The sequence below is a fragment of the Mucilaginibacter sabulilitoris genome, assembly GCF_034262375.1.
Classification (GTDB): Bacteria; Bacteroidota; Bacteroidia; order Sphingobacteriales; family Sphingobacteriaceae; genus Mucilaginibacter; species Mucilaginibacter sabulilitoris.
On record NZ_CP139558.1, the window covers coordinates 1441787 to 1557129 of the forward strand.

Here is a 115343-nt window from a genome sequence, read left to right on the forward strand (position 1 = left end):
ACCTGGGTAAATGGGACAATAAAAATACAATGGTTGAAAGTAATCATCATAATATTGACGCCCTGAACATATATCCCGATCCAAAACGGATTCTGTTGCACATAAAGGTTGCAAAAGATACCGGCGGCTATCTTGTTTTTTGGGCGGCAACCGGTGTGCCGGTTAAATAGAGGGTTTATTCAAAGAAGGGCTGGTAAATTGTGAAGCGTATATAAAACAACCAATTATTACAATAAATTTGCAGCAAATTTAACGGGGTTTAATTTTGCTAAAAATGCGTTCGCTTGTCTGGTGCTTTCTGTTGGTTTTATTCGGTTGTTCTGCAGCGTTTGCGCAGCAGGACACTACAGCAGCAGATAGCACTAAAGCGGTAACAACCAGAACAATAAAAAGCGGCGGCGGTTCCCTGCTCGATTCGGTGGCACATGCTATGCAGGCACGTAAACTGTTTGTTGCCGACTCGCTGGCCATGCGTTACATCCACGCCCCCGACTCAACAACCAATACCGAATTTGCCGATAGTTTGCTGGCACATAGCCTCTATAAAGGATATGGGTTTTTGGATATGCACCTCAAATCAAAAAGTTTGGTTAAAGATGGCCATACCCGCCCCCTGCGTGATCCCTGGATAATTGTGATCATTATATGTTTATTGCTATACACCGCTATACTAAACATAGCGCTAAATAAGGATGTGGGCTATGTATTGCAATCATTTTACAGTAAGCGCATATTGTCGCAGGCTGGCAAAGAGGAAGGCTTTGTGAGCTCATGGGCATTTTTGGGTTTGTTTTTATTGTTTTGTTTAACTTTCGGCCTTTTTTTATATCAGCTTGCTGCCTATAAAGGTGTTTACTATATAATTGGCGGCAGCCGTCTTTTTTTATCACTTACAGTAGCGATTATAGTCCTATTTGCATTAAAGTTTCTGGTGCTCAAGTTTTTAGGATTTGTATTTAATATAAACCGTTTGGTAAGCGAATACCTGAACATATTGCATCTTACTTATTTTAATATAGCGTTTATATTTCTGCCGGTGGTAATTTGTTTCAGTTTGCTGGGCAGTCTATATATACCCGCTTTACTTACAGTAACGCTCATAATAGTCATTATTATATTTGTATGGCAATACCTGAGGAGCAGCGTAAATATAATTTCTACCTTTCGATTTCATAAGTTTTATTTATTTACGTATCTTTGTGCCCTCGAAATTTGCCCTATTTTGATTTTAATAAAGGCATTGAATATTAGAATTTAGGTAGTTAAACGAATTGATTTGGAAGATAGAAAGAAAAAGGTTAAAAGTATATTAGTTACTTTATCTAAGCCCGAAAACGATAAGAATCCGTATGCAGAACTGGCTAAAAAGCTAAACCTGAAAATTGATTTCAGATCATTCATTCATGTTGAAGGAGTTCCGGCAAAAGATTTCAGGAAAGAAAAAATAAACCTGAGCGATTTTACAGCTGTTATCTTTACCAGCCGTAATTCAGCCGATCATTTTTTCCGCATTTGTGAAGAAATGCGTTTTGAAGTACCTGTGGAAATGAAATATTTCTGCCTTTCAGAAACTATTGCGCTTTATCTGCAAAAGTATATTCAATATCGTAAACGTAAAATATTTTTTGGCAAACAAACCGCGGCCGATCTGGCTGAGGTGCTGAAAAAGCATTCGGCCGAAAAATTCCTTTATCCATGTTCTGACGTTGCAGCTGAGGAAACACAGCGCTTCCTGCTTGAGAATGGTTATAACTTTACACCCGCCGTATTGTTCCGCACTGTGTGCAGCGATCTTTCTGATCTGGCCGATGTGTTTTATGACGTAATTGCCTTTTTTAGCCCGTCAAGTATACAATCATTATATAAAAACTTTCCCGATTTTAAGCAGAATAATACCCGTATAGCCGCTTTTGGTGCCACAACCCATAAGGCCGTGCTCGAAGCAGGGTTAATTCTGGATGTCCCGGCACCAACCCCCGCCGCGCCGTCCATGACAATGGCCATTGAGCAGTATGTTAAGCTGGTTAACAAATAATTATTTAGAAATTTATTGATCCCTGCTGCAACTTTTTTTTAAATAATAGCGTACTAATGGCATCTAATTTACTTAGTTGAAATTAGTTTGATTGCTGATTATTATACAATATTTTGTCGTTAATTTAACGAAGAGGACGCTTATTGACTATACTTTAGGTTAAATAATTTGTTTTTTAGCTTTATTAGATCAAAATTTTGATATATTCGGGTCATATAATGTTATAGTCATATAACGGAATCTTGATTTTAAAAATGAAGCAGATATACTTATTAATAGTTGTTTTAGCTGGGGGGATATTGAGCGGTTGCGGAAAAGGTGGCGACAGGGGAGAATTAACCGGGGTGCCGCAACGGTCGTTCAGGTCAGAAGTGCCTTATGGTATGGTGTATATTCCGGGCGGTACTTTTCTGATGGGGCAAACCGATCAGGATGTAACTTTCGCGCAGATAGCGCAAACCAAGCAGGTTACCGTGCCACCATTTTTTATGGATCAGACCGAGATCTCCAATAGCCAGTACAAGCAGTTTGTTTATTGGGTGCGCGACTCCATAGCTATTACCAATTACATTAACGACAACAAGTATTATATACAGCCAAAGGGCGCCGGGGCAAATGATAATGCCTCGGGCAAAAAATTCATCAACTGGGCTTATGTAAAAAAGAATCCTATCTGGAGCACAAAAAAAGGGCAAGCCGGAAATGCCTCAAAATTGCAGGGGATGTATTACCAGGGTGAAGACCGGGTTTTCGACACCAATGAAATTGATATTCGTTTATTAAAATACAATTACTCTTTAATGGTACTGCGCGATGCGGCCAATTATAAGAATGATAAAACCAAAAGGCGTTCTGACTTTATTTTGCACGATACGGTAACCGTTTATCCCGATACGCTGGTTTGGCTGAGCGATTTTTCGTACGCTGCCAATGAACCAATGGTTGAAGGGTATTTTTCACATCCGGCTTTCCGCAACTATCCGGTGGTAGGCGTAACATGGAGACAGGCAAGGGCCTTTACCGTATGGCGCACCCGTTATAACGAAGCCTATAAAGCTTCGCGCCGTTTACCGCGCCGCCTGCCATATGAACTGCCTACCGAGGCACAGTTTGAATATGCAGCCCGAGGTGGCAGGGTAGGTACCGATTACCCATGGGGCGGCCCCTATATTAAAAACGCTAAAGGCTGCTTGCTGGCCAACTTTAAACCGGGACGTGGTAATTATACCGACGATGGCGGGGCATACACAGTAAATGTACGCTCTTATTTTCCCAACGATTATGGATTGTACAACATGGCCGGTAACGTGGCCGAATGGACATCGTCAACATTTGACGAATCGGCGTCATCATTTGTGCATGACCTGTCGCCAACATTTAATTATGAAGCTAAATCCACTGATCCTGAAGTGCTTAAACGCAAAGTAGTACGTGGCGGGTCATGGAAGGATATAGGGTATTTCCTTCAGAATGCAACCCGCACTTATGAATACCAGGATACCGCTAAGTCATACATTGGTTTCCGCTGTGTAACTCAATACCTGGGCCGGGATATTAAAGACAAACGATAAATTAAATTAATAAAACATACATCTACACTAAAATTTATTTCTGAATTATTATGGCAGGGAAGAAAAAACCATTTGGAGTTGGAAACTTTATATCATTTGGGGCAACTATAGTGATTGTTGGTTTGCTGTTTAAAATACAACACTGGCCAATGGCATCATTGTTTATAACACTTGGGCTGGGGATGGAAGTAATACTATTTGCTGTATTAGGTTTCCAAAGAGAAGATAAAGATATTGACTGGGTACGTGTTTACCCGGAACTAAGCGAAGATTTTAATGGCGAATTACCTAAGGCATCAGCAAGGCCAATCAGCAGTGGTGCGTCAAGCACCCAAGCCTTAGATAAAATGCTTGAAGATGCTAAAATAGGTCCTGAACTGGTACGCAGTCTTGGTGATGGCTTAAGAACATTTGGCGACAAAGTTGCAGCCATATCAAGAGTTACTGATGCGGGCGAAGCTACCATTACTTTTACCGAAAAGGTGAAAAATGCCGGGGCAAGTTATGACAAATTGAGCAATGCATTTGAAAAGGCATCGGTAAATTTAGCCGAAATGGCCAATTCCAATATCGATTCAAAAACTTATCATGAACAGGTAAACAAACTGGGCCGTAACCTTTCTGAATTAAACGCGGTTTATGAACTGGAACTGCAGGATTCAAGTGCTCATTTAAAATCAATGAACAACTTTTACAAGAATCTTGCTTTAACTATGAACAACTTTAACGAGTCGTTAGATGATTCAAAACAGTTTAAGGAAGAAGTTGGGCGCTTAGCAAAAAACCTGGCATCATTAAATGCTATTTATGGTAATATGCTTACTGCAATGAACCAGCCACGTGTTAATTAATATAACTAATAGATTTTTTACACGCTAATATTTATATAGATGGCCGGAGGTAAGGAAACCCCAAGACAGCGAATGATAGGTATATTATACCTGGTGCTTTTAGGCCTGATAGCCTTAAATGTACCTGATAGCCTCTTGGATGCTTTTAAGAATATCACAAACAGTTTAGATCAGTCGAGAAATAACGTTACAACCAGTTTACAGAGCACATACTCAGCGTTTGAGGCCACTAAATTGAAGGAACAGCCAGAAAAAGCCCAGCAGCTATTAACACAAGCTAAAAGTGCAAGTAAAACAGCTGATGAATTAAACGGATATATTGAAGAATTAAAGGCGGAGTTAATTAAAAGAGGTGGAGGGATTAATTCTGAAACCGGCGATGTAGATTCCAGGGAAAGCCTTGACATATCTCCGGAAGTAATGATCAATGCAAAAAAGGCAGATGTACTGAAAGGGAAAATTGAAAGTACAAGAGCGCATTTGCTGCAATTATTAGGTAAGGATAGTACGGGGGTTAATTTTTCCCTAAACGCCATAGGCCCTAAAAAGAAAAGCTGGCAACAGGCATATTTTGGCGATGGTATTCCATTGGGGGCTGCCTTAACAACGTTAGCAAAAATTCAGGCCGATACAAAAAATGCGGAAAACGAAGTGGTGAAAAAGATATTAGGCAAGGTTGATGTTGCGCAGGTTACTTTAAACCAGTTTAAAGCGGTTGCGGTTGCGCCAAGCAGTTATGTTTTGGCCGGTCAGCAATATAAAGCGGAGATTTATTTAACCGCATACGATCAAAATTCCAACCCTGCTATTACCGTAGGTGGCTCGTCCGTACCAACATCAAACGGCGTGGGTATTTATACAACTACTGCGAGCGGTGAAGGCATGCATACCTGGACAGGTAATTTGTCTGTAAAGCAATTGGAAGGCGGTTCAAAAAATTACCCGATCAGCGGTAGCTACATGGTAGCTAAGCCATCAGCAGTGGTATCGCCTGATAAAATGAACGTATTGTATATTGGTGTACCTAACCCGCTTTCAGTTTCAGCACCGGGTGTGCCTAAAGAGAGCATGAAAGTAAGTATGTCTGGTGGTTCTATCAGTGGCAGTGGTGGTCATTACACCGCTACGGTAAGCAGCATAGGTACTGCCAAGGTCACTGTTTTGGGCGATAAGGGAATGGTATTAGGTACTTCAGATTTTCGTGTAAAACGTATCCCTGATCCAAAACCACAATTTGCCGGCAAAAGCGGTGGGAATACCAGTGCGGCCAACATCCGCGCGCAGGATAGACTTTTTGCCAAGTTGGAAAATTTTGATTTTGATGCTAAATTTAACGTAACGCGTTTTACGCTGCTTGTTGTAAAACCACGTCAGGATGCTATTATTATGTCGGGCTCAGGCGGGGAATTAACAGGTGCTATGCGTGCCGCGATGAATACTATTACACCGGGTTCTACTGTTATATTTAAAGATATTGTTGCAGTTGGTCCCGATGGAACACCAAGAGGACTTGATCCCATTGTATTATCCGCAAATTAAAAGCGTATGAAAAAGAAAATTTTGGTAGTTGTACTTTGTTTAGCTTGTGTTTCGGGAGCATTTGCCCAGAAACGCCCCGCTAAAAAGCGTACCAACAGAAGACCTACTACCACCCAGCAGCAACAACCAGCACAGGTAGCGCCGCAGCAATCCAGCCAGCAGGATAATGTGGCAAGTCAGCCTGCTCCAGATACTACCCAACGCAAGGCTTTTGATCCTAACAAACCCTTTGAAAGGCCGCTTGATGGGTATTATAAAAAGAACAATATTCTAAATGCGAAGGTTACGCCGCTGCCTAACCTGCGCGAAAATGATGTGGTTTTTGCTAAGCGTGTATGGCGCGAAATTGATATCCGCGAAAAAATGAACCAGTACATGGCTTCGCCAAAAAGCAGGTTGATTGATATTTTGCTGAACGCGATTTCTGCAGGCGAGTTAACTGCTTATGACCCAACCCCAACTAAAGACGATCCGGGAGGCGATGCCTTTACAGTTCCGCTTAGTGCCGGTGGTGCCAAGTCAAAAATGGCTGACAGCTCTGTGGTTGACAGATTTGATAAGGATGGAAATAAAATTGGTTCCGAGTTACGTGCAGGTGAGTTTAACCCCGACAGTGTTGTGAAGTTCCGCATTAAAGAGGATTGGGTTTTTGATAAGCAACGCTCCGTATTTGAACCGCGAATTGTAGGTATAGCGCCATTAGTTAAACCTAAAGCAGGTAACCTTGATCTGGATTATCAACCCGCTTTCTGGGTTTATTTCCCCGAAGCAAGACCGATACTGGCCACTAAAGAAGTGGTTAGCCGCAACAGTGATGCAACCGGCTTGAGCTTTGACGATATTTTCATGAAAAGGATATTTACCAGTTATATTGTTAAAGAAAGTAACGATAAGGACGAACGTATAAAAGATTACGCCCAGGGTATTGATAAGCTTTACGAATCGGAGAGGATCAAAAAATCTCTTATGGATTGGGAGCTTAACCTCTGGTCATACTAACCAATTATAAACCTAAATTTTAGAGTCAAAACTCAAAGCCTCCGGGTATGAGTTTTGGCTTTTTTGTTTTAAGGGGTTTTAGAAATTGTCATCCTGAGGAACGAAGGATCTATTATTAGACTTTGCATACAGCAAAATAGATGCTTCACTCCGTTCAGCATGACAAGTAAGAGATTAATTACTTTGACTTTCCGCAGCTTCGTTGCCAAAGTACCCTAAAATAGCTTTTGCCTGTTTCAGGTTTACTACTTCAAGCAATGCCTCTTCATTGGCTTCGCGTATCTTTTTTACTGATTTAAAGTATTTCAGGAGTTTTTCGGCGGTGGTTTTACCTATGCCATCAATCAGTTCCAGTTCGGTGGCCAGGGTGCCTTTATCGCGTATTTTACGGTGAAAGGTAATGCCAAAACGGTGCGCCTCATCGCGCAGGTGCTGGATCACTTTCAGGGTTTCGGATTTTTTGTCAAGATACATCGGGTACTGGTCGTTCGGGTAATACAGCTCTTCCAAGCGTTTGGCAATACCGATAACGGTTACCTGTTTATCAATGCCCAACAACTTGAGGCTGTGCATGGCAGATGACAGTTGGCCTTTACCACCGTCGATAATGATGAGCTGCGGCAATTCGGTTCCCTCATCAAGCATACGACGGTAGCGGCGGTGTACAGCCTCTTCCATGGTGGCAAAGTCATTCGGCCCTTCAACGGTTTTTACGTGGAAATGCCGGTAGTCTTTTTTTGATGGCTTGGCATCCTTAAATACCACAATTGCCGAAACCGGATATTTGCCCTGAAAGTTGGAGTTATCAAAACACTCGATATGACGGGGCAACTGGTTCATGCGCAGATCCTTCATCATCTGCGTGAGCAAACGCTCTGTCCGGATCTCGGGGTTCAGTCTTTCGTACTGGTCAATTTTTTCCTTTTTAAAGAACATCACATTCTTTTGCGACAGATCAAGCAGTTTCCTTTTTTCGCCCAGTTTTGGGACAGTGAATTTGATACCGGGATGATCTTCCAAATCGATATCAAAAGGAACGATGATCTCTTTCGAATCGCTGTTATAGCGGCTCCTGAACTCGGATATGGCCAGCGTAAGCAATTCCTCATCACTTTCGTCCAGTCGTTTTTTTAGTTCAATGGTTTGCGTTTGGATAATAGTGCCGTTCATCACCTTTAAAAAGTTAACAAAGGCTATTTTATCCTCAGACGCGATACTGAAAACGTCTACATCGGTTATTGAAGAATTTACAACGGTAGATTTGCTCTGGTAGTTTTCCAGCAGGTCAAACTTCCTTTTTAAGCGATGGGCCAGTTCATAGTTATATTCAGCAACGGCTAAATCCATTTCTCCTTTAAGACGACGCAACACAGCGCCGATCTTACCGTTCAGGATATCTTTGATCTCTTCAATGCCATTATCATAATCATTTTCGGTCTGGTAGTTCTGGCATGGCCCTTTACAATTGCCCAACTGGTATTCCAGGCAAACCTTAAACTTCCCTTTGTCAATATTTTCGCGGGTAAGCGGCAGGTTGCAGGTACGCAGGGGATAGGTTTCTTTAATAAGCCCGAGGATATTATGCATCATACTAATAGAGGCATAAGGCCCCAGGTATTTTGAGCCGTCCTTTACAATACGACGGGTCCAGAAAATACGCGGAAAATTCTCGTTCTTGATAATGATCCAGGGATAGGTTTTATCATCCTTGAGCAATACGTTGTATCGTGGCTGGTGCTTTTTGATCATGCTGTTTTCCAGCAGCCAGGCATCCACCTCGGTATCAACAATGGTAAAAGTGATATTACGTATTTTGGATACCAAAACCCTTGTTTTGGCATTTACGTGTATATCCTGGTTAAAATAAGAACCAACACGGTTGCGCAGATCTTTAGCCTTACCAATATATATCAGTTCTTTCTCACTATCCCAGTACTGATATACACCGGGTTTGTGAGGTATATTTTTTAATGCCGCTCTGTAGTCGAATTGGTTCATTAGTTCACTTGTTACTCACAATTCCTGTTTTGTCACCCTGAGGAACGAAGGATCTATTGTGCTGGATGCAGTCGTTTACAGATTCTTCACTGTCGTTCAGAATGACAATTGTATTTAGAATCCCAGTTTCTTATCAACTTCTTCGGCGCCTTGCTGCTGCTGGTTGTATTGGTTACAATCCATCACTATACTCACACCATTTTTAGGAGCATCAAAATCAACATTCTTTTTAATACCCAGTGCGGCGTTGGCATATACCTTTTTCATGTACAAGGCAAATATAGGCAAAGCGCTGTTGGCCCCTTCGCCAAGACGGGTTGATTGAAATGCGATATCGCGGTCTTCGCAGCCTGTCCAAAGTCCGGTAACCAGCTGGGGGGTAATGCCAATGAACCAGCCATCGGAGTTGGCGTTGGTTGTACCTGTTTTACCACCGATAGGGTTGTTAAGCTTATATTTCCATTGCAGCCTTGAGCCGGTGCCATCCTGTATTACGCCTTTAAGCATATAGGTCATTACATAAGCCGTTTGGGGGTTCATGGCCTGTACTACTTTTGGTGTATGGGTATACAGCACATTCCCGTTTTTATCTTCAATGCGCAATATATAAGTTGGCTCCGTCCACAAACCGTGATTTGCAAATACCGAGTAAGCGGCGGTCATTTCAAAAACCGAAGCATCAAATGTTCCCAGGCAAATAGATGGATAGGGAGGCACCGCGCTGGTAACGCCCATTTTCTTGATCAGCTCAACCACCGGTTCCGGCTTAACCTGCCCCATAACGTTGGCGGTTACCCAGTTTTGCGAATGTGCTAAAGCCTGGCGTAACGTAATAAAGCCCGGCAGCGTCTCCGACGGCGACGAACGCGGGCACCATGGCGCTCCGTACCCCCTGATGGTATCGGGTACGTTATTGATCTTCATGCAAGGCGAAAAGCCATTGTCAATAGCTACCGCATAAGTAAATGGCTTTGCTGTTGAACCCACCTGCCTGGTTCCGTTTTTAACCTGGTCATACTTGAAATGTTCAAAATTGGTGCCGCCAACCCATGCTTTTACATATCCTGTTGTTGGGTCCATGCTCATCATTGCATTACGGAGCATCATTTTACAGTAAACAATAGAATCTATAGGTTTCATCAGCGTGTCGATGTCGCCATGCCAGGTAAACAGGTTCAGTTTATCTTTGGTATTAAAGTTTGTTTTAATGTCCTCGTCACTCATGCCCTGGGCTTTCAGCATTTTATAACGGTCTGACCGCAGCATACCCAGATTAATAAGGTATTTATAATTATGAATATTTTTAACCAGGTTTTTGCCGCGCCAGTGATCATTGAACTGCACCTGCAGGTTGCGCATATATTCCTGCTGCGATTCCTCGGCGTATTGCTGCATGGTGGCATCAATAGTGGTATATATTTTAAGGCCGTCGCGATCAAGATCATATGGGCTGCCATCAGGGCGATTGATACTTTGCTCCTTAAATAGTTTTTGCAGTTCCTTTTTCAATACCGATCTGAAATAAGGTGCAGGGCCGTCAAAGTGATTGTTGGGGCGAAAATCGAGCCCGAGTGGTTTTTGTTTAAACTCTTCGAGCTGTCCGCTGCTTAAGTAGCCTTGCTCAACCATACGGTTCAGCACCAGGTTACGGCGTCGCAGCGCGTTTTCGGGATGCCTTGTGGGCGAGTAAATACCCGGGCCGTTAACCATCCCTATCAGTAATGCAGCCTGATCTGGGGTAAGCTTATCTGGTGTGGTATTAAAATAAGTACGTGCCGCCGATTTAATTCCATACGTATTATAAGCACCAAAGTCAACGGTGTTGAGGTACATGGTCAGAATTTCCTGTTTGGTATAATGACGCTCCAGTTTAACGGCGGTTACCCATTCCTGCATCTTTTGAATGACGCGTTTAAACGGATTGGCTGCCCTTTCCGAAAACAGGTTAAGCGCCAATTGTTGTGTAATAGTACTACCTCCTTCTTTTTGGCCTACAAGCAGATGCAGAAATATAGTAAAGCTGCGCCCAAAATCGATACCTGAATGATCGTAAAAACGTTTGTCTTCGGTGGCAACCAGCGCGTTGATCACGTTAGGTGATAATTCTTTGTAAGTTACGTTTGAGCGGTTTTGTATATAATAAGTGCCCAAAACCTTTTTATCAGACGATATTACTTCCGATGCCTGGTTACTTTTAGGGTTTTCCAGATCGCGGAATGATGGCAGCTGGCCAAATACGTCAAAAATAGTAAGGGCTATCATGGCCGCAACAAACACAAAGCCGGCTATTACTAATCGCCATATATACCAATTATAATGTCTTATATCCTGTTGGGTAAGCTTAGGCTTAGTCGTTCTCATTTCAATAATTTTTCTGGTAATAGTCAATATAACTATCTACTGTTTTCTGATCGGCTAATTTATCCAGATTTTCTTTTGTTATGATAAAAAAACTGTATTTATCACGGGGCACCTTCATAATATCAGGTAACAACGGGATAATGCTCTTGGCATATTTTTTAGCATCGGCCAGGGTAAAAAAGCGACCAATGTAAATAATCTGGTCGTCGGGGCCTGCATTAACCAGTTCATGTTTAAAGCCATAGCCCCAATAACGAGTACGGTTAAACTGTCCTATACCAAAACGTGAAGAGGCCAGGTTAGTTGTGCCTGTAGTAACATTTATAGCAAAATAATAATGGGTGCTATCGCGCTTTGAAAATATAGAGTTTATGTTAAGGTCCTTAACGGTAGTTTTACCAGGTGTGGTGGCGCTGTCCTGCTGATTGGTTGGTGTTGCCTGCGGCAGTTCATACGCAGGCATTTGCACATGCGTATCAACCAGTTTGCCCTGCTGAATACCCAATTGCGTTTTAATTTGTGCCGATGATGGCGCCAGTCCGTTTAAAGGCGCGCTCACCGGGTGGCGGTATTCTTCAACCTGTTGCGATGGTACAAAGCCTTTACGGTATTCGGTTTGTTTTTGATAGGCAACCGGAGGGGTAAACGGTATTTCGTTAGGGTCTTCTTCTGTTAATACTACCGGCCTCGCGGCAACTTCTGTTTTATTAGCCTCGATGTATGCAAGATGCTGCTTTGCCAATGGGGTTACCAGTTGGTCATCCGGGTATTTAGTTACTATCTGCTGCATGTCGGTCATAAAAGGGGGTAGCTTTTCCTGGTGCCCAGCAGCAATGGCCTTTAAATAAAGTAACTGTACCGAAAACTGGTTATCCGGATATCTTTTTAAAAGATCATCGGCGCTACCTATTACCTTATCATACTGCTTTTGGGCGTACAGATCATATATCTGGTTATAAAATACGTTAAACCCGGCGTTGGCATCGCTTAACTTTTTGCTGTATTCAGGGTCAAGGATAACCTTTGCAAATGCGGTTTGAGGGTATTCCTTTAATATCCTGTTTTTATAGTCGTCAGATTTAGCGGCGTCTATATCAGCATAAAGACGGTACAGATTATAATATATAGCGGGTTTGTCCGGATTATCAGGGAAGCGGGTAAGTAGTTTTTCAAAAGTTGCAATGGCTTCTTTTTTATCTTCCAGGACATCGCGGTACAGGTTACCCAGGTCAAGATAGGCATTATAAACGCGGATGTTTGATTGCTTAAGCAGATCAGGGGTTAATGGCAGATCATGGATCAATTGCTGCTTATACCCCTCGTTACTCACCGAATCGCCAGCTTTACCAGGCTGGTCGGCTGGCTTATCCGTAGCGGTATTTTGAGCCAGTGCCCCGGTATTGGTTGGCATACCACTGTTTGACCGTTTACTGCGCCGCCAGTTATCCTCGAGCTTGCGGTTGCCCCATTGCCGTTTAAAGGAAGTGAAGCCCTGGCTTACCGCGGCGTTATTATAAAAATAAAATGAGCTTGCCCCACTTTGGTTGCCCTGGCCGCTTTGCGGTACCTGTGCATCGGGATTGGTAAGTATAAAGCTATTAGTGAACGGATCGCCGTTGTTTACTTTAGCTTCGGCTACAGCAGCTTTCTCCTTTGCCGCTTTGCGGGCCACTATGGTATCTATACGGACTGTGCGTGTTTTTTCATCAAGTGCGGCCAGCATTTGCAAGGTGTCTTCGCGGGCTATGGTTTCGAGCAGGCCGGTGAGCAATTGCAGGTTATTGCTCTTTTTAAGGATGAGTTGATAGCCTGGATAGCTGGGCGACAAGTTTAATAATGTACTATCATAATACATTTTAGCCCCGGCGTAATCAGCTTTGTTCTTAAAATCAATATCGGCAATACGCAGGTAGGAGATACCCTTCTGGTTTTGGTTCTTGGTGCTTGTGCGCACCGATAGCTTGTAGTTTTTTATGGCATTGTCAATATCGCCCGCGGCAAAATACTGGCCGGCTATCTGGTAGTATATCTGATCGTTAAAGTCAATATTATCCTCGTTCTTCAGCAACTTACGCAGCAAATCGATCTTACTTTGCTTAACACCGTTACGGTTATCCTGTATACGAATGCGGTTCAGGTTGGCGTTAAAGGCCATCTCAAATGAGGCGTTGCTTTTAACGAGGCTGGTATAGCTGTCATAAGCATCTGCAGGTTTTAAGTTGAGCTCCTGTAATTGCGCCAAAATATATGTCCAGCGTAGTTTTAACCTTTTTATGTTGCTGAATGCTATGGCCTGTTTGGCATCAGCTTCGGCCTCCACATAGTTTTGCGTATTAATATTATACTGAAGCCTGGTGGCGTACACATCGGCGGCAAAGGTTCTCCGGATTTTTTTTGGATCGATGTTTTGAACGGCCGAATCTATAGTTGTTTTGGCTTGTGGCAAATCGTTCAGGTATAATAACGCTCGCGTTTTCCAAACCAGGGCTTCCTGTGTTAAATCAACCTTATTGCCAAAAGAGCGTACTACATAATTAAAATACTCCACCGCATCGAAATAGTTACCCTGCAGGTAGCGCGCCTTGCCTAAAACGAGGTAAGCATCGCCAATGTAATGGCTTTGCTCCTTTATATTGATAATGGTATTGGCCTTGCTGATAACCGCTTCCAGGTCCTTATCGGGTGCGGCGTTCTGGCTGGTAGTATCGGGATAAACATTGAGCAGTTCGGTGTAAGCATCAGGAAATGAGGCGGCATAGTTTTCCTGTTTTAGCCGCAATAACTCATTGGCATTAAACAGTATATTGTAATGTGCGGTAAGGTTTTGTAGTGAGCGGTTTAAGCCGCTTTTCTTTTCGAGCGAGCAGCCAGCTATGGTGATAATAAGGGCCAACAGTAAAAATTTGTTGGTTTTATGAACAGAAGATATAGGTATATGCCTCAAAATAAGCTATTGGTTTTAAAAGCATTGCTAAAATACTAAAGATTATACAATAGGTTTAATAAATTTGCGGATGGCTAAAAATGAACAGGAAGATAATAACGAGCAAGGCAGGCGCATGGGCACCATTGCCAAGTTCAGCGGTATTGGTTTCCAGATGATTGCTATTATTGGCTTGTTTGCCTTTGCCGGTTATAAAATTGATGAGGCTGCGGGGCATACAGTAAAGTGGGTAACCGCAGTGCTGTCGCTTATCGGAGTCTTTATCGCGTTGTACATTGTTATCAGATCTGTAAAAAGTTGAAAATACTACCTACCTTATTATCCTACTTATTGTTTACTGTTATTATAGCTATACCTCCATTGTTGTTGCCCTATGCTGGTTATGCCAATCTGATAACGCCGAAGTTCTGGTTACTGTTTTTTTTTCTTTCAGGCATTACTTTTTTAACCATAACTTCCATCCTGCTGGTTGGGCAAATAAAAAAGGAATTGTACGCCCAGATGTTTTTGGCCGCCACTACGGTTAAGCTATTGGCCTGTATGTTCTTCGCCCTTGTTTTCCTGTTAAAAAACGCGGTAAACAAGTATGTTTTCGTGGCCGATTTTTTTTATATATATTTCTTAAATATGGCCTTTGAAATTTATGGTTTGTTACGTAACTTGCGCAACCAAAAAATTAGGTAGAAAACATCATCTGAATGAATAATTGCTCGATTTTGAACTCAAAAATATTTAAACCATTACTGATTTCCGCGCTTTTTTTGCTGTTTTGTGTTAAGCCTGTGTTATCTTTTTCGCAAGAAAAGGCTGAAGGTGCTGAAAAACCATTTGATCCAAAAGAGGTCGTATTTGAACACATCGGCGATTCGCATTCATGGCCTGTAGCAGTGCCGTTGATGGGTGAGCGTTTTATTTCGTTGCCTGTTATACTGTATACCGACAAGGGAATGGAGTTCTTTTCTTCAGAGAAATTGGGCCTGCACCACGAAGAAGGCCATGAAGCCCCGGTTTACAAAGGCGAACATTACAGCTACAAGCTTGAGGGTAAAAAGATAGTTGCTGTGAACGAAGCGGGTGAAATTAATAAGGATGCCAAAATATATGATTTTTCTATAACCCGTAATGTAGTTAGTATGTGGATGGGTATGATCGTATTATTACTGGTATTTTTCTCTGTTACCGCTGCGTATAAAAAGCGTGCCGGTAAAGCGCCAAAAGGTTTACAGTCATTACTGGAGCCGGTTGTGCTTTTTGTAAGAGATGACGTAGCTATACCTAATATTGGTGTTAAACATGCAAAATACATGCCTTTGCTGCTGACCATCTTCTTTTTTATATTAATAAACAACCTGCTGGGTTTGGTGCCATTTTTTCCCGGAGGTTTTAACCTTACCGGTAATATAGCCGTAACCTTAACCCTTTCGGTAATTGTACTTATCGTAATTAATTTTAGTGGTAACAAATATTACTGGAAGCATATTTTTACGCCGGATATTCCGCTATGGTTATATCCAATCATGCTTCCCGTTGAGATCATAGGTATCATATCAAAGCCCTTCGCGTTAATGATACGTTTGTTTGCGAACATTTCAGCTGGTCACATTATTGTACTGAGCTTAATATCATTAATATTTATCTTTAAAACCGCGTGGATGTCAACAGTATCTGTTCCGTTTGTGGTATTTATGGATTGTATTGAATTGCTTGTGGCGTTTTTGCAGGCCTTTATTTTCACGATGCTAACCTCCCTGTTTATCGGGATGGCGGTTGAAGAGCATCACCATTAATCTTGAATTAATTATAATTATATATACACGTTAAATTATCAAACAATGATTGGAATGATTGGAACAATTGCACAAGCTGTAGCTGCAGCAGGCGTTACAGGTAAAATTGGTGCAGTTGGTGCTGGTTTAGCTGTTATTGGCGCAGGTATCGGTATCGGTTCTATCGGTGGTAAAGCCGTTGAAGGTATCGCACGTCAGCCAGAAGCTGCCTCAAAAATTCAAACTAACATGATCATCGCTGCAGCCCTTGTAGAAGGTGTTGCTTTGTTTGCAGTGGTAGTTGCTTTGCTCTAATATTTATTAAAGCAAACAAAAAAAAGAACAACCCGGGGCGATTGGCTCCGGGCTTGTTTTAATCAAGCTAAAAGAGAATAAACATAAAGTAAATATCTATACATAATTATGGAATTAGTTACACCGGAAATAGGTTTGGTTTTTTGGACTACGGTATCCTTTTTGATCCTGTTATTTTTATTGGGCAAATTTGCCTGGAAACCCATCTTAGGTGCCCTTAATGACCGTGAACGTTTTATTGAAGATTCACTTTCAAAAGCTGAAGCAGCCAAAGAAGAAATGGCCCGTTTAACTAACGAAAATGAATCGTTGTTGAAACAAGCCCGTATTGAGCGCGACCAGATCCTGTCAGACGCCCGTAAGGTTAAAGAACAAATGATTGCCGATGCTAAAGAACTGGCACACAAAGAAGGTGCACGTATGATTGAACTGGCCCGTGTTGAAATTAACAACCAGAAATCAATTGCTATGGCCGATGTTAAAAACCAGGTATCTTCATTGTCATTACAAATTGCCGAAACAATATTACGCAAGCAATTTGAGGATCAACAAAAACAAGACGAACTGGTTAGTCAGCTATTAAAAGAAGTGAAGCTATAAGAATTTCGGATTTCGGAGTTTTGATTTCGGAATTGTTATTAAAAGAGAGAATTTGAGTTATCAATCGGATAAATCCGAAATCGAAAATCCCAATTCCCAAATAAAAAGATATGTCAGAATTAACAGTAGGATCCAGGTACGCCAAATCACTTATCGACCTTGCACAGGAGCAGGATATTGTTGATGTAATTAAAGCCGATATGGATCTTTTTTTGAATACCCTGAAGGCAAGCCCTGAACTTAAAGCTGTTTTAAGCAATCCCATTATTGCCCATACCAAAAAAGTAAAGATACTTGATGAGGTATTTTCAGGTAAAGTGAATAAAGCTACTATTGCTTTTTTTAAACTGATGGTTAACAAAGGCCGCGGCGAGGTTCTGTTCACTACCGCTTACGAGTACATTAACCTGTATAATATCAAAAGGCATATCACTAAGGCTAAAGTTACTTCGGCTACCAAATTATCGGCAGCTAATGAGAAAACTATCATTGCTGAAGTGCAAAAAGCTGTTGGTGGCACGGTAGTACTGGAAACAAAAACAGATCCATCATTAATTGGTGGTTTTGTGCTAACAGTTGGCGACAGGCAGGTTGATACCAGCATAGCAGCAAGCTTAAAGAAATTAAAGAAAGAATTTGCCGGACAGGCGGTTTAATATTAACACTAAAACTCTAAATAAATTTTAAACAATGGTAGAGGTAAGACCAGACGAAGTATCGGCAATTTTGCGTCAGCAATTGGCAGGCTTCAAGTCAGAATCTGAATTAGAAGAAGTGGGTACTGTACTCCAGGTGGGTGATGGTATTGCACGCGTTTATGGATTAACAAAAGTACAATCAGGTGAGCTTGTAGAATTTGGCACAGGATTGCAAGGTATCGTTCTTAACCTTGAAGAAGATAACGTGGGTGTGGTATTGTTAGGTAAATCTGACGATATTAAGGAAGGTGATACCGTAAAACGTACCAACCGTATTGCATCTATCAATGTAGGTGAAGGTATGCTTGGCCGTGTTGTGGATACCCTGGGTAACCCAATTGACGGTAAAGGCCCAATCGCCGGTCAAACTTATGAAATGCCTTTGGAGCGTAAAGCACCAGGTGTTATCTACCGTCAGCCGGTAACTGAGCCATTGCAAACCGGTATCAAAGCTATTGATGCGATGATCCCTATCGGCCGCGGTCAACGTGAGCTGGTAATCGGTGACCGTCAAACAGGTAAAACCGCTGTTTGTATCGATACCATCATCAATCAAAAAGAATTTTATGATGCCGGTAAACCGGTTATCTGTATATATGTTGCTTGCGGTCAAAAAGCAAGTACGGTAGCAAACATTGTACGTACACTGGAAGAAAACGGCGCCATGCCTTATTCTATCGTTGTAGCTGCAAACGCTTCAGATTCTGCAACCATGCAGTTCTTTGCTCCGTTTGCGGGTGCTGCTATCGGCGAGTATTTCCGTGATACCGGAAGGCCTGCTTTGATCATCTATGATGATTTGTCAAAACAAGCTGTTGCTTACCGTGAGGTATCATTGTTATTACGTCGTCCACCGGGCCGTGAGGCTTATCCTGGTGACGTGTTTTATCTGCACAGCCGTTTATTAGAGCGTGCCGCTAAAATCAACTCAAATGATTCTATCGCACAAGCAATGAATGATTTACCTGAGTCTATCAAAGGTATCGTAAAAGGTGGTGGTTCATTAACCGCTTTGCCAATTATCGAAACACAGGCGGGTGACGTATCTGCATATATTCCAACCAACGTAATTTCAATTACCGATGGTCAGATATTCCTGGAATCAAACCTGTTTAACGCGGGTGTTCGTCCGGCCATTAACGTAGGTATCTCGGTATCACGTGTGGGTGGTAATGCGCAGATCAAATCAATGAAGAAAGTTGCAGGTACTTTGAAACTTGACCAGGCTCAATACCGCGAGCTTGAAGCTTTCTCAAAATTTGGATCAGATCTTGACGCTTCAACCAAAACCGTACTGGATAAAGGTGTGCGTAACGTGGAAATCCTGAAACAAGGTCAGTATTCTCCTGTAACTGTTGAAAAACAAGTTGCCATTATTTACCTGGGTACTAAAAACCTGATGCGTAATGTACCTGTAAAAGATATCAGGAAGTTTGAAACAGAATTTACAGATCAGTTAGAAGCTCGTCACCCGGAAGTATTAGCTGCCCTTAAAGCAGGTAAATTTGACGATCAGCTAACCGGCGTACTGGAATCAGTAGCCAAAGATCTGGCAGCAAGATATTAATTTAGTTACGGGTAGCGAGTTACGAGTTGCGTGAGAAATATTAGTTCCCGCGACTTGTAACAGGCAACCCGAACCCCATAACAAAGAATGGCTAATTTAAAAGAAGTAAGAAACAGGATATCGTCTGTAACCTCAACCCAGCAGATTACCAAGGCCATGAAAATGGTTTCGGCGGCTAAGTTGAAACGTGCTACAAATGCTATTGTACAATTGCGTCCTTATGCCAATAAGCTAAAGGAATTGCTGGCTAACCTGTCGGCAAGTTTAGAGGATGGCTCATCACCTTATCTGCAGGAGCGCGAGCCTGTGCGTGTACTGGTGGTTGTAGTATCATCAAATCGTGGCCTGGCAGGTGCTTTTAACGCGAACGTTATTAAAACGGCCAACAATCTTATTGCCGAAAAATACAGCAAGCAGTTAGCAGCAGGCAATGTTTCAATAATATCTATCGGTAAAAAGACCCAGGAATATTACCAAAGACGCAAATACAACGTGATTGGTAACAATAACGATCTGTACCTTGACCTTAACTTTGGAAATACTTCTAAAATTACCGAAAGTATTATGGAAGGCTTTGTTAACGGTGATTTTGACCGCGTTGAGCTGGTGTATAACCACTTCAGGAACGCGGCGGTGCAATACTTAATTGCAGAGCAATTGCTGCCTGTGCCAAAGCCAGAAAAACAAGAGCAGGTAAAAACCGCTAATGTTGACTACATACTGGAGCCGTCACAAGAGGAAATCGTAGAACAGCTGATTCCTAAAAATATTAAGATACAGTTATACCGGGCCGTTTTAGACTCAAACGCGTCTGAACATGGTGCCCGTATGACAGCTATGGATAAGGCTACCGAAAACGCGGGCGACCTGTTGAAAGCCCTTAAGCTTTCGTACAACCAGGCCCGTCAGGCAGCCATTACCACCGAGCTTACCGAAATTGTGAGCGGTGCCGCGGCATTGTCATCAAACTAAGTAGTTTATTACTTTTTATATGAAACGGCTTTCTCTCAAGAGAAGGCCGTTTTTGTTTAATAAACATTTCCTGTCATCCTGAGCGCAGCGAAGGATCTGTTCATGAACTTTTAATCTGCATTGCGTCAATCCTGCCAATTATTTAATCAATTTACTTAATGATGATTACGAACGCTTTATGCCTTATATCTTTTATCATACCTTTGCCAATTCAATTTTTAACATTATAAATGCAGCACAACACGTTAAATAATGCAAAGGACCCGGTAAAATACAGCCGTCCCGTTATTTATTTTTTATTGTTGTGGACGGCGTTAAATATACTCCAGGCGGCTACCCTTGAATTGCATGCCGATGAAGCCTATTACTGGGTTTTTTCGCGCATGATGGATTGGGGCTTTTATTACCACCCGCCAATGGTGGCTGTATTTATCCGTATTGGCGATACCCTTATGCATAATGAACTCGGAGCTCGCTTAATCACCCTGCTGTCGAGCACGCTGGCTATTTACCTGATATGGCTTATGTTGCGCCGGTATGCTGTAAGCGCCAAATGGTTTGTCCTGTTTATGGCTGGCATATTGATATTTCATGTGTACGGCTTTACCGCCACCCCCGATGCGCCGCTGTTGTTCTTTGCCGTTTTATTTTACTTTTTTTATCAGCAATATCTTGATCATGACAGTTGGTTGCTGGCGCTGATACTGGGTGTAGTTGTGGCTTGCTTAATGTACAGTAAATATCACGGCATTTTGCTCGTCGGTTTCACCTTGCTGTCAAATCTGAAACTGCTCAAACGGGGTTCGTTTTATTTGATAGCTGTTTTGGCCCTGGCCTTATTTGTGCCGCATATACTGTGGCAGTATCATCATAATTTCCCTGCTGTAAATTTTAATTTATTTGAACGTAATGGCGGCGGGTTTGATATTACTTATGGCTTTACCTTCCTGGCTGCACAGTTGCTTATAGGCGGACCGCTCATTAGCTGGTTTATATTTTACAAGGCTTTTACCGCTAAAATACAGGACGCCTTTATGCGTGCCCTCATGATTAATGCCGCCGGTGTTTTTATTTTCTTTTATCTGAACACACTAAAAGTAAATGTACAGCCACATTATACGCTGATAGCCTTTGTGCCTTTGATTATGCTGGCGCTTATTAATTTAAAGCAAAAACAGTTTAGTCAAACCTGGCTTTACCGGCTGGCGGTAGTTAACATAGTGCTCATAGTTGCTTTTAGGTTGTGTTTGGTGGCCGGGTTTTCATTCCTGAAGCAAAACGGCCAGCTGGCCAGCTATTATGGGTTCAGGGATTGGGCAAAGGCGGTTCAGGCGAAAGCCGGGAATCATTATGTGCTGATGAAGGATGAATACCAAAATCCTTCAAAATATTGTTTTTATACCAACTCACTAAAAGGTTTTGGGTACGATTCGCGGTTTTACCGCACCACGCAGTTTGATATGTGGCCATTTGAGGATAGCCTGCAACACACCGATGTATATTATCTTACGCAGGATAAAATACCTAATGTATCTGTAGATAGCATCAACACGTCGGCCACCGCCGGAAAATGGTACGGAGGCTGGGTTAAAAATGCGCGTACCTATCAAAAACTGATATGTGAGACTACGCCTGTAAATATTACATCGGCGCCGGGACAACAGCAAACAGTTGGTTTAACCATTACCAATCCATATCCTTTTGCCGTTGATTTCAGTAATAAACAGGATGAACCCCATCTTACGGTTGAGGTTTGTTTTTATCTGGGTGCTGATATTGTTGAGATACAGTCGGCACCGAACGATATTTATAACCTGCCGCCTATAGCACCTGGCGGACAGACACATTATAATTTTACATTTAAAGCCCCTCAAAAAAAGGGCAGCTACGTGTTGTTTTTCTCCTGGCGAACGGATCCGTTCGCAGGGAGCAGGAACAGTGGCTTTACTAATTTGACAGTTAAATAAAAAAACCATGTTAAAAAAACTATACCTATTAGCAATTATTACTTTTATAAGCAGTACGGCTGCTTTGGCTCAGAACAGCCTTGATATCCATTTTAACGGAATGGGGTTTCTGGATAACCGTGAGTATAAGGATTTTGTACTGCGGTCGCGTACCTATTCGGGTGTTCGCACAGCGCTTGATCTGGGGTTGAACATTGATAGCGTGCACCACTTTATTGTGGGTGTTAACGGCATACATGAATTTGGTGCCCAACCGTATTTTTTAAAAGTTGATCCGGTAGCCTATTACAGTTATACCGGTAAAAACTGGCTGTTTAATGCCGGTGCTTTCCCGCGCGAAGGTTTGCTGAGCGATTATCCCCGTGCTTTGCTGAACGATACGCTGCGTTATTACCGTCCAAATGTTCAGGGTTTGCTTGCTCGTTATACCAACGAGCATTTTACAGAAACCGGCTGGATTGACTGGGTAAGCCGTCAAACCGATACCGACCGTGAGCAGTTTTTATTTGGGTTTTCGGGTAAGTACCGTCCATCGTTATTCGGCCCTTTTTATGTATCGCATTACTTTTTGCTGATGCATGATGCAGGTCCCGCGATAGCCATACCTAATGATCATATACAGGACAACGGCGGTGGTCAGATACGCTTAGGCCTTGATTTTAGCCATAAGACAATTTTAGATTCCTTAAGTATTGAGGCAGGAGGGATGATGTCATTTGAGCGCACGCGTGGTGTTGATGGTTTTCAGAAACCGGCTGGTTTTGTGGCCAGTGTTTATTTAGGCTGGCACCGGTTTGCTTTGTTTGATGAATTTTATAAAGGTCAGGGCAGCCATATTATTTACGGCGATTCGTTTTTTGAAAAGAAAACCTATAATCGCATGGATTTAATATACACTCCGTTCTTATACAAGCGTATAAAAGGACAATTTATTTTAAGTTTGCACCAAACCCCCGGTTATTTTAGCAACCAGGAAGCGTTCAGGGTAACGTTTGATTTGGGGCGCCAAACATTAGTACGATTTAAAGATTAATAATAATTAACCTTAACAAATACATACATCCATGCAGTTGAAACAAAAATTAGCACTTCTTATTGTTTTAGTATTTATAGTGCCTGCAAAGCTGTTTGCACAGGACAACCAATTTTCGGGATGGGCAGCCCTGTTCCACACCCAGAAACTTTCTGAACACTGGGGTTATTCTTTTGACGGGCAATTTCGTTCACATGATGAATTAAGTTATTTAAAACATACCCTGCTTCGCCCGGGAGCTAATTATTACTTTGCTAAAAACAAGGTTGCTGCGTTAGGATACGCATATATCCATACCAATGGCCGCACCGCCGATGGCGATAAAACCTTCAGGCCTGAGCACCGTATATGGCAGCAATATACTTACTCTCACAAAATGGGAAAAAGCATAGCAGTATCGCACCGTTTTCGTTTAGAGCAGCGCTTTTTGGGTAAAACTGCATCTGACAAAAACGATCAGTATTTTGCGCAGCGTTTCAGGTATTTTGCAAGGGGCGTGATCCCTTTTAAAAATGATTCGGCAGTATTTAGCAAAGGCCCTTTCCTGGCTTTACAGAACGAAGTATTTGTAAATGTTCAGCATAAAAATAAGGTGAACAAACACTTTTTCGACCAAAACCGCGCTTACGTAGCAGTGGGCTACCGCATCAGCAAAATGATCGATGTAGAAACCGGTTACCTTAACCAATATATTAAACAGGCTGAAAGCTATACGCTAAATCATGTGGCGCAGCTGGCGTTTTATACAAGGTTTTAAGGCCTCAGCCTCACCTAAATCCTCTCCAAAGGAGAGGACTTTAAAAAACAAAAGAGCGATAAGTTTGACTTATCGCTCTTTTGTTTTTGATTATTTGCTAATCCAGAACCCTCTCCTTTGGAGAGGGCAGGGTGAGGTCTACAGTCTTGAAATATCTCCGCTGCCTGCTTTGGAGCTGCTGATGTTTTTGGCACCGCCGGTGTAATGGATATCTCCCGAACCACTAACCGAGGCTTCAACTTTATCGCTGGCATTTACTACGGCGTCGCCGGAACCGGCAACGCGTACGGCGGTATTAACGGTAACCAGCTCACGGGCGGTAAAATCGCCTGAACCCACCACGCTTACCATTGATTCATCGGCACGGCCTGAAAGCTTCATGTCACCTGAGCCTGATATTTTGCTTTCCAGCGTTTTTACACTCACTTTGCCCAACATATCGCCCGAACCGGTGATCTGTAATTTTAATGAGTTGGTAGTAATGCCGTCTTTAAAATAAATATCGCCAGAGCCGGTTACACCCACGCTGTTCAGGTCTTTAGCGGTAACATAAATTATTACTTTTTTGTTGCCCCAGTTCCAACCGCCCCAATTGGTGTCTTTTTTACTGCGTATTTTTAAAACGCCACCCTGTACCTCGGTAATAATGCGGTCTATCACATCAGATGGAGCCTCCACCTTTACCGATTCGGTGGATCCCTGGGTAATATAAACATCAAAAGAACCCGCCAGATCAACAGCATGAAAGCCGGATAAATGACGGTCCTGCGTAGTTTGATCTATGGTTTTAACAACCGGGTTTGTTTTGGCTAAAGTATAATCGGCAGCGCCTGTTGCAAGTGCGGCGGCCAGTAGTAATGAGGTTAATAGTTTCATGTTAAAGATAATTGATTGTATATAAGACGCACGTTATGGTTATAGGTTGCAGTTTTTTTGAAATAAAATTTATAAATAGTTTAGCTGTCATCCTGAACTTGTTTCAGTATCTCACAGGATGATTTAGTCCGTATGTTATACAACTTAGCATGTGGGATGCCGAAACAAGTTCGGCATGACCACTTAATATAAATGATTTTTAACTTAATACAACTCAATTCACCATTACCCCTATGTAATAATTAAAAGTATCTGCCTCAATATTATCTTTGGTGGCACCGGCCAGGGTAACTGGCGTAAGGCGGGTGGTTGGGGTGATGAATGTATAGTCGCCGCCTTTTACTTTTACCCGCACCGGCATGGCAAAATCTTTAACAGCGTTGGTCCAGCGGCAAAGCGTTCTGCCGTTAAAACTGGTGAACTCCAGTATCGGGATGTTTTTATAATGAAGATACTGATCAAAAACAGGAAACAGCTTTTTACCGCTTTGCTCGGTAATGTAGTTCACAATCTGGTCATAAGTAACGGTTTGGTGATAGAATGTTTTATTAAGGCCACGCAGTATACCCCGCCATTTTTCGTCATCATTAATAATAGTACGCACCATGTTTAGCAGGTTGCCGCCTTTATAATACATATCGCCCGAGCCTTCGCGGTTAACACCATACGGGCCTACAATAGGCCGGTCGTTCTGGATAGCCATACGGGTGCCATGCACATATTCCTGCCCGGCCTGTTTGCCATAATAGGTTTCTACAAATAACGATTCAGAATAATTGGTAAAGCTTTCATGTATCCACATATCGGCAACATCTTTGGACGTAATGTTGTTGCCAAACCATTCATGCCCGCTCTCGTGTACCACGATAAAATCCCATTTTAAGCCCCAGCCTGTTCCTGAAAGGTCGCGGCCCAGGTAACCGTTTTTATAGTGATTGCCATAAGCGGTACCACTTTGGTGTTCCATGCCTAAGTGGGGTGCTTCTACCAGTTTGTAGCCGTCCTCATAAAACGGATAAGGACCAAACCAATACTCAAACGATTTTAGCATTTTGGTAGCGTTTTCGTTCCACTGTTTTTTAGCCTTGTTCAGGTTATAGCTTAAAGGCCAGTAGTCCATGGTCAATTTACCTTTTTCGCCCTCGTAAGTGCCATCATAATGCACATAATCGCCAATATTGGCTTCAATATCATAGTTGTTGATGGGGTTGGCCACAAACCAGTCGAACCGGGTATAGCCATCCTTTAATTTAGTCACTTTGCGTAGCCTACCGTTTGATACATCCTTTAAACCTTTGGGTGCGCTGATGCTGATGAGCGCGCTATCAACCTCATCATACTGATGGTCTTTGGTTGGCCACCAGATACTGGCCCCTACGCCCTGGCAGGCGGTAGCTACCCAGGGCTTACCTAAAGAATCGGTTGTAAATACCACGCCGCCATCCCATGGGGCGCGTTTGGCAATGGTTGGATTACCGGAGTAAAATACGGTAAATTCATCCTTGCTGCCATTGGTTATGGTTTGGGGAAAAGTAACGAACACGGCATTAAACTCGCGGGTATAAGGAAGTTCCTGACCTTTGTAGACTATTTTTTCAATTTTAAGATTGGCGAAAAGGTCGAACTGCAGTTTGGTAAAGTCTTGCGTGGCGGTAAATTTAAACAGGTTACTGCCGCTGATGAATTTTTGGTCGATATCAAATTTAACATCAAGGTGGTAATAATTAATATCGTAACAGGTTCGTAAGGGTGATAAACTGCCCCGCAGGGTATCGGCACGGGTGAATGTCTCACGGGCAGCGCCAAGTTGAGCCTTTGCCGGTAATGAACAAACACCGATCAGCAAAAAGGAGAGTGTATAAATGTATAAGTTTTTGTTCCGCATGTAATTTCTGTATTGTTATTCCTAATCAATCAGTAGGCCTATGTAATAATTAAAAGTATCCACCTCAATATTATCTTTGGTTGCGCCTTCAACCTCAACTGGGGTAAAGCGGGTTGTTGGTGTAATGAATTTATACTCTCCACCTTTAACCCGTACCAGTACCGGCATCGTGAAATCTTTAGCATCAGCTATCCAGCGACTTACCAGCTTACCTTCTCTTACGCCAAACTCCAGTATAGGCAGGTTTTTATAATGCAGGTACTGATCAAAAACAGGCAGCAGGTTTTTGCCCGACTGGTCATTGATATAATTTACCACCTGATCGTAAGTAACCGTTTGGTGATAAAAGGTACTGCCAAGTCCGCGTAATATAGTGCGCCATTTTTCATCATCGTTAATAATGGTGCGTACCATATTAAGCAATACCGCACCCTTAGGGTACATATCACCGGAACCTTCTTTGTTTACATTATAAACACCAACAATAGGACTGTCGTTTGATATGCCTGTTCTAAGCCCTTTGTTATATTCCTGACCTGCCTTTTTGCCCCAGTTATCCTCAATAAATAATGATTCGGAATAGCAGGTAAAGCTTTCGTGGATCCACATATCGGCAAGGTCTTTACCGGTAATATTGTTGCCAAACCATTCATGGCCGCTTTCGTGCACAATAATATAATCCCACTTTGTTCCCCAGCCGGTGCCCGACATGTCATAGCCCAAATAACCGTTCAGGAAATGATTACCATACGCGGTAGCGCTCTGGTGCTCCATACCCAAATGCGGGGTTTCTACCAGTTTGTAACCATCCTCATAAAAAGGATACGGGCCAAACCAGTGTTCAAAGGCTTTTAACATTGGTTTTACATTGGCAGTGAATTGTTTTTTTGCCTTTTCAAGGCTGGCGGGCAATACCCAGTAGTCCATGGTTAACTTTCCTTTTTCGCCCATGTAGGTATCGCCAAAATGTACATAATCGCCAATGTTGGCCGCTACGTCATAATTATTAATTGGGTTGGCCACAAACCAATCGAACCGGGTGTAGCCGTCTTTCAGCGGGGTAACCTTACGCAGGCGACCGTTGGATACATCTTTTAATCCCTTAGGTACGCTGATGCTGATCATCATACTGTCAACCTCATCGCTCAGGTGGTCTTTATTTGGCCACCAGATGCTGGCGCCTACACCCTCGCAGGCAGTGGCCACCCAGGGTTTGCCCAATGAATCTTTCTTAAATACCAGTCCGCCATCCCAGGGAGCGTTTTTAGCAATAGTTGGGTGCCCGGAATAATATACCATAAATTCATCTTTACTGCCCTTGGTTATGGTTTTCGGAAAGGTAACAAATACCGCATTGGCATCACGGGTATAAGGCAGGGTTTTGCCTTTGTACACTACCTTGTCAACATTCAGATTGGCGAACAGGTCAAACTGCAATTTGGTAAAATCCTGCGTGGCGGTAAACTTAAACTGGTTACTGCCGCTCAATGCCTTTTCATCAATATTTACCTTAACATCAAGGTGGTAATAGTTAATATCGTAACAAGTGCGTAATGGTGTAAGGCTGCCGCGCAGCGTATCGGCATGGGTAAAGGTTTCTTTAGGTTCAATGAGTTGTGCTTTGGTAATGGCAGGCAGAAATATAACTGCCAGCAGGAGCATTATTTGATAATGCAATTTGGGGAGTGGTAAATGATTCATTGGTAAGGATCAGTCAAATAAAAATATACTTAAATGTAGTAAATCTGCTGCAGTTATATTACTTTTCAATATTAACGCTGCAAATATCCCCCTTTAGGGGTGAGCCCGTACCTAAATCTGGGTAGATAAGTATTGTGAATTTTGACCATATATCTATAAAATAATAGCCTAATAACCATTAACTTTGCCAACCACAAAATACACTACTATGCAATATGATGTTATCGTTATCGGTTCGGGCCCGGGTGGGTATGTAGCCGCTATACGTTGTGCCCAGCTGGGTTTAAAAACCGCTATCGTTGAAAAATATGCCACGCTTGGCGGTACTTGTCTTAATGTAGGCTGTATCCCGTCAAAAGCCCTGCTTGATTCGTCTGAACATTACCATAATGCTGCCCATGCCTTTAAAACGCATGGTATAAATCTGGACAACCTGAAAATTGATTTCGGCCAGATGGTTAAACGCAAACAGGAAGTTGTTGATGCCAACACCAGCGGTATCAGCTACCTGATGAAGAAAAACAAAATTGACACTCACTTTGGTGTGGGTTCATTTAAAGATAAAAATACCATCATTGTAAAAAAGAATGATGGTACCGAAACCGAGATCACTACCAAAAATGTGATCATTGCTACCGGTTCAAAACCATCGGCACTGCCATTTTTAAAGATTGATAAAAAACGTATCATCACCTCAACCGAAGCTTTGTCGCTTACCGAAATACCTAAGCACCTGGTGCTTATTGGTGGTGGTGTTATTGGTTTGGAGCTGGGGTCGGTTTATGCCCGTTTAGGTTCTAAGGTGTCTGTGATTGAGTTTATGGATGGTATTATCCCAACTATGGACAAAGGACTGGGTAAGGAATTGCAAAAGGTACTTACCAAGCTTGGTATGGAGTTTTACCTGGGCCATAAAGTTACAGGCGGCAGCGTTAAGGGCAAAGAAGTTACCATAACTTTTGATACCCCTAAAGGCGAGAAAAAAGAACTGAAAGGCGATTATTGTCTGGTGGCTGTTGGTCGTGTAGCTTATACCGATGGTTTAGGCTTAGATAAGATAGGTCTTACCGTTGAAGAACGCGGCCGTAAAATTACCGTTAACGATCACCTGGAAACCAGTGTTAAAGGTGTTTACGCCATTGGCGACGTAATTAAAGGCGCCATGCTTGCCCACAAAGCGGAAGATGAAGGAACGCTTGTTGCCGAAATTATAGCGGGTCAGAAACCACACATTGATTATAACCTGATACCGGGTGTTGTTTATACCTGGCCAGAAGTTGCGGCTGTAGGCCAAACCGAAGAGCAACTGAAAGCAGCCGGGGTAAAATATAAAACAGGATCGTTCCCGTTCAAAGCAAGCGGCCGTGCGCGTGCAAGCGGTGATCTGGATGGTTTTGTTAAAGTACTGGCTGATGCTGCTACTGATGAAATACTTGGTGTACACATGATTGGACCGCGTGCTGCGGATATGATTGCCGAAGCTGTAGTTGCCATGGAATACCGTGCGAGCGCCGAGGATATCTCGCGTATGAGCCATGCTCACCCGACTTACACTGAAGCTATGCGCGAAGCATGTTTAGCGGCTACTGAAAACAGACCGATACATATTTAAGATTTCGGATTTTTTAAATTAGAATATCGAAGTAAATAATGTTGAAGCAGAAACAATTAAGATTGTTTCTGCTTTTTTTTGCTTTTTGCTTTAGTACAGCTTACTTTTAACTAAATTATTAGTTATGAAAAGAATGAATTATTGTAGCATACTGATATGCATATTGTTTTGGGCATCTGTGGGAAGGGCGCAAAATAGTATTACTAAAAAGCAACAACTTAAATATTTACCTGATATTGATGTTTACGATATTCATGGTAAGCATACTACCTTAAAGCAGTTGGGTAAAAACAAAGTATTGTTTATTGACTCCTGGTTTATACCATGTCCGCCATGTTTTATAGAAATGGGCATGCTGCACAAGCTGTACGCCAAATACCTTAATAATAAAGATTTTTGTTTTATAACTCTATGTCGTACAGACAGTGGTGTCGTTAAAAAGTTTATAGCCCAGGATACATCAATGGCTAATTATGTAAAGTCATATCAGTTTTTTAGCGAGCGGCAGGATTTTAAGTTGCCTGTATATTTTATAGAAGGTTGCGACTCGAAAGTTAATCATGTAGGAAAACAATTGGAAAGTTTTGCTCCAACAGATAAAACCAAATGCCCGGATGCGCAGTTGGATTTTGTAGGTTATCCTACGGTGACCATCTTTAATAAAAAAGGAGAATTGATTTTACAGAAAACGGGATATGATGGAAATGAGAATGTTAACATGGGAGACATAGAAAGTGCTATAAAACCATCATTGGCCGCAAAATAATATGAAGGTAAAAAGACTGGCCGTTAATAAATGAATATATTATTAAATATAGCTATTGTACTACTTACCATTGCTGTAATGGAAGCGTTGTCTTGGGCTATGCATAAATACTTGTTTCACGGGCCGCTGTGGTTTATCCATAAAACGCACCATCAGGAAAGGCACGGCTGGTTTGAACTGAACGATATTTTTAGCATCGGCTTTGCTGCGTTTGCCTTATGGCTTATGTGGATTGGGCATATCAACCTTGATTATCCATTTTGGATAGGTACCGGCATCAGCATGTATGGTATTATTTACTTTATTTTTCACGACTGGTTTATTCACAACCGCTTTAAAGCTTTTAAAAGCAATAACCGCTACCTGATGGGCATCCGCAGGGCGCATAAGATCCATCATAAATCCATGCAGAAAAATCCTTCGGAAGAGTTTGGGTTGCTCGTGGCGAGCAGGAAATGGTTTAAGAAGTGATTAACCTATTATTTTAAGTTGTGTCATTGCGAGGTACGAAGCAATCTCTATGCTGTACAGGGCGAATAATGTCTATCGCAGAGCGCTCAATTGCCGCTCAGGCTGTTACTTTGTCTTGATACAAAGTAACTAAAAATCAAGCCAGCAGAAATGCTTCTTTGCCGCACAAGACCTTTACCCTGCAAGCCGACAGAACCACGGGCTGCAATTATTTTGCCCTACTTCGTTCGCACAGACATCGCTTCAGCAAAAACTTGCTATGCCCCTGCAACCGCACAGCCCACCATGTTCTGTCTGCTTTCAGCCGAAGCTTGCCTGCTGACGAGGAGAAGAATTCTAATAAAAAATGATTGTAAGATTGGCTGTATATTTCTACACCGCTACCACATGCTTACCCTTTTTATAACCTATTGTGGCAAAATAAAGGATAAACAAATAAATAGGAAGCAATATCCAGTATGATGATTGCGCGGCCATTTCCGGACCGGCGCTCCCTTTGGTCTTATCAACCAGGAAACCGTAAATAGGCGGGAAAACAGCTGCGCCGGCTATACCCATTACCAATAAAGAAGAACCTATTTTGGTAAACCTGCCCAGGCCCGATAATGCCAGCGGCCATATAGCCGGCCACATTAAAGAGTTGGCTAAGCCTAAAAGCGCTATGCAAGCTACCGAAGCATATTTAGGCACAAGTAATGCTGCTACCGTTAAAATTACACCCAACGCAGCCGAATATACCAGTGCTTTTTGCTGCGAAATATAACGGGGAATAAATAAAATACCGGCAATATAACCTATAACCATACAGGCAAGCGTACCAGAGGCAAAATATTTGGCAGTAGACAACGGGATATGGTGCGCCATTCCATAGTTAATGATCGAGTCGCCGGCTATAACCTCGGCACCAACATACAGGAACAGAGCTATTACGCCCAGTATTAAATGTGGAAACTGGAATATACTGGTTTTGCCAGAGTTGGCGGCGGCTACGGTTTCGTCCTCATGATCGGTATTAATTTCGGGCAGACCCGAGAAATAGATCAGTACCGCCAGTATCGCCAGTACAATTACAATAAGTACATAGGGTAATATAACGCGTGAGGCCAACTCATTAAGTTCGCTTATCTTTTCTGTATCGCTCAGTGTGGCAAGGTTAGCTGTAAAAGCATCAATGTTTTTTAATACAACAGCGCCCAATGCAAGCGGGGCCAGTACACCGGCAAACTTATTACAAATACCCATAATACTGATGCGCTTTGCAGCACTTTCGGGTGGGCCAACTATAGTGATGTATGGGTTTGAGGCCGATTGCAGAACTGCTAAGCCCGAACCCTGTACAAACAAACCGAGCAGGAAAATAACATACGTGCGGGTTAATGCCGCGGGAATAAATATCAGTGCGCCTATTGCCATGATAACTAAACCAACGGCCATTCCGTTTTTAAAGCCAAATATTTTAAGCAGCCACGCCGATGGTTTGGCCATCAGCAGGTAGGCTATGTAAAAGGCGCTTGCCACTAAAAACGACTCGATGTTGTTAAGCTGACAGGCAATTTTCAGATAAGGTATCAACACAGAATTTAGCCAGGTTACAAAACCGAAAATGAAAAATAAAGCACCTATAATGATAATAGGGTTTACAGCTGTTTTTTTGAGGGGTAGTTTTTCGGAAGTGCTAATGGCTGTCATTTCTTTTAGTTAAAATGTTAAGAACTTAATTAAGTTTCTAAAATAATTAAAAAAGTTGATAGGTTATATTGCTGAAATGAAAAATTTAAGGAAATAATTTCAATAACCCTTATTTTTTTGACTGTTTAGTTAGATTCCCACCATTTTATAAGGGTGAGGGATCGAAAAAAAACATCTGAGGGTTGATTTGGGTAAATGTTTTCAATTCAAATTAAATTCCGAAATTCGGACGCTTACATTTATCAGCCTCCATGAAAATACTTATAGTTAATAATACGCAGATTCCGGCAGCGAAATACGGTGGTACCGAACGGGTGATCTGGTGGCTGGGCAAAGAACTTGACCGTTTGGGTCATGAAGTTACTTACCTGGTGGCGGTAGGTTCTTCATGCCCGTTTGCCAAGGTACTTATTTATGATCCGGCTGTTGACATAAACCTGCAGGTGCCTGACGATATCGATGTAGTGCATTTTCATTTCCAGGTGAATAATTTTACCAAAAAGCCTTACCTCATTAATGTACATAATAATCCTGCTTACGGGCACGCTTTAGATAAAAATTCGGTATTTGTATCTGCCAATCATGCCTCACGGCATGGCTCTTCTGTTTTTGTACATCATGGTCTCGACCCTGATGATTACCCCAAACCCGATCTTTCAGTAAAACGCGTTCATACACACTTTTTGGCAAAAGCTGCCTGGAAGGTTAAAAATGTAAGAGGAGCTATTGATGTGGCTACCCAAAGCGGCAATAAACTGATTGTTTTAGGCGGTAGTCGGTTAAATTTAAAAATGGGACTGCGCTTTACACCAAATTTAAATGTAAGGTTTAAAGGGATGGTTGATAATGAGCAAAAGGCGGCTGTACTTAACAGCTCAAAGGCGCTGCTGTTCCCCGTTTTATGGAACGAACCTTTTGGTTTGGCTATAATAGAAAGCCTGTATTTTGGATGCCCGGTATTTGGCACGCCATATGGCTCCCTGCCCGAGCTGGTACCGCAGGAGGTTGGTTGGCTGAGCAACTTCCCTCATATACTTGCTGGCAAACTTGCCCATACTACTTTTGATAACAGGCTATGTCATGACTACGCTATGGAATATTTCACCGTTCAAAAGATGGCGCAGCGGTATCTGGTGCTGTATCAGGAAGTATTAGATGGTAAAAGCTTGAATGAGGGTAATCCAACTTTGCTATACGCTTCGCCTAAATATTTGGCCTGGAATAAATAGTAATTTTATAATGCGTTATTTTGTATCATTTATTGCCATAAACATCTGAGGTGAATAGTTCAGCATCCGCATTATCCCCGGCACAAAAAAGGCCATATATAGTAGTATTGGTTTTGGCTATACTGGTAAATATAGCCGGCATAGGCATTAAATATTTTACCGACGATCCCAGTTTGTACAGCATGCTTGCCCGTACCATGGCTCAAACCAACAACTTTACCGATATAATTTATCATGGTAAAGACTGGCTGGATAAACCGCATTTTCCGTTCTGGATGGCGGCTCTGAGTTTTAAAGTGTTTGGTATTGGCACCATAGCCTATAAATTACCGGCGCTATTGTTTTTTCTGATGTCGGTACTATATACTTATAAACTGGCCCGTAAGTTTTACGACCTCGAAACTTCACTTATAGCCATCCTGATATTGCTTACCGCCCAGCACGTGTTGATGTCAAATACCGATGTGCGGGCCGAGCCCTATATTATGGGCCTGCTGATGGGCGCGGTATATCATTTTTATAAGGTAAAAGAGCGTTTTAGTTTTATAGATATACTGCTGGCTTCGTTATTTACGGGCTGTGCGGTAATGACCAAAGGCATTTACCTGCTGATCCCCATAGGCGCTGCCATCATAGGCGATTACCTGTTTAAAAAAGACCTGAAAAGTCTTTTTCACTGGAAATGGCTGCTGGCTTTTATACTGGTATGTGTGTTTACTTTACCCGAGATATATACCTTATATATACAGTTTGATCTGCACCCCGAAAAGGTTGTGTTTGGCAAAACTGGAATTTCAGGCATTCATTGGTTTTTGTGGGACAGCCAGTTTGGTCGTTTCAATAATAACAGCTTTATCCGTAATACGCATGGCAGTATCTTCTTTTTTCTGCATACGCTGCTGTGGGCCTTTGCACCATGGATGCTGTTGTTTTACTATGCCCTGATCAGGCATATTGGTAAAATGATTAAAGGCGTAAAACTACCCGAGTATATCACGATCAGCGGCTCGGTTATTATGCTGCTTATTTTTTCGGTGTCCAAATTTCAGCTGCCGTTTTATACCAACATTTTGTTCCCATTCTTCGCCATTATTACGGCCGGTTTTGTGCGGGAAGTTTTTAGCAGCAATAAGAACCTGTTTTTTACCATTGCTCAATACAGTGTAGTAGGTTTACTCATTATTGCTGTAGTAGCTCTTCATTTTGTTTTTGCGCCCGAACGACTGAATGTATTTTTACCACTCTGTATTTTATTGACCGGGGTTGGTTTATATCTCTATAAAAATACAGCTTCCCGGCAGAGGACCTTGTTTTTACTTACCTGCTGTACCGGGTTGTGGGTTAACGCTTACCTCATGAGTGTGGTTTACCCAACTCTGCTCATTTATAAGGGCGATGTACATGCAGCCGAATACATTAACGAATATCACCCCGGTGTGGAGGTGATAGCTACCTTTAATGTGCCTAATGCTTTTGAATTTTACACCCACCAGCCAGTTACCTTTATGGGGCTGGACGACGCGGCTAAGCACCCCAATGCACTCATCTTAATAAACGACGATCAAAAAGCCCAGCTGCAAAAGAGCAATACACCTTTTAAACTGGTGAGTACGTTTGATAACTACCCGAACGAGAATATGACCCTGCCGTTTATCATCAAAGCCAAAAGGATGATCACACTCAATCATTTCTTTTTGGTGAGGATGAGTAGCACTGCAAAATAAAATCCCGAAATTCGCGCCAGATAAATCCGAAATCAGAATATGCTGCAAATACAGGAAAACGTATCCCTTAAAAACTTTAACACTTTTGGTATTGATGCCTATGCCCGTTATTTTGTAGAGATAGCCCATGAGGATGATCTGGTTGAGTTGTTTGCCGATTTGCAATGGCAGCAAACCGAACGGCTGGTAATAGGGGGCGGCAGCAACCTGTTGCTGGTTAATGATTTTAAGGGTTTAGTGATCCGGATGAATATTCGTGGTATTGAGCACCGTATAAGTCATGATGATGTTTATGTAGAGGCCGGTGGTGGCGAGGTGTGGAACGACCTGGTAAACTTTTGCGTGGCCCGCGAATACGCCGGTATCGAAAACCTGAGCCTTATTCCCGGGTCGGTAGGGGCATCACCCATACAAAATATTGGCGCTTATGGCGTAGAGTTAAAAGACGTATTTGTGAGCTGTAAGGCCTTTGAAATTGCGGCGGGCACGTTTAAAACCTTTACCAAAGCCGACTGCCAGTTTGGTTACCGAGAAAGTGTATTTAAAAATGAGCTGAAGGGGCAATACATTATAACATCAGTAAAATTCCATTTGTCGCTTATTCCCAATATTAATACCCAGTACGGTGCTATAGGGCAGGAGCTGGCCAACCGTGGCATTACTGAGCCTGCTATAAAAGATGTGTCACAGGTGGTATCTCATATCCGTGTATCCAAACTGCCCGATCCCTCAACCATAGGCAATGCTGGTAGTTTCTTCAAAAATCCCCTCATCAGTGTTGATGAATTTAATACCGTTCATGAAAAATTTCCGGATGTGGTTAATTATCCGGGCGGCGAAGGTTTGGTAAAACTAGCCGCCGGCTGGCTTATTGAACAGTGCGGCTGGAAGGGAAAAGTGGTTGGAAATACGGGCACCTGGAAAAATCAGGCATTGGTATTGGTGAACCACGGCGGTGCCACCGGCCAGGAGGTGTACAACTTTTCGTCGCAAATCATAGACAGTGTGTACACTAAATTTGGCGTTATGCTACAACGCGAAGTAAATATTGTTAGTTAAATTATTTCATTAATAATTAATAATCCTACACATTTTTTGTTTTCGTATATAACATTTTTGTTACGATTAAACCTTTCTTGTTTTTTCTATACATTTTAATTTTGCTATTAAATAGCTGTTTGTTAGATGGTTATGTAATTTAAAGGTGTAGTTATTACACCATGCATTTTCAGCTAAAATAAAAGCTTAAAGTTTTTTTTACAATCATGTTTAACCTGTAAGTGGCATTATGCTTGCCTAATGATTAGTACAAAACTTTAACAAAATGACAAAGATTGAGTTTAACACCCTAGTACTACGTCAGGCAAGTTCATTGAGGTCATATGCACTTCACTTTACACATGACGCAGATGATGCAAACGACCTTGTCCAGGATACAATGTTGAAGGCCATAACTTATTACAATAAGTTTAAAGAGGGCACAAATTTAAAAGGATGGTTATATACCATCATGAAAAATACATTCATCAACAACTATCGCCGTTTTGTTAAAATGAGCACATTTGTTACCAAGTCTGATGAAATATCATCACCCAACCTGGTATTCAGTTCAACAAAAAATCAAGGTGAGGCAAAGTTTGTGATGGACGATATTAAAAGAGCGCTTGACAGGTTACCCGAAGATTACTATGTACCGTTTACCATGTATTTTGAGGGTCATAAATATCATGAAATAGCCGATCACCTGGATATCCCTATCGGAACCGTAAAAACGCGTATCCACGTGGCTCGTAAGCTATTGAAGAAAAACCTGAAAGCTTATGACAACGGCATAGCAAGGCCAGTTTACGCAGAGAATTAATTATTTATTAAACTCAGTATATATAATAGAAAAACCCGCTGTAAGGCGGGTTTTTTGTTTGCTGTAAGTTTTTATTAAACTCCCTGTATCGTTTCCAGGTCATAAGTGTAAGCCGATCCGTTAATGGTAATCTTGGCTTTATGGTCTCCTAAAAATATAATAGTGCCTTTATAATCCCAAACCCCTTCGGCGCTGCTGCCTTTGGTGGCAAATGTGGCCATCCCGTTTATAATATCCCCTCGTTTTACGGGATCGATAGTTAAGCCGGTAAAGTTGAAGTTATATGAACCGATCATTGGTTTTTCTGAAGCTTTTTTTGGCTGCACATTGGAATATGAGTTCAGTGAGCCATTCATTGTAAGCTGAGATGTTCTGCTGCCCGGTGTAAGTTTGGTTATTACCAAGGTTTCGCCGCTTTTTAATTGAATGGTATACGCACTGGTTGTAGCCGAAACATTTAAGCTGTCGTAAACGCTTATACCCGAAAACACTTCGTTTTTGCAAAAGGCCTCGTATTTTATTTTGGTCCATATATTAAATTTGGCGGTATCACTCAGGTCAAAATCAAAGCTAAAAGCTGTATCAACCTTAAATCCGCACTCGGGTGTGCCATCGTTAGTTGACTGTATTTTTAAATGGTTCTTTTGTTTTGCACTCATGGTAATAGGCTCATCTATGCCATCGGCAATGCTGAAAGTACCGTATTCGCCGTATAATATCTGTTTCAGGTTTAAAGCTATCTGGCCACCTACCACCTGGGCGCTAACAGTGCTCTTGTTTTGTTCTGACGGTGATGATTTGGTACAGGCCCAATAGCTTACCGCTATTAAACTGAGTAGTAAAAAAATAAATTTTGACTGATGTTTCATGACTGGGTTTGGTTGTTTTTTGCAAACTTAACTTATTATCAATAAATTAAGAAAAAAGCTATTCAAATTAATATGCCCATGTTTACGGTATCAATTATGTAAAAGTTATTGCAATATGGGCACTCATCGTAAAACTAAGCACCAATTAACTACCAAACTAATAGGGATTTTCTTAATTTCGCAACCTCATACGTGTAAATAATAAAATGGACTATCAATTTAAAGATATAGAGCAAAAATGGCAGCAGTTTTGGGCCGATAACGGAACCTTTAAAGCCGAAGATAAAAGCGCCAAACCCAAGTATTATGTGCTGGATATGTTCCCTTACCCATCGGGCGCGGGGCTGCATGTTGGCCACCCGCTGGGTTATATTGCCTCTGATATTTTTGCACGTTACAAACGCTTAAAAGGGTTTAATGTGCTGCACCCAATGGGTTACGACAGCTTTGGCCTGCCGGCCGAGCAGTATGCCATACAAACCGGGCAGCACCCAGCCATTACCACTGCCGATAATATTGCTACTTACCGCCGCCAGCTTGATCAGATCGGTTTTTCGTTCGATTGGAGCCGGGAAGTGCGTACCAGTTCGCCGGAATATTATAAATGGACGCAGTGGATATTTATGCAGCTGTTCAACTCCTGGTATAATAAGGATGCCGACAAGGCTCAATCTATTGCCAAACTGGTAGCCCATTTTGAGCAGCATGGCTCTGCCGGAATAAACGCGGTAAGCGACGAGGAAATATTAAGTTTCACTGCTGATGAATGGAAGGCTTTTACCAACCAGCAACAGCAAAACGAATTATTAAAATACCGCCTTACCTATCTGCGCGAAAGCACCGTGAACTGGTGCCCTGCCTTAGGTACTGTATTGGCCAATGACGAGGTAAAAGATGGCTTTAGCGAGCGCGGCGGTTACCCCGTGGAGCAAAAGAAAATGCTGCAATGGAGCATGCGCATTACAGCCTATGCCGAAAGGTTATTGCAGGGTCTTGACACCATTGACTGGCCAGAGCCGCTCAAAGAAATGCAGCGCAACTGGATAGGCAAAAGTACAGGCGCGAGTGTGAGGTTTCCGATTCCTGGTACGGGGAGCGAGGAGCGAGGTGCGGGTGATCGGTCACCGGCAACAAGCAACACGAACCACGCAACTTACATCGAGGTTTTCACCACCCGGGTTGATACCATTTTTGGTGTTACCTTTTTGGTGATCGCCCCTGAGCATGAGTTGGTAGCCACGTTAACCACGCCGGAGCAAAAGGCCGATATTGATGCGTATATAGCCGCAACCAAAAAGAAATCGGAGCTTGACAGGATGGCTGATGCCAAAACCGTATCGGGCGCGTTTACCGGCAGCTACGTGTTGAACCCGCTTAACGGCGAAAAAATACCGATCTGGATTGCCGATTACGTGCTGGCCGGATATGGCACCGGTGCGGTTATGGCCGTACCATCGGGCGATCAGCGCGATTATTTATTTGCCAAGCATTTCAACCTGCCGATAGTACCTATTATCGACGTACAAAATATTGAAACCGAAGCCGACCCTACCAAAGAAGGAACTTATATTAATTCCGACTTTATGAACGGTCTGGATTATAAAGCCGGAACAGCGGCCGTTATAGCCAAACTGGAAGCCATTGGCGCAGGTAAGGCCAAAGTGAATTTCAGGATGCGCGATGCCATATTTGGTCGCCAGCGTTACTGGGGCGAGCCTGTGCCTGTTTATTTTAAAGATGGTTTGCCTCATTTAATTGAGGAAGATCATTTGCCTTTGTTATTACCCGAAGTAGATAAATACCTGCCAACCGAAACCGGCGAACCTCCACTGGGCCGTGCCGAAGGCTGGAAACACCCGGAGGGTGAATATGAATTGAGCACCATGCCGGGTTGGGCTGGCTCAAGCTGGTACTGGTACCGTTATATGGATGCTCAAAACGATAAAGAATTTGCATCAAAAGAAGCTATTGAATACTGGAAAGATGTCGATCTGTATATCGGTGGCTCTGAACATGCTACCGGACACTTGCTGTACAGCCGTTTCTGGAATAAGTTTTTAAAGGATATTGATAAAGTGGTGGAGGAAGAGCCTTTTAAAAAGCTCATTAACCAGGGCATGATTCAGGGGCGGAGTAACTTCGTGTACCGTTTAATTGATGAAATGGGACGTGGAACCAACACTTTTGTATCACACGGGTTGATTAAGGAATACCATACCTCGCCTTTGCATGTAGATGTTAACATTGTAGAAAACGAGGTTCTTAATATTGATGAATTTAAAAAATGGCGTGAAGAATATGCCGATGCTGAATTTATATTGGAGAATGGTAAATACATCTGCGGCGTTGAGGTTGAGAAAATGTCGAAATCCAAATTCAACGTAGTGAACCCGGATGACATTATTGGTCGTTACGGTGCCGATACCCTGCGCATGTATGAGATGTTCTTGGGGCCATTGGAGCAAAGCAAACCATGGAATACCAATGGTATTGAGGGTGTGTTTAAATTCCTGCGCAAATTCTGGCGCTTGTTCCATAACGATGCCTGGGAATTTGGCGTAACCAATGCGGAGCCGTCAAAAGCCGAGTTGAAATCGTTACACAAGATCATCCGCAAGGTGGAAGAAGATGTAGAGCGTTTCTCGTTCAATACCTCTGTTTCCAGCTTCATGATAGCCGTTAACGAGCTTACTGATCTGAAAAGCAACAACCGTGCTATTTTGCAGGACATGGTGATTATCCTGTCGCCTTATGCACCGCACATCTGCGAAGAGCTTTGGACTTTGCTGGGTAACCCCGCGGGCAGCTTATCATACGCACCATTCCCTAAGTTTAACAGCGCATACCTGGTTGAGGATGAGTTTGCATACCCTATCTCCATCAATGGTAAAATGAAATTGAACCTAAATATTTCATTAAGCCTGGAGCCAAAAGCTATTGAAGAGTTTGTGTTGGCCAATGCCGATGTACAAAGATACCTTGACGGCAAAACCCCCAAAAAGGTAATTGTTGTTAAAGGACGGATTGTAAATATGGTGGTATAATGCCTTAAGCCCCTAACCCCCTGAAGGGGGAATTTTTGAATAACTTATTTAAGCCGGTGGTGACACCGGCTTTTTGCGTTCATATCTATTTGTCATTTCCTTTAGATTAGCTTCAACAAGATAATAAGGGTTATTATTATTGTTGAAGCTTTCTTTTTGCTTCTTTTTCTTTGTTAATAACCTTAGATTTTGTGGATAAAGTAACAGCGGTAAAGGCGCATTATTGTCATTTCCAGGCATGTAGGCCTATCGTTCGATTTACTCCTTTACCGCTTGTTTTAAACTGTGGCATCAAATAGAAATTAGAGTTTACGAGGCTCATTAGTAAGGAATTGATGTAGTTTAAAACATGTTAACTGTTTACTAACATAAACAGGGTAAAGATATGGAATTTGAATTTTTCATTGGTATCGATGTGTCCAAAAACGAATTGGACTTTGCTGTTCAGCAAGGCAGCCGGTTTCTATTCCACCAGGAAATTGCTAACGCTCCGGCAGCAATCAATACATTTCTCAAGGAGTTGGGAAAACTTCCTGGGTTCAGCTTAAGCAAAGCTATTTTCTGCATGGAGCATACCGGCATTTATAACAACCATGCTTTGGCTTGCCTGCATAAAAAGAAGGCACACATTTGCTTAGAAGCGGCTACCCAGATCAAGAACTCATTAGGGAATATCCGGGGCAAGAATGACAAGGTAGATGCCATGCGTATCGCCTGGTATGCTTATAAGGAGCGGGAAGGGCTGCGCTTATGGGAGCCTAAGCGCGAAGCTGTGCAGCAACTTGCCCATCTTGCAGCTACCCGGTTACGGTTGATAACTGTTAAAAAACAATTGAAAGTGCCACTAAAAGAGCATGCGTCTTTCAGTCCCGGCAAAACCAGCAAGCAGAACCTACAAGCCTGCAGCCATTCCTTAAAGGCGATCGAAAGCGACATAGCCAGGACAGAGCGGGCTATAGAAGAAACTATTAAAGCGGACAAAGAATTAACCCGGATATTCAAACTGGCAACCTCAGTAAGCGGCATTGGCAAAGTAACTGCCGTTCAGGTCATTGTTACTACCAACGAATTCAAGGACATTAGCGACCCTAAAAAGTTCGCTTGTTATTCAGGCGTAGCACCTTTTACAGATAACTCCGGTAAGGTTGTTAAAAAGGCCAGGGTATCGCATATGGCCAACAAAAAAGTAAAAACGCTCCTACATCTTGCAGCCATAGTTGCTATACAGCATAACCAAGATCTAAAACGCTTTTACCAACGAAAGGTATTGCAGGAAAAAAAGAATAAAATGAGTGTCATTAATGCCGTTAGGAACAAACTCATATTACGCCTTTTCGCCTGCGTCAACCAAAACAGACCTTACGAAAAAAATTATCAGAAATTAGTTGCTTAAATCATAGAAATCGAACGGAGTGAGCAATTAATCAACATTTGTTTAAGATCGCTTATTCATGAGCAAAATTGATGATAACTAACTATTCATGAATTTTTTAAGAGTTTACAATAATATAACTTTTACTTAGTGTAACATATACATGACAAATTTCAATTTGTTAAAAAAATTAAGTTTTAGGGTGTAACATTTAAACTATTTTCGCCTCCAATTACGAAAATCCTTACGAATGAAACGTTTTTACATATTTATAGCACTTTTTTGTTTTGCAGTTTCTGCAAAAGCCCAGTTTGGTGTCGGCGGCGGCGGACCAACCACAACGGGCCGTATATCGGGTACGGTGGTCGACTCACTTACCAAAAAACCAATGGATTATACCACAGTAGGTTTATACCGTAGCGGCGGTAAATCGCCCATTACCGGCGTATTGACCGACGAAAAGGGGAATTTTAAACTGGATAATGTAAAGCCAGGCAATTACAAATTAGTGATATCATTTATAGGTTATCCGTCAAAAACGGTTGAACCTGTAACTACTACCGCTTCAAAACCTGATAACAAATTAGGACAGATTTTTATAGCACCCAGCGCAAAATCGCTGAAGGAAGTTAGTGTGGTTGGTCAGGCCCCGCTTATTGAAAATAAGATAGACAAGATAGTTTACAACGCCGAAAAAGACCTTACCGCTGCAGGTGGTAACGCTACTGACGTATTGCAGAAAGTACCTATGGTTGCTGTTGATATTAACGGTAACGTATCTGTACGTGGTGATCAAAATGTGCGTGTATTGATCAACGGCAAGCCTTCAGGCGCTACATCGGCCAGTTTATCTGATGTGTTGAAAACCATCCCTGCCGATCAGATCAAGAGCATTGAGGTAGTAACTTCACCATCGGCCAAGTACGATGCTGAAGGTTCGGGCGGTATCATTAACATCATCACCAAGCAAAAAAATGTATCGGGCATCAGTGGTTCGGTAAGCGGTGGTGTGGGTACCCGTCAAAATAATGGTAACGTTAACTTAAATTATAACAAAAACCGCTTTAGCTTAGGCATTAACGCGGGTGGTAACTTAACCTGGCCGCAAACATCGTTAACCACTTTTGATCAGGTTTTGAAAGATGCTGATGGCAATCCAACCATACATAACTTCAACAATTCCAGCAGCCGTATTAAAAGGCATGGTGCCATAGGCTCGGTGACTCTGGGTTACGAGTTTAACGCCTTTAACAGCATTAACAGTACTTTCAGGCTTAATGACGGAGGGTTTAATATTGATGGGAGCGGCATTAATAATATTGACAACTTTATTTCGCCTATACAATATACAAGTACAACGGGATCGCATAACCACTTTGGCGGTTTTGACTGGAACCTTGATTATACCCACAAATTTAAAAAGGAAGGCCATGAGCTTACCGTCTCGGGTCAGTGGAGCCATAGCGATATTACTACCGATTTTAGCAACTTATTTAGCGCTGTTAACCCAAGTCAGACTGGTGGTAATAACGGTAAAAATAATGAGTACACTTTCCAGGCCGATTATACTTTGCCGATAAGTAAATTATTGAAATTAGAGGCCGGCGGTAAAACCATACAGCGCCGCATCAATAGTAATTACGATATATTTAATATAGATACTTTAGATAATAAGGAAGTACGCGATTCATTAAACTCAAACCTGTATGATTATAACCAGAACGTGTATGCGGGCTATACTGTGTTAACATTTTCTCTGCCAAAAAGCTGGTCGATATTAGCAGGCGGCCGGGTGGAAAACACCAGGATCAAAGGCGACCCGCAGAACCCTTTTCAGGACGTAAACAGTGGGATATATCAGAATCTGCAACCGTTTTCTGCCAGCTACACTACCTTTATCCCGAGCTTAACCTTGCAAAAGCAGTTTGGTAACCAAACGCTTAAATTATCTTACAGCAAGCGTATTCAAAGGCCAAGCCTGCAGTTTTTAAATCCGTTCATCAACCGCAGCAACGTGCAAAATCAAACAGTAGGTAACCCTAATTTATCGCCGGAGATTTCACAAACAATTGAGTTGGGTTATAATACCTTCATTAAATCATCTGTACTTAACTTTTCGGTTTATTATAAAAGAACCAGTAACCTGATAGAAGGTATCGCGTCGCCATTAACTGAGGTAATACGCGGCGATACTATTCAGGGTACCCGTACCACCTATTCAAACGTTGGTAACAACAAATCATTCGGCGCCAGCTTCTTCGGATCGGTAAATCCAATAAAGGCTTTAACTATACGTGCAAGCATTAACGGTTTCACTTACAGCCCAACGCCCGAAGGTGTTTTTGCTGATAACTCATCAGCAACCGGTACCTATTTCCAGTACTCGGCTTTTGCAAGCGCCTCGTACCAGTTTAAAGGGAATTTTGTGGCTGAGTTGTTTGGCTTTAACAACTCATCGCGCAGAACTATACAAGGTACCAACCCAGCCTTTGGCATATATGCCTTTGGTGTAAAAAAACAATTCCTGGATAAAAAACTGTCTATTGGCTTTAATACTGTACAACCGTTTGCCAGAGACAAACATTTTGACCAGAATATCAACAGCCGTGCTTTTTCGCAAACAAGCTCAACGGCATTTCCGTTCCGTTCGTTTGGTATAACATTTAGCTACAGCTTCGGTAAGCTGAACTTTAGCAACCCTAACCAGCAGAAAAAAGGCATCAACAATGATGACCAGAAACAAGGCGACCAGAATGGTGGCCAGGGTGCACCAACGGGCGGCAGATAATTTTCAAAGCACTTAAAAATAAAACCCCGGAGATATTCTCCGGGGTTTTATTTTATGATAAGTTTTTTTGTCATCCTGAGGTATGAAGGATCTGTTCGTGAACTATGCATGGCGGCGCTTAGATGCTTCACTGCGTTCAGCATGACAAAGGTCATTACCCGGGGTCGTCTTTTTTTATAAACTTCTCTGTCATCCTGAGCGTAGAGAAGGATCTATTGCAAGCTATGCATATTGACGATTAAATGCTTCACTGCGTTCAGCATGACAAAGGACAGTTTACTCAGCCTCCACATTAATACCTATCTGTTTAAGCAGTAACGAGGCATTGAAAGTTTTGCACTCGCCATGTTTAATTTTATAGTCAAACAGCATTTCGCCATCCTTTACCTGTATATCAAAATAATAGTTACGCACGTAATCGGGGTATTTGTTTTCGAGTTGAGCAATTTGCAGGTCGTGTGTAGCTACCATGCCCACCGCCTTTTTGCTGATCAATTGCTCAATCACCGCTTTAGAACCGAGGTACTTGTCGACCGAATTGGTACCGCGCAGCATCTCATCTATCAGGAAGAAGATCTTAGGCTCATTTTCTACCGCCGCCAGCAGCATCTGCAGGCGGTCGAGCTCAGCCTTAAAGGTTGATGTACTCTCGTTCAGGGAGTCCTTGATACGCATATAGCTGATCATGGTAATTACCGATACCCGCATGGTTTGGGCACACACGGGGGCGCCGCAAAGGGCCAGTACGGTATTGATACCAATAGTGCGTAAAAAGGTGCTTTTACCGGCCATGTTTGAACCGGTAATAATATCTATCTTAAAAGTATCGTCAAGCTCATAATCATTTTCAATACGTTTGTTTGCCTCAATAAGCGGGTGGGCCAGCCCCGTTGCTATCAGCGTATAGCCGGGTTTATCTTCAATTTGCGGGAAGCTCCATTCGGGGTAATTAACGGCCAGCCCGGCTAAGCTAAGCAGGGCCTCAAACTCGGCTATCACGTCAAAGGCTGTTTCCAGGCTTTCATTATTCTGGCGTTTCCAGTTTTCAATGGCTATAACCTGGCGTATGTCCCACAAAAAGAACAGGTTGAGTATAAAGCCAATAATGATGTTTAAATGGTAATTGAGCTTGTTAATGAGTTCGGCCAGTTCCTTTATTTTGTTTGATGTTTGTCCGGTTTTTAGCTGTTTGGCCAGGCCCGTATTATAAGCAGCCTGCCACTGCTCTTCCTCAATCCGTTTAAATACATCGGCATAGTTGGCTAAGGTATCGCCTATTTTACCGGCAATCACATCAGCCTTGCGTATGTACATGGCCTTTGAAAATACCAGTCCCATATTTATAAGGCCCACCACAATGGCAACAAGTTTTACCACAGGGAAAAACCAGGCCAGCACCAGCAACGTGGTGAACAGGTAAGGAGCTATCATAGTGTATACGCTCAGCCACTTTTCGCCCGGCATGTTTAATGATATATGCAGGTATTTAAAAAGGTTGGCAAGCTGGTTGGTATCCTGCTGCAGGGCAAATAGCAGTCGGGTTTGTATGTCAAGCTTCCATTCGTCCTTGTTGGCTATTTCCTGCACGGCGGCCTGCCTTGCCAGTATGGTTTCTTTATCCGACGGTTTATCGAACCAATGAGCGAGTTTATTATTGCCTGTTGAGGTAGCCGAGCGGTTCACCAAATGATACAATGAGGCGTTTCCAAAAATATCCAGATCGGAGGTGTAAAAATGTTTGTCGTTATTAAACCGGATTCCATCACTATAAATGTTGGCATGGCTTTGTATGCTGGCTATCTCGTTATTATTAATTTTTTGCAGGTCATCAAAATATTGTTTTTGGCGCTCATACTTGCCCTGCCGCGATACCAGCCAGGCAAACGCAAAAACAAGAAATATAAAAGCGATGGCCACAATGCTGAAATTATCCTGCAGTACGGCAAAATAAATTGCCACCACAATGAGCCCGAAAATGCTGAGCCTCAGCAGCGAATAGGTATTGGCCAGCTTTTTGTATTTATCAGCATGTTGTCCGGCCAGCTGGGCACGCAGCTTGTAATTGTTAATAATATCCTGTTCCATACCGGTAAAAAAGTTGCGGCTAAATAAGCACATATATTTTAAATAAACGTTATTTGTTCAATTATATATGAAGATTACTTTTCTCACCGTTGGCAAAACCGAAGATGCTTACTTAAAAGAAGGCATTGATAAGTATGTAAAACGCCTGAAGCATTACACCAAACTGGAATTGGTTGAACTTAACGAACTGAAAAACACCAAGGCCCTGAGCGCCGAACAGCAAAAAGCAAAGGAAGCCGAGATGATACTCAAAAAAATAAACCAGCTCGATTATGTTGTACTTATGGACGAAAAGGGCAAGGAGTATTCATCTACACAGTTTGCTGCTTATATCAACAAAAAGGAGATTAGCTCGTCGGCCAATCTTATTTTTATCATTGGCGGCCCGTATGGGTTTGATCAGTCGGTTTACCAGCGGGCCAACGATAAAATATCCCTCTCCCGCATGACTTTCTCGCACCAGATGGTACGCCTGTTTTTTGTAGAGCAGCTATACCGGGCTTACACCATTATTAAAGGTGAACCCTATCATCATGAATAAGTAGATGTGCAGATTTCAGATATGCAAATGTGCGGATGGAGCTTAGAACTTGTTATAATTCAACAATGATGAATTTCTGATTAAGACAAATTATCTGCATAGCTGAAATTTGCATATCTGCACATCAAAAACCTTATCTTTGCTATATGTCAGCAGGTCACGATCATTCACATGCGCACGGTCACCATCACCATGATCATGCCCCCAAAATAGATCATCTGAACTCCGCGTTCATTATAGGTATTATATTAAACTCGGTATTTGTGGTGATTGAAGCGATTGCGGGTTTTATAACACACTCCTTATCATTGCTAACAGACGCAGGGCATAACCTCAGCGATGTAGCTTCGCTTGCCCTGGCTTTGCTGGCTTTTAAGCTAACCAAAGTAAGTGCCAACAGAACGTACACTTACGGCTATAAACGGTCAACCATCATTGTATCCTTTTTTAACGCAATAATTTTATTTGTGGCAGTAGGCTTTATCGTTTACGAAGCTATTGTGCGTTTTATGAACCCTGAAACCGTATCGGGTGGTACCATGGCCTGGGTGGCGTTTATTGGCATTGGCATAAATGCTTTTACGGCCTGGCTTTTTGTAAAGGATAAAGATACCGACTTGAATGTAAAAGGCGCCTACCTGCACATGGCGGTTGATGCCATTGTATCATTTGGCGTAGTGGTATCGGGTATCATCATTTATTTTACCGGCTTGTATTGGATTGATAGCGTAGTGAGCGTAATTATTGGTATTGTGATACTGCGCGGCACCTGGAGCCTTTTAAAAGATAGCCTGCGTTTAGAAATGGATGGTGTGCCAGCCGAAATGGACCTAAGCAAAATTAAAGCCGAACTGATGAAATGTAAAGGTGTGGTTGATGTGCACCACATGCACGTTTGGGCCCTGAGCACTACGGAAAATGCCCTCACCGCCCATCTGGTTGTAAAGCCGGAAGCGATGACCGAATTTGACAATATTAAGCACGACCTGCGCCACCGCCTGCAACACCTCGATATTAATCACAGCACCTTTGAACCCGAGTTTGCTGACGAGAAATGCAAACAGCCGGAGTGCTTGTAAGAAATATATTATGAAATTTATTGGTAAGAACTCTGAAGTAATAAGTTACCTAAGTGGCAATTTAAGTTTACTTGATGCATCAATAAGTAAGTTTGAGATACATATAGTAGAGTATCTATTGGAAATTGATATTTATTTCGAGTTGAGCCTCAGGACTAATGTTAATGCTAAAATGCTACTTACATTTAAAGATGTTATCGAATATGGGTTTTATCATAACTCAAATTATGCATTTTACGATATTGAAGATCTTAAATTTTTTGAAACAGAAGGAAAATTCTATTTTTCAGCTGATCCTTATCATACAGAGGGGGTTTCAGAAAATGACAACGATTTTGTGATGAGTAAAGGACTTGAAGCATTTTTGCTTGAATAGAAACAGTACCACAGCCCATCTCCCAAAAAACCTCGCATGTCATTGCGAGCGATAGCGTGGCAATCGGAGAATATGCACAGTTCGCGATTGCTTCGTCATACCTCCTCGCAATGACATGAAGTTTTTGCAATCACATGAAGAACATGGCTCTTTGTACTATATAAATAATTCTTACTACCTTAAGCCATTATTTAACCTATCATGAATACAAACCGACGCAAATTTATAACCACAACCGCCGCTCTTGCAGCCGGCACTATAGCAGCATCCGCCATGTCATCATCAGATCATCAAAAAGAAGAATTTCCGATAGTACATCACGTGTTTTTCTGGCTTAAAAACCCAGGGTCGACCGAAGACCGCGATAAACTGGTAGCCGGTGTGAAAACGTTATCAAAAATTGAAACCATAAAAAAACTGCGTGTAGGTGTTGTAGCCAGTACCGAAAAACGCGATGTGGTTGACAACAGTTGGGCCGTATCTGAACTCATGTTCTTTAGCGACCTTGCCGGACAAGCCACCTATCAAACCCACCCTATACACCTGGAGTTTATAAAAAACTGCAGTCACCTGTGGGAAAAGGTTATTGTGTACGATGCCATTGATGTGTAAGGGTATGGTATCCTGAATAAAAAAATACGTCATTGCGAGGTACGAAGCAATCTCTATGCAGTACAGAGTCAATAGAAAGCATTTATTGACCTGCTTATGTAGAGATTGCTTCGTACCTCGCAATGACGCTTACGTGTGAATTTACCGCCAAACAGAATTAACAATCAATTAACGCCGGATAAAAAACCGGGCGCCTGTCTTTCGTGTTGATAGCTGTGTTAACCTTAAGATAGATTGTTATGAAAACTAAGCACCTGATTTTATGCCTTATACTTTTAGGGATCACACTGAACGCCGGTTTTGCATCGGCGAAAACATTAGCACCTGCACCGGCCGTTGATGGCTGGTTTTTCAGGGCCGTTAGCGGTTACCCTGCCGCAATAGCCTTCGAGCCGGTAGTATTATTTAAAAATGGCGAATACTTTGACGTAGGCGAAGAACCCATCGAGTCGTTGGATGTTGAGGCCTCCAAAAGCAAACGACCAAAGGCATGGGGCACCTGGAAAAAAACAGGAGCTACTTTTTACCTTACCAATAATGAGGGTAAAACGCACGATTATAAGTTAGGTGCAGGTAGCTGGTTTCCGGCTTATTCTTATACCGGCTCCATCAAACTAAAAAAGGCCTACGAAAAAGTTAGCGGCGGCGACTATGGTAACGGAACCAATGCCCTTATCATCAATAAAATAACTTTTGTTGATGATACCCATTTTGTACAGGGTGCAAATGGCGGTATCTCAACCCCTGGCGCTTCGGCTTGGAAAAAGAGCGCATCGGGCGGTACCTATAAAATCAGCGGTAATACTATCGAGTTTAACATTGGTGGTAAGGTGACCAAAAAATCATTCGCGCTGGGCGCTACAGGTTCTCCGGCACATGCAACCAATACCATGATCTTTATAGGGGGCGATGCTTATACTGATACGGAATAGCTAAGCAAAAATATGATCAATAAAAAAAAGCCGAATTATTCGGCTTTTTTTGTGGCTTTTTTCGCCTTAGGTTTTGGAGCAGCGGCTGGTGCCGGCTCGGCAACTTCTTCAACGGCAACAGGCTCTTCCTGGGCTGGTGTAGCTTCGGCAGGAGCAACTGTTGGATCTGGCTCGTTAAACAACGGCAAATCTTTCAGTATCTGGTACCATGATATTACCTTTTTCATGTCAGAAGCATAAACTTTTTCCTCATCATGATCGGGAGCTACCTCAAAAAAGAATGCTCTTAATTTTTTACCATCAGCCTTAGCATCAGGGATGTTACCGGCGCTTTTCATTTGCTCAAATACATCGGTAAGCTTAATGTCATCGTCAACACCAAAAATGGTGATCTCGCTCAGCGCGGCTAATTTGGCGGTTGAAAGGTTGGCAACCAGCTTGGTTTTTTGAGCATCAAGGCTCTCCAATACGTAACCGTTTTTATTTTGCGCCAAAGCTTTCCATAGTCCCGGTTTGCCCGATACCGCTACAATTCCTTGTAAATTCATTCTTTATGAGTTACGAGTTTTGAGTTGTAAGTTTTGAGTAATGTGTTCAATGGTTTAAACTCATCACTCAAAACTCATTACTCATCACTAAATTTATTCTTCTATTACTTCGATGCTTAAAATTTTATCGCCCTGGCGTATAGCGTCAACCACGTCAACGTTTTCAACAACTTTACCAAAAACAGTGTGGTTGCGGTCTAAGTGAGCGGTATTGTCGCGGCTGTGGCAAATGAAAAACTGCGATCCGCCGGTGTTACGGCCTGCATGTGCCATTGAAAGCACACCACGGTCATGGTATTGGTTATCGCCGGTTAATTCGCAATCAATTTTGTAACCAGGGCCGCCTGCGCCGGTACCGGTTGGATCGCCGCCCTGTATCACAAAGTTTGGTATAACGCGGTGAAAAGTCACGTTGTCATAAAAATTTGATTTAGCTAATTTTTTAAAGTTAGCAACAGTATTAGGGGCATCTTTGTCGAAAAACTCAACAGTCATGTCGCCTTTTTCGGTTTTAATAATTGCTTTGCTCATTTTGATTTTTAAATAGTTGGCAAAGGTAATGATTTGAGGTGAAAGGAGAAAAAGCTGAAAGCGAAAAGCATAAGACTAAAAGCTTTTTGAAATTACAGTGGTATCATTGCCGTTGCATCGTAATACGTTAAGCGTTTATTCGTTACATTTGAATATATCTACAATATATAAATACAGATTAGTGGCCAGTAAAATTCATCAGTATCAACCCGCTTTTTCATGGATACGGCTTTTAGCTTTTAGCCTTTTGCTTTTAGCCTTAACGCCTGTTATATCCCGTGCCGCCTCCATTTTAATACCTATGGACGAAGAGCAGAAGGATCACCTGAAATCGTACGGTATCGCATTCTGGACGTTGAAGAACGGGCAGGAGGTTGACTGGCTGCTCAACTACCGTGGTGGCAGTTTTATGATGAAGTACGACCCTAAACTGGAAGAGGAGTGTAAAATTCGCGGGGTAAGCTACCAGGTGCTGGCCGATGCCAAGGTAAACGAAATTGTTACCGAGGTAAGTGACCCATCGGTAAATATGGATATCGTAAAGCTGGAGAAAGCACCCAAAATGGCAGTGTATTCTCCTAAAAATAAGCTGCCCTGGGACGATGCCGTAACGCTGGTTTTAAAATACGCAGAAATACCATATGATGTGGTATACGATGAAGAGGTAATACGCGGTGACCTGCCCAAATACGATTGGCTGCACCTGCACCACGAAGACTTTACCGGCCAATACAGCAAATTTTATGGCGCTTTCAGATTTGCACAATGGTACAATGACGACGTAAAGGGGCAGGAAGATATGGCCCGCAAACTTGGATTTAAAAAGGTATCGCAAATGAAGCTGGCCGTGGCCAAAAACATACGTGATTTTTGCGCCGGTGGCGGGTTCCTGTTTGCCATGTGCTCGGGTACCGATACCTTTGATATAGCCCTGGCTGCAGCCAATACCGATATTTGCGAACGCATGTTTGACGGCGACGCTGCAGATGCCGACGCGCAATCAAAACTCGATTTTACCCAAACCTTCGCGTTTCAGAACTTTACGCTGGATATGAATCCCATATCGCACCAGTTTAGCAATATTGATGTTACCAGTACGCGGCAGGTGGAGCGCACCAAAGATTTTTTTACGCTGTTTGATTTTTCGGCCAAGTGGGATGTGGTACCCAGCATGCTTACCCAGGATCATGATAAAGTGATCAAGGGGTTTATGGGTTTAACTACCGCTTTTAATAAAACTATGCTTAAACCCGGCGTAACCATTATGGGCGAAATGAAAACCGCCAACGAGGCCCGCTACATTCATGGTGAATACGGTAAAGGGCAATGGACTTTTTATGGTGGCCATGACCCTGAGGATTATCAGCATGCCGTAGGCGATCCGCCAACTGACCTTAAACTGCACCCCAATTCGCCCGGATACCGGCTGATATTAAATAATGTACTATTCCCGGCAGCGAAAAAGAAAAAGCAGAAAACGTAATTTGCCTTACTGGTTCCCGTTTCGGGGTTCGTGGAGCGAGGTCCCGGTCTTACACGCAACTGGCAACCCGCTCCCCGAACCTAACTATCCTGAACTTAATTATAAAAAGTCCAGCTTACGCCGAATTTGATCAGCGCATCCTGCTGAGGATAGCGGTTTACGGTATAATATCCTTTGCTTGACAGGCCCTGGTTGGCATAATCATACATCAGGAATAAATTGGTACGCTGGAGTGTAGCTTTGAAATATACCGCGGCCACTGGGTATGATGAAAACGTTACGTTTGGTCCGTTGTAAAACTGCCCGATACCAACCGCGTAAGATGGCGCTACGTATTCGGTATTATAACGCACATTTATCCCGATGCTCGAGTGCAGTACATTGAACAGCGTTTTGCTGATATACAGGTTGCTGTAGGTATACACTTCGGGCGTGCGCAGGGTTGATTGGTAATCTGTTTTCTGGTAAACCACATAGTTATCAAAATGCAGGCTGCGCCAGGTCAGGTTTTTACCAATGCTTATTTTAAGCAAATTAATATCGTTGCCTAACTGTGCCGGATGCGCGTCAATACCGCCGGGCTGTGCTGTAAAATACAGGTAGTTGGCTATTAAATAATACTCGGCCTTTATATCAAGCTGCAACGGGTTATTGATGTAATTGAACGATAAGCTGGTCGTTTTTTGATTGCTGAAATCGTTATGGAAAATGTAGTGGTTTGATACCCAGTCGGTATATATTAGCGGCGGCGAACTGTTTTGTGAATAAGCCTCCAGGATAATTTTACCAACCCTGCTGCCGCCGGCCAGTATCAGTTTAGCATCATAAAAATAGTTACCAAAATCGCGGCCCTGGGCTATCTGTCTGAAATCGCCCTCAAAACCTATGCGGTCGCTAAAGCGGTAGCTCAGCTTTGCTTTAAGGGTAATGTCTTGAAAAGTTTTGCTCCTAACCCTGTCCTGGTGTATAAATTGGGCACCATATTGGTTCAGAGTAGTGTCGCTTACATATTGGGCATAATGCCAAAAATCGTGTACCAGGCCCAGGTCGAGCTTCAGTTCATTTTTTACAAATTTTACCGATTTGCTGCGGAGGTAAAAACTATAGGAGAATTCGTTTTGGATATGCGTGTACACCAGCGAGTCGCGCGATCGTTTGTCGCTGAAGAAATAATCAGGGAATACGTTATAAGTATCGGGATCGCTTTGTATGTAATTATACCGGCCGTTTTTTAGGCTGAAGGTATGGGCAACCCTTTGCGTTGGTAAAACTTTGGAGTCTGCATTGCCCTTATTTAAGCTGTCAATACGGCCTATATAATAAAACTGTTTCAGGTAAAGCCCTTTATCGTTCCAGTTTTCATAACTGTTGGGTAAGCGCACCGGGGCCGAATTTTTAAAAAAAACCGTGCCGGGGGCGCTGGTGAAAACGGTGTCATTTAATATCGCACCGGTTTCGGGTGCTTTTAAATTATTAAACGTGGCATTGGCCAGCAGGTTATAACGTTTGCTTTTCGACTCGTACCAGGTAAATAAAGCCGCGTTAAGGCCGCTCACATTTTGCCCCAGAACGCTGCTGGTACTGTAAAAACCCTTTGATCCGTTAAAATTCAGGTTGAAACCTACATTCCAGTTGGGTTTAACATTTTGCGTGTGGATTACTTTAAACAGCTGCTCAGCCGAACTGCCAAAACCGTTAAAAAGGGAAAGTGTTGTGTACGGAACCCGCGTGTTATAATACTTTATATCCTGCGGATTTATGGTATAAATATCAAGTGCGTGCATGCCCACATCAAAGCCTATGGTTTTGTTGGGCTCGAACAGCAGGCTCCTTTGCGAAACCCCGGTACTGCCCAGGTGTATACGGGGGTTGCGCGGATCAAGCAGCGGGCTATAATTTTCAAAATAGGTTATACCCGTATCAAGCGGGAAGGTTTGGGTACTGTCATTCAAAAACTGTTCGCTGGTTACCCGTAAAAATTTTGAATTGTAAATTACCGAATCGCGCTGGTTATCCTCTTTTTTACGCAAACTGTCCAGCATCTCGTCATCGCTGATCTGTCTTTCGGGCTTAACGGTATCGCGGGTAGAGAGCGGCCTGGGGCGGGTTTGCGGGTTATACTGCGCGAAAACGGTATGTGCCGATATGCACATCAGTAACAATAAAATATATTTTAGCTTTTTGCGCATTAACTACCGGCTATCAGTTCTTTAAGTATTAGTGTTAGTTTTGGTTCAGCTTCTTCTGCAACTCTTATAATTTCTTCGAGCGATACCGGCTCCAGCACTTCTGTAAAGCCCTCGTCTGTTAATACCGATATGGCAAATACGGGAAGGCCCATGTGATTTGCAACAATAACCTCGGGCACGGTGCTCATGCCAACGGCATCGCCGCCAATAATTCTTAAATAATTGTATTCGGCCTTGGTTTCCAGGTTAGGGCCGGTTACAGCTACATAAACTCCTTTATGGCATGTAATATTGTTTGCTTTTGCTATTGTTAATGCTTTATCAATAAGGGGGCGCTGATAGGGTTGGCTCATATCCGGAAAGCGTGGCCCAAGCTGATTGTCATTACGGCCCACCAACGGGTTTTGCGGCTGCAGGTTAATATGATCGGCAATAACCATCAGGTCGCCTTTTTTAAAATCGGGATTGAGCGATCCGCTTGCGTTTGATACAAACAGGGTCTTGATGCCCAGGTATTTAAGTACTCGCACCGGAAAAGTGATCTGCTGCATACTATAGCCTTCGTAATAATGCAAACGACCCTGCATGGCCACAACCTTTACCCCGGCAAGTGTGCCAAAAAGTAATTTTCCGGAATGAAACTCTAAGGTAGAGATCGGGAAATCGGGAATGTTGGAGTACATCAATTGTTTTTCAACCTCTATTTCCTTTACCAAGCCACCCAGACCGGTGCCTAAAATTATACCTACTTCGGGCTCAAAATCGCCTATGCGGTTTTTAATGTACCGGGCGGTGCTTTCTATATTCTCTAACATATTCGGTTACTAAATTATCAAACTGTTGTTGCTGGTTATTTAAAAACTCTATACCAATGGGTAAAACTAAAACCGGGAGTTTGGTTACAACCTGCAGCAGTTCCTGTTCCCCTAAACGCTGCGCATCCTTTTCTGTTGTGATGATCAATTTTTTTTGTGATGTGCAGGCCCGGAAATCATCGGCAAGTTTACTGATATTTTTTAAGGTAAATTGGTGATGATCGGGATATTTGTGATGTACAATGCGCGATGTTTGTTTGTTCAGATACGCCAGTAAAGGTCCCGCGTTGGCTATGCCTGTTAGCAGGAACACAATTGTATCATCGTCAATTACCGTATCTGTAATAGTGCCGTCCATGGCCTGCAAGGGTGAATAACTAATGAAGGTAAAAAACAGGTATTGTTGTGCAAGCGGGTCTATCCGTTGTTTTATAGCATTCTGTTCATGATTGTCTAAACCGGTGGGGCATTTACTTACAACGATCACATTTGCTCTTTTACGCCCGCTATATGGTTCGCGCAGGTTGCCGGCAGGCAATAGCAGGCGGGGTTCGGCAAGGCGGTTATAGTCAAACAATAAAATGCTGAAACCGGGTTTTACTGCCCGGTGCTGGTAGGCATCGTCTAAAATGATAAGATCATGGTTGTCCTGTAGTTGCTCAATACCTTCCACGCGTTTCTCGGCCACAGCCACCGTAATATTCTTGAATTTATTTTTAAACTGGGCTGGTTCGTCGCCAATTTCATTGGCTGTTGGCTTAGCATTTGCCAGTAAAAAACCTTTGGTTTTACGACCATAGCCACGGCTCAGGGTAGCCAGTTTGTAGTTGCCTTTAAGCAGCCGTATCAGGTATTCGGTCATGGGGCTTTTGCCCGCGCCGCCAACATCAAGGTTGCCTACCGCTATCACGGGTAGGTCGAATTCCCGGCTTTGGTATATGCCCGCATTATAAAACCAGTTGCGGATAACCACCGCAAGTCCATACAGTAAGGAAAACGGAAACAGAAGCCAGCGCAGGTAATTCATATATGACCGATGAAAGTTTATTTTATATCGACCAATGTTAAATCATTAATACGATCAAAATGTTTTTTGTTCAAGGTGGCAACAGGTAAGTTGTTACTCACCGCAATAGCCGCGATAAACAGGTCGGGAATAGCAATTTGTTTGTTTTTAAGTTTCAGGCGTTTATTGATATCAATAGCTTTGGTTACAGCGGCACTATCGAAGCTAAGTATCTCAATGCTTTCAAGAAACTTTTTCCAATAAGGCATTTGCGCGTCTGTTGCACCCGTATAAATTTCATACTCGGTAATAGCACAAATACAAAAGCGGTAACCCGCGTCCATTAAAGAAATAAGTTTTGAATTTGATTTGTCAGATTTTCCGAAAAAATCGATAAGCAGGGACGTATCGGCCAATACTATTTTATCTGCCATTTATCAATCTCTTTGCGGGTTTGTTCAATGGTAACAAGCTGCTCATCGGTAAACACAGGAGCTTCTAATAGAAGTGACCTTAAATCTTTTAACTGAGTATCCTCTTCAGATTCTTTTTTCAGTTCCTTTTTAAATCTTAGTAGCTGGTCTTTAGGAAGCTGTTTTACAATCTTAACTAAATTTTCAAAACCTATATCAACCTGAATTTGCATAATCAAATTTACAAAATTTATTTAAATTAGTTTTTATTACACGCACCGCATGAAGCTAAAACTACTTACCCTTTTTATAATTTTTACCACTTCAGCCCTCGCTCAAACCGATAAGAAACTTACCGCTCAGCTGCAAAACGCTATACAGGGTTTTCACGGGCAGGTGGGCATTTACGTGCAAAACCTAAAAACAGGCAAAACCGCGGCTATTAATTCGGATACCTTGTTTCCTACGGCCAGCATGATCAAGGTGAGCATTCAGTGCGGTTTAATGGATAAGATAGAGAAGGACGAAATGCAATACAACCAGAAACTGGTTTACCGCGATTCGTTGCTGTATCCGGGTGAAGATATATTGGGTTCGTTTAAGGATAAAGACACTATACAACTAAGCAAGGTAGCCATGCTCATGATCACCATGAGTGATAATACCGCCAGTACCTGGCTACAGAAGCTGGTCGGTGGCGATTATATAAACAACTGGCTGCAGCAAAACGGCTTTAAGGTAATGCGGGTAAACTCCCGTGTGCCGGGCCGCGAAGCCATTCGTAAAATATATGGTTGGGGGGTAAGCACGCCCTTTGAAATGTGCCGTTTATTCACCATGATCAGGGAGGGTAAGGCGGTAAGCCCTGCTGCCAGTGAGCGCATGTACCGCAATATGATCCGTATTTACTGGGACGATAAAGCGCTGTCGCAAATTCCGCCATACGTGCAGGCCATATCCAAACAGGGTGCCGTTGATGAGTCGAAATCTGAAACTGTGCTGGTAAATGCCCCGCATGGCGATTATGTTTTTTCTATTATGACCAACCATAATACCGACCAGCGCTGGCTACCCGACAATGAAGCGAGTATGTTGATAAAAAAGGTATCGGCCCTGTTATGGCATTATTTTGAGCCCCATAGCAACTGGAAGCCGGCCGACGGAATGGATAAGTATATGAAGAACGAATAGTTTTATTTTAGTAATATTTCTGTTTTGGTTGTTTAATATGTAAGTAGTTTGTTATAATTGGAAATAATATCAGTGTGTTAAGTTGACACCAACCAGTTAAATCCCTTTATATGAAAAAAACGCTTACTTTATTTGTAATGCTTATACTATGCATTTCGGTTAAGGCCCAAATTGCTGCTACTTTATCAGGTACAGTAACTGATGATAAAAATCAGGCTGTTTCCGGCGCTTCCGTTTACCTGTTAAACACCAATTACCATACTATAGCAGATAAAAGCGGAAAGTTTTCATTGAAAAATATTAGCAGCGGCGCTTACACACTGCATATCAGCGCGGTAGGTTATGCGGCCAGAAACCAGCAGGTAACTATAAGCAGTAATATGCAGGACATCAGCATACAGTTAAACGATGCCGGTAACCAGCTTGATGAAGTCACCGTAAGTGCGCAGAAATATGAAGAGGATGCACAGCGTGTCCCTTTCAGTATCTCCACATTATCGGCAAAACAAATACGCGATTACCGCTTATGGGATTTAAAGGACCTTACTGCCATTGCACCGAATTTAAACTCGGCTAATCCCGGAGATGGCCGTACGGTAAGCGGTATAAGGGGTGTGGTAACTACCTCGTATGACCCGGCTGTGGCTACCTATGTTGATGGCGTTAACCAGTACGGACTGGATACCTACATACCGCAATTGTTTGATGTGGAACGTGTAGAGGTATTGAGAGGTCCGCAGGGAACACTTTACGGTCGTAATGCTACCGGCGGGGTTATCAATGTGATAACTAAACAGCCAACCAATACGGTAAGCGGTTTTGCCGGGCTCGATTTTGGAAACTACGGGCAGCAGCGCTATACCCTGGGTTTGCGTGCCCCTTTAATAAAGGATAGGTTGTTTTTGGGAGTTGCCGGTGTTTATTCGGGTTTTAACGGTTTTTATACCAATACATTTAATAACAGCCACTTTGATAAACAGCACTTCTTTTTAGGCAATTATTACCTTAAGTTTTTGGCTACCTCAAAACTGGCCCTTACGCTAAATGTTAAAAATTACAACAACCGCAATAACGGCGCTTTCGCGCTGGCGGGATCTCCGGACGATGCGTTGGCCCATCCATACGAGGTAAACCAGAACGCTACTACTAAAATGATTGACAATACCTTCCAAACCTCGCTCGCGGTGAATTACAGCGGTAACGATTTTAACTTTACCTCACAGTCGTCATACCAGGTAAATAACCGCTATTATGATACACCTATAGATGGCGATTTTTCACCTATAGATGGCGCATCGATCATTAACAACTATGGCGGCAAATGGAACAAGGTAAAAACGGTAATACAGGAATTTAGGTTTTCTTCGCCGGCCGCGTCAACTTCGGCTTTAAAATGGACAGCAGGCGCTTATGGTTTTTACCACTACGCCCCCAATAAACAAGGTACTTATTATGGTAATGACGGAGCCATGTTAGACGCGCCAAACAACCTGACTACTATTACTGTCAATACCGACAAAAATTCGGGTGAAGCTGCTTACGGGCAAGTTACTTATACAGTTAACCCGCAACTGGATATCACCGCCGGTGTGCGTTATGACCACGAGCATAAAAAAGAAAGTGTATTTGGTACCGCTCAGCCCGACGGGCAGGATGTTATGGTAACACAAGCTGATACGTCGTCGTCGGCCAATTTCAATGCCTTTACACCAAAATTGAGTGTTGCTTATCATTTATCGGCCAATAACAATTTATATGCTACCTACAGCCGCGGTTTCCGCGCGGGCGGTATCACTGAACTGGGTCCCGACCCGGTAAATGCCCCGCCGCTGTATTCTTTTAAACCGGAATATAGCAATAACTACGAGGTTGGTTCAAAAAATGAATTTTTCGATAATAAACTGCGTGTAAACATAACCGCGTTCTATACACTGATTACCAATGCGCAGGTACCTACGCTGATACTGCCGCAGGCCATTACCGTTACCAAAAACGCTGGCCGGCTAAATAGTAAAGGTGCAGAGCTTGAACTGAATGCAACGCCGGTTAAAGGTTTGTATATTGATTATAACTTTGGTTATACCCATGCCCGCTATACCGATTTGAACGTGCCCAACAATGGCGAGGTACTTAATTTAAAGGGTAACAAGCAAATTTATACGCCAAACATAACCAGCATGCTGGCCGCGCAATATGCATATGACCTTGGCGGACCACAAAAAATAAAACTGGTAGCCCGCGGCGAATGGCGCTACCTTGGCGATCAGTATTATGACCTTGCCAACCAGATTGAGCAAAAAGCCTACAGCAAGTTTAACGCGAGGATAGGGGTTGATACCAAGAACTTCAGCCTGTTTTTATGGGAGAGCAATATAGCCAACAAAAAGTACATTGATTATGCCTATGATTTTGGCGCGTCGCACTTAGGTAACCCGCGTACTTACGGCGTATCGGTAACTACTAATTTTTAGGTACTGGTAACAGGTAAAACAGAGAAAATAATCTACTTTTTGATTATATTTGTATACAAAACAGCCCGGTTTCCGCTATCAGGAAAGCCGGGCTGTTTTTGTAATAAGCCGGTAACCATAAAGACAGGTATGATATTTCCTTAATGAATTGTAGTTAAGCTTATTAAAGTTTCTGAAATTTGCCAAAAGTGTGCTAAAAAGCGTTAAAATTTGCGGGTAACACGCGGTTTTAAACACATTTGCACCGAATACTAAGCGTTTTGAACGCGAATTATGTTAAAATAACGATTTAAAAAGTATTGCAAAAGAAGATATGTAAAATCAGCGTTTAGCTCTTCATTTTCTTGAGCAAGGCTTCAACAACTTTCGGAAAATGATGGTGCTCCAGTTGCTGGCCTTTAAATTTGATCATCTCCAGGTTGTCGCCGGGTTCAATCTTAAACTTTGACTGATGGATGATTTCCCCCTCGTCAAACTGCTCGTTTACAAAATGGATGGTGATACCGCTTTCTTCTTCTTTAGCATCAAGAACGGCCTTGTGCACAAAATCGCCATACATGCCTTTACCGCCGTATTTTGGCAGTAATGCAGGATGCAGGTTAATGATCTTGTTAGGGAAAGCCCTTAAAAGCGACGCGGGCACTAACCATAAAAAGCCGGCCAGTACAATGAGGTCAACCTGCAGGTTTTTGAGCAGTCTGATCACATCGTCGGTTTCAAAAAATTCGTGGCGGGTAAAAATGTGCGATGGTACCTCAAAGTTGTCGGCTCTTTGTAAAACATAGGCCTGCGGGTTGTTGGTCAATATCAGCACTACTTCGGCATCAGCATTGCGTTTAAAATGCTCCATTAATTTTTGGGCGTTTGACCCCGAACCTGAAGCAAAAATGGCAATTCGTTTCTTCATTAAAATCAGTGGCTTTTCAAAGGTGATGATGTTATCGGGAACTGTTTATATATATTGGTTTGAAGTAAACTCCCTTTAATATTTATATAACAAACCATTTTTTACAATATATCAAATATAAAATTTTACTTATTTTAATTATTAACTATTACTGCTTTTTGCTTTATAAATCCATACCTGACCACTCTCCGTCTTTTGGTAGGCGAATAATTGGGCTGTACATCACCGGTCTGCAACACCAGTGAATAAACGCCCAGGGTATATATTTGTGTATTTTCAAAAGGTTTAATCGTCACCGTTTCACCATTTACCGTATCCTTACAAACCATGTCTGACGCGAAGTAAAGTCTGTTGGGGGTAAGCGTGAAGCTTCCGGTTGTTTTTTGAGCCAGACATGAATAATTAGTATAAGTGCAGGTGTTGTTGGTGCTAAAAGTCATTAGCTCTGTTGAGTCACAATTTACATTCAGCGTGTCCGCGACACCTAATTGCGTGTCGCCCATATAATTGGTGGCCTGTATAGAAGCCAATTGCCAGGTGCCGCTCGTAAGTAAATGTGCAATATTGCTGTTAGCATCCTTTTTACATGAATTGCATAACACATTAATGATAACTAAACTTAAAACAAACAGGAGTGGGATTTTATTTTTCATTTACAATACCTGGGCAAAAATAAAAATTCCGGGTTATTAGTTGGCAACCAGGATGTAATAATAACTCTTTTAAAATAAAATTATTTTAATTATGCATAAGCTTCATGATAAGTTTAAAAATCTGAAATATTGGTAAGAGCCGGATATTTAAATTTTTACTTTTGATTTTTAACATTTACATATCTCCTTATGCGTATCCCATTTGAAAAACTACAGGCCGAATTTAAACGGATATTACTTGAGCTTGATTTTGATGATGAGAAGGCCGAAAAATGCGCCACCATTTTTGCCCAAAACAGCAGAGATGGTGTGTACACCCACGGGCTTAACCGTTTCCCTGTTTTTGTACGGCATGTGAAAGATGGATTGGTACAACCTACAGCTGTGCCTGTAAAAGAGAACAGTTTCGGAGCCATTGAACAATGGAACGGCAATTTTGGTCCGGGAATGTTGAATGCCGGTTTTTGCATGGGCCGTGCTATTGAATTGGCCCGCGATAATGGTATAGGCTGTGTAGCCATTAAAAATACCAATCATTGGATGCGTGGAGGCACCTACGGCTGGCAGGCTGCCGAAGCAGGTTATATAGGCATTTGTTTTACCAACACCATTGCCAATCTGCCACCCTGGGGCGGCCTCGACCCGCGTTTAGGAAATAACCCCTTGATAATAGCAGTGCCCTGCAGAAACGGCCATGTGGTACTGGATATGGCCATATCGCAATATTCGGTAGGTAAGCTAAAGCAATACGAATCAAAAGGCGAGGAGCTACCATTGCCCGGCGGATATGATAAGGCCGGTAATTTAAGTACCGATGCCACTGCCATATTGCAGTCGGAACGTTTATTGCCTGTTGGTTTCTGGAAAGGCTCGGGGCTTTCCTTAGTGCTTGATTTGCTGGCCACGGTATTAAGCGGTGGGAAATCAACGGCTGAGATCACTAAAAGCGGGCATGAAGCGGGTATATCACAGGTATTTATCTGCATAAGGCCTAATAACAGCGAGCAAACTGCATCGTTAACTGAAGAAATCATCGCCTACACCAAAACAAGCACACCAGAGCACGAAGGAGGGCTAATAGCATATCCCGGCGAAAATACTTTATTGACACGTGAAAACAACCTCAAAGAGGGCGTGCTGGTGGATGAAAAAATATGGAATACGGTGCTTGGGCTATAATAAGTAAGAGCAGCATGTACATGTTGCCCTTACTTATCCTGAATACATTGATATTAATTCATGATCATCCCGTTAGGGTCGATAACAAATTTCTTGGCGGCGCCTTTATCAAAATCTTTGTAGCCGTTTGGTGCATCCTGTAATTTGATCACCTGTACGTTAACCGCTTTGGCAATCTGTACTTTATCGTACAAAATGGCATTCATCAACTGACGGTGATATTTCATAACCGGGCACTGGCCGGTATAAAACGAATGAGATTTTGCCCAGCCCAAACCAATACGGATAGAAAGATTTCCTTGCTGAGCGGCCTTGTCTGAGGCTCCCGGATCACCGGTTACATAAAGTCCCGGGATACCGATGGCCCCACCTGCACGCGTAACTTCCATGGCAGAGTTAAGTACTGTAGCGGCCTGTTCCTTATCAGAATCTGCACCATGGCCTTTGGCTTCAAAGCCTACACAATCAACAAAGCTATCTACCTCAGGTACGCCAACTATAGCAGCTATCTGATCGGGTAATGGTGTTTCCTGCGACAGGTCTACAGTTTCGCAGCCAAAACTGCGGGCTTGCTCCAGGCGTTCTTTATTCATATCGCCCACAATAACAACGGCTGCGCCCAATAGCTGGCACGATGCCGCACAAGCCAATCCCACCGGTCCTGCCCCTGCCACGTAAACAATAGAACCCGGGCCAACACCTGCTGTAACCGCACCATGAAAACCGGTAGGGAATATATCCGATAGTAAGGTCAAATCTTTGATCTTTTCCATCGCCCTGTCTTTATCGGGGAATTTGAGCAGGTTAAAATCGGCGTAGGGCACCATTACATATTCGGCCTGGCCGCCTACCCATCCGCCCATATCTACGTAGCCGTAGGCGGCTCCGGGGCGGGCAGGGTTTACATTCAAACAAATGCCTGTTTGCCCTGCTTTACAGTTGCGGCACCTGCCGCAGGCTATGTTAAAAGGCACCGAAACCAGGTCGCCTTCATGTATAAACTCCACATCGCGGCCTGCTTCAATAACAATGCCGGTAATCTCGTGCCCAAGCACCAGACCTGCGGGGGCGGTTGTGCGCCCGCGTACCATGTGCTGATCGCTGCCGCAAATATTGGTAGCCACTATTTTAAGTATAACGCCATGATGGCACTGCCTGTTGCCAATGGCCAGTTTTGGATAATCTATTTCGCGCACTTCAACCTCGCCGGGCTTGATATACGCAACACCGTGATTTTGACACATAATGTTTTCGATTTAATGGATTAAAAATTAGGAAACTGAAACTACAACGCCGCCACGCCGGCCGAGGCCACATCATGATCCTGCTCAACCGAGCCGCCTGATACACCGATGGCGCCAATAATTTTTCCGCTGCCATCTTTCAGCAATACGCCGCCCGGGAATGATATTAAGCCACCGTTTGAATGTTCGATGTTGTAAAGTGGCCCGCCGGGCTGGGATAGTTTACCTATTTCGCCAGAGTTCATATCAAAATAGCGTGCTGTTTTGGCTTTTCTGATAGATATATCTACTGAACCTAACCAGGCATTATCCATCCGGTGAAATGATACCAGGTTGGCACCTTCATCAACAATAGCTATATTCATGGGGACGCCGATTTGTTTTGCTTTTGATTTTGCAGCTTCAGACAGTTTTTCGGCCTGATCTAATGTAATGCTCATAAAATTTTTCTTTAGGTGAATTAGTTAAATAAAGGTACTGTGCAACACTAAAGCCTAATTGAACGATAATGCCATAAAACAACACAATAGTGCTTTATTGTTGTTGCTATTGAACCAATTGTAAAATTTTATGAACCAACGGCATATTTTAGTTCCATTTGGCTCAGGTGAAAATGATTATGCCACCGAAGCCCTTGTTGAACACCGTAAGCTGTATAACCTGGCACATTGTGAGGTTAATATTTTTGAAACTAACGAGCAATGCGGTAATCTCGACCTGCGGTATAATGGGCTGGTGATATCGAGCATGCTGCGGGGGAAAAAGACGGTGGGGATGCTCAATCAATCAAGGTTTGATTTTTTACCCGGCGAAACACTGATACTGCCCGAGGGTATGCCTATTAATGTTGATTTTCCGGATGTGGATAAGAAACACCCGGTGCAATGTGCCACGCTGGTTATCGACTGGAATAAAGTGACCAAAACATTGGAGTATTTAAATAACACCTACCCCGGCGAAGGTGGAGAGGAACGCTGGAACCTCAACTTTACCCAATATCATTTTCATAACAACAGGGAGCTTACCGGGCTTATCCATAAGCTTATTGCTATCAGCATGGAGGATAATGTGAATAAGGATGTACTTGCCGATATTACTTTAACGGAGCTCTTGATACGTACTATACAGGCACAAAAATTTCAACTTACCGGTGATGGCAAGTTGGATACAAGCCGCTTTGCAGCGGTTGTGAGATACATCCGCACGCACTTAACGGAGCAAATAAATATCAACACCCTATGTAATGAAGCTTGTATGAGTAAAACAAACTTCTTCCGTACGTTTAAAGAGGCCTTTGGCCTGTCGCCGGTAGAGTTTATTATACGGGAACGGATTGGGCTGGCCAAAATGCTGTTGAAAAATCCGTCTATCAATATATCCGAGGTTTGTTTCAAATCGGGGTTTAATAACCTGAATTATTTTATACGCCTGTTTAAGCGGTCGGAGGGGATAACGCCGGGATTGTATTTAAAACGGCTTAGTTCGGTAATATAAAGAGGTCCCTCCTTTTAAAAAATGTCATTTCCTTTAGAGCACGGGGGGCAGAAGCGTGTGCGCGAAAGAGAAATCTTGTACAACATAAAAGAGGATTTACAAGGAGTATAAGATTTCTCTCGTTCCTCGTCGAAATAACAGTCGTTATGTTTTTCAGAATATAATAGTGATATCTTACCCAATCATCATGCCTTCAAACTTTTCCCAAAAGCCATCGTGTGGTACGGGGGCTATAATTTCAATGGGTTCGTTTTTAACGGGGTGTACAAAGGTTAACCTGCGGGCATGTAAAGAAATACTTTTACGCAGACTGCCGCGCGGATAGCCATATTTATTATCGCCAACAATAGGGGTACCCAGGGTTGACAACTGTACCCTGATCTGGTGTGGGCGACCGGTTATCGGGTCGACTTCAATGAGATAGTAGCCATTAAGCTCACCAATCAATTTGTAATGAAGCTCAGATCGTAAACTGCCCTGTACTTCTTTGTCGTGCGCTTTGGTAACATTCTTTTGCGGGTTTTTAACCAGCCAGTGCACTAAGGTGCCTGCATCGGGATATGGTCGCTTGCGCACAACCGCGTAATAGGTTTTGTGCATGTCGCGGTTTTTAAACATTTTGTTTATCCGGTCTAAAGCCTTACTGGTTTTGGCAAAAAGGATAACGCCGCTCACGGGCCTGTCCAGCCGATGCACTACGCCTAAAAAGGCACCATTGGGTTTGTTGTATTTTTTGGCAATGTATTTTTTTACCTTTTCATCCAATGATTCATCGCCGGTATCATCAACCTGTACAATATCGCCGGCACGCTTGTTTACGGCAATAAGATGGTTGTCCTCATAAAGGATATCACTATCGGTAACGTCGTAACTGGTGTAATTAAATTCAGGCCGCATTTTTTATTTCGGAATTGGGATGTTCGATTTCGGATTTATTTTTATTTCGGAATTGGGATGTTCAATTTGGGATTTATTTTATTTGTTATCTATTTAAAAAGGGCCAAAATCCGAAATCCCACATCCGAAATTCAAAATAATTTAATATTGTTCCTGCTCGTTAGGGAAACTTTTTGATTTAATATCGCCAACATAGTTTTTGATGGCTCCGTTCATTTGTTCATATAAGTTGGCATACTGGCGTAAAAAGCGCGGTTTAAACCCTTTATTAATGCCCAGCATATCATGTATCACTAAAACCTGTCCGTCGCAATGTTGTCCGGCGCCAATGCCTATAATAGGTATCTGTACGCTTTCAGTAACTTCTTTGGCCAGCGTGGCGGGTATTTTTTCAACCACGATGGCAAAACAGCCCAGTTCCTGTAGTTTAACGGCGTCTTCCCGCAGCTTTTGTGCTTCTGCTTCCTGTTTGGCACGTACGGTGTATGTGCCAAATTTATAAATAGACTGAGGGGTTAAGCCCAGATGGCCCATAACCGGTATGCCCGCTGTAAGTATACGGCTAACCGATTCGGCAATTTCAACGCCACCTTCCATTTTAACACCGTGGGCGCCCGATTCCTTCATAATACGGATGGCCGAGTTAAGCGCTTCTTTGGAGTTGCCCTGATACGAACCAAATGGCAGATCGACAATTACCAGTGCGCGTTTTGCCGCGCGTACAACCGACGATGCGTGATAGATCATCTGATCGAGCGTTATGGGCAGGGTAGTTTCGTGCCCGGCCATTACATTGGAGGCCGAATCGCCTACCAGTATGATATCCATTCCTGCATCATCTACAATGGTTGCCATGGAGTAATCATAGGCAGTAAGCATGGCAATTTTTTCGCCACGGTTTTTCATTTCCTGCACAGTATGTGTAGTGATCCGTTTAACTTCTTTATTTACAGACATTTTTGATTTCGGATTTCGGAATTTCGATTTCGAATTTGTTTTAAGTTTGCCTTTAATATTAGTGTTGTTGATTCAAAGCATCTTATGTTAGATAGTGTACTTTATATCTCTACAATCAAAATATAAGGTAAAAGTCAAAAAATAAATCCGAAATACAACACCAGAATTCTTAAAAAAATAAATCCCAAATCCCACATCCGAAATCCGAAATAAAACTGTATTTTTGCGCCGTGAATCAGGAAGTTCCTTACTTCAATATTTTAAATAGTTTTCACGGGGCTTTGAACCAGGCGATCCGATTTAATAATCCATTAAATTTTTTTAATAAATGACCTACTTCACCAAATTACCGGCTGTGCTGCTACTTGACGATGGAACCGTTTTTCATGGTAAAGCAGCAGGAAAAATTGGTACCACTACCGGCGAGATCTGCTTTAATACCGGCATGACCGGTTACCAGGAAGTTTTTACAGATCCATCATACTTTGGCCAAATAATGGTTGCCACCAATGCCCATATAGGCAATTATGGCATTGCCGAAGATGAGGTAGAATCGGGCAATATTCAAATTGCCGGTTTGGTTTGTAAAAATTATAATATTGCTTACAGCCGTAAACAGGCCGATGAGTCGATACAGGACTATTTCCAATCACAAAACCTGGTTGGAATATCTGATGTTGATACGCGCCAGCTTGTACGCCATATCCGCGATAAGGGGGCTATGAACGCCATCATTTCGTCAGAGATACTGGATATAGATACATTAAAAGCTAAACTGGCAGAAGTACCGTCAATGGATGGCCTGGAGCTTTCATCAAAAGTAACCACTTCAGAAACCTACACTTTTGGTGATGAAAAAGCCGCTTATCGTGTAGCTGTGCTTGACCTTGGTGTTAAGAAAAATATCCTGCGCAATTTTGACAACCGCGATGTTTACGCCAAAGTTTTCCCTGCAAAAACCACCTTTGAGGAAATGGAGAAGGATTTTGCACCTACAGGTTATTTCGTATCGAATGGCCCCGGCGATCCTGCGGCTATGCCTTATGCGGTTGAAACAGTAAAATCAATCCTGGCATCTGAAAAACCAATGTTCGGAATTTGTTTAGGCCACCAATTGCTGGCTTTGGCTAACGATATCCCAACCCAAAAAATGTTTAATGGTCATCGTGGCTTAAACCACCCGGTTAAAAATATTATTATTAACCACTGCGAAGTTACCTCACAAAACCACGGTTTTGGTGTAGTACCAGAGGCTGTACGCGCATCTGATAAAGTAGAAATTACCCACGTGAACCTGAACGATCAATCGATAGAAGGTATCCGCGTAAAAGGTAAAAAGGCTTTCTCAGTACAATATCACCCGGAATCATCGCCTGGCCCGCATGATTCAAGATACCTGTTTGATGATTTTATCAAACTGATGTCTTAGATATGCAGATGTGCATATTTCAAATGCGCGGATGATAAAGGCCTTTCAAGTTTTAAACTTGAAAGGCCTTTTTTATTCATCAAAACTTTTATAACTTTCCTTCAACATCTTTAAAAATCCTATGGCTACACAATTTCTACTACAGGGTACAGCTAAATGGAGTTACGACCACGAGATGTCCGAAATATCAACAAGTCAAAAGATACTGGCGGGAATGGTGTCGGGGGCGACCGCTTTGCCTCAGCATTATGGTGATATTGCTTTAAATGATAAAGCGATAATTATTGAAGGTATAGTAGATGATGAAGACCTGACAATACCGCTTAGCAGCATTAAACAGTTGTATTTGGGGTTTGACGATCTTTTCCCGGTTATGGCTGTAAAGAGCATGGGTATACTCTGGCAGCCTTTACGAATAGAATATTTTATTTCCGCGTTTGAAACCAGTTGTATTTACCTTGTTATCGATTTTAACGGCGTTTATACACACGATAAAGAGTGGTTTAATACATTAACAGAGCTGTTACAATAATATGCTTTTATAATTCCGTTATCCATTTGGCGCAATCACCTGCATCAATAATATTCCAGCTGTGAAAACCTTTTCCTTTAGTTGTTATATATTCAGAGCGCTCATTACCTATGCTTTTAAGGAAAACGATCATTTTATCCAGATCAAAGGCATTGAGGTTTGAATACTGTAATTCCGGGCAATAAGTTTTCCGTACATATTCCAGATCAGGCTCGCTATATAACCTTACAGGTACATATTTTAAGAATTGAGCATTGCCTCCATCCGGCGCTTTCGCAAAATAAGCTGAACGCTGAATATAAGCCCTGGGGTTTGTAGCAGGCGATCCGCCCATAATATTATCCAAATATGCCTTAGTTGATTTCCCTTCGCGAGCAATTAAAGGGCACCTGTAGCTGATTTCTTTTTCTGCAGATGCGTATATCCGGGTGAGGTCGGCAGGTGGATCTATCGCAAAAACGGCCTTTAGCTTTACTGGTTGTTCTTTACTGTTTAAGAATTCAGCAAAGCAAAGTGCAATAGCTCCACCGTCAGATAATCCACCAATTGCAATATCTTTATAGGTGAGTTTATATTGATCTCTTTTTATTTTAATCAGTTCGTTAAGTTCCTTTACACAATCCTCATCAGCAAACATCTGCGGAGCAATTTCCAAGGCAATTGTTATATATCCGTTGGCGGTTATGAGTTTAGGCAATGTCGTTTTTTTAAAAATACTTTTAGGTTTTTCGCCCAGGGCGGGCAGCAAAATAACCAAACCTTTTGCAGGAGTGGTAGGCTGTGTTTCATAGTATTCATATTCCCTACCAACTACATTCAACTTAAATTTATTAATATCTTGTGCCTGCGAGCAGTTAAAATAAAAGAAAGGCGACAGGCAAAAAAGTATGTATCGGTGTTTCATTAATTGTCGCTAATGTTGCCGTTTTAAATGTACTTAAATCTATTATGATAAAAAGGCGATTAACTGTCTATAAATAAGCTTTTTTTATTTTTATTTGGATTTATTCTAAATAAGCAATTACTTTGCTCTTGTTCAACCCGGGACAATGGTTTGTGCAAAAATATTTTAATGCTTATGAAAAAAGTCTTCCGTAATATGATCCTGCTCCTTGTTTGTAAGGTATCTGCAATAGGATGCTTAAACGAAACCGGAGCAGGACAGGAAGGCTGAATTAATGATGAACTATCTGTAAAAAACAGTTTAAAAATATAAAGTCCTGCTCTTGAGTAAATGCTGCGGTGCGATGGCTTTGCAGACCGGGCAGGCACCAATTAAATTACATTACCATGTGCGATTCAAAAGTCATAAGCCAGGTTGGAGCATCGGTTATTAGCCGGTGCTCAGAGTGCCGCTGTATCTTCATCTGGAATAATAACCTGATCCTGAGTTTTTCGCCCGAACAATTTGTACAGTTCAGGGATTTTACACTCGATCTTGATTTTGCGGAGCATTCGCACCCTTTCCCCGACGGACAGGATCGGCTGGTAATGCGAACGCCTGTTAATGATGTGCAGTTAACTTTCACTACAGAGCAATGGGAAGATTTTCATGCCGCCATGGAAGAAGCTATCTATATGCAGGAGATATATTCGATGATGTATGATGGATAAGGATTTGTATCAAGTATTTAGTATAAGGTAGCAAGATCTTGTACAATACATTTGTAGGGTATAATCAGGAGTAATACTGAAATCTTGATACCTTATACTAAATACCTGATACCTTCTTTAAGCTTTTTATTGCTTCCTGGGCTGCAACCTGCCCGGATATAATGGCAGGAGGCACTCCCGGGCCGGGTACTGTTAGCTGGCCGGTATATAACATGTTTTTAACATGCTTGGCCCGCATGGCTGGCTTAAAAAATGCGGTTTGCGACAACGTGTTAGCCAGTCCGTATGCATTGCCCTTAAAAGAGTGATAATCGGCCTTGAAATCATTAAGAGCATAGCTTCTTTTTACTACAATAGAATCACGGATATCCTGACCGGTGATGTGTTTAAAGCGGTTAAGCATCAGGTCGAAATATTTTTCACGGATGCTTTCATCATCATGCAGCCCGGGCGCTATGGGCATCAGAAAAAATAGGTTTTCTCCACCCTCCGGAGCTACGCTTTTATCCGTTTTTGAAGTACAGGAAACATAAAACAGCGGATTGGTTGGCCATTGCGGCGAAGTGTATATTTCTTTGGCGTGCAGCTCAAAATCTTCATCAAAAAATAAGTTGTGGTGTTTTATACCTGCTACCTTTTTATTGGTGCCAATGTAAAACAACAAGCTCGATGGCGACATGGTGCGGCTATCCCAATACTGCGGGGTATAATTTTGATGCTTTTTTAGTAACAAATGCTGGTCTACATGCTCATAGTCGGCTCCGGCTATTACAAAGTCGGCATGGAAAATCCTCGTATCAGTTTGAACACTACCAACCAGTTTGTCCTTAACCTCAATTTTGGTTACTTCCGTATTTAGCTTTATTTCAACACCTAATTCCCCGGCAAGGCTAACCATAGCCTTTACTATTTCGTTCATACCGCCCTGCGGATACCAGGTGCCCTGGGCCAGGTCGGCATAGTTCATCATGCTGTACATGGCCGGGGTGTTTTGCGGGGTAGCCCCCAAAAAAAGCACTGGAAATTCCAATAGTTTTATCAGCTTTGGGTTTTTAAAATACCGACGCACATGCTTGCTCATACTGCTCAGGAGCTGCATGCTCAGGCTTTTTCTGATCAGGTTGAGATCAATAAAATCGGTAATGGAGTGCGAAGGCCGAAATACATATTCGCCCATGCCCACCTTGTATTTATAGGCCGCCTGTTTTAAAAACTTGCGCAGGCCGGCGCTACTGCCTGGTTCTGTTTTTTCAAAAAGCGCTTCCAGATCGGGCATCGCGGCCGGTATATCCATCATGTCATCAGGACCGCAATATATCCGGTACCCGGGATCTAACCTTTCGAGCTGGTAGTAATCGGCTGTTTTTTTGCCAAACAGAGCGAAGAAGTTTTCGAACACATCAGGCATCCAGTACCAGCTTGGCCCCATATCAAACCTAAAGCCATCCTGTTCCCAAACCCTGGCCCTGCCGCCGGGCTGGTCGTTCTTTTCAAGTATGGTAACTTTAAACCCTTCTTTAGCCAATACACAGGCGGCCGACAAGCCTGCAAAACCCGCCCCGATGATAATAATATGCCTGCCTTTGTTCATGTAGATATGTGAAGCCCAAAGTAAGCAAATTGTTTTTACGCTTATAAAAAACAATAGCACAAGATAACGTACCACATTTAACATTAGATAATGTCTCATTATTAATGTTGAGGAAGACTTTTTTCGGCCGCGATAAAGTTATTTTTTGTTCCGGCCCTGCCATTCCAGGTACTTTTTTAATAAAAAGGCATCCTGTGCTTTTTTATATTCAGGCGTTGCTACAGTAAAATGAGTTCCCGGATAATAGGCGAACTCGATATTTGCATCCAGTTTCTTCATTTCATTTTCCATCAGCTTCACCGAAAAATTAAGATAGGCATTATCTTCGTTTCCTACAGAAACACGTAATTTACCATCAAGATCCTTTTTTAACGCTGGCCAGTGCTTTATGATGTACTGGGTCAGATCGTAACGTTTCCAGTGTTCAAATACGTCCCGGTTTAATTCACCGGTTGCGGAGTTAAATAAAGATTTCGGAAGCCCGTCACCGCCTTTAGGGCCAAATACAGCATCAAAGGAAACATTTTGTTCTCCGCGATAAATAATATCCTCGATGCTATGGACAATGTTAGGCCTGTCGTAGCTGGCGGGCAAATCCGGGTTGCTGCCTATCGTCAACCCGTCTACATACTCAACCCGTTTATTATCGGTGTACAAGTTAGTTAAGGTAAAACGGTGAAAATCCACCGGGTCGGGCGCACTGGCATTTCCAGCTACAAAAAGTTTGGGATAATGCGTAAGCAGATAAACAACCGTCCAGCCCCCACTGCTATGTCCCCTGATTACACGAGCGCCATTGGTACGGAACCTTTGGTCTAATTGCGGAATAAACTCGTAAGCAAACGCATCACCTACCGGGCCATTGTTATCACTATTAGCATAAGTACTGTGTCCAAGTGAACAATCGCCGTCAAGATAGACTTTGATGCAGGCAACGGTATCTAAAGGGTTTGAAGCTAAGGTGTCGCTGCTTTCTGACCTGGAGTAATGAATATACCCGCCGCCAAAGCCGCCGATCATAAAATATACCGGGAAACGCCTTTTTGGTTCGGTATAATATTGAGCGGGTAGAATAACTGCACCACGGATATACTCCGGTTTATGGTTAAACCAGGTTAATAATTTGGAACTGACTTTAATTTCTTTAACATATTTGCTGTCCTCAAAAATCGGGGCCTTAACGACTTGGTCACACACCAGCGCAAAACCTTCTTTAGGGGTATTAAAAGTAACTTTTCGGGGCATGTTGTACATGTTACCTGTACTTTCCCCAATAACACGGCCATCAATATTAAGGTCCCAAACCGCTTGTACATAATAGTTGCCACGTGGCACGCGTGATAAGATTGTTGGATAAGATAATGCGGAATCCGTAAATACAATTTGTTGATTGGGCATAATGTTGCTCACCTTCATCCGGAAACAAGGCCAGCCGGTTTTATCTTTGGGGTTCTCGTTTTTGTTGGAAACGTACAAAATCACGTTGCCTGTAAATGGACCTTTATAAACAGATGGTTTATAGCTGACATAAAATCTCTGTGCACCTGCATGGGATGTCACTATAAAAAAGGAACAAATGATAAGGATATAATACTTCATAATTTAATGTTCTTACCTGCAAATTTGCGGGATATGCAAATCTGAAAATAGAATGAAATTTGCCCTTCAAAGTTTTTCATACTGCTTCGGCGATAGTGAAGTATATATCCTGAAATTCCTGATAAAATGGCTTTGATCTGAAAAGTTACAGGCATAAGCAGTTTGGGTTAAGGAAGTGCCCTCATTCTTTATCAGGGATAATGAACGCTCTATCCTGAGCTTGCGCAGGTAACTGCCAAGCGTACAAGCGAAATAGGTTGGGAAGTGCTTAGATATTGTGATAGGATTTACCCCGGCTGCCTGCGATAGTTCCTTCAGGGTGACGGTTTCATTCCATTTATCATTCAACAACTGATAAACGATATTAACCCAGATAGGTGGTGATTTTTTTACAGTCATTACCAGCGAAAGCGAAGCGAATTCCGAAAACAACATTTTTACCGAGTCAATTGTCAGATCATCGTTATAAAGTAATTCACGGTACATTTTTAAAACCAGGAATTTAGCGTCAGGGCATTTTTTGATGGTATTTAAAATATCGCCTTCGGTGAGGTTGTTTTCGGCAAATGCATTGGGCTTAATGTCAAGAGAAATATAACGGGTAGGTATTTCTGTAAAGGTGGTTTCGTGTGCTTCACCGGCATGCAAAAATGCAATGTCTGCTGCCTCTCGTTCATAAGTAAAGTGCTGTCTTTTTTCAGTACAGCCTCCATTTAATATAAAAACCAGGTTAGCATGTTCATGCTCATGTTTCCCGGAGTCGTTTCCCGCGCCAAACCGGTCCGAAATCCTGATATTTAGGCTATCAGTAATTCTCGTAATTTCTTTAACCAATGGGGGCTTATTCATTAATTTCACATCATAACATACTCTGTACGAAGGTATTCGTAATATTCATGCCAAAATCCTATCCATTTGATTATGAATTTGATAGTTTATTTTAATGAAAGAGGTTGTTATGAAAACGCACACTTATTGTACGTTTATGATATTTAAACTTCAAAACATATAGTCAAATAAAGTAATGAACATTATTTTATGTTAAATGTGGGGCATTATTTCATGTTATTGACAATAAAAAAACAATAACGCTTTGAATTTGTACTTTTGAAGATTAGCGCAAGTGAATGATGACCCTGTACAACGAAACCTGTTTTGAATGCAGTAAATTAATAACCAATAAATACAGTACATCATTTAGCTTGGGGATAAAGGCGTTTGACAAAGGCTACCGGTACCCTATTTATGCTATTTATGGTTTTGTAAGGTATGCCGATGAAATAGTTGATACTTTTCATGAGCATGACAAGCAGCGGCTGATAAGTGATTTCAGAAGTGAAACATTTAAGGCTATTAGCGAGGGTATCAGTTTAAATCCGGTTGTTCATGCCTTTCAACAGGTAGTGAACAAATACAGCATTGAGCATGATTTGATAGATGCCTTTTTACGTTCGATGGAAATGGACCTGGATATGAAAGCATATAATGATGTTTGTTACAAAAACTACATCTATGGTTCGGCCGAAGCAATTGGCTTAATGTGCCTGCGTGTTTTTACCAATAATAACCATGAGCAGTACGAGGCACTCTTACATCAGGCCCGCAGTTTGGGCTCAGCTTTTCAGAAGGTAAACTTTTTGCGCGATGTAAAGGCCGATTTTCAGGAACGCGGTCGCACCTATTTCCCCAATATTGATTTTAACAATTTTACCGAAACCGATAAACGCATTATTGAAGCCGATATAAAAAACGACTTTGACAATGCCTTTGAAGGGATAAAACGATTACCTGCAGGAACACGGCTTGGAGTTTACATTGCTTATGTATACTACCTGCAGCTATTTAAAAAAATAAGCTATACGCCAGCAAACGTTATCCTTCAAAAAAGGATACGTATTTCTGATACGCGTAAAATGAGTTTGTATGTTAAAGCTGTGTTGCAGCAAAAACTGAATGTGATTTAATGAGAAGAAGTATTTTTTTTATAACAACCGTATTTTCGCTGTTACTTTTTATACAATGCGCAAAGGCCGATGAGCCTAACCTGAAAGTTATACGCAAGCAGTTAAGGGAGGCTATTAATGATAGTAAAACCACCGACTCGTTGTATAACAGCCTTAACGCCGTGCCCAAAAAAACGGGTATAATTGATGGTTTTATTGCGGGGTTGCAGGCGCTAAAAGCGAAGCACGCGTGGAATCCATATTCAAAAATAAAGCATTTAAAAAATTGCGAAAAAACGTTTGAAAAAGCGATAGAGGCCGATCCACATAATATTGAAATACGGTTTATGCGATTTTCTGTAGAGGATAGTGTGCCAGGGTTTTTAGGGTATAATAAGAATTTAACCCCGGATAGTGAAGAGATCATAAACCAACTCAATAAAAAGAACTATGGTACCGCCGATAAGACATTAACCATTGAGATCATTAAATTTCTGGCTAATTCCAGGCGGTGCACGCCAGCCCAGGTAGAGGAACTGAACAAACATTTAGTCGAATTAAAGTGAAGTACACTTACCTGCTTATCAATGTATTGACGGTGTTTTTCCCTATAGTACTGTCATTTGATAAAAAGGTGCATTTTTATAAAAGCTGGAAATATATTTGGCCGGGTATGAGTATAACCGGCTTGTTCTTTTTGTTTTGGGATATGCTGTTCACCATAAAAGGTGTATGGTCTTTTAACCCGCGTTATATAACCGCCATTACTTTTTTTCAGCTTCCGCTCGAGGAGATATTGTTTTTTTTAACAGTACCCTTTTCCTGCATTTTTATTTATGCCTGCTTAAATTATTATGTAAAGTGGCAAATTAATGACCGGTTTACACGCCTTATCAGCAATCTGATTATCCTGTTATGCCTGTTAGGGCTTATATTTTATTTCGACAGGATTTATACCGTGGTAACTTTGGGGCTGCTGCTGGTTTTAATGCTGATATTGCAGTACGGTTTTAAGGTGAATTGGCTTAACCGGTACTACCTGGCTTATCTGGTAGCACTCATTCCCTTTTATATTGTAAACGGTATACTTACATCGGTACCGGTGGTAATGTATAATAACAGCCAAAACATGGGTAAAAGAGTGGGCACCATACCGGTAGAAGATCATTTTTATTTAATGGCCTTACTGCTGATGAATATTGGTTTTTTTGAATACTTTAAAGCGAAAAATAAATCATTGTGAATCCATTGCCCGAATATACCAGATCGCAACTGGCCCTGCGCAACGGGCAAGACAAACCACAGATATGGGTTGCCTATAAAGGGGTAATTTACGATGTGACTGAAAGCCGACTGTGGCGAAACGGTAAACACTACGAACACTGGGCCGGGCAGGACCTAACCCATGAACTTGTTGACGCCCCGCATACCGAAACCGTATTTGAAAAGTTTGAGAAGATAGGGAAACTGAAAATTATTTGATGCTTATGCGCCACGAGATTGTAGTAATAGGAAATAACCTAAGGGAATCAAAGGAAGGCTTACGAAGTTTTTAAAACTTCGTAAGCCTTCCAAGATATTAAAGTTCGATCTCGAATTTTGCTAATCCTATAAATTCCTGAACACGTGCTGAGATTTCCTGCTGCGACAAGTTCCTTAATTTCTCGGACCCAAATTTCTCAACACAGAACGACGCCAGCGCAGAGCCAAATATGATGGCGTTTTTCATGTTATCAAAGCTCACAGTGCCTACTTTGGCCAAATAACCTATAAAACCGCCTGCAAACGTATCTCCTGCACCTGTGGGGTCAAAAACCTCGGCCAGCGGCAGGGCAGGGGCGCTGAATATTTTATCCTCATGAAACAACAGGGCGCCATGCTCACCTTTTTTGATGATAACAAACTTTGGCCCCATGGTTAATATTTTACGTGCAGCCTTAACCAGTGAAAACTCACCCGATAGCTGACGCGCTTCAGCATCGTTAATAGTTAATACATCAACAAGCTTTATAGTAGCCAGCAGTTCGTCAAAGGCAATGTCCATCCAAAAGTTCATGGTGTCCATTACAATAAGTTTAGGGCGGTTGGTTAAACGGCTGATAACTGTTTGCTGTACCTGCGGCGATAAATTACCCAGCATCAGGTATTCGCAGTCCTGGTATGAGTGGGGGATGATAGGGTCAAAAGCCTCCAGAACGTTCAATTCTGTAGTCAGTGTGTCGCGGCTATTCATATCGTTGTGGTACCGGCCGCTCCAAAAAAACGACTTTTCGCCTTTTTTTATCTGCAACCCTTCGGTGTTCACATTGTGTTTTTGAAGATCTTCTATCTCGCTTTGCGGAAAGTCATCGCCAACAACAGCAACAATTTTTATACGGTCATAAAAGTAAGATGCGCCCAAACTTGCAAAGGTTGCCGATCCGCCTACAATTTTATCCGTCTTTCCAAAGGGTGTTTCAATGGCGTCAAACGCCACAGTACCAATAACTAACAAGCTCATGTAAAATATTTTTAATTTTTTTGTCGCAAATATTGTGAAATTACCTCAGAAATTATACTTTTGCACCACTCCAATCGGAAAATACTCCTGAGTAGCTCAGCCGGTTAGAGCATCTGACTGTTAATCAGAGGGTCGCTGGTTCGAGCCCAGCCTCAGGAGCCTGAAAATCAATGATTTAACCCCACTCTGGCGAGTGGGGTTTTTTGTTTCTCACACATTTCTCACACATTTTTGAAGTTTTTAAAAATACGCATAATTCTTGCGCATGCTTCAAAAAAGGCATTTTGTGATCTTTCGGGGCAAATAAACTATCTAGACAATTTAATAATTTTAATATTTGAATAAATTCCCGGAGTATATGATGGTCAGTAGACTGGATAATACTCGCAGATTTAAGATTAGGCACTACATCCGTTACACCTTATCAAATCTCGTTCTGGTCGGGTATTTTAAACTTTCAATAGCGTTAAAACAGTAAAAAATAATATCAATAAGTTTGAAATATATACATAAATTAGTGTCATCAAACCTTATTACTTATTTAAATGCCGAATATACGCTGCTTGCCATTTGAGACTGGATCAATCAAATCCATTCTGAAGTCCCTTCCCAATTTATTTACTAAACCAATTCTATCACTTCTTATGGGAAAGAAAGGGTTTCTAACATTCGTATGCTTTGTATTCTTTATTACTGTCACTTTTGCCCAAAAAGTTTCGGTAAACAATTTTACAGGTACGCCGGGCACAACTATTCCCCTTTATAATATCATCTCAGGGCAGCTTTCCTTGCCGGTAGCGGCTGTTTATTCAGGAAATGGTGTCCAGGTTAAAGACGTGGAAGGTTCAGCCGGTATCGGCTGGGAGGTTGCTGCCGGCGGCGGGGTTTACCGGCAACTCCGGGGCCTGCCGGATGATGTTAAAAAAGACTTGCTCTCTAATCCCCGGTTAGGCTGGCTGTACAATACGAACGGTGCAAGATCAACAGCTTTACGATAGCCAATGACAATAGCGCCTCGACATGCCCCGACGAAACCGCTGATGTCAATTATCTGAACACCAATTTTTCCGATCTTTCAGATACCGAGCCGGATATTTTCCAGGTTAGCGCGCCCGGCTTATCCTGCAGCTTGATATTTGATAATAACCATACCCTGCGGGTAACGCCTTACAATGATTTAAAGGTTGACTATACAACCGATGTTAACGGGGCGATTACCTCATTTACCATTACCAATGACCAGGGCATTACCTATACATTCGCGGAAATCGAACCGGTAATCCGTTCGGCTAAAACAACAGGGACGGTATCTTACTTTAAACGGAATTATGACCAATATGTCAACGGTATTTCCTATACCGGCAGCTGGAAGCTTACCAAGATGCGCGACCCACTGTGGAACAGAATTGATATACAATACACGGCAGGGGGCAAAAAGATAAATGCTTCGCCCTTAATGATCATCCCCGGCGGTGGTACAACTGCGGTAAATCAATATACAACGCGTACAGATTATACCAATCGCGTGCCCTATTTCATAACTTATGCAGCTTCAGAAGGTGTTGTCACTACGGCCCTGTTATTTACCTATAACCAATCACCCAATAAAATACCAATCATTCAAAGCATATCAGGGATGGGGAAAAAAACTGATTTTTTATATGCCAGGGGTAAAGCGGTTAACAACAGTAGTTATTTCCGGTTGTTTTTAAGTGATATCAGAATAGGCATCGTATTGTTCAGTTGGACATGACAGAATACGCCTATGAAGCGGGTAATTCTGTAGAGGCATTCAGTGAGAACGGCATTAGCTAGGATGTAAATGGCAATATCAAGACATTGATACGCCTTGGGCCAAATACAGGGACGCTGACTTATAACTATGGAAGCGCCAACCAGTTGCAGTTGGTAAGCGGAGGCGTACGCGGAGTTATGGATATGATGCAATGGCAACGCCACGAGTGAAGGTCAGGGCCATACGATCACCTATAACCTGCTCAATCTGCCGTCCAGTATTCCCGGTAAAAGCTTACGCTATACCTATGATGCATCAGGACAAAAACTGCGGAAGATCTCAGGTCCTACGGTGACGGAATACATAGATGGCATACAATACACGGGATCAGGGATAGACTTTGTGCAGACCGAGGAAGGCCGGGTGCTGAATCCCACCACTTCGCCGAACTACGAGTATACCTTAACGGATCACGGATCACCTGGGGAATAACCGGCTGGCGTTTGATCAGACGAATGGAAAAGTAGGTGAAGATGATTACTACCCTTCTGGATTGAATGTGCATCGGCAAGTAAATGCGGGAAATAAGTATCTTACAATAAGAAGGAGTTACAGAAGGAACTAAACCATCACGATTATGGTGCACGTTTCTACGATCCGGTGATAGGACGTTTTGGTACAATTGATCCCCTCGCTGAAAAGGATAGAAAGTGGTCTCCTTATAGTTACGGGCATAACAATCCGATCAGCCATATTGATGTTGACGGGATGTTTGACATGGTTCGTTTGACTGATGGAACTGTATTTGACGATAAAAGTGTAAATAGCCAAGCGGAAGTAACAAAGAAATACGATGCGGGTGCAAAGATGTTAGCGGCCAAACTTGGTCTACAGATAGAGATGGCGTTTCAGCCCATTTTTATAAAGACAGTTGGGATTTTGTTAATGCTCAACCCAAACTTCCTAGTGAGCAAACTTGGGAGGGCTTTCAAGGCGGTGTAAAAGCGAATCAGCGTGGGTTAGATATGGCCGAAGGTGTTGCCACCCTATCCCTTAGTATTGAATTTCATCATCGAAATCCGTTCTGAAACGAATTTCGGCATCGCGATTTGTAATCATAATTTTGATTTCTTCATCCATTTTCGCTTTAATCAAATGATCGAGTTTGCCTTCTTTCATTAGATACGTAAAAACGATCAACTCATCGTTGCTTGCCTTCTTGTCGAGGTACCTTTCAACTAAAGTTTTGTAATATTTATCGTCCATGGTGCCAATTCAACCTATCTGCAAAGGTATTAAAATTTTCAACGCTGAATTAATAGAAAAACTCCACCAATCAATATCGGTAGAATAAGGGGCTATCTGATTTATCAGATAGCCCTTAAATTCAATTATTGTTTTACTTTGCGTTCACTAACAAGTTCAATGTTCCGAAATTACCACTTATGGTAACTCCTGAAGCATCAACAATTTTTAGCGGCAAAGCATAGGTCAAGTACGGTGACATGAACTCATCGCGTAATGATTGCAAAGACAAGTTCGATCAAAAATGATCAAATTTGCGTTTCCCATCTATTAATAGGGTAATAAAAATATCAGCGCTTAATAGTTGCTTTCCTCTCAGATATCTTACGATCAAATTATACTTGGTGTTGATATACTAGCGTATTACAATAATATATACACTTTTGGAATCTTATATATTAAACAGATGGCCCTTGATAGCTGTAGGTTTATATTCATTGCAAATTCCTCATGTCACTAATAAAAAAACAATGTTTGAATAATTACAAGTTTTTAATTGCATGTTTTGGAAGCTTTTCATTAGAATAAAACTGTGGGGAACCGCACTCAAGTTTCCTGGGCGAATCCCTTTTATTTTTTCATACATGATTTAATTGGAATGTAACAAATATTTTATAGAGGATAATAATATTATTATTCATTCTTTATGAAATAAATATTATATTGCATCTATATCTAAATCTCTAATAATGTCTTGCAATTTATTTTTTGTTGGTCCAGATTTTATAATATGCTTTAATGGGTGTTTTTTAAAAGATGTGCTTCATTCGTTTAGTTTATTGAACTATAAAAAAGGGGCTTTCCGCACCTGAGGCGAACATAATATCGATATATTTCTATTAGCAGATATTTAAATGCAAATTGAATAAATAAGCAGCAATGACCTAACGATTCGTTTCAGTGCTTTAAACTTAAATGCTGTTAAGAAAACGGATATGATTAAAATCATATATGAGGATTCGTTTGTCAATATTTTTAAATATTTATCGGAAAATATCTTTCTGAAGGCTGTCAGGATCGATAAATTGGTAATAAAACATATCACAAGTTAAATATGGTATCATCTTCCAAATACAACTTATGGTCACCAAACTATGACTGATCCGCGAATGGCGTCTTAACGACACTTAAAATAACGTTGATAAAGGTAACTATCGGTGTCATCCCGTTTAGTCTCACTATAATATAAATATAAAAAATGCAGAATGAAGAACTACCTTAACAAACTTCTTGAACCCAAACAAAACGGAGCAGAAATTACCTCTTTACTGGTCAAATTATTAAATGTCAAAATATCAGATGGATCTATAAAAAAAGATCTTGAGCAGCATCCGGATTATCCGAGCTTATTGAGCATCAGTGATATACTTACTCACTATGGTATCGAAAATTTAAGTGTTAAAGTAAACCGTAGTAAAATTATTGCCGTACCTGTCCCCTTCATCACTCAATTAAAGGGGACAGGGAGAAAGTTAGATTTTTTTACAATTGTAAAAGAGATCAGCATAGATACCATCCAATTCTTCGATCCAGAGTCACATCGTTGGCAGGTTAGTTTAATTGATGCCTTTTTGGAAAGATGTTCGGGTGTCGTATTATTAACCGAAGTTGGACAAGCTGCCGGAGAAAAAGATTATGTTCAAAAAATAAAATCGGAAAATCGGCAAAAGAGAGTTCAAAACCTGACTGCACTTTGTATTCCGGCTATGTTATTGATAACTGGGATTATCGCTTTCATACATAAAGGCACAACTGTGTTATTTCCACTTGTGTTTTCCGTTTTGACACTTGTCGGGGGCATACTCAGCATTCTATTGCTTTGGTTTGAATTGGACCAGTATAATCCGACGTTGCAACAAATATGCAGTGCGGGTAAAAAAATAAACTGCGGTGCGGTCTTAAATTCAAAGGGAGCAAAAATTGCAGGTATAAGCTGGAGTAGTATCGGACTGAGCTATTTTATAGGAGAACTGTTGTTTTTAATGCTTGGAGGCCTTTCCAATCCCTATGCCTTGTTTTTACTGTCCTGGCTTAATGCACTCGCATTGCCGTATATATTCTACTCTATTTACTACCAGTGGCAAGTCGCAAAGCAATGGTGCGTTTTGTGTCTTTGTGTTCAGGGCTTATTAGCGCTGCAATTTGCAACAGCGCTCGCAGGAAACTGGCACATATTATTTCGCCTTGAAACTATCCCGCCGGAGTTATATTTGCAATTGATCACATCGTTTTCCGTACCGTTCATAATGATCTCCATTCTATATCCCGCTTTGCTAAAAGCTAAGGAGCGTAATGGCATCAACACGGAATTACAGCAGCTTAAACATAATCCACAAGTGTTTGAAGCTTTGCTGACAAAACAAAAAGTACTGGAAGAAAGCCCAACTGGCTTAGGGATAATTTTGGGTAACCCTAATGCAACGTATAAAATAATTAAAGTTTGTAATCCCTACTGCGGGCCTTGCGCGAAAGCCCATACCCCTATGGAGGAGTTGTTGCACAACAATCCAGATATACAAATACAGATCATATTTACGGCGAAGAACGATGAACATGATAAAGCCGCTGCTCCTGTAAAACACTTACTGGCAATCGCGGAAAATAGTAACCAGATAAAGACGCAACTAGCGCTTGATGACTGGTATCTCGCTGAAAAAAAAGATTATAAGAATTTTGCCACTCAATATCCTATGAATGGCGAACTTAAGAATCAGGGAAATAAAATAGACGCCATGAGAGCGTGGTGTAATAAAACGGAAATTAAATTTACACCTACTTTTTTTGTTTCGATTCCATTTCAAAACGAGCAGTCGACACCATTTTATCAACTACCGTCAACATACCAGGTAGAAGATCTAAAATATTTTCTTTCTGTATAAACTCGAGTACTTACGGAACGAAAGTGGCCCTGAATGTTTCCGGGCATTAAAAAAGGAAACGAAAGTCTAATGGATGAAAATTTTCTTATCAATGAAAAAATTACGGTTAAAGGCACTGGAGCTTGGAGTTAACGAAGTATTCAGTAGAGAACAATTAAAAAATGTATTAGGAGGCACAAGTAACAATACAACCACTGGGTGTATCGCAGACGGTGATGATTGTCAATGGTTTACCAAATGTTGCAATGCTTGTGTAGGTCTTCTATGCGTTACCCCAGGCTAAAACGAGAGTATATCGCTCGTAGGTATGAAAAGCGGTGGTTTTTAATCAAACCGCTTTTCATTTAGCTACTTTGAAATTAATCTTGCTTCCAATTTTCAAATTGATTCTTTTTTTTGAACAATGCTGATCATGATACCAATACAATCGTGTTTCGAACGATTCATTATAGTGTAGTATAGTGTAGTCAATATTTTACCATGAGGAAATTATTAAGTGTGTTTATCTGCTTTTTATCATTATTTTTTATTCTCCAGGCTGATGCTCAAACTACCAGGAATAATGGTTATGTAATTAACGGCACGGTAACCGGTATAGATTCTGGGGTCGTACGTATGCTTTCAAAGGATCTGGGTGTAAGGGATAGCGCCGTCATCGTTAATGGAAAATTTGTTTTTCGGGGAAACATAGGTTCGCCTGAAAGAAGAACATTCATGATCATCCCAGGTAACTGGGCATTTAAGGGATTCGTAGAGGATACCGCTATCAATTTTTGGATCGATACATCGGATGCCATGCATCAGTACTACAAAACGAAAGACTACCCTATAATATGGCAAATCACAGAAACGGGCTCTGCAATGGCCGATGTTTATACTCAATATCAAAATGAAACCGGTGACACCTATGGCTTTTCTCTTCTTAAAAAGTTAAAAACAGCAAAAAAAGATTCCATTGCTCACATCAGGAATGAAATAGATTCAATCGGCAAGCTGCACACGGGGAATGAAAAAGTATGGATTGATAATTATATTAGTCAAAACCCAAGCTCCCTTGCCGGGATTTATATATTTAATGAATATTGTGGTTCATTGGCCGATATCTCCGAGGTTTATTTGCGGTCGGCTATTAACCAATTTTCGGGAACTGCAAAGGCATCTTCGTATTATGACGCATTAATTAATAAATTGTCGACACTGGAAAACAAGCAAGCCAATAGCCTTGCGCCCGATTTTACACTGCTAAAAAGAGATAAGTCCAAATTCACACTTTCTACGACGCGCGGATCTGTAACTATGCTGGATTTTTGGGCAAGTTGGTGTGTGCCTTGCAGAAAAGGTATTCCTCACTGGAAAAAAATGTATGCAAAATTTCATCATAAAGGATTTAACATTGTCAGTGTGTCCGACGACAGGTATTGGAATGATTGGATACGTGCGCTTGATAAAGAGAAAATGCCATGGACGCAGGTTATTGACGAATTCCCTTCAAAGGGCTCTACAGCAAGAGTTGGTGGTTTATATGCACTTAAGTCTATTCCTTTTTTTATATTACTGAATAAAGAGGGAAAGGTGATCATTGCTTCAGGTGATGAGGACATAATGACAAAAAAAATAGAAGAAATCCTTCAGTAATTAATGCTACATGGGCGATACTCCTTATCCTGTTTATACAAAATATGTCGTTATTACTAATACCTGATAAGCAACCATACGTGGATAGAAGACTGAAAAGCCGAATCTAAAACAGTTAGTGAAAATAGAGCTCCGCAATTTCGGATGTATACGATTAAGTAACCTACTAGCAATTGGCTTCGAAATTTAGCTAACAACCGTTAAGTATAAATCCTTGTAAATATTGATATGATTTTCCTATCCTCCCAGCCCGATGACTTTTATTTTTTATGGCAGCTTCAATTACAACTGTTTAATTTCAGGTCATTGGGAATACCCGATGCTGATATTCATATACTCTTAGGTTACGATGTTGAAAAAGGTTTAGCTGCTGACTTTGAGCAGTTTATAGTTGATAATCCTTTTGTAAATATTCATGCTTATCCAGATACCCGGAAGAGTAAATTTTATGCGCCTTCCATACGGTGGCACATTATTGCAAAACACCTCAAGAAATTCCCAGGGCTACAAAAAGTGGCAATTTTTCATCATGATTCTGATATCGTTTTTAAGTCACTGCCTGATTTTGATCTCTTGTCACAGGATGATACATGGTATGCTGCCGACTCAAGAAGCTATCTGGACAGTTCTTATATTAAAAACACAGCAGGAGAAGAGGTCTTCGACGAAATGTGCCGTATTGTTGGTGTCAACAGGGAGCTAGTAGAATCGGATGATAAAAATGCCGGTGGGGCACAATACCTGCTAAAACAAGTGAGCCTTGAATTTCTAATAAAAATGGAGGATGATTCTGAAAAGATGTATAAACTTCTGACCAGCGAAAATCAAAAAAGAATGGGTTTTTGCGGACGGAAAGGCAATAATGCACTGATACAGGCCTGGTGTGCGGATATGTGGGTGATTTGGTGGTCTGCAATATATTTTAAAAAGAGATTTCTGATTCATAAGGAACTCGACTTCGCGTGGGCAGACAGTTCTATTGAAGCGCTAAATTACTGCAAAACACTTCATTATACAGGGAGCGTTGATAAGAAGAAACTGCAAATTTTCCGGAAAGGCGATTTTGTAAATTATACGCCGTTCAATCAAGATCTGAGCAGAATTGACCAAAATACTTGCAGTTACTTCCTTCGGTGTGTATTGGAAGATTACGTTCGAAGCAACAGATCAAAAAGACACGATCTTATGGACGTTACTTTCTTAATAACTATAGATTCAATGACAAGCAATCATTTAGAAGAAATTTATGCGGTAACCCGTTATCTTATTGGTAATTTTCATACCCGCATCGTTATCAGGGAACTTTGCCAAACCGCTAAGATCGATATTGGTAAATTGCCTAATGAAGTAATCTATGAGGTAGTGTCAAAGGATGGCAACTTAAATCTTATTGGTCATCTTAATCAAATGATCGGTAGTGCTCGAACTCCCTATGTTGCAGTCTGGTCCGCGGAAGTGATTATACCGGTCAGACAAATCATGGAGTCGATTCTACATTTGCGAAATAATAAATATTCCTATGTGAAACCATACAGCAAGGTTGGATTAAAGGTTGATATGATACTTAAAGAGATGTTTGTCAAAATCCAGGACGTCAACCTATTTGAAGAAAACAAAAATAAAATGCGGGAAATACCACCAGGTAACAATTGGGATGCAGTTTTTATAAATAAATCTGTTGATCAAAACTATGCCACTCAATTTGATCCAGAAGGTATTATTGAGAACACAAGGAGGGCGCCAATGAAGAGTATTGAAGGGCATATATTTTATCTGGACAATTTTGCAAGTTAATTTCCCTATTCTATAAAATTTATGACTTCACTAAAACGCATAGAGGATTGGTTGGAACGTTACGAAGATAATTTTACAAATAACTATGGTCTGCATTATGGAAAAACGGGTCTTATGATGGTCTACTTTAAATTATTTGAGATATCTAAAAATCATGCTTACCAAGCTAAGGCCAGATTATTTATCGATGATTTGAGCGAGCATATTGAATCCGTTAAGGATACCAGTTTTGAACACGGCTTAGCTGGCATAGGCTGGGCGATAGAATGGATGGCACAAAATAAATTTATAGATGCTGATACTAACGAAGTTCTAGAGGACATGGATGATGAACTCTATAAAAGCATTGTATACGCCGAGCCTTCAAAAGAATCAGGTCTTTCTAATTATATAGGGAAAGGACTATATTTTTACCGGCGACTAAAATCGAAGAATATGAACAGCAAGCGGTACAGAACGATATGCAACCAGGAGTGTTTAAATCTAATGACTGATAAGGTTTGTGAAACTTTAAACGCACATAATAAAAATTTACACGCCGACGTGCCCGGAATTCGGCAGCAAGATATCGCCTCGGTTGCCCGGTCGCTCGTTTTTTTATCTATGATCAATAATGCCAGTTTAAATACAGACCACGGCAAGAATTTGATCTGTGAGACTTCTGAAGCAGTAAGCGGTTATTTAGATTCAAAAATTGCTACTGGTCAGTTTGTAATAGCTGATCTGCAATTAATATATGCATATTCAAAAACGGGGCAATTATTAAATGACCGGCAATATGGCGAAACGGTACGAAAGGCCTTGACCGTTTTTCAACCCAAAGGTCAACTTTCTACGGTTGATCGGTTGATATTGATGGAACTCATACCAAATATGCATGCGAATATTTTTGAGGATACAAACATAAGGCTAAAATTAACCATATCTAATATAATCAAAATGATTGGACTCGAGCAAAGTTCAGCGCGATCAAATTGGGAGGAAGGTGTGTTTATTTAACGCGCTTTTTGATCAGCGTTTGTATTTAACTATCGGTCAGATGATGCTGATGTCTTTTTGGTCATCATAACGATCGGCAAATGTTATTTAAAATCTAACTAAATTTTAATCCCCATGGGGTTTACCTATTATAAACAATTAAACATAATGGATTGTGGCCCAACCTGCCTTCGTATGGTTGCAAAGCATTATGGAAAAAATTACAACATGGATACCATACGACAAAAAGCTGGATTTAATAAGGAGGGGGTGTCGTTACTGGGAATCAGTGAAACAGCTGAAAAATTAGGTTTCAGAACAAGAGGGGTCAGAATTAGTTATGAGAAACTGCAAACGGCCCCTTTGCCCGCAATTTTGCATTGGAAGCAGAATCATTTTGTGGTACTGATTTCCATTGATCACAAACGTATTAAAATAGCGGACCCGGAAAGAGGGATGATGGTCTATTCCAAGGAAGAATTCACCAAGTCGTGGATATCAAATAACATCCAAAACGTTGGTGAAGTAGGCACTGTATTACTGATGGAGCCCACAGCGGTTTTTTACGAACTGGAAGACAACAGACAAAGTAAATTGAATTGGGGAGTGGTTGCCACTTACCTGAAGCCTGCACGGCCACAAATTGTTCAGATATTCATATCACTGTTAATCACTTCCCTATTGCAGATGATTCTGCCGTTCCTTACCCAAACAATGGTTGATACGGGTATCAATACAAGAAATTTGCAATATATCACCATTGTCCTGATTGCGCAGCTTACGATTACGTTTAGCAGCACTGTTATTACCTTTATTCGCAACCGTCTGCAGCTACGAATATCCAACACGATCAATATTTCTATCTTATCTGACTTTTGGATAAAAATAACCAGGTTACCAGTAGCTTATTTTGACAGTCATCACACCGGAGATACTTTACAGCGCCTGGAGGATAATAAACGTATTCAATCTTTTCTGACCAGCGAAACAATCACAACGATTTTCGCTATTTTAAATTTTTTTGTTTACGCTTTGATTTTAACCATTTACAGCGTAAATATTTTTCTTGTATTTGTTGCCGGTAACCTGATTTATTTTGGCTGGATACGCTTATTTATGCGTATCAGGCGAAAACTCAATTATGAAACATTTCACCTATCCGCCAGAGAGAATAATGCGACCTTACAGATGATACAGGGGATGCAGGAAATCCGGTTGAATAACGCCGAAAAACTACAAAGATGGGAATGGGAGCATATTCAGGTCGGCGTCTTCAAGTTAAATTTCAAAAGTTTAAATTATAGCCAGCTGCAATCGGCCGGAGCACAATTTATTAGCCAGGGTAAGGATATTCTTTTAAGTTTTATGGTAGCCCAAATGGTGATCAAGGGGGAGCTTACTTTTGGGACAATGTTGGCGGTGCAATATATCATAGGTCAGTTAAGCGGTCCGATCAACCAGTTCATAAGCTTGTTACAAAACTACCAGGACGCCAAAATAAGTATGGAGCGGCTCAATGAGATACATGAAAAAGCCGACGAAGAGCCATTGGATAGCGAGTTGATGACAAACCTTCCTGAGCAGAAAGACATCGTTTTTAACAAGTTAACTTTCGCTTACCCTAGTGCTGGAAATGAGCCTGTCTTAAAGGATTTATCTTTGGTTATCCCGGAAGCGAAAGTCACAGCTATCGTTGGCACAAGCGGGAGCGGTAAAACAACATTGTTAAAAATGTTGCTGAAAATCCACAATGACTTTGACGGGGAACTGAAGATTGGTAGCACTAATTTTAAGTTTATCAGCCCCTCTTTCTGGAGAAAACAATGCGGGGCTGTATTACAGGACGGATATATTTTTAACGATACCATAGCCCGGAATATTTCTGTCGGTGAGGAATATATAGACAATAACCGATTGTTGCAATCTGCACGTATCGCAAATATTTTATCTTTTATTGAAACGCTTCCTAACGGGTTTCATACCAAATTGGGTGCAGATGGTACAGGTGTAAGCCAGGGACAAAAACAAAGGATTCTAATTGCTAGAGCGGTTTATAAAGATCCAAAATATTTATTTTTTGACGAAGCCACCAATGCACTCGACGCCAATAATGAAAAAGCAATAGTTGAAAATTTACAACTGTTTTTTGAAGGTAGAACTGTAGTAATTGTTGCTCACAGATTAAGTACAGTTAAAAGTGCAGACAAAATAATTGTATTGAAAGAAGGGACAATCGTAGAAGAAGGTAATCATGATTACCTCACCCATTTAAAAGGTCATTATTATGAGTTAGTAAAAAATCAATTAGAGTTAGGGTCATAAACTTGGTATGGTGGAAGAAATACAAACATTGCCGAAAAAAAAAGAAAAAAAATCCAGGGCAGGAAAAATAGTTGATAATTTTGAACAACGATCAGAGGCTGCGCAGGATATTATCTCGAGCAAGCCCGACTTTTTTGAAAAATATGCATTGCTCTGCATTTTAGGCACCTTGCTTATCCTTGTTGGTAGCACCTGGTTCATCAGGTATCCGGATTTTATAGAAGCCAGGGCGACTCTGACCGCCAACAGTGCGCCAAAGGAACTTGTTCCAAAAACAAGCGGCCGACTGGTTCGCCTATTTGTAAGAAATAATCAACAGTTACAAAAGGACGATATCATTGGATGGATCGAAAGTACCGCCGATCACAAGGAGGTTATGGAACTGTCCAATGAGATCAATAGCAGTATCGCGTTCATAAATCATGACCAACCGGAAAAGGTTTTCGATATATTTCAGAAATACTATAACAATCTGGGCGAGATCCAGATCGCGTATCAACAATTCATAAACGCGTGGCAACAATTTAATGATTATACGGTCAACGGCTTCTATTTCATGAAAAGGTCTTTACTGGAAAATGATATCACGTCAATAGACAAGACTCAGGTAATTATTGAGGGTCAAAAAAAACTCACTGAACAGGATATTAAGTTAGCTGAGGAAACTTACAAAATGAATAAAACCTTGCTGGATCAGAATGTTCTAACCAAAGAAGAGTTTCGCTCTCAGACAAGTAAGTATGTGAACAAACAATTGGCTATTCCGCAATTGAAAACTTCTCTTTTAACTAATCAAACGCAAAAGAGAGATAAACTAAGGGAACTTGGTCAACTCAATCATGATATTGCTCAACAAAAGGTAATCTTTGAACAGGCCTTGCAATCCTTAAAAAGCAAAGTCGACGATTGGATTACAAAATATATAATTAAAGCCCCTATATCTGGTAAGGTCTCATTCACTATCCCTTTACAGGAAAATCAATATTTGCAATTTGAAAAGACAATTGGATATATCAACCCTGCCGATACACATTATTATGCGGAAGCCTATCTTTCCCAGTATAACTTTGGCAAGATCGACACAGGCTTAACCGTTCAACTCCGGTTTGATGCTTATCCATATCAGGAATTGGGCTTCGTGGAAGGTAAAATAAATTACATTTCAAATGTGCCGTCAGATAGCGGCTTTTTGGCGACCATAAAGTTTAATAAGGGTTTAGTAACCAACAATAACCGAAATATCGCATATAAAAGCGGCCTTAAGGCGCAGGCTATTGTCATTACAAAGGACATGAGGCTCTTGCAACGTTTATATTATAATATGGTGAAATCGGCCTCAGCAGGAAAGTAGGTGAAACATCAGACAGTTGGACACATTACGAAAGTGATGTGGAGTTCTGGACATAACGTTCCAAAACACGAACTCGATATTGTATAGTGGCGAATAAGAATGCAGGAAAGGGTTTTATTTCTAATACACGTCGCCTTGGCGACAGTTACTTTCCTTGCCGTTATCCGAATCAACTTGTGCGGCAATGATAACACTGATGGACGGGCAAGTAGGAGATATAGTTAAAAACTAAAATAGGATGGTGTTTATAATAATACGATCGTTATGTTTTGAGCTGATAATGGCCCAGCCTATAACGCGGGTGTCGACCCAACATTTTTTAAAAATGCATTTCCATTCAAGGGAGAATATGGTTGGGGAAAATGGGTTTGTGCATGAAGGGGCATTCGTGGACCTTTTATCGTATCGTGGCCGGCTAAGGTCGGATCAACCACTAATCTCATTTCATCAACTATAGATATCACGCCCAAGCTTTGTAATTTGCTAAACGTGAAGGCGCAAAAAAATATTGATAGTTTTATTTTACCTATGTTATTTGGTGGAGGTGTACAGGCTCAGTATGATTGTCTTTATTTTGAATATCCGATATATAATGGTCAGCGGGCCATACGCCTGATAACCGGAAAGGAGTAAGATTGAACATGATGAAGGGTAATACAACACAGTTATTGTATGATCTTTCTGTTGATATACAGGAACAAAATAATGTTGCCGCACAGCACCCGGATATCGGTGAAAAATTAATTATTATCAGAAAAAAAGAGCATTATAAGTCGGAATTGAACACATTTATCATTCCTGTTTTAGAAAACGAAGCCCGTGAACCTGCTAAAGCACAGTAAAGGCCAACCCACCACAAATCAAGTGCTCTTTACATGGGGTAAAAACTTTCATCTTATTTATATTAGTTGAGCCAGAATACTGATGCGATTTAGTTATCTGGTTTCGGTACTTTGCTTACTATTGCTTGTTTTTGCCACTATTCTTTTACCGGAAAATGGGAGGGAAGGCATAGCACTGCGGGATATTTGGCAAGAGCATATGACAAAGTCTTTTTTATAGAAAAGTGATTAAAAAAAACATGCGATATTCCCGCACTCTGCAGCAACAATATTATCTGGTATAATTCGTATATCCAATCAGAAACCAATTTTAAACAGGTTATCCTGGGTGTAATTATGTGGTTTTGAAAGGATGACGGCTATAATTTTAATTTATTGAATGCCTGTTGCAGGTCATTTATTAAATATTGAGGGTCTTCTAAACCAACATACATTCTGATGAGTTGATGGCGCTCATCACCTGGTTTGTACTCCGGTTCCGCAATCGACGCTATAGATGGAAGTATCAAACTTTCATGGCCTCCCCAGGAAACCGCGAGTAATATATGCTGCAAATGGTTACAAAATGCTTCAATATTTGCAAATGACGTATTTTTTAACGTAAAACTGAACAACCCTCCGCAGCCCTGCATTTGTTCACAGGCCAATTGGCTTTGTTTGAAAGCCGGGTCAAAGGGCCATATTACCTGTTGTATTGCTTCATGGCTATTTAGCCATTGAGTAATTATTTTAGTGCTCTCAAAACTACGTTGCAGGCGCAATGGTAATGTACGCAATCCTCGCAACATCAGCCATGCGGAGTGTGGGGAAATAGCCGGGCCGAGATTCATAAATTCATGGTCGAAAATTTGCCTTATCAGTTCTTTGCTGCCGGTAAGTACGCCCGCCACCACATCTGAATGTCCTCCAATATACTTTGTAGCCGATTGAGCAACCAGGTCAATACCCATACTGATAGGCTGTTGATATAACGGGCTACAGTAGCTGTTATCAATCATGGTCATAATACCTCTGGCCCGGGCAAAGCCAGCTATCTTTTTTATGTCCTGCAATTCATAACTAAAGGTGTTGGGACTTTCCAGGTATATTAGGCGGGTTTCGGGTTTAACAGCTTTTTCAAAATTGTCAAAAACAGTTCCATCAATAAAGGTAGTAGTGATGCCAAATTTGGGTAAAAATTCATTAAAAAGTTTTAAAGTCCAGCTATATGGATTTTTAACCGCAATCACATGATCGCCGACTTGTAATAAAGAAAGCAATGGAACACTTATGGCGCCTATTCCGCTGCTAAATACCAAAGCATCTCCGGCTCCGTCAAGTGCGGCCAGTTTTTTTCGCAGTATATTAAGCGTTGGGTTTTGCCCCCTAGAGTATAAATTTGTTTCAAATTCATCGGCCATAGCCTGTCTGAGTTGCGTTACCGTTTTAAAGGTAAAATTGCTCGACTGCATAATGGGAGGTGAAACGGCATTAAAATAGTTTTCTCTATCTTCTCCCAGTTCATTTAATATAAATGAAAGTTCCATAATTAAGGTATTGTAATTGATTTTTGACCGCCTTTGGTTACAAAATATATAGCGAGGCCAACAACAAAAGCGCAAAGGCATATTAATGCGGCCAACGGGTTTTCAATAAAAATGCTTATGGTAACAAACCAATAAGTAGCAATAAAAATAACGGGAATAAGCGGGTACCATTTTATGGTGTAAATGCCGCTGCCATTTAAGTGTTTGGTTTTTTTTCGTAGAATGAAAATGGTAACTGCCGCCGCCGAAAGGCCAATAGTATCAAAAAACATTACATAACTGAGTATTTTTTGAAAGGAGCTCACAAAAAACAATATGATAAGTACGGCTGCGACAAAAAAACTTAAACCAAATTCCTGCACCTGGGTTTGCTGGTTCACACGCCTGAACCTTTGGGGTAGTATACCATCTTCGGCCATGGCATAGTAAACCCGTGGATTGGCCATGATATTTACATTAATAAAAGCAAGTACTGATACAAACATCAGCAATGATATTATTTTATAGCCCAGTGTTCCAAAAATAGCGCCGGCTAGCGTAGCAGCCAAAGCAGTTTTATGTTGCAGTCCATTGATACCTAAAACAGAATAGTAGGCAAAATTTATGAGCAGATATAAACATATTACCGTTATCATTCCCCAAAAAATGGCTTTGGGTATATTAACCTTTGCATTAATAATGTCTCCTCCAAAATTAATCGTTTGCTGATAGCCGCCATAGGTAAAAAATCCAGCAACCAGGCTTAACCCGAACGCACTCAGGGTATAATTATTTTCAATTACCTTATAATCGCCCAGCATGATATGGCTTTTTAAAACCGCAGTACAAAGAATAAGGATCATACTTATTTTAAATATGGTAAGTACATTTTGAGTTCGGGCACTCATTTTAATACCCCAAAAGTTAATAATGTATAATACCAATACAGATGTTATGGTCATGATTTTGATGCCCAGATCATTTTGTAAGCTTGGTGGCATGATAATCGGGTTAATATATTCAGCACCAATAAGGGCCACCGCTGCAACAGATGCCGCGTTGCTGATTACTAGTATCCAGTTGATCATGAATGCGAACGCTGGGTGAAAGCAATAGGAAAAAACCTTATAAAAACCTCCTGTAATTGGATAACGGGCACCTATTTCTGCAAAGGTGAGCGCGCCGCATAAACTTACAGCACCGCCAAAAAGCCAGGCTCCAAAATATAAATAAGGGTTGCCGGAACTTATGGCTACTTCACCAGGGGTAGCAAAAATGCCCATACCTATCACCAGACTAATAACGATCATTGACAGGTCAAAACGATTAAGCTTGAAAACCGCTCACGTGCAGGCGATGCGAATGTTTCAGAAAACAATACCAAATATCGCAGGGAAGGTCTTTTTGGCGATTTAACCATTGGCTACAAAAACTACCTGTTTTTACACGCTTCGGGCCGTAATGACTGGGATTCAAGATTATCTCAGAAAAATCGCTCGTTCTTTTATCCTTCTGTAGATTTATCATGGGTGTTTACCGATGCGCTTCCTTTCTTTAAGGATAATAAAATAATAACCTATGGTAAATTAAGGGGTGGTATCGCTAAGGTATCTGCTGTGCAGTTTGCACCCTATTCATTGCAGTCTACTTTTGACGTTGGCGGCGGGTTTCCCTATGGCAACACCGTTGGTTACAGCGTAGGTAACACCGTTTACGCCCCCGACCTGAAACCAGAACAAACCGTATCAAAAGAGATAGGCCTGGAGTTAGGGTTCCTGAATAACAGAATATCGTTAGAAACTGCAGCATACTGGGAAACCACCAGCGATCAGGAAATTATTAAGGGTATTAATATTTCAAATGCCACCGGTTTTACAAATGCCATTATAAACACTGGCTCAGGTAAAAATCACGGTTTGGAAGTAACGCTAAAGGGCAGCCCGATACTTAGCAATAATAATGGTTTTACCTGGAATTTAGGGGTAAATTACTCTTACAATCAAAACAAGGCTATTTCTCTATATCAGGGCCTACCCAACTTAAGCATTGATAATGATAACTATATTGTAAAAGATCAACCATATCCGGTATTAATGGGTAAAGGTTTTGAAACCGACGGACATGGCCACACGGTAGTTGACGCCACCAGCGGATATCCGGTATTGAGCCAAACCAATATTTTATTTGGCCAAACAACGCCTAAAAATATATTGGGTGTTAATACAAGCTTTAGCTACCATCACTTTACACTGGCCGGTGTTGCGGAGTACCGCAGCGGAAGTGTGGTTTATAGTGGAGCCGGCAGCACTTTCGATTTTTCCGGTATCAGCTATGGTTCCGCAACCAATGGCCGTGAGCGCTTTGTGTATCCTAACTCAGTAATTGAAACTTCGCCGGGTGTATATGTGCCCAACACCAATGTAACTACCAACTCAGGAGGTATTGATTACTGGGCAGGCGCTACCACCCGCTATGGCGTAATGCAAAACTATGTTACCAGCGCTGCTTTTATAAAAATTCGTGAACTCTCAATAGGTTACGATGTGCCGGCTGAATACTTACGCGGTATCAAATTTATAAAGCGGGCCAGTTTTGCACTGGTAGGTCGTAACTTGTTCATGTTCAGACCAAAAAGTAATCCTTACACCGATCCGGAATTTAACAACACGCTTGATAATGCCCAGGGATCAAATGGCCTGAACCAAACTCCGCCTACGCGTATTTATGGTTTTACAGCAAGTTTTACACTTTAAAAAATTAATGTTACTGTAATGAAAAGCAAACTCATATTATTTTGTTCGGCAGCTGTAGCCTTTTTAGGGAGTTGTACGAAAAATTATTTGGATATAAATACCAACCCCAACAGTCCAACAAATGTTGCTCCCGGCCTGGTATTAACCAATGCACTAAACAGCACAGCTACGAATACCACCGGTTCGGTTAACTTTTACCAGTTTGCTTCCGGCTGGATCGGGTACTGGAACTATAGTGGCGCTGTAGCGGCTTTTGCCGAAGAACGCAGCTACCAGTTTACCACCAATTATGGCCCGGCTGTGGGCATATGGAATGGCTTATATAATAATCTGGAAGACTATGACTATGTGGAAAAACAGGGTAACACTACCAAGAATGTTTTTTACACTGCTATAGCAAAAACCATGAAGGCTTATGATTTTCATAACCTGGTTGATGTATTTGGTAACATTCCGTACGATGATGCTTTAAAAGCAACAGCATCCATAAGGCCTAAATATGATAAAGATCAGGCTATTTATGAAGATCTGGCCAAAAAGTTAGATACAGCGGCGACGCTTTTTAAAGGTCTTATAGGTAAAGTAAGTTCTGCAGATGCCAGTTACGATATCATGTACAAAGGTGACGCGCAAAAATGGGGTAAGTTTGCCAATACCTTAAAACTCAGGATCCTGTTGCGCCAGTCGCAAATACCTGGCAGGGATGCTTACATCAAAGGCGAGATAGCGAAAATTACCGCAAATGGTCTTGGCTTTATCGGCGTAGGCGAAGGCGGCTCGGTTAATCCTGGTTATACTAACTCCGCAAATAAACAAAATCCATATTATGCAACCTTTGGCTATACACCAGCCGGTAAAACAGCACCTACAGATAACCATAGGTACTATATAGCCAGTTTGTATGCCATTAACTTTTACCAGAATAATAACGACCCGCGCCTTGGTTATTTATACACTACCATTAATGATGGAGCAGGAACTACCTATTCGGGTAGTCGCTTTGGCCCAACGGCGCAAAGCCCTCAGGATAACCCTCAAAACCGTTCGGCTATTGGAACAGGTTTGCTTAAAGGTGCAGATATGGCGCAGCCAATTATTACCGATTTTGAATCGTTGTTTTTACAGGCAGAAGCTGCACAACGGGGTTACATAACCGGAAGTGTAAGAAGCTTGTATGAAAGTGCTGTTCAGCAGTCATTTACTTATTTAGGTGCAGGTTCTGCTTCGGATTACCTTACAATGCCAAGTGCAGTAAGTAACTGGGATCAGGCAGCCGATAAAATAACATTGATCATGACCCAGAAGTGGGCTGCTATGAACGGTATTAATGATATGGAAAGCTGGGCCGATTTCCGCAGGCTTAACATTCCGGCAGATATTCCTGTTTCGGATAACCCTGCGGCTATTGTGCGTACCATACCGGTAAGGATGCTTTATCCGCAAAGTGAGTACAACTACAATCCTGATAATGTTTTGGCGCAAGGAAAAATCAGCCAGTTTACCTCAAGGATATTCTGGGATATTAACTAATTGCAAAATTTGAATTGATAAACATGAAAAAGAATTTCATATATACATTATTGACCGTTGCTGTACTGATGAGTGGTTTATCAGGTTGTTTGAAAGATAACTCTCAGCCAGATTTTACTAAAAATAAACCTATTATTGAACTGCCTATCGGCTCTTCATCAGGTAATGCGGCAGCCAACTCTATCTCAGCATCATTTACCGTATCAAATACTCCGGCCGATTATTTGGTTTGGGTTAATTATGCGGCACCCGACGCTAATAGTAAAGATGTAACCGTTACATTATCTGTTGATACCGCTGCGGTAACTCAATTTAATAAAGTAAATGGTAAAAATTATACCTTGTTGCCAACCGTTGGTTATACTTTGCCATCAAATAAAATTACCATACCTGCCGGACAACGGAAAATACAATTCCCGGTTAAGATTAATACGGCAGCTTTAGACCCTACCAAAACCTATGCTTTTCCGTTGACTATTGCTGATGGCGGTGGCTTTACCATAAGCGCTAATTTTGCAAAATTAATTACCATTATCACTTTAAAAAACAAGTGGGATGGTGTATACACGGTAACTGGAACCATGACCGATGTAGTTAACTCAGCAATAACAGGTCAGTACCCACATGATATGCAGCTGATAACCCAGGGCCCAAATGTGGTTGCTGTTTACGATCCGTCGCAAAATACCTACGGGCACGGTATTTTAAATGCCGGAGCAGGTAGCTATTACGGCAGCTTTAGTCCAAAGTTTCCAATTGATCCGGCTACCAATAAAATTACCGACATGATAAACTACTACGGACGGCCATCAACAAACGGCCGTGACGCAATACTTGATGCAAGCGGCGTTAACACGTTTATCATGTCGCCAGATGGTTCAACCCCTGTTTCATTTAAGGTTAAATACATCATGACCGAAAATGGCAGCAACAGGACATTCTTTGAAGAAACCTGGACGTATAAATCGGCCAGGTAAACAAATATGATTCAATTATATAAAAAGCAGGGCGTTCAATAAGCGGCCGGTGCATAACATGATTTTAAATGGCTGAATAATTCAATTTGCAAAGCAAATGGATATTCAGCCATTTATTTTTGTCATTTAATCTGAAAGAAGTGATTAGTATCTCTATCCTCTATATTCCGGAAATTTCTTCTTTCTACAAAGTACCGCCCTTTATCTCGCCGGGACGACAAAGTTTGCACCAGTTGTACCCTGATTATATCAGGGGATATTACTGAGATGTCTGCGCGATAATATAATCTGATGGCGACATGCCAAACTGTTTTAAAAAATTACGGCCAAAATGAGTCTGAGAGCTATAGCCTACCAATTCAGATATCTCATATATTTTTAAACAACCTTCATTTAATAATTCGGCTGATTTTTTTAAACGTGCCAGGTTAATCAGTTCGTTGGGCGTGAGATCGGATATGGATTTTATTTTTCTATAAAGTGTTGGGCGGCTCATGTTCATCATACCGGCCAGGTGCCCAACATCCAGATCAGTATTGTTCAGGTTTTTTAATATTACCCCGTTAAGTTTTTCAAGAAACAACTCGTCTGATTTTGAATAGGCGATGGTTTTTTTGTACGCCAATGGTGAGTTTGAAAAGTAGTGTTTAGTTTTATTCCTATTCTTTAAAAGGCTTGCAACCTGTGCCTGCAAATGTTCGGGGGAAAATGGTTTTTCAACGTAGGCATCAGCACCAAGTTCTAATCCTTCTATTTTTGATTGCAGGGTGTCTTTGGCTGTTAACAAAATAACGGGGATGTGGCCATGTTCAAAGCTTTCTTTAATGGTTCTGCATAGTTCAAAGCCATCCATTACCGGCATCATCACGTCGCTTATGACCAATTGAACGATCTGTTCCTTTAGTATTTTCAGTGCTTGTTTGCCGTTCCGAGCGTTAAGGACGATATACTTTTCACTTAAGTCATCAGAAACAAAGGCCAGTACATCTTTATTATCATCCACCAATAAAATTACGGCCTTATCAACACTGTCATATCGTTTTGGGGAAACACTTATTGTTTTTTCCATTTGCCATTCAGTTTAAATTCAATTAATTGGTGTACCGGGAGCGTTATTACAAATATATTAAAACCATCTGCCGGTTCAATCATTTGTAAACGGCCCTTATGCAGTTCAACAAGCGCCCTTGAAAGAGAAAGACCTATTCCGGTTCCCGGTTTTTTCTCATTTCCTTTTAATCTGAAGAAAGGCTCGAAGATCTTTTCCTGAAATTCAGCTGGAATTAGTCTGCCATTATTCCGAACCTGTATGCTAAAAAAGCCGTCGTTTTTATGGTGCGGCAAAAGCTCGGTTATGATTACAGATCTACCATACTTTATGGCATTATCAATCAGATTGCTGATAACTTTTGTAAGCGCTTCGGGATCGATATAAGCAAATAATGGTTTTGGAGGAGTTAATAATTGATAGTCGATATTCTTTTGCTCCGCAGCAGATTGAAAGCCTGTCCACACCTCATTTAATAAGGTGGTTATATTAACCTTCACAAAATTCAGGGAGAACCCGTTTGATTCCGTTTTACGAAAATCAAGCAGCTGTGTGGTAAGTGACAATAAACGCTCGGTATGCTTGTCCATGATCTGCAGGTTCTTTTCAATATCCGGTACTTCATGCGCACGTTTGATAACTTTTTCCATTGGACCTTTAATGAGCGTTAACGGCGTGCGTATTTCATGCGCTACGTTGGTGAAAAATTCAATTTTGGCCTGATATATTTCCTTTTCTTTTTCATTCTCAAAAACCTCCATTTTGCGGTCGTTCTTTGCCTGGAGCCGTTTGTGGTAACTGTTAACTATCCACCACAAAAAGACTATAAACAGCAGTGCATATATCGTGTACGCCCAGGTGCTTTTCCAATAGGGAGGAAGCACTTTTATGTACAGCCTGGTTTCTTTTGTGTTCCATACACCGCTGCTGTTGGCGGCTTTTACCCTAAATACATAATCTCCGGGCGGTAGCTCGGTAAAATAGGCTTTGCGGTTGGTTTTTATATAAGTCCATTGTTCATATAAACCATTCATTTTATATGCGTATTCGGTGGTGCCTGGTGAGGTATAGTTTAGTGCCGAAAAATCAATACTGAATGATGATTGGTGATGAGTGAGTGTGATATGGTCTGTTAATATAATTGACTTTTTTAAGGGAGAACCATCTTTATTGACGGCCAGCTCAAGATTGGAAACCTGGAACCCGGTAATGTAAACCGGTGGGATAAACGTATTGGTTATAAACTCTGCAGGTTTAAAACTGATTAAACCTTTTACACTTCCAAAATACATTTTTCCGGCGCTGTCTTTAAAAGCAGAGTTATAGTTGAACTGATCATTTAGTAACCCGTTTGATCTGGTAAATACCTTTACTTTTTCTGTACCGATATCAAAGTTTAACAGCCCCTTTGAGGTACTTATCCAGAGTTGCTTATTTGAATCTTCGAGCACGCTGTAGATCAGGTTAACAGGAAAGCCGGTTTTTACCGAGAACTCTTTTATGTGTTTTGTTAAAGGGTTGTATTTATACAAACCCGATTCTGTCGCTATCCATATATGGCTGCCCGTATCTTCTAACACGCAGGTTATCCTGTTAGCGCTCAGGTTGATTTTTTTGTCCGGGAATTTATTGATCGTGCCGTGAAAGTTCTTTTCTTCATTAAAATAATGTACGCCATCTCGGAAAGTACCCGCCCATATAGTCCCCACCTTATCTTCTGTAATTGTCGTATAAAAAGCCGTAACGGGTATCTGGGTAAGCAATGTGAAATCGTTTGTTGCTTTATTGTATTTGTACATGCCAACAGCCGTCCCGATAAGTATTTCATCTTTCCTGGTTTTTAGCATACAGTAAATAAAATTGCTTTTAAACTGATTGGGCGAAGGGCCTGCGTTATAATGTCTTATTATTTTTTCGGTTTTAAGATCCATTACATCCAGGCCATGCTCAAAAGTGCCTATCCATAACTCGTTACCTGATATCAGGAGGCCATGTATATTGGTGTTGGCAATACCAGATTTTCTGTCGCCGGGTTTATAATTACTGAACAGGCCTGTAATCCGGTCTAATTTGTTTAAACCTGCATCTTCAGTCCCTATCCAAAGGTTGCCTTGGTCATCTTGTCTGATCTCCCTTACCGCGTTGCCGCTTATTGAATTTTCGCCGGTCTTCGGGAATGTTTTTTCAAAATAAGTATAACGTTTAGGATAATAATTTACACCGCCAAAATAGGTTCCGGCCCATATACCGCCTTCCCTGTCATTACAAAGTGTGTAAACAGCGTTATCAGATAATGAATAGGAATTGTTATATTGTTTATGCAGATTGGTGAACTTATGACTTGTTTCATCATAAATAAATATTCCTGATTCGGTGGCTATCCAGATTTCGTTTGATGAACTGCGTATAAAATCTCTTACAAATATGGTTGTGCCATCGGTATTATTCGTTAACAGATCAGTATAGTCGAGTGTGCGGGTATTAAACATTTTAACACCCTGGTTTGATGTGCCCACCAATAAGCTTCCCGGCGCATCACTGTATATTTTTTCGATCCAGTCAGAAGTAGCGGGCTTTGAATGATTAAATACCGGATAGCTTAGAAAGCTATCCGACTTTTCATCGTACCTTTGTAAGGTGCCTTGGGGGGTAGCTGCCCATATAGCTCCGCCGGCAGTGCTGCAAAGGGATGTTGCTTCAAAATCTCTTGCATAAGAGGTAATAACACCTGTAGCCGGTATATACTTAAAAAGCGTAAGCCCTGATATAAACCACAGGTTTTGACCGCCATCCATTACCATGCCTCTGATAGCATTTGTCGAACTACCCTTCAGGAATTTAAAGCTTTCTGTATGATCATCATAAGTGTACAATCCCCGCTCTGTACCTATCCATAATACTCCGTTCTGATCCTGGTACAGCGAGCATATAAAATTACTGCCGATGCTATTCTTATCGTCAGGGTTGTTTCTGAAAATCTTATAGGTATATCCGTCAAACCGGTTAAGGCCGTCTTTAGTACCAAACCACATAAAGCCTTTTTTGTCCTGTATACTGCATATGACCGCGTTATTCGAGAGCCCGTTCTCTACCTGGTAATGACTAAAATAGTAGGACTGGCCGAAGATATTTCCGGTTGCTATAAGGCAAAAAAAGAATACTGAAAAAAATCGATACTTCAACACATCGGTTATTTGGTATTCAAATATAGTTTTTAAAACCTATTGTGTAAGCTGACCGATAGTATCTTATAACGGTGTCTGCGGTGTGAGACAAATTGAGGAAAGAATGAAACAAATACGAGATAATTCCTCGGTTTGTAATTTCATATTTGATTACTAAAAATGATCCCCTGCTCCCGCAGGCCATTTTTAGCGTACAGACTAACCAATTAAAAAAATCTTTTATGAAAAAAAATTTATCTTACGATGGCGGTTGTACCCGCCCTGGAAAATCCTCCTATCCCGAAGGGGCCTTTAGGAAGATTTTTCTTCCGGCATTCATTTGCTGCTTTATCTTCTTAGCGGCCGCCCTGCAGGTAAAGGCACAAAACGCAGCCGTTAGCGGTGTTGTTACCGATGATAAAAGCGCCCCGCTTCCAGGCGTTAATGTGAGGGTAAAAGGCACAACTATCGGCGTAAGCACGGATGTAAACGGAAAATATACCCTCAACGTACCGGGCGGAAGCACGCTGGTATTTTCGTTTATCGGCTATACCGATCAGGAGGTAAACGTTGGCAACCGTACCAGTATTAATATCCAGCTCACCAATTCATCCGCCTCTCTTAACGAGGTGGTGGTTGTAGGATATGGTTCACAGCAGAAAAAGGACCTAACCGGCGCGGTATCTGTTGTGCGGGCCAGGGATATACAAAAGCGGCAGGCCACAACTGTTGCCGAAGCTTTGCAGGGACAGGCGTCGGGTATAAAAGTTCGTGGCGGAGGTCAGCCAGGTTCTGAAGCGCAGATACAGATCCGCGGTTTAAAAAACCTGGGACCCGATTCTAATCCCTTATACGTTATTGACGGATTAATAACAACCGCAAACCGCGATTTTAACCCCAGCGACATCGAATCTGTCCAGATATTAAAGGATGCCTCGGCAGCTGCTATTTATGGTTCAAGGGCTGCAAATGGCGTGGTTATTATTACCACCAAAAAGGGTAAGGACGGCCCTATGATGGTTAGCTTCACGGGCAAGTCGGGTGTACAAACCATACCGCGTTATGATTTAGCCGGAACGGACGAGTTTGCCAAATTGAACTTTATGGCTTATGATAATGCAAATGTGCCAAGACAAAAACTCGAGCTGCAAAATAACACCAACTGGCAGGATGTAGCCTATAGAACCGGTAATATTCAGGATTACAATGTCAGCTTTTCAGGCGGAAGCAAAAACGGAAGCTATTTTGTATCAGGAGGATATTTTACCAATAAAGGAACTGTTATCAGTACTGATTTTAATAGGATCAATTTCAGGGTAAATACGCAGGGACGCAAAGGGATATTCACCATTGGTGAAAACCTGGCCATCAGCAGGGCTAAGGCAAATGAAATGTCAGGTAATCCTATTATTGATGTGATACGCCTGCTACCTACTATACCGGTATATAATCCGGCCAATCCGGGTGGTTATGGTTATGGCGATGAATCAAAGGCACGTACGTTTGGTACCAATCCGGTGGCAATAGCCGATCTGGAAGACCGTACAAACCAGAATATGCGTATTCGTGGTAATTTTTTTAGTGAATTACAAATACTACCCTACTTAAAATACCGGTTAAACCTGGGTGTTGAAACAAGTGATGATCATTACAAGTATTTCAGAAAAGAAGGTAACTGGACACTTAATCAGGCTTACGATCCGTCTATTGCCAACGAGAACAGGGCCGAATACGTTTCGGGTTTGATTGAAAATACGCTAACCTTCAATAAAACTTTCGGAAAGCACGTTGTAAATGCAGTTGGCGGGCAGTCGTATCAGCGTACCAACTATGAACTTATTGGTGGTACCAAGCGTAATTTATTATATAATCCCAATACCAAGCAATATTATGATGTGTTAGATCAGGGTAATTCGGCTTTAACAAACGGTTACCGGGAACGTACAGACCTGATATCATACTTCGGACGGGTGGAATACAGCTTTGATGATAAATACCTGTTAAATGGTGTTATACGTACAGATGGTTCTTCCAAATTTGGCCCGAGTTATAAGTTTGGTACTTTTCCGTCCATTTCCGGTGCATGGCGTATCAGTAAAGAAGATTTCTTTAAATCATCATGGATCAATGATCTGAAGTTAAGGGCAAGCTATGGTACTGTAGGTAGCAACAATATTGGCGCTTATGAATACCAGGCCGTAGTAAATACTTTCTCAACAGTTGTTTTCGGTCCCGATCAAACTACCCAGCAAGGCGCCACGCAGGTACAACTGGCCAATAATGATTTGCGCTGGGAAAAACTGATACAACAGAACTATGGCTTTGATGCTACATTTTTAAACAGCAAATTAACGGTAACTGCCGAATATTTTATTGCCAAAACAGAGGATGTGTTAATCAGATACCCTTTGCTTTATACTACAGGCAATGATGGTGGCAACCCGCAGGTAAATGGTATCACACTGGGTAACCGCGGGTTTGAATTAAGCGCTAATTACCGTGAAAGCTCTAAACCGTTTCAATATGGCATTGGTGTTAATTTCACCACACTGAGGAATAAAGTGCTTAATTTAGGTTATAACAAAAACAAAACCTATGTAGGCAACACCGTTACAGAAGAGGGCGAGCCAATTGGTATGTGGTATGTATTGCAAACCGATGGCTTGTTTCAAAGCCAGGCAGAAGTTGATAATTATAAAAACAGCAACGGTACTATCATACAGCCAACTGCTAAACCTGGCGATGTCAGGTTTAAGGATAATAATGGTGACGGACAGATCACTAATGATGATAAAGTGGTGGTTGGCAGCCCATGGCCAAAGTATGAGCTTGGACTTAACTTAAATGCATCCTATAAAGGATTTGAATTTTCAATGGATTGGTTTGCTTCGGTTGGTGCAAAGGTATTTAACGGCCCACGCAGCGTAACCGACAGGTTTGATGATAACTCAAACTACAGGGCAGGAATTCAGCCATGGACACCCGAAAATCCAAATACTACTACTCCAAGAGCCTATTACGGCACTACGCTAAATTCAAGAGGTGATTCTGATAGGTGGTTAGAGAGCGGAAGTTTCGCACGCATGAAATATATTGGTATAACCTACAATCTGCCATCTTCCATAGCAAAACGAATAGGCATGGCTAATGCACAGCTGACAGTTTCTGCGCAAAATCTGATCACTATAACTAAATACACAGGTCTTGATCCGGAATTTAGTAATACGAGCGTATGGGAAAAAGGGTACGATTACGGTGCATTCCCTAATCTTAAAACATATTCCGTGGGTTTAAATTTCGGATTTTAACAAAACAGCATCATGAAAAATAATATATTAAAAATAACCTTATTGCTTGTATTGAGTGTTGCTACGTCATGTAAAAAGCAACTGCTTGATCAGGCCAATCCAAATACTTTACCGGTTTCTCAATTCTGGCTTTCAGAAAGCGATGCGGAAAAAGGTGTGAACGCCATATATCACATGTTTTATCAAAACGGAGGATTTAATCGCTGGATCTATTTCAGGCTTGATCTTACGTCGGATGAAGGCTTTAGTAAAAGCCCCTGGTTAGAGCTGGGCGACTGGACACGTTTTCAATACATCAACTATGATTTTTGGGAAGGTAATGTGAACACTTTCCGTGATGTATATAAAGCCATTTACCGGTGTAATCAGGTGCTGGCCAACGTGCCTAAAATTGAATTTGCCGATGCCAAGAAAAAAGAAGAGCTGTTGGGACAAGCCAAATTTTTACGTGGCTTTTATTACTACTACGCGGCTATTTTATGGGAAAACGTACCTGTTGTTTTAACGCCGCAAACACCAACGGATATGCCTGCACAGGCTACTTTACCACAGGTTTGGGCACAGGTAGAAAAAGACCTTACCGAAGCAAGCACCGCGTTGCCCGAACAATACACCGGCGTTAATATTGGCCGTGCAACTAAGGGCGCCGCGCTGGCAATGTTAGGGAAGACCTATATGCAGCAGCATAAATGGTCCGAAGCAAAAACCGCTTTTGATTACCTGGTAACCGGGGCCGGAAAAAGTTACTATGACCTGGTAGACTTTAAAGAAAACTTCCGGGCTACTATGGAAAACAATAAAGAATCTGTTTTTGAGATCCAGTTTTCCAACGCCAATCAAACTGCGGAAGGCGATGGACCGAGTTCAAATATGGGTACCAACCGGACTCAGTTCTTTGCTCCACGAAGCATAGGATGGTCTGACGGACAGGCACGTAACTGGATGGTTACTGAGTTTAAAAAGGAAAAAACAATCGATAATAAAATCGATCCGCGCCTGCGCTACACCTTGTTCTATCCGCAGCTTGAGGCTGATTTTGGTGATAAGATTTATGGCCGCAGCTGGCAGTGGGATGCCGACGAAGCCTGGTTTAAAAAGTATTCACGCGATTATTATCGTACTAATGAGGATTATTATAACGAAGTTAACAACCGGGTAATACGTTATGCTGATGTATTACTAATGTATGCCGAAGTGCAGAACGAATTAGGGCAAACCTCAGACGCTTATCAGTATGTGAACCGGGTAAGGGCGCGCTCAAATATGAGACCGCTTGCTACCGCATATCCGGCAATTGGTAATGATAAAACCCTCTTTCGCGATCGTTTAAAAATGGAGCGGGAACTGGAGCTTTGTGGTGAAAGCGTGCGCTGGGCCGACTTAAAACGCTGGGGCGATCTGGATAACCAGGCGGCTGTTGATAAGGTAGCAGAACGCGATCCCGACTTTAAAAACTTTGTCGTAGGCAAAAATATCAGGTTGCCATTACCACAGGTTGAGGTGCGAAACAACACCAATCTTCACCAAAATCCAAACTATTAATCATTAAACAAAGCCGGGACATGGGACATGCATCACTCATCTTCCCGGCTTTTAATAACCGCTGATAGTTGCTATGCACCTATAGCAAAATATAGCTGGTTTTATACCTATGAAAAAGAAACATCTTTTACCAATATGTCTGCTGGTTTCGCTTTGCATGGCATGCTCCAAAAAAGAAGGGGCAAAAACGCCGGTTGTACCGCCGCCGGCTATCGCAAAAGATGAATATATTAACCCGGTGTTCACGCCAATATTAGCAGACCCATCTGTTATAAAAGCCCCTGGCACAAACGCCTTTTATGCCTACGGTACAGAGGACGACTGGGGAGATGGTCACGGCACGCACCTCATTGCCGTGGTAAAATCAACAAACCTTACCTCATGGAATTACCTTAATGATGCTTTTGTTACCAAACCCAATTGGAAAGCAAATGGATTTATCTGGGCGCCCGATGTAAATTATATCGATGGTAAATACTACATGTATTACGCTTATTCTATCTGGGCCGACCCAAACCCGGGTATTGGGCTGGCCATCGCCGATAAACCGGAGGGGCCTTTCTCAGACCAGGGTAAGATGTTCCTGTCGTCAGAGATAGGGGTAGCCAATGCCATCGACCCTTTTTATATAAACGACGGTAACAAAAAGTACCTTTTCTTTGGTAGCTATAGCTCGGCTGCCAATAACGGCACCTGGGGCGTCGAACTTTCGGCTGATGGTAAATCAGTACCCGATTTTACAAAAAAGATCAATGTAGCTGCGGGGGATTTTGAGGGCGTAATGATACATAAAAGGGGGATCTATTACTACTTCTTTGGCTCAAAAAACAATTGCTGCGATGGCGCGGCAAGTGTTTACCAGGTAAGAGTGGGGCGCTCAATCAATTTAATGGGACCCTACCTGGATAAAGATGGCCATGACTTAAAAACCAGAGGTAACGGAACTTTGCTTATTGAACGTAATACCCGATATGCCGGGCCGGGCCATAATGCCCGCCTCATGCAGGACGATGCCGGTACCGATTGGTTTTTATATCATGCTATTGACAGGGGCAACCCGCTTGTATCAAGCGGCGCCAACCGCAGGGCTTTAATGCTTGATAAACTAACCTGGAATAACGACTGGCCCGAAATTAAAGGTGGTACCCCATCAATTTCGGCACAAAAAGCCCCTGTTTTTAATGACCACTAAACACTTATTACAAGGCACTCAATAACAAACAATTATTATGAAACTACGAATTTTATTTTTATCGCTATGGTGCATCGTATTGCTTGCATCTTGTACTCAAAAATCTATAAAAACAACTAATAGCCGCGCGATTTGGAGCAAAGAACAGGCAAAGGACTGGTATGATCAGCAACCATGGATAGTAGGTGCCAACTTTTTGCCAAGCACAGCCATTAACCAGCTTGAAATGTGGCAGGCCGATACTTTTGATACGCTTACTATTGATAAAGAACTGGGCCTTGCACAAGGTTTAGGCATGAATACCATGCGTGTGTTTTTACATGATCTGGCATTTGAACAAGATTCGGCAGGTTTCCTTACACGGGTTGATACCTTTTTGACTATAGCCGATAAACATAAAATAAAACCATTACTGGTGATATTTGATTCCTGCTGGGACCCATTCCCGCACACAGGAAAGCAACGCGCGCCCAAGCCTTTCGTTCATAATTCCGGTTGGGTGCAAAGCCCTGGTCAAAATGCATTAAAAGATTCTACACAATACCCAAGGCTTGAACATTATGTAAAAACCGTGGTATCGCATTTTGCTAAAGACAGCCGCATACTCGGCTGGGATGTTTGGAATGAGCCTGATAACATGACGGGTGCATCTTATCAAAAGGTGGAGCTGCCTAATAAAGTAGATTACGTAGTCCCACTTTTAAAGAAAACATTTGAGTGGGTACGCTCGGCAAATCCTTCACAATTTGCCACTTCGGGCATTTGGGCCGGCGACTGGAGCGATTCGGCTAAAATGAAACCTATTGAGAAATTACAGTTAACACAGTCAGACATTATCACCTTTCATAATTATGATAGTGTTGGCGTATTTGAAAACCGCATAAAGTTATTGCAGCGCTATGGTAAGCCGTTAATTTGCACAGAATATATGGCCAGGCCAAATGGCAGCACCTTTGCAACCTTTTTACCCGTCGCAAAAAAGTACCGGATAGGTATGTATAATTGGGGCTTTGTAAACGGCAAATCGCAAACCATATTCCCATGGGATAGTTGGACAAAAACCTATACAGCCGCCCCGCCGCTATGGTTCCATGATATTTTTAATACCGATGGCACACCTTATAAAACGGAAGAAACGGACCTGATCCGTAAAATGACCGCCGAAGTAAACGGAAAGAATTAATCAGAAGTTGATAAATAAGATCTATTCGTCTATCTATGAAAAATTTGCTAACGATTTTGTTTTTAGGATGCAGTGGCATAGTATGCGCGCAGTTAAAATCAATAGATTCTGTAAAATGGGGGCAAACAGTTGTGGTCAATAACGTCCCAGTTTTTGATGATGCTGGTAAGGTGCCCGAAGCTGGTGGAACGCCGGGCCGCCATCACGGGCGGTATGGTTCGCAATACGCACGGCTGCTTAAGCTCAAAGATGGCAACTGGCTTGCAGGATATACCATATCGAACAATAATGGTTATAAAAATGATCCAAAGGGTGGGCTCCAGCTGGAAGTTTCGGTGAGTACCGATAACTGCCGAACCTGGAAAAAGTTAGGCGCTATTGTTGATCCGGGCAGGGATCTTGATAATGCACAGCTTATTGAACTGTCCGATGGGGCCATATTACTGGCCTGTCGTTCTGTACGCTGGCAGGAGTCGTATATATTGCCTGTTTACAAAAGCACCGATAAGGGCAAAACCTGGAAACGCATCAGTATTATCGATGAAAATCAAGGCGCCCCGGGCGATTTGGGTAAGCCTGATAAAGGTATTTATGAGCCGCATTTTTATTTTCTGGGTGACGGGAAGCTGTCAGTAATGTATGCCAACGAAAAACATGTAACCGAAAATCCATCCTACAGCCAAATTATCTCACAGAAAATATCGCCGGATATGGGTAAAACCTGGGGCAGGGAGATCTGGGTAGCGTACCAACCCATGCATAACGCGTCCCGGCCCGGTATGTCTGTATGGACGAAGATGAAAAATGGTAAATATATTGTAGTATACGAGATATGTGGGCCCGAATCCTGTAACATTTATTGCAAAACCAGCGACGACGGGATAACCTGGCCCACTGGTTTAGGCCAACAAATAGCAGATCAGTTGGGTGGCCCATATATCCTATCTTTAAAAAATGGCACCCTGGTGGTAACATCCAACAAAAGTAATATTTCGGTAAGTACCGATTTTGGGGCAACCTGGAAAACGATCAACCCGGCATGGCCCAAAACCTTGTGGCCGTCGGTTTACCAAACCGGCGATAACGAGATTGGAGTAGTAAACTCCGCTCCGCGGACCGAAGGGGGCAATAACATACAAATACGTTTTGGGAAAGTGGAATAACCTTAAAAATATCATCAGGTGAAAAAACTATTAATAATTTTTTGCCGTGTTTTATCAGTATTAGCTTCGTCGGCATTCACCAACAGTTTTCCTGGTGCAAACGTCAAAAAACATTATTATCAACAAAATCCAAATTATCAACAAATCCAATACTCATTTAAACACTCATCAAAACGATCGGATCATTTTTAAACGCTTTAACAAATATCCGGTATTAATAAGTCAGGCGGCATACGATTAACGTATATCTTCGCAGAGATAACCTGGTTACCATAGTTCCCCATAACCGTAATAACGGTCTTATAAACTTTAGTGTTATTTTTTTTAAGTGTTTATTTAACAATAAAAAAATAACCTATCTTAGATTTTAAAAATTAACCAAATAATAAGCCATGCTAAAAAGATTTTTTTTAGTGCTGTTTACTGCCGGTGCTTTTACCGCGGTACATGCGCAAACACAGTATAC

General features: G+C 41.7%; 95 protein-coding genes, 1 tRNA gene and 2 pseudogenes (2 of these 98 running past the window's edge). 65 read left to right on the plus strand and 33 right to left on the minus strand.

The annotated features are described in order from the left end of the window. The 7 genes from SNE25_RS06340 to porN form a co-directional block, all read left to right on the plus strand. Positions 1-170, plus strand: the 3' end of a protein-coding gene (locus SNE25_RS06340) for a hypothetical protein (protein ID WP_321564255.1). The gene continues 544 nt to the left of window position 1, outside the view; the window shows 170 of its 714 coding nt (coding positions 545-714); its start codon lies off the left edge, out of view; it ends in the stop codon at positions 168-170. 104 nt (positions 171-274) lie between these two features. Then, positions 275-1258, plus strand: a complete 984-nt coding sequence (locus SNE25_RS06345) for a DUF4271 domain-containing protein (protein ID WP_321564256.1) — start codon at positions 275-277, stop codon at positions 1256-1258. An 18-nt stretch (positions 1259-1276) separates the two neighbouring features. Further along, the gene (locus tag SNE25_RS06350) at positions 1277-2035 is read left to right on the plus strand and encodes a uroporphyrinogen-III synthase (protein ID WP_321564257.1); all 759 of its coding nucleotides are present in this window, start codon (positions 1277-1279) and stop codon (positions 2033-2035) included. A 254-nt stretch (positions 2036-2289) separates the two neighbouring features. Then, entirely contained in the window at positions 2290-3606 is a 1317-nt protein-coding gene (gene porK, locus SNE25_RS06355) for a T9SS ring complex lipoprotein PorK/GldK (protein WP_321564258.1), read from the plus strand. A 50-nt stretch (positions 3607-3656) separates the two neighbouring features. Then, positions 3657-4457: a type IX secretion system motor protein PorL/GldL gene (gene porL / locus SNE25_RS06360; protein ID WP_321564259.1), complete on the plus strand. Its 801-nt coding sequence runs from the start codon at positions 3657-3659 to the stop codon at positions 4455-4457. A gap of 39 nt (positions 4458-4496) precedes the next feature. Next, positions 4497-5996, plus strand: coding sequence for a type IX secretion system motor protein PorM/GldM (porM, locus tag SNE25_RS06365; RefSeq protein WP_321564260.1), 1500 nt, complete (start codon positions 4497-4499; stop codon positions 5994-5996). A 6-nt stretch (positions 5997-6002) separates the two neighbouring features. Beyond that, the gene (porN, locus tag SNE25_RS06370) at positions 6003-6995 is read left to right on the plus strand and encodes a type IX secretion system ring subunit PorN/GldN (RefSeq protein WP_321564261.1); all 993 of its coding nucleotides are present in this window, start codon (positions 6003-6005) and stop codon (positions 6993-6995) included. 174 nt (positions 6996-7169) lie between these two features. Here the strand turns inward: porN and uvrC are convergent, their stop codons facing one another. From uvrC to porW, 3 genes are all read right to left on the minus strand, one after another. Next, positions 7170-8993, minus strand: coding sequence for an excinuclease ABC subunit UvrC (uvrC, locus tag SNE25_RS06375; RefSeq protein WP_321564262.1), 1824 nt, complete (start codon positions 8991-8993; stop codon positions 7170-7172). Between the two features lie 114 nt (positions 8994-9107). Next, complete coding sequence (locus tag SNE25_RS06380; protein ID WP_321564263.1) at positions 9108-11354, minus strand: transglycosylase domain-containing protein; 2247 nt, start codon at positions 11352-11354, stop codon at positions 9108-9110. A gap of 1 nt (position 11355) precedes the next feature. Then, complete coding sequence (porW, locus tag SNE25_RS06385; protein ID WP_321564264.1) at positions 11356-14247, minus strand: type IX secretion system periplasmic lipoprotein PorW/SprE; 2892 nt, start codon at positions 14245-14247, stop codon at positions 11356-11358. Between the two features lie 121 nt (positions 14248-14368). Here porW and SNE25_RS06390 point away from each other — a divergent pair, with 121 nt between their 5' ends. From SNE25_RS06390 to SNE25_RS06440, 11 genes are all read left to right on the plus strand, one after another. Beyond that, positions 14369-14599 (plus strand): AtpZ/AtpI family protein, encoded by a 231-nt coding sequence (locus SNE25_RS06390; RefSeq protein WP_321564265.1) that lies wholly within the window; start codon positions 14369-14371, stop codon positions 14597-14599. Next, positions 14596-14982: a hypothetical protein gene (locus SNE25_RS06395; RefSeq protein ID WP_321564266.1), complete on the plus strand. Its 387-nt coding sequence runs from the start codon at positions 14596-14598 to the stop codon at positions 14980-14982. The genes SNE25_RS06390 and SNE25_RS06395 overlap by 4 nt, the downstream gene beginning before the upstream one ends. Before the next feature lie 14 nt (positions 14983-14996). Beyond that, positions 14997-16085, plus strand: coding sequence for a F0F1 ATP synthase subunit A (gene atpB, locus SNE25_RS06400; protein ID WP_321564267.1), 1089 nt, complete (start codon positions 14997-14999; stop codon positions 16083-16085). A gap of 54 nt (positions 16086-16139) precedes the next feature. Next, positions 16140-16379, plus strand: coding sequence for an ATP synthase F0 subunit C (gene atpE / locus SNE25_RS06405; protein ID WP_321564268.1), 240 nt, complete (start codon positions 16140-16142; stop codon positions 16377-16379). Between the two features lie 108 nt (positions 16380-16487). After that, positions 16488-16979 carry a F0F1 ATP synthase subunit B gene (gene atpF / locus SNE25_RS06410; protein WP_321564269.1) on the plus strand — a complete coding sequence of 164 codons (492 nt, stop codon included), beginning with the start codon at positions 16488-16490 and terminating at the stop codon, positions 16977-16979. A gap of 110 nt (positions 16980-17089) precedes the next feature. Next, entirely contained in the window at positions 17090-17635 is a 546-nt protein-coding gene (gene atpH, locus SNE25_RS06415; protein WP_321564270.1) for an ATP synthase F1 subunit delta, read from the plus strand. A gap of 34 nt (positions 17636-17669) precedes the next feature. After that, positions 17670-19244, plus strand: coding sequence for a F0F1 ATP synthase subunit alpha (gene atpA / locus SNE25_RS06420; protein WP_321564271.1), 1575 nt, complete (start codon positions 17670-17672; stop codon positions 19242-19244). Positions 19245-19331: 87 nt separating this feature from the next. Beyond that, the gene (atpG, locus tag SNE25_RS06425) at positions 19332-20216 is read left to right on the plus strand and encodes an ATP synthase F1 subunit gamma (RefSeq protein ID WP_321564272.1); all 885 of its coding nucleotides are present in this window, start codon (positions 19332-19334) and stop codon (positions 20214-20216) included. A gap of 230 nt (positions 20217-20446) precedes the next feature. Further along, on the plus strand, positions 20447-22183 hold the full coding sequence (locus tag SNE25_RS06430; protein ID WP_321564273.1) for an ArnT family glycosyltransferase: 1737 nt from the start codon (positions 20447-20449) through the stop codon (positions 22181-22183). Between the two features lie 7 nt (positions 22184-22190). Continuing rightward, complete coding sequence (locus tag SNE25_RS06435) at positions 22191-23216, plus strand: hypothetical protein (protein ID WP_321564274.1); 1026 nt, start codon at positions 22191-22193, stop codon at positions 23214-23216. Positions 23217-23247: 31 nt separating this feature from the next. Then, positions 23248-23973 (plus strand): DUF2490 domain-containing protein, encoded by a 726-nt coding sequence (locus SNE25_RS06440; RefSeq protein WP_321564275.1) that lies wholly within the window; start codon positions 23248-23250, stop codon positions 23971-23973. 138 nt (positions 23974-24111) lie between these two features. On the opposite strand, the gene SNE25_RS06445 is transcribed toward SNE25_RS06440, so the two are convergent. From SNE25_RS06445 to SNE25_RS06455, 3 genes are all read right to left on the minus strand, one after another. Continuing rightward, positions 24112-24849: a head GIN domain-containing protein gene (locus SNE25_RS06445; RefSeq protein WP_321564276.1), complete on the minus strand. Its 738-nt coding sequence runs from the start codon at positions 24847-24849 to the stop codon at positions 24112-24114. 214 nt (positions 24850-25063) lie between these two features. After that, positions 25064-26734, minus strand: a complete 1671-nt coding sequence (locus tag SNE25_RS06450; RefSeq protein ID WP_321564277.1) for a M1 family metallopeptidase — start codon at positions 26732-26734, stop codon at positions 25064-25066. A gap of 21 nt (positions 26735-26755) precedes the next feature. Further along, complete coding sequence (locus SNE25_RS06455) at positions 26756-28435, minus strand: M1 family metallopeptidase (RefSeq protein ID WP_321564278.1); 1680 nt, start codon at positions 28433-28435, stop codon at positions 26756-26758. Between the two features lie 208 nt (positions 28436-28643). Between SNE25_RS06455 and lpdA the strand changes: the two genes are divergently transcribed. From lpdA to SNE25_RS06470, 3 genes are all read left to right on the plus strand, one after another. Then, complete coding sequence (gene lpdA / locus SNE25_RS06460) at positions 28644-30047, plus strand: dihydrolipoyl dehydrogenase (RefSeq protein ID WP_321566206.1); 1404 nt, start codon at positions 28644-28646, stop codon at positions 30045-30047. A 124-nt stretch (positions 30048-30171) separates the two neighbouring features. Next, positions 30172-30813 (plus strand): redoxin family protein, encoded by a 642-nt coding sequence (locus SNE25_RS06465; protein ID WP_321564279.1) that lies wholly within the window; start codon positions 30172-30174, stop codon positions 30811-30813. 30 nt (positions 30814-30843) lie between these two features. After that, positions 30844-31284, plus strand: coding sequence for a sterol desaturase family protein (locus tag SNE25_RS06470; protein WP_321564280.1), 441 nt, complete (start codon positions 30844-30846; stop codon positions 31282-31284). A 372-nt stretch (positions 31285-31656) separates the two neighbouring features. On the opposite strand, the gene SNE25_RS06475 is transcribed toward SNE25_RS06470, so the two are convergent. After that, positions 31657-32973, minus strand: a complete 1317-nt coding sequence (locus SNE25_RS06475) for a sugar MFS transporter (protein ID WP_321564281.1) — start codon at positions 32971-32973, stop codon at positions 31657-31659. A gap of 251 nt (positions 32974-33224) precedes the next feature. Here SNE25_RS06475 and SNE25_RS06480 point away from each other — a divergent pair, with 251 nt between their 5' ends. The 4 genes from SNE25_RS06480 (at position 33225) to SNE25_RS06495 (ending at position 37787) form a co-directional block, all read left to right on the plus strand. Beyond that, on the plus strand, positions 33225-34202 hold the full coding sequence (locus SNE25_RS06480) for a glycosyltransferase (protein WP_321564282.1): 978 nt from the start codon (positions 33225-33227) through the stop codon (positions 34200-34202). A gap of 50 nt (positions 34203-34252) precedes the next feature. Next, a complete protein-coding gene (locus SNE25_RS06485) occupies positions 34253-35926 on the plus strand; it encodes an ArnT family glycosyltransferase (protein WP_321564283.1) in 1674 nt (557 codons plus the stop codon). A 39-nt stretch (positions 35927-35965) separates the two neighbouring features. Continuing rightward, a complete protein-coding gene (gene murB, locus SNE25_RS06490; protein WP_321564284.1) occupies positions 35966-36985 on the plus strand; it encodes a UDP-N-acetylmuramate dehydrogenase in 1020 nt (339 codons plus the stop codon). 265 nt (positions 36986-37250) lie between these two features. Continuing rightward, a complete protein-coding gene (locus SNE25_RS06495; protein WP_321564285.1) occupies positions 37251-37787 on the plus strand; it encodes an RNA polymerase sigma factor in 537 nt (178 codons plus the stop codon). Between the two features lie 74 nt (positions 37788-37861). Here SNE25_RS06495 and SNE25_RS06500 read toward each other — a convergent pair whose 3' ends face one another. Then, positions 37862-38656: a hypothetical protein gene (locus SNE25_RS06500; protein WP_321564286.1), complete on the minus strand. Its 795-nt coding sequence runs from the start codon at positions 38654-38656 to the stop codon at positions 37862-37864. 206 nt (positions 38657-38862) lie between these two features. Between SNE25_RS06500 and leuS the strand changes: the two genes are divergently transcribed. Further along, a complete protein-coding gene (gene leuS / locus SNE25_RS06505) occupies positions 38863-41700 on the plus strand; it encodes a leucine--tRNA ligase (RefSeq protein ID WP_321564287.1) in 2838 nt (945 codons plus the stop codon). Between the two features lie 48 nt (positions 41701-41748). Here leuS and SNE25_RS06510 read toward each other — a convergent pair whose 3' ends face one another. Next, positions 41749-41940: a hypothetical protein gene (locus tag SNE25_RS06510; RefSeq protein WP_321564288.1), complete on the minus strand. Its 192-nt coding sequence runs from the start codon at positions 41938-41940 to the stop codon at positions 41749-41751. A 145-nt stretch (positions 41941-42085) separates the two neighbouring features. Here SNE25_RS06510 and SNE25_RS06515 point away from each other — a divergent pair, with 145 nt between their 5' ends. Then, the gene (locus SNE25_RS06515; protein WP_321564289.1) at positions 42086-43093 is read left to right on the plus strand and encodes an IS110 family RNA-guided transposase; all 1008 of its coding nucleotides are present in this window, start codon (positions 42086-42088) and stop codon (positions 43091-43093) included. A gap of 229 nt (positions 43094-43322) precedes the next feature. Further along, complete coding sequence (locus tag SNE25_RS06520) at positions 43323-45860, plus strand: outer membrane beta-barrel family protein (protein ID WP_321564290.1); 2538 nt, start codon at positions 43323-43325, stop codon at positions 45858-45860. A gap of 276 nt (positions 45861-46136) precedes the next feature. Here SNE25_RS06520 and SNE25_RS06525 read toward each other — a convergent pair whose 3' ends face one another. Then, positions 46137-47978, minus strand: a complete 1842-nt coding sequence (locus tag SNE25_RS06525) for a MutS-related protein (protein ID WP_321564291.1) — start codon at positions 47976-47978, stop codon at positions 46137-46139. Between the two features lie 34 nt (positions 47979-48012). On the opposite strand from SNE25_RS06525, the gene rlmH reads away from it, so the two are divergent. The 5 genes from rlmH (at position 48013) to SNE25_RS06550 (ending at position 51485) form a co-directional block, all read left to right on the plus strand. Next, positions 48013-48486, plus strand: a complete 474-nt coding sequence (gene rlmH / locus SNE25_RS06530; RefSeq protein ID WP_321564292.1) for a 23S rRNA (pseudouridine(1915)-N(3))-methyltransferase RlmH — start codon at positions 48013-48015, stop codon at positions 48484-48486. Between the two features lie 146 nt (positions 48487-48632). Beyond that, a complete protein-coding gene (locus tag SNE25_RS06535; protein WP_321564293.1) occupies positions 48633-49565 on the plus strand; it encodes a cation diffusion facilitator family transporter in 933 nt (310 codons plus the stop codon). 10 nt (positions 49566-49575) lie between these two features. Further along, entirely contained in the window at positions 49576-49941 is a 366-nt protein-coding gene (locus SNE25_RS06540; RefSeq protein WP_321564294.1) for a hypothetical protein, read from the plus strand. Between the two features lie 201 nt (positions 49942-50142). Further along, positions 50143-50553 (plus strand): Dabb family protein, encoded by a 411-nt coding sequence (locus tag SNE25_RS06545; RefSeq protein WP_321564295.1) that lies wholly within the window; start codon positions 50143-50145, stop codon positions 50551-50553. Between the two features lie 239 nt (positions 50554-50792). After that, positions 50793-51485, plus strand: a complete 693-nt coding sequence (locus SNE25_RS06550; protein WP_321564296.1) for a hypothetical protein — start codon at positions 50793-50795, stop codon at positions 51483-51485. Positions 51486-51520: 35 nt separating this feature from the next. Here the strand turns inward: SNE25_RS06550 and SNE25_RS06555 are convergent, their stop codons facing one another. Then, a complete protein-coding gene (locus SNE25_RS06555; protein WP_321564297.1) occupies positions 51521-52033 on the minus strand; it encodes a DUF5606 family protein in 513 nt (170 codons plus the stop codon). Positions 52034-52126: 93 nt separating this feature from the next. Then, complete coding sequence (locus tag SNE25_RS06560) at positions 52127-52564, minus strand: peptidylprolyl isomerase (RefSeq protein WP_321564298.1); 438 nt, start codon at positions 52562-52564, stop codon at positions 52127-52129. A 301-nt stretch (positions 52565-52865) separates the two neighbouring features. Between SNE25_RS06560 and SNE25_RS06565 the strand changes: the two genes are divergently transcribed. Next, positions 52866-54047, plus strand: a complete 1182-nt coding sequence (locus tag SNE25_RS06565) for an asparagine synthetase B (RefSeq protein ID WP_407667036.1) — start codon at positions 52866-52868, stop codon at positions 54045-54047. 95 nt (positions 54048-54142) lie between these two features. Here the strand turns inward: SNE25_RS06565 and SNE25_RS06570 are convergent, their stop codons facing one another. Genes SNE25_RS06570 through SNE25_RS06590 form a run of 5 tightly spaced genes read right to left on the minus strand, consistent with a single transcriptional unit; the run spans position 54143 to position 58703 of the window. Then, entirely contained in the window at positions 54143-56236 is a 2094-nt protein-coding gene (locus tag SNE25_RS06570) for a putative porin (RefSeq protein WP_321564300.1), read from the minus strand. After that, positions 56236-57051 (minus strand): purine-nucleoside phosphorylase, encoded by an 816-nt coding sequence (locus SNE25_RS06575; protein WP_321564301.1) that lies wholly within the window; start codon positions 57049-57051, stop codon positions 56236-56238. Before SNE25_RS06575 ends, SNE25_RS06570 begins: the two co-directional genes overlap by 1 nt. Next, positions 57014-58078, minus strand: coding sequence for a tetraacyldisaccharide 4'-kinase (lpxK, locus tag SNE25_RS06580; RefSeq protein ID WP_321564302.1), 1065 nt, complete (start codon positions 58076-58078; stop codon positions 57014-57016). Before lpxK ends, SNE25_RS06575 begins: the two co-directional genes overlap by 38 nt. 17 nt (positions 58079-58095) lie before the next feature. Continuing rightward, positions 58096-58491: a type II toxin-antitoxin system VapC family toxin gene (locus SNE25_RS06585; RefSeq protein ID WP_321564303.1), complete on the minus strand. Its 396-nt coding sequence runs from the start codon at positions 58489-58491 to the stop codon at positions 58096-58098. Further along, positions 58476-58703, minus strand: a complete 228-nt coding sequence (locus SNE25_RS06590; RefSeq protein WP_321564304.1) for a hypothetical protein — start codon at positions 58701-58703, stop codon at positions 58476-58478. Before SNE25_RS06590 ends, SNE25_RS06585 begins: the two co-directional genes overlap by 16 nt. A 49-nt stretch (positions 58704-58752) precedes the next feature. Here SNE25_RS06590 and SNE25_RS06595 point away from each other — a divergent pair, with 49 nt between their 5' ends. Then, the gene (locus tag SNE25_RS06595) at positions 58753-59661 is read left to right on the plus strand and encodes a serine hydrolase (RefSeq protein WP_321564305.1); all 909 of its coding nucleotides are present in this window, start codon (positions 58753-58755) and stop codon (positions 59659-59661) included. 110 nt (positions 59662-59771) lie between these two features. Further along, the gene (locus SNE25_RS06600; protein ID WP_321564306.1) at positions 59772-62132 is read left to right on the plus strand and encodes a TonB-dependent receptor; all 2361 of its coding nucleotides are present in this window, start codon (positions 59772-59774) and stop codon (positions 62130-62132) included. Between the two features lie 328 nt (positions 62133-62460). Here the strand turns inward: SNE25_RS06600 and purN are convergent, their stop codons facing one another. Beyond that, the gene (gene purN, locus SNE25_RS06605) at positions 62461-63039 is read right to left on the minus strand and encodes a phosphoribosylglycinamide formyltransferase (RefSeq protein ID WP_321564307.1); all 579 of its coding nucleotides are present in this window, start codon (positions 63037-63039) and stop codon (positions 62461-62463) included. 134 nt (positions 63040-63173) lie between these two features. Then, complete coding sequence (locus tag SNE25_RS06610; RefSeq protein WP_321564308.1) at positions 63174-63692, minus strand: hypothetical protein; 519 nt, start codon at positions 63690-63692, stop codon at positions 63174-63176. A 189-nt stretch (positions 63693-63881) separates the two neighbouring features. Here SNE25_RS06610 and yiaK point away from each other — a divergent pair, with 189 nt between their 5' ends. Continuing rightward, positions 63882-64871 carry a 3-dehydro-L-gulonate 2-dehydrogenase gene (gene yiaK, locus SNE25_RS06615; RefSeq protein ID WP_321564309.1) on the plus strand — a complete coding sequence of 330 codons (990 nt, stop codon included), beginning with the start codon at positions 63882-63884 and terminating at the stop codon, positions 64869-64871. A gap of 53 nt (positions 64872-64924) precedes the next feature. Here yiaK and fdhA read toward each other — a convergent pair whose 3' ends face one another. Next, positions 64925-66115: a formaldehyde dehydrogenase, glutathione-independent gene (gene fdhA / locus SNE25_RS06620; protein WP_321564310.1), complete on the minus strand. Its 1191-nt coding sequence runs from the start codon at positions 66113-66115 to the stop codon at positions 64925-64927. A gap of 41 nt (positions 66116-66156) precedes the next feature. Then, entirely contained in the window at positions 66157-66555 is a 399-nt protein-coding gene (locus SNE25_RS06625) for a GlcG/HbpS family heme-binding protein (RefSeq protein WP_321564311.1), read from the minus strand. Between the two features lie 130 nt (positions 66556-66685). Between SNE25_RS06625 and SNE25_RS06630 the strand changes: the two genes are divergently transcribed. Next, positions 66686-67609, plus strand: a complete 924-nt coding sequence (locus tag SNE25_RS06630; RefSeq protein WP_321564312.1) for a helix-turn-helix domain-containing protein — start codon at positions 66686-66688, stop codon at positions 67607-67609. Positions 67610-67783: 174 nt separating this feature from the next. On the opposite strand, the gene SNE25_RS06635 is transcribed toward SNE25_RS06630, so the two are convergent. Then, positions 67784-68506, minus strand: a complete 723-nt coding sequence (locus SNE25_RS06635) for an RluA family pseudouridine synthase (protein ID WP_321564313.1) — start codon at positions 68504-68506, stop codon at positions 67784-67786. A gap of 141 nt (positions 68507-68647) precedes the next feature. Further along, complete coding sequence (panB, locus tag SNE25_RS06640) at positions 68648-69463, minus strand: 3-methyl-2-oxobutanoate hydroxymethyltransferase (protein ID WP_321564314.1); 816 nt, start codon at positions 69461-69463, stop codon at positions 68648-68650. Positions 69464-69791: 328 nt separating this feature from the next. Between panB and carA the strand changes: the two genes are divergently transcribed. Next, positions 69792-70892, plus strand: coding sequence for a glutamine-hydrolyzing carbamoyl-phosphate synthase small subunit (gene carA, locus SNE25_RS06645; protein WP_321564315.1), 1101 nt, complete (start codon positions 69792-69794; stop codon positions 70890-70892). A 121-nt stretch (positions 70893-71013) separates the two neighbouring features. After that, a complete protein-coding gene (locus SNE25_RS06650) occupies positions 71014-71424 on the plus strand; it encodes a hypothetical protein (RefSeq protein ID WP_321564316.1) in 411 nt (136 codons plus the stop codon). Positions 71425-71431: 7 nt separating this feature from the next. On the opposite strand, the gene SNE25_RS06655 is transcribed toward SNE25_RS06650, so the two are convergent. Then, positions 71432-72328, minus strand: coding sequence for an alpha/beta fold hydrolase (locus tag SNE25_RS06655; protein WP_321564317.1), 897 nt, complete (start codon positions 72326-72328; stop codon positions 71432-71434). Positions 72329-72714: 386 nt separating this feature from the next. On the opposite strand from SNE25_RS06655, the gene SNE25_RS06660 reads away from it, so the two are divergent. Continuing rightward, entirely contained in the window at positions 72715-73038 is a 324-nt protein-coding gene (locus tag SNE25_RS06660) for a DUF6686 family protein (protein WP_321564318.1), read from the plus strand. A gap of 97 nt (positions 73039-73135) precedes the next feature. On the opposite strand, the gene SNE25_RS06665 is transcribed toward SNE25_RS06660, so the two are convergent. The 3 genes from SNE25_RS06665 to SNE25_RS06675 all read right to left on the minus strand — a co-directional run bounded on the left by SNE25_RS06665 (position 73136) and on the right by SNE25_RS06675 (position 77077). Beyond that, a complete protein-coding gene (locus tag SNE25_RS06665) occupies positions 73136-74629 on the minus strand; it encodes a phytoene desaturase family protein (protein ID WP_321564319.1) in 1494 nt (497 codons plus the stop codon). A gap of 138 nt (positions 74630-74767) precedes the next feature. Continuing rightward, positions 74768-76228: an alpha/beta hydrolase-fold protein gene (locus tag SNE25_RS06670; RefSeq protein ID WP_321564320.1), complete on the minus strand. Its 1461-nt coding sequence runs from the start codon at positions 76226-76228 to the stop codon at positions 74768-74770. Between the two features lie 66 nt (positions 76229-76294). After that, complete coding sequence (locus SNE25_RS06675) at positions 76295-77077, minus strand: AraC family transcriptional regulator (RefSeq protein ID WP_321564321.1); 783 nt, start codon at positions 77075-77077, stop codon at positions 76295-76297. Between the two features lie 278 nt (positions 77078-77355). On the opposite strand from SNE25_RS06675, the gene SNE25_RS06680 reads away from it, so the two are divergent. From SNE25_RS06680 to SNE25_RS06695, 4 genes are read left to right on the plus strand one after another with little or no spacing between them, the layout of a single operon-like run. Beyond that, positions 77356-78192: a phytoene/squalene synthase family protein gene (locus tag SNE25_RS06680; protein WP_321564322.1), complete on the plus strand. Its 837-nt coding sequence runs from the start codon at positions 77356-77358 to the stop codon at positions 78190-78192. After that, the gene (locus SNE25_RS06685; RefSeq protein ID WP_321564323.1) at positions 78192-78737 is read left to right on the plus strand and encodes a hypothetical protein; all 546 of its coding nucleotides are present in this window, start codon (positions 78192-78194) and stop codon (positions 78735-78737) included. The genes SNE25_RS06680 and SNE25_RS06685 overlap by 1 nt, the downstream gene beginning before the upstream one ends. Next, positions 78734-79414, plus strand: coding sequence for a lycopene cyclase domain-containing protein (locus SNE25_RS06690; protein WP_321564324.1), 681 nt, complete (start codon positions 78734-78736; stop codon positions 79412-79414). The genes SNE25_RS06685 and SNE25_RS06690 overlap by 4 nt, the downstream gene beginning before the upstream one ends. Further along, entirely contained in the window at positions 79411-79653 is a 243-nt protein-coding gene (locus SNE25_RS06695) for a cytochrome b5 domain-containing protein (protein WP_407666993.1), read from the plus strand. Before SNE25_RS06690 ends, SNE25_RS06695 begins: the two co-directional genes overlap by 4 nt. 97 nt (positions 79654-79750) lie before the next feature. On the opposite strand, the gene SNE25_RS06700 is transcribed toward SNE25_RS06695, so the two are convergent. Beyond that, positions 79751-80671: a PfkB family carbohydrate kinase gene (locus SNE25_RS06700; protein WP_321564325.1), complete on the minus strand. Its 921-nt coding sequence runs from the start codon at positions 80669-80671 to the stop codon at positions 79751-79753. Between the two features lie 85 nt (positions 80672-80756). On the opposite strand from SNE25_RS06700, the gene SNE25_RS06705 reads away from it, so the two are divergent. The 4 genes and pseudogenes from SNE25_RS06705 to SNE25_RS06720 all read left to right on the plus strand — a co-directional run. Next, positions 80757-80830, plus strand: a tRNA-Asn gene (locus tag SNE25_RS06705). A 485-nt stretch (positions 80831-81315) separates the two neighbouring features. Next, positions 81316-81669 (plus strand): hypothetical protein, encoded by a 354-nt coding sequence (locus SNE25_RS06710; RefSeq protein ID WP_321564326.1) that lies wholly within the window; start codon positions 81316-81318, stop codon positions 81667-81669. 131 nt (positions 81670-81800) lie between these two features. Next, positions 81801-82424 (plus strand): hypothetical protein, encoded by a 624-nt coding sequence (locus SNE25_RS06715; RefSeq protein WP_321564327.1) that lies wholly within the window; start codon positions 81801-81803, stop codon positions 82422-82424. Positions 82425-83009: 585 nt separating this feature from the next. Next, a pseudogene (locus SNE25_RS06720) lies at positions 83010-83408 on the plus strand (RHS repeat domain-containing protein); the annotation flags it as partial. 51 nt (positions 83409-83459) lie between these two features. Here SNE25_RS06720 and SNE25_RS06725 read toward each other — a convergent pair. Further along, complete coding sequence (locus tag SNE25_RS06725; protein ID WP_321564328.1) at positions 83460-83672, minus strand: hypothetical protein; 213 nt, start codon at positions 83670-83672, stop codon at positions 83460-83462. Between the two features lie 1244 nt (positions 83673-84916). Between SNE25_RS06725 and SNE25_RS06730 the strand changes: the two genes are divergently transcribed. The 7 genes from SNE25_RS06730 to SNE25_RS06760 all read left to right on the plus strand — a co-directional run bounded on the left by SNE25_RS06730 (position 84917) and on the right by SNE25_RS06760 (position 95512). Continuing rightward, the gene (locus tag SNE25_RS06730) at positions 84917-86590 is read left to right on the plus strand and encodes a vitamin K epoxide reductase family protein (protein ID WP_321564329.1); all 1674 of its coding nucleotides are present in this window, start codon (positions 84917-84919) and stop codon (positions 86588-86590) included. 480 nt (positions 86591-87070) lie between these two features. Beyond that, a complete protein-coding gene (locus tag SNE25_RS06735; protein ID WP_321564330.1) occupies positions 87071-88225 on the plus strand; it encodes a TlpA disulfide reductase family protein in 1155 nt (384 codons plus the stop codon). Between the two features lie 228 nt (positions 88226-88453). Continuing rightward, positions 88454-90019, plus strand: coding sequence for a hypothetical protein (locus SNE25_RS06740; protein ID WP_321564331.1), 1566 nt, complete (start codon positions 88454-88456; stop codon positions 90017-90019). Between the two features lie 21 nt (positions 90020-90040). Further along, positions 90041-91018, plus strand: coding sequence for a lanthionine synthetase LanC family protein (locus SNE25_RS06745; RefSeq protein ID WP_321564332.1), 978 nt, complete (start codon positions 90041-90043; stop codon positions 91016-91018). Positions 91019-91132: 114 nt separating this feature from the next. Beyond that, positions 91133-93319, plus strand: a complete 2187-nt coding sequence (locus SNE25_RS06750; RefSeq protein ID WP_321564333.1) for a peptidase domain-containing ABC transporter — start codon at positions 91133-91135, stop codon at positions 93317-93319. A gap of 7 nt (positions 93320-93326) precedes the next feature. Next, on the plus strand, positions 93327-94670 hold the full coding sequence (locus SNE25_RS06755) for an HlyD family secretion protein (RefSeq protein WP_321564334.1): 1344 nt from the start codon (positions 93327-93329) through the stop codon (positions 94668-94670). Positions 94671-95311: 641 nt separating this feature from the next. After that, the gene (locus SNE25_RS06760) at positions 95312-95512 is read left to right on the plus strand and encodes a hypothetical protein (protein ID WP_321564335.1); all 201 of its coding nucleotides are present in this window, start codon (positions 95312-95314) and stop codon (positions 95510-95512) included. A gap of 359 nt (positions 95513-95871) precedes the next feature. Here SNE25_RS06760 and SNE25_RS06765 read toward each other — a convergent pair whose 3' ends face one another. Both SNE25_RS06765 and SNE25_RS06770 read right to left on the minus strand, forming a co-directional pair. Next, positions 95872-97038 (minus strand): trans-sulfuration enzyme family protein, encoded by a 1167-nt coding sequence (locus SNE25_RS06765; RefSeq protein ID WP_321564336.1) that lies wholly within the window; start codon positions 97036-97038, stop codon positions 95872-95874. Between the two features lie 2 nt (positions 97039-97040). Next, positions 97041-98336, minus strand: a pseudogene (locus tag SNE25_RS06770) (APC family permease); the annotation flags it as partial. 6 nt (positions 98337-98342) lie between these two features. Here SNE25_RS06770 and SNE25_RS06775 point away from each other — a divergent pair. The 3 genes from SNE25_RS06775 to SNE25_RS06785 are packed head-to-tail and all read left to right on the plus strand — an operon-like array spanning position 98343 to position 102277. Continuing rightward, positions 98343-99770, plus strand: a complete 1428-nt coding sequence (locus tag SNE25_RS06775) for a TonB-dependent receptor domain-containing protein (RefSeq protein WP_321566209.1) — start codon at positions 98343-98345, stop codon at positions 99768-99770. Positions 99771-99788: 18 nt separating this feature from the next. Then, positions 99789-101300, plus strand: a complete 1512-nt coding sequence (locus SNE25_RS06780) for a SusD/RagB family nutrient-binding outer membrane lipoprotein (protein WP_321564337.1) — start codon at positions 99789-99791, stop codon at positions 101298-101300. 23 nt (positions 101301-101323) lie between these two features. Then, on the plus strand, positions 101324-102277 hold the full coding sequence (locus SNE25_RS06785) for a DUF1735 domain-containing protein (protein ID WP_321564338.1): 954 nt from the start codon (positions 101324-101326) through the stop codon (positions 102275-102277). A 259-nt stretch (positions 102278-102536) separates the two neighbouring features. On the opposite strand, the gene SNE25_RS06790 is transcribed toward SNE25_RS06785, so the two are convergent. Together SNE25_RS06790 and SNE25_RS06795 are read right to left on the minus strand one after the other, a co-directional pair. Next, positions 102537-103346, minus strand: a complete 810-nt coding sequence (locus SNE25_RS06790; RefSeq protein ID WP_321564339.1) for a response regulator transcription factor — start codon at positions 103344-103346, stop codon at positions 102537-102539. Further along, positions 103331-106510: a ligand-binding sensor domain-containing protein gene (locus SNE25_RS06795; protein ID WP_321564340.1), complete on the minus strand. Its 3180-nt coding sequence runs from the start codon at positions 106508-106510 to the stop codon at positions 103331-103333. Before SNE25_RS06795 ends, SNE25_RS06790 begins: the two co-directional genes overlap by 16 nt. Before the next feature lie 221 nt (positions 106511-106731). Here SNE25_RS06795 and SNE25_RS06800 point away from each other — a divergent pair, with 221 nt between their 5' ends. The 6 genes from SNE25_RS06800 to SNE25_RS06825 form a co-directional block, all read left to right on the plus strand. Continuing rightward, positions 106732-109797: a SusC/RagA family TonB-linked outer membrane protein gene (locus SNE25_RS06800; RefSeq protein ID WP_321564341.1), complete on the plus strand. Its 3066-nt coding sequence runs from the start codon at positions 106732-106734 to the stop codon at positions 109795-109797. A 12-nt stretch (positions 109798-109809) separates the two neighbouring features. Then, the gene (locus tag SNE25_RS06805) at positions 109810-111339 is read left to right on the plus strand and encodes a RagB/SusD family nutrient uptake outer membrane protein (protein WP_321564342.1); all 1530 of its coding nucleotides are present in this window, start codon (positions 109810-109812) and stop codon (positions 111337-111339) included. Between the two features lie 109 nt (positions 111340-111448). Further along, positions 111449-112531, plus strand: a complete 1083-nt coding sequence (locus SNE25_RS06810; RefSeq protein ID WP_321564343.1) for a family 43 glycosylhydrolase — start codon at positions 111449-111451, stop codon at positions 112529-112531. Positions 112532-112568: 37 nt separating this feature from the next. Beyond that, complete coding sequence (locus tag SNE25_RS06815; protein ID WP_321564344.1) at positions 112569-113714, plus strand: glycoside hydrolase 5 family protein; 1146 nt, start codon at positions 112569-112571, stop codon at positions 113712-113714. 35 nt (positions 113715-113749) lie between these two features. Then, positions 113750-114877 (plus strand): sialidase family protein, encoded by a 1128-nt coding sequence (locus tag SNE25_RS06820; RefSeq protein ID WP_321564345.1) that lies wholly within the window; start codon positions 113750-113752, stop codon positions 114875-114877. Between the two features lie 392 nt (positions 114878-115269). Then, positions 115270-115343: the 5' portion of an alpha-L-arabinofuranosidase C-terminal domain-containing protein gene (locus SNE25_RS06825; RefSeq protein WP_321564346.1), read on the plus strand. 1897 nt of this gene lie beyond the right edge of the window; only the first 74 of its 1971 coding nucleotides appear in the window; it begins with the start codon at positions 115270-115272; its stop codon lies off the right edge, out of view.

What these genes read in the sequence shown, in the direction of transcription:
- SNE25_RS06345 (WP_321564256.1), top strand. Translation starts at nt 275, where the DNA reads ATGCGTTCGCTTGTCTGGTGCTTTCTGTTGGTTTTATTCGGTTGTTCT.
- porK (WP_321564258.1), top strand. Translation starts at nt 2,290, where the DNA reads ATGAAGCAGATATACTTATTAATAGTTGTTTTAGCTGGGGGGATATTG.
- porL (WP_321564259.1), top strand. Translation starts at nt 3,657, where the DNA reads ATGGCAGGGAAGAAAAAACCATTTGGAGTTGGAAACTTTATATCATTT.
- porM (WP_321564260.1), top strand. Translation starts at nt 4,497, where the DNA reads ATGGCCGGAGGTAAGGAAACCCCAAGACAGCGAATGATAGGTATATTA.
- porN (WP_321564261.1), top strand. Translation starts at nt 6,003, where the DNA reads ATGAAAAAGAAAATTTTGGTAGTTGTACTTTGTTTAGCTTGTGTTTCG.
- uvrC (WP_321564262.1), bottom strand. Translation starts at nt 8,993, where the DNA reads ATGAACCAATTCGACTACAGAGCGGCATTAAAAAATATACCTCACAAA.
- SNE25_RS06380 (WP_321564263.1), bottom strand. Translation starts at nt 11,354, where the DNA reads ATGAGAACGACTAAGCCTAAGCTTACCCAACAGGATATAAGACATTAT.
- SNE25_RS06390 (WP_321564265.1), top strand. Translation starts at nt 14,369, where the DNA reads ATGGCTAAAAATGAACAGGAAGATAATAACGAGCAAGGCAGGCGCATG.
- atpB (WP_321564267.1), top strand. Translation starts at nt 14,997, where the DNA reads ATGAATAATTGCTCGATTTTGAACTCAAAAATATTTAAACCATTACTG.
- atpE (WP_321564268.1), top strand. Translation starts at nt 16,140, where the DNA reads ATGATTGGAACAATTGCACAAGCTGTAGCTGCAGCAGGCGTTACAGGT.
- atpF (WP_321564269.1), top strand. Translation starts at nt 16,488, where the DNA reads ATGGAATTAGTTACACCGGAAATAGGTTTGGTTTTTTGGACTACGGTA.
- atpH (WP_321564270.1), top strand. Translation starts at nt 17,090, where the DNA reads ATGTCAGAATTAACAGTAGGATCCAGGTACGCCAAATCACTTATCGAC.
- atpA (WP_321564271.1), top strand. Translation starts at nt 17,670, where the DNA reads ATGGTAGAGGTAAGACCAGACGAAGTATCGGCAATTTTGCGTCAGCAA.
- atpG (WP_321564272.1), top strand. Translation starts at nt 19,332, where the DNA reads ATGGCTAATTTAAAAGAAGTAAGAAACAGGATATCGTCTGTAACCTCA.
- SNE25_RS06430 (WP_321564273.1), top strand. Translation starts at nt 20,447, where the DNA reads ATGCAGCACAACACGTTAAATAATGCAAAGGACCCGGTAAAATACAGC.
- SNE25_RS06435 (WP_321564274.1), top strand. Translation starts at nt 22,191, where the DNA reads ATGTTAAAAAAACTATACCTATTAGCAATTATTACTTTTATAAGCAGT.
- SNE25_RS06440 (WP_321564275.1), top strand. Translation starts at nt 23,248, where the DNA reads ATGCAGTTGAAACAAAAATTAGCACTTCTTATTGTTTTAGTATTTATA.
- SNE25_RS06445 (WP_321564276.1), bottom strand. Translation starts at nt 24,849, where the DNA reads ATGAAACTATTAACCTCATTACTACTGGCCGCCGCACTTGCAACAGGC.
- SNE25_RS06450 (WP_321564277.1), bottom strand. Translation starts at nt 26,734, where the DNA reads ATGCGGAACAAAAACTTATACATTTATACACTCTCCTTTTTGCTGATC.
- SNE25_RS06455 (WP_321564278.1), bottom strand. Translation starts at nt 28,435, where the DNA reads ATGAATCATTTACCACTCCCCAAATTGCATTATCAAATAATGCTCCTG.
- lpdA (WP_321566206.1), top strand. Translation starts at nt 28,644, where the DNA reads ATGCAATATGATGTTATCGTTATCGGTTCGGGCCCGGGTGGGTATGTA.
- SNE25_RS06465 (WP_321564279.1), top strand. Translation starts at nt 30,172, where the DNA reads ATGAAAAGAATGAATTATTGTAGCATACTGATATGCATATTGTTTTGG.
- SNE25_RS06470 (WP_321564280.1), top strand. Translation starts at nt 30,844, where the DNA reads ATGAATATATTATTAAATATAGCTATTGTACTACTTACCATTGCTGTA.
- SNE25_RS06475 (WP_321564281.1), bottom strand. Translation starts at nt 32,973, where the DNA reads ATGACAGCCATTAGCACTTCCGAAAAACTACCCCTCAAAAAAACAGCT.
- SNE25_RS06480 (WP_321564282.1), top strand. Translation starts at nt 33,225, where the DNA reads ATGAAAATACTTATAGTTAATAATACGCAGATTCCGGCAGCGAAATAC.
- murB (WP_321564284.1), top strand. Translation starts at nt 35,966, where the DNA reads ATGCTGCAAATACAGGAAAACGTATCCCTTAAAAACTTTAACACTTTT.
- SNE25_RS06495 (WP_321564285.1), top strand. Translation starts at nt 37,251, where the DNA reads ATGACAAAGATTGAGTTTAACACCCTAGTACTACGTCAGGCAAGTTCA.
- SNE25_RS06500 (WP_321564286.1), bottom strand. Translation starts at nt 38,656, where the DNA reads ATGAAACATCAGTCAAAATTTATTTTTTTACTACTCAGTTTAATAGCG.
- leuS (WP_321564287.1), top strand. Translation starts at nt 38,863, where the DNA reads ATGGACTATCAATTTAAAGATATAGAGCAAAAATGGCAGCAGTTTTGG.
- SNE25_RS06510 (WP_321564288.1), bottom strand. Translation starts at nt 41,940, where the DNA reads ATGCCTGGAAATGACAATAATGCGCCTTTACCGCTGTTACTTTATCCA.
- SNE25_RS06515 (WP_321564289.1), top strand. Translation starts at nt 42,086, where the DNA reads ATGGAATTTGAATTTTTCATTGGTATCGATGTGTCCAAAAACGAATTG.
- SNE25_RS06520 (WP_321564290.1), top strand. Translation starts at nt 43,323, where the DNA reads ATGAAACGTTTTTACATATTTATAGCACTTTTTTGTTTTGCAGTTTCT.
- SNE25_RS06525 (WP_321564291.1), bottom strand. Translation starts at nt 47,978, where the DNA reads ATGTGCTTATTTAGCCGCAACTTTTTTACCGGTATGGAACAGGATATT.
- rlmH (WP_321564292.1), top strand. Translation starts at nt 48,013, where the DNA reads ATGAAGATTACTTTTCTCACCGTTGGCAAAACCGAAGATGCTTACTTA.
- SNE25_RS06535 (WP_321564293.1), top strand. Translation starts at nt 48,633, where the DNA reads ATGTCAGCAGGTCACGATCATTCACATGCGCACGGTCACCATCACCAT.
- SNE25_RS06540 (WP_321564294.1), top strand. Translation starts at nt 49,576, where the DNA reads ATGAAATTTATTGGTAAGAACTCTGAAGTAATAAGTTACCTAAGTGGC.
- SNE25_RS06545 (WP_321564295.1), top strand. Translation starts at nt 50,143, where the DNA reads ATGAATACAAACCGACGCAAATTTATAACCACAACCGCCGCTCTTGCA.
- SNE25_RS06550 (WP_321564296.1), top strand. Translation starts at nt 50,793, where the DNA reads ATGAAAACTAAGCACCTGATTTTATGCCTTATACTTTTAGGGATCACA.
- SNE25_RS06555 (WP_321564297.1), bottom strand. Translation starts at nt 52,033, where the DNA reads ATGAATTTACAAGGAATTGTAGCGGTATCGGGCAAACCGGGACTATGG.
- SNE25_RS06560 (WP_321564298.1), bottom strand. Translation starts at nt 52,564, where the DNA reads ATGAGCAAAGCAATTATTAAAACCGAAAAAGGCGACATGACTGTTGAG.
- SNE25_RS06565 (WP_407667036.1), top strand. Translation starts at nt 52,866, where the DNA reads ATGGACGAAGAGCAGAAGGATCACCTGAAATCGTACGGTATCGCATTC.
- SNE25_RS06570 (WP_321564300.1), bottom strand. Translation starts at nt 56,236, where the DNA reads ATGCGCAAAAAGCTAAAATATATTTTATTGTTACTGATGTGCATATCG.
- SNE25_RS06575 (WP_321564301.1), bottom strand. Translation starts at nt 57,051, where the DNA reads ATGTTAGAGAATATAGAAAGCACCGCCCGGTACATTAAAAACCGCATA.
- lpxK (WP_321564302.1), bottom strand. Translation starts at nt 58,078, where the DNA reads ATGAATTACCTGCGCTGGCTTCTGTTTCCGTTTTCCTTACTGTATGGA.
- SNE25_RS06585 (WP_321564303.1), bottom strand. Translation starts at nt 58,491, where the DNA reads ATGGCAGATAAAATAGTATTGGCCGATACGTCCCTGCTTATCGATTTT.
- SNE25_RS06590 (WP_321564304.1), bottom strand. Translation starts at nt 58,703, where the DNA reads ATGCAAATTCAGGTTGATATAGGTTTTGAAAATTTAGTTAAGATTGTA.
- SNE25_RS06595 (WP_321564305.1), top strand. Translation starts at nt 58,753, where the DNA reads ATGAAGCTAAAACTACTTACCCTTTTTATAATTTTTACCACTTCAGCC.
- SNE25_RS06600 (WP_321564306.1), top strand. Translation starts at nt 59,772, where the DNA reads ATGAAAAAAACGCTTACTTTATTTGTAATGCTTATACTATGCATTTCG.
- purN (WP_321564307.1), bottom strand. Translation starts at nt 63,039, where the DNA reads ATGAAGAAACGAATTGCCATTTTTGCTTCAGGTTCGGGGTCAAACGCC.
- SNE25_RS06610 (WP_321564308.1), bottom strand. Translation starts at nt 63,692, where the DNA reads ATGAAAAATAAAATCCCACTCCTGTTTGTTTTAAGTTTAGTTATCATT.
- yiaK (WP_321564309.1), top strand. Translation starts at nt 63,882, where the DNA reads ATGCGTATCCCATTTGAAAAACTACAGGCCGAATTTAAACGGATATTA.
- fdhA (WP_321564310.1), bottom strand. Translation starts at nt 66,115, where the DNA reads ATGTGTCAAAATCACGGTGTTGCGTATATCAAGCCCGGCGAGGTTGAA.
- SNE25_RS06625 (WP_321564311.1), bottom strand. Translation starts at nt 66,555, where the DNA reads ATGAGCATTACATTAGATCAGGCCGAAAAACTGTCTGAAGCTGCAAAA.
- SNE25_RS06630 (WP_321564312.1), top strand. Translation starts at nt 66,686, where the DNA reads ATGAACCAACGGCATATTTTAGTTCCATTTGGCTCAGGTGAAAATGAT.
- SNE25_RS06635 (WP_321564313.1), bottom strand. Translation starts at nt 68,506, where the DNA reads ATGCGGCCTGAATTTAATTACACCAGTTACGACGTTACCGATAGTGAT.
- panB (WP_321564314.1), bottom strand. Translation starts at nt 69,463, where the DNA reads ATGTCTGTAAATAAAGAAGTTAAACGGATCACTACACATACTGTGCAG.
- carA (WP_321564315.1), top strand. Translation starts at nt 69,792, where the DNA reads ATGACCTACTTCACCAAATTACCGGCTGTGCTGCTACTTGACGATGGA.
- SNE25_RS06650 (WP_321564316.1), top strand. Translation starts at nt 71,014, where the DNA reads ATGGCTACACAATTTCTACTACAGGGTACAGCTAAATGGAGTTACGAC.
- SNE25_RS06655 (WP_321564317.1), bottom strand. Translation starts at nt 72,328, where the DNA reads ATGAAACACCGATACATACTTTTTTGCCTGTCGCCTTTCTTTTATTTT.
- SNE25_RS06660 (WP_321564318.1), top strand. Translation starts at nt 72,715, where the DNA reads ATGTGCGATTCAAAAGTCATAAGCCAGGTTGGAGCATCGGTTATTAGC.
- SNE25_RS06665 (WP_321564319.1), bottom strand. Translation starts at nt 74,629, where the DNA reads ATGAACAAAGGCAGGCATATTATTATCATCGGGGCGGGTTTTGCAGGC.
- SNE25_RS06670 (WP_321564320.1), bottom strand. Translation starts at nt 76,228, where the DNA reads ATGAAGTATTATATCCTTATCATTTGTTCCTTTTTTATAGTGACATCC.
- SNE25_RS06675 (WP_321564321.1), bottom strand. Translation starts at nt 77,077, where the DNA reads ATGAATAAGCCCCCATTGGTTAAAGAAATTACGAGAATTACTGATAGC.
- SNE25_RS06680 (WP_321564322.1), top strand. Translation starts at nt 77,356, where the DNA reads ATGATGACCCTGTACAACGAAACCTGTTTTGAATGCAGTAAATTAATA.
- SNE25_RS06685 (WP_321564323.1), top strand. Translation starts at nt 78,192, where the DNA reads ATGAGAAGAAGTATTTTTTTTATAACAACCGTATTTTCGCTGTTACTT.
- SNE25_RS06700 (WP_321564325.1), bottom strand. Translation starts at nt 80,671, where the DNA reads ATGAGCTTGTTAGTTATTGGTACTGTGGCGTTTGACGCCATTGAAACA.
- SNE25_RS06710 (WP_321564326.1), top strand. Translation starts at nt 81,316, where the DNA reads ATGGGAAAGAAAGGGTTTCTAACATTCGTATGCTTTGTATTCTTTATT.
- SNE25_RS06725 (WP_321564328.1), bottom strand. Translation starts at nt 83,672, where the DNA reads ATGGACGATAAATATTACAAAACTTTAGTTGAAAGGTACCTCGACAAG.
- SNE25_RS06730 (WP_321564329.1), top strand. Translation starts at nt 84,917, where the DNA reads ATGAAGAACTACCTTAACAAACTTCTTGAACCCAAACAAAACGGAGCA.
- SNE25_RS06735 (WP_321564330.1), top strand. Translation starts at nt 87,071, where the DNA reads ATGAGGAAATTATTAAGTGTGTTTATCTGCTTTTTATCATTATTTTTT.
- SNE25_RS06740 (WP_321564331.1), top strand. Translation starts at nt 88,454, where the DNA reads ATGATTTTCCTATCCTCCCAGCCCGATGACTTTTATTTTTTATGGCAG.
- SNE25_RS06745 (WP_321564332.1), top strand. Translation starts at nt 90,041, where the DNA reads ATGACTTCACTAAAACGCATAGAGGATTGGTTGGAACGTTACGAAGAT.
- SNE25_RS06750 (WP_321564333.1), top strand. Translation starts at nt 91,133, where the DNA reads ATGGGGTTTACCTATTATAAACAATTAAACATAATGGATTGTGGCCCA.
- SNE25_RS06755 (WP_321564334.1), top strand. Translation starts at nt 93,327, where the DNA reads ATGGTGGAAGAAATACAAACATTGCCGAAAAAAAAAGAAAAAAAATCC.
- SNE25_RS06760 (WP_321564335.1), top strand. Translation starts at nt 95,312, where the DNA reads ATGATGAAGGGTAATACAACACAGTTATTGTATGATCTTTCTGTTGAT.
- SNE25_RS06765 (WP_321564336.1), bottom strand. Translation starts at nt 97,038, where the DNA reads ATGGAACTTTCATTTATATTAAATGAACTGGGAGAAGATAGAGAAAAC.
- SNE25_RS06780 (WP_321564337.1), top strand. Translation starts at nt 99,789, where the DNA reads ATGAAAAGCAAACTCATATTATTTTGTTCGGCAGCTGTAGCCTTTTTA.
- SNE25_RS06785 (WP_321564338.1), top strand. Translation starts at nt 101,324, where the DNA reads ATGAAAAAGAATTTCATATATACATTATTGACCGTTGCTGTACTGATG.
- SNE25_RS06790 (WP_321564339.1), bottom strand. Translation starts at nt 103,346, where the DNA reads ATGGAAAAAACAATAAGTGTTTCCCCAAAACGATATGACAGTGTTGAT.
- SNE25_RS06800 (WP_321564341.1), top strand. Translation starts at nt 106,732, where the DNA reads ATGAAAAAAAATTTATCTTACGATGGCGGTTGTACCCGCCCTGGAAAA.
- SNE25_RS06805 (WP_321564342.1), top strand. Translation starts at nt 109,810, where the DNA reads ATGAAAAATAATATATTAAAAATAACCTTATTGCTTGTATTGAGTGTT.
- SNE25_RS06810 (WP_321564343.1), top strand. Translation starts at nt 111,449, where the DNA reads ATGAAAAAGAAACATCTTTTACCAATATGTCTGCTGGTTTCGCTTTGC.
- SNE25_RS06815 (WP_321564344.1), top strand. Translation starts at nt 112,569, where the DNA reads ATGAAACTACGAATTTTATTTTTATCGCTATGGTGCATCGTATTGCTT.
- SNE25_RS06820 (WP_321564345.1), top strand. Translation starts at nt 113,750, where the DNA reads ATGAAAAATTTGCTAACGATTTTGTTTTTAGGATGCAGTGGCATAGTA.